Origin of the sequence: Arthrobacter endolithicus (genome assembly GCF_026627425.1) — a bacterium.
GTDB lineage: Bacteria > Actinomycetota > Actinomycetes > Actinomycetales > Micrococcaceae > Arthrobacter_M.
Genome location: NZ_JAPNLH010000001.1, coordinates 285,323 through 380,642 on the forward strand (window position 1 = coordinate 285,323; position 95,320 = coordinate 380,642).

Annotated in this window: 83 protein-coding genes, 1 other RNA gene and 3 pseudogenes (1 of these 87 only partly in view); 50 read left to right on the top strand and 37 right to left on the bottom strand. The window is 60.7% G+C overall.

The window, feature by feature from the left end:
- A protein-coding gene (locus OS914_RS01360) for a hypothetical protein (RefSeq protein WP_267544258.1) crosses the window boundary here: on the top strand, window positions 1–384 show its 3' portion. Its footprint begins 99 nt before the window's first position; only the last 384 of its 483 coding nucleotides appear in the window; its start codon lies off the left edge, out of view; its stop codon occupies window positions 382–384.
- A gap of 62 nt (window positions 385–446) precedes the next feature.
- Here OS914_RS01360 and OS914_RS01365 read toward each other — a convergent pair whose 3' ends face one another.
- The gene (locus OS914_RS01365; RefSeq protein ID WP_267544259.1) at window positions 447–4,574 is read right to left on the bottom strand and encodes an FtsK/SpoIIIE domain-containing protein; all 4,128 of its coding nucleotides are present in this window, start codon (window positions 4,572–4,574) and stop codon (window positions 447–449) included.
- A gap of 264 nt (window positions 4,575–4,838) precedes the next feature.
- Here OS914_RS01365 and glf point away from each other — a divergent pair, with 264 nt between their 5' ends.
- The 6 genes from glf to OS914_RS01395 all read left to right on the top strand — a co-directional run bounded on the left by glf (window position 4,839) and on the right by OS914_RS01395 (window position 13,846).
- Window positions 4,839–6,023 (top strand): UDP-galactopyranose mutase, encoded by a 1,185-nt coding sequence (glf, locus tag OS914_RS01370; RefSeq protein WP_267544260.1) that lies wholly within the window; start codon window positions 4,839–4,841, stop codon window positions 6,021–6,023.
- Window positions 6,020–8,029 (top strand): glycosyltransferase, encoded by a 2,010-nt coding sequence (locus OS914_RS01375; RefSeq protein ID WP_267544261.1) that lies wholly within the window; start codon window positions 6,020–6,022, stop codon window positions 8,027–8,029. The genes glf and OS914_RS01375 overlap by 4 nt, the downstream gene beginning before the upstream one ends.
- Window positions 8,026–8,904: an ABC transporter permease gene (locus OS914_RS01380; RefSeq protein ID WP_267544262.1), complete on the top strand. Its 879-nt coding sequence runs from the start codon at window positions 8,026–8,028 to the stop codon at window positions 8,902–8,904. Before OS914_RS01375 ends, OS914_RS01380 begins: the two co-directional genes overlap by 4 nt.
- Before the next feature lie 22 nt (window positions 8,905–8,926).
- A complete protein-coding gene (locus OS914_RS01385; protein WP_267544353.1) occupies window positions 8,927–9,658 on the top strand; it encodes an ABC transporter ATP-binding protein in 732 nt (243 codons plus the stop codon).
- On the top strand, window positions 9,627–11,735 hold the full coding sequence (locus OS914_RS01390) for an acyltransferase family protein (protein ID WP_267544263.1): 2,109 nt from the start codon (window positions 9,627–9,629) through the stop codon (window positions 11,733–11,735). The genes OS914_RS01385 and OS914_RS01390 overlap by 32 nt, the downstream gene beginning before the upstream one ends.
- 116 nt (window positions 11,736–11,851) lie before the next feature.
- Entirely contained in the window at window positions 11,852–13,846 is a 1,995-nt protein-coding gene (locus tag OS914_RS01395) for a DUF6541 family protein (protein WP_267544264.1), read from the top strand.
- Between the two features lie 67 nt (window positions 13,847–13,913).
- Here the strand turns inward: OS914_RS01395 and OS914_RS01400 are convergent, their stop codons facing one another.
- Window positions 13,914–15,737 (bottom strand): DUF8189 domain-containing protein, encoded by a 1,824-nt coding sequence (locus tag OS914_RS01400; protein ID WP_267544265.1) that lies wholly within the window; start codon window positions 15,735–15,737, stop codon window positions 13,914–13,916.
- Between the two features lie 1,027 nt (window positions 15,738–16,764).
- Here OS914_RS01400 and OS914_RS01405 point away from each other — a divergent pair.
- Window positions 16,765–17,745, top strand: a complete 981-nt coding sequence (locus OS914_RS01405) for a hypothetical protein (RefSeq protein ID WP_267544266.1) — start codon at window positions 16,765–16,767, stop codon at window positions 17,743–17,745.
- Between the two features lie 469 nt (window positions 17,746–18,214).
- Here the strand turns inward: OS914_RS01405 and OS914_RS01410 are convergent, their stop codons facing one another.
- The 3 genes from OS914_RS01410 to OS914_RS01420 are packed head-to-tail and all read right to left on the bottom strand — an operon-like array spanning window position 18,215 to window position 20,278.
- Window positions 18,215–19,102: a glycosyltransferase family 2 protein gene (locus OS914_RS01410; protein ID WP_267544267.1), complete on the bottom strand. Its 888-nt coding sequence runs from the start codon at window positions 19,100–19,102 to the stop codon at window positions 18,215–18,217.
- A 45-nt stretch (window positions 19,103–19,147) separates the two neighbouring features.
- Entirely contained in the window at window positions 19,148–19,537 is a 390-nt protein-coding gene (locus OS914_RS01415) for a DUF2304 domain-containing protein (RefSeq protein ID WP_267544268.1), read from the bottom strand.
- Between the two features lie 3 nt (window positions 19,538–19,540).
- Window positions 19,541–20,278, bottom strand: a complete 738-nt coding sequence (locus OS914_RS01420; protein ID WP_267544269.1) for a glycosyltransferase family 2 protein — start codon at window positions 20,276–20,278, stop codon at window positions 19,541–19,543.
- A gap of 238 nt (window positions 20,279–20,516) precedes the next feature.
- Here OS914_RS01420 and OS914_RS01425 point away from each other — a divergent pair, with 238 nt between their 5' ends.
- Together OS914_RS01425 and OS914_RS01430 are read left to right on the top strand one after the other, a co-directional pair.
- Window positions 20,517–21,818 (top strand): polysaccharide biosynthesis protein, encoded by a 1,302-nt coding sequence (locus OS914_RS01425; protein WP_267544270.1) that lies wholly within the window; start codon window positions 20,517–20,519, stop codon window positions 21,816–21,818.
- Between the two features lie 57 nt (window positions 21,819–21,875).
- A complete protein-coding gene (locus OS914_RS01430) occupies window positions 21,876–22,859 on the top strand; it encodes a glycosyltransferase family 2 protein (protein ID WP_267544271.1) in 984 nt (327 codons plus the stop codon).
- On the opposite strand, the gene OS914_RS01435 is transcribed toward OS914_RS01430, so the two are convergent.
- Window positions 22,856–25,579, bottom strand: a complete 2,724-nt coding sequence (locus tag OS914_RS01435; protein ID WP_267544272.1) for a GH25 family lysozyme — start codon at window positions 25,577–25,579, stop codon at window positions 22,856–22,858. The two genes, OS914_RS01430 and OS914_RS01435, sit on opposite strands and share 4 nt — an antisense overlap.
- A gap of 247 nt (window positions 25,580–25,826) precedes the next feature.
- On the opposite strand from OS914_RS01435, the gene rfbB reads away from it, so the two are divergent.
- Complete coding sequence (rfbB, locus tag OS914_RS01440; protein WP_267544273.1) at window positions 25,827–26,825, top strand: dTDP-glucose 4,6-dehydratase; 999 nt, start codon at window positions 25,827–25,829, stop codon at window positions 26,823–26,825.
- A 2-nt stretch (window positions 26,826–26,827) separates the two neighbouring features.
- Complete coding sequence (locus OS914_RS01445) at window positions 26,828–28,237, top strand: bifunctional dTDP-4-dehydrorhamnose 3,5-epimerase family protein/NAD(P)-dependent oxidoreductase (protein ID WP_267544274.1); 1,410 nt, start codon at window positions 26,828–26,830, stop codon at window positions 28,235–28,237.
- Here OS914_RS01445 and rfbA read toward each other — a convergent pair.
- Window positions 28,234–29,097 (bottom strand): glucose-1-phosphate thymidylyltransferase RfbA, encoded by an 864-nt coding sequence (gene rfbA, locus OS914_RS01450; RefSeq protein ID WP_267544275.1) that lies wholly within the window; start codon window positions 29,095–29,097, stop codon window positions 28,234–28,236. The genes OS914_RS01445 and rfbA overlap by 4 nt on opposite strands.
- A gap of 360 nt (window positions 29,098–29,457) precedes the next feature.
- On the opposite strand from rfbA, the gene OS914_RS01455 reads away from it, so the two are divergent.
- The 8 genes from OS914_RS01455 (at window position 29,458) to prfB (ending at window position 35,393) form a co-directional block, all read left to right on the top strand.
- Window positions 29,458–30,681 (top strand): TadA family conjugal transfer-associated ATPase, encoded by a 1,224-nt coding sequence (locus OS914_RS01455; RefSeq protein WP_267544276.1) that lies wholly within the window; start codon window positions 29,458–29,460, stop codon window positions 30,679–30,681.
- Window positions 30,681–31,535: a type II secretion system F family protein gene (locus tag OS914_RS01460; RefSeq protein ID WP_267544277.1), complete on the top strand. Its 855-nt coding sequence runs from the start codon at window positions 30,681–30,683 to the stop codon at window positions 31,533–31,535. Before OS914_RS01455 ends, OS914_RS01460 begins: the two co-directional genes overlap by 1 nt.
- Window positions 31,532–32,473, top strand: a complete 942-nt coding sequence (locus OS914_RS01465; RefSeq protein WP_267544278.1) for a type II secretion system F family protein — start codon at window positions 31,532–31,534, stop codon at window positions 32,471–32,473. The genes OS914_RS01460 and OS914_RS01465 overlap by 4 nt, the downstream gene beginning before the upstream one ends.
- A gap of 58 nt (window positions 32,474–32,531) precedes the next feature.
- Window positions 32,532–32,801 carry a hypothetical protein gene (locus tag OS914_RS01470; RefSeq protein WP_420713837.1) on the top strand — a complete coding sequence of 90 codons (270 nt, stop codon included), beginning with the start codon at window positions 32,532–32,534 and terminating at the stop codon, window positions 32,799–32,801.
- 7 nt (window positions 32,802–32,808) lie between these two features.
- On the top strand, window positions 32,809–33,222 hold the full coding sequence (locus OS914_RS01475) for a TadE family protein (protein WP_267544280.1): 414 nt from the start codon (window positions 32,809–32,811) through the stop codon (window positions 33,220–33,222).
- A gap of 94 nt (window positions 33,223–33,316) precedes the next feature.
- Complete coding sequence (locus tag OS914_RS01480) at window positions 33,317–33,706, top strand: hypothetical protein (RefSeq protein WP_267544281.1); 390 nt, start codon at window positions 33,317–33,319, stop codon at window positions 33,704–33,706.
- Window positions 33,703–34,185, top strand: a complete 483-nt coding sequence (locus OS914_RS01485) for a pilus assembly protein TadG-related protein (protein ID WP_324290604.1) — start codon at window positions 33,703–33,705, stop codon at window positions 34,183–34,185. The genes OS914_RS01480 and OS914_RS01485 overlap by 4 nt, the downstream gene beginning before the upstream one ends.
- 89 nt (window positions 34,186–34,274) lie before the next feature.
- A complete protein-coding gene (prfB, locus tag OS914_RS01490; protein ID WP_267544282.1) occupies window positions 34,275–35,393 on the top strand; it encodes a peptide chain release factor 2 in 1,119 nt (372 codons plus the stop codon).
- Window positions 35,394–35,481: 88 nt separating this feature from the next.
- Here prfB and OS914_RS01495 read toward each other — a convergent pair whose 3' ends face one another.
- The gene (locus OS914_RS01495; RefSeq protein ID WP_267544283.1) at window positions 35,482–36,648 is read right to left on the bottom strand and encodes a carboxylate-amine ligase; all 1,167 of its coding nucleotides are present in this window, start codon (window positions 36,646–36,648) and stop codon (window positions 35,482–35,484) included.
- A 215-nt stretch (window positions 36,649–36,863) separates the two neighbouring features.
- Here OS914_RS01495 and ftsE point away from each other — a divergent pair, with 215 nt between their 5' ends.
- The 8 genes from ftsE to OS914_RS01535 all read left to right on the top strand — a co-directional run bounded on the left by ftsE (window position 36,864) and on the right by OS914_RS01535 (window position 44,519).
- A complete protein-coding gene (ftsE, locus tag OS914_RS01500) occupies window positions 36,864–37,607 on the top strand; it encodes a cell division ATP-binding protein FtsE (RefSeq protein WP_267544284.1) in 744 nt (247 codons plus the stop codon).
- Window positions 37,604–38,518 carry a permease-like cell division protein FtsX gene (gene ftsX / locus OS914_RS01505; RefSeq protein WP_267544285.1) on the top strand — a complete coding sequence of 305 codons (915 nt, stop codon included), beginning with the start codon at window positions 37,604–37,606 and terminating at the stop codon, window positions 38,516–38,518. The genes ftsE and ftsX overlap by 4 nt, the downstream gene beginning before the upstream one ends.
- 37 nt (window positions 38,519–38,555) lie before the next feature.
- The gene (locus tag OS914_RS01510; RefSeq protein ID WP_420713838.1) at window positions 38,556–39,980 is read left to right on the top strand and encodes a murein hydrolase activator EnvC family protein; all 1,425 of its coding nucleotides are present in this window, start codon (window positions 38,556–38,558) and stop codon (window positions 39,978–39,980) included.
- 197 nt (window positions 39,981–40,177) lie between these two features.
- The gene (gene smpB, locus OS914_RS01515; protein WP_267544287.1) at window positions 40,178–40,648 is read left to right on the top strand and encodes an SsrA-binding protein SmpB; all 471 of its coding nucleotides are present in this window, start codon (window positions 40,178–40,180) and stop codon (window positions 40,646–40,648) included.
- The gene (locus tag OS914_RS01520) at window positions 40,649–41,530 is read left to right on the top strand and encodes a cytochrome c oxidase assembly protein (protein WP_267544288.1); all 882 of its coding nucleotides are present in this window, start codon (window positions 40,649–40,651) and stop codon (window positions 41,528–41,530) included.
- Entirely contained in the window at window positions 41,523–42,818 is a 1,296-nt protein-coding gene (locus OS914_RS01525; RefSeq protein WP_267544289.1) for a glycoside hydrolase family 3 N-terminal domain-containing protein, read from the top strand. The genes OS914_RS01520 and OS914_RS01525 overlap by 8 nt, the downstream gene beginning before the upstream one ends.
- A gap of 112 nt (window positions 42,819–42,930) precedes the next feature.
- Window positions 42,931–43,297, top strand: a transfer-messenger RNA (tmRNA) gene (gene ssrA, locus OS914_RS01530).
- 85 nt (window positions 43,298–43,382) lie between these two features.
- Window positions 43,383–44,519: a tyrosine-type recombinase/integrase gene (locus OS914_RS01535; RefSeq protein WP_267544290.1), complete on the top strand. Its 1,137-nt coding sequence runs from the start codon at window positions 43,383–43,385 to the stop codon at window positions 44,517–44,519.
- Between the two features lie 39 nt (window positions 44,520–44,558).
- Here the strand turns inward: OS914_RS01535 and OS914_RS01540 are convergent, their stop codons facing one another.
- The 4 genes from OS914_RS01540 to OS914_RS01555 all read right to left on the bottom strand — a co-directional run bounded on the left by OS914_RS01540 (window position 44,559) and on the right by OS914_RS01555 (window position 45,559).
- Window positions 44,559–44,801, bottom strand: coding sequence for a hypothetical protein (locus OS914_RS01540; RefSeq protein WP_267544291.1), 243 nt, complete (start codon window positions 44,799–44,801; stop codon window positions 44,559–44,561).
- Window positions 44,802–44,810: 9 nt separating this feature from the next.
- On the bottom strand, window positions 44,811–44,951 hold the full coding sequence (locus OS914_RS01545) for a hypothetical protein (protein WP_267544292.1): 141 nt from the start codon (window positions 44,949–44,951) through the stop codon (window positions 44,811–44,813).
- The gene (locus tag OS914_RS01550) at window positions 44,948–45,163 is read right to left on the bottom strand and encodes a helix-turn-helix domain-containing protein (RefSeq protein ID WP_267544293.1); all 216 of its coding nucleotides are present in this window, start codon (window positions 45,161–45,163) and stop codon (window positions 44,948–44,950) included. The genes OS914_RS01545 and OS914_RS01550 overlap by 4 nt, the downstream gene beginning before the upstream one ends.
- Before the next feature lie 126 nt (window positions 45,164–45,289).
- Complete coding sequence (locus tag OS914_RS01555) at window positions 45,290–45,559, bottom strand: winged helix-turn-helix domain-containing protein (protein WP_267544294.1); 270 nt, start codon at window positions 45,557–45,559, stop codon at window positions 45,290–45,292.
- 160 nt (window positions 45,560–45,719) lie between these two features.
- Here OS914_RS01555 and OS914_RS01560 point away from each other — a divergent pair, with 160 nt between their 5' ends.
- Complete coding sequence (locus OS914_RS01560; RefSeq protein ID WP_267544295.1) at window positions 45,720–46,016, top strand: hypothetical protein; 297 nt, start codon at window positions 45,720–45,722, stop codon at window positions 46,014–46,016.
- 530 nt (window positions 46,017–46,546) lie between these two features.
- Here OS914_RS01560 and OS914_RS01565 read toward each other — a convergent pair.
- Window positions 46,547–46,876, bottom strand: coding sequence for an ArsR/SmtB family transcription factor (locus OS914_RS01565; protein ID WP_267544296.1), 330 nt, complete (start codon window positions 46,874–46,876; stop codon window positions 46,547–46,549).
- Between the two features lie 240 nt (window positions 46,877–47,116).
- Here OS914_RS01565 and OS914_RS01570 point away from each other — a divergent pair, with 240 nt between their 5' ends.
- The 4 genes from OS914_RS01570 (at window position 47,117) to OS914_RS01585 (ending at window position 50,377) form a co-directional block, all read left to right on the top strand.
- The gene (locus OS914_RS01570) at window positions 47,117–48,049 is read left to right on the top strand and encodes a hypothetical protein (RefSeq protein ID WP_324290605.1); all 933 of its coding nucleotides are present in this window, start codon (window positions 47,117–47,119) and stop codon (window positions 48,047–48,049) included.
- A 92-nt stretch (window positions 48,050–48,141) separates the two neighbouring features.
- Complete coding sequence (locus OS914_RS01575) at window positions 48,142–48,804, top strand: hypothetical protein (RefSeq protein WP_267544297.1); 663 nt, start codon at window positions 48,142–48,144, stop codon at window positions 48,802–48,804.
- 221 nt (window positions 48,805–49,025) lie between these two features.
- Window positions 49,026–49,913: a C40 family peptidase gene (locus OS914_RS01580; RefSeq protein WP_267544298.1), complete on the top strand. Its 888-nt coding sequence runs from the start codon at window positions 49,026–49,028 to the stop codon at window positions 49,911–49,913.
- A gap of 77 nt (window positions 49,914–49,990) precedes the next feature.
- Window positions 49,991–50,377 carry a hypothetical protein gene (locus OS914_RS01585; RefSeq protein WP_267544299.1) on the top strand — a complete coding sequence of 129 codons (387 nt, stop codon included), beginning with the start codon at window positions 49,991–49,993 and terminating at the stop codon, window positions 50,375–50,377.
- A 96-nt stretch (window positions 50,378–50,473) separates the two neighbouring features.
- On the opposite strand, the gene OS914_RS01590 is transcribed toward OS914_RS01585, so the two are convergent.
- The 3 genes and pseudogenes from OS914_RS01590 to OS914_RS01600 form a co-directional block, all read right to left on the bottom strand.
- Window positions 50,474–50,740 (bottom strand): hypothetical protein, encoded by a 267-nt coding sequence (locus tag OS914_RS01590; RefSeq protein WP_267544300.1) that lies wholly within the window; start codon window positions 50,738–50,740, stop codon window positions 50,474–50,476.
- Between the two features lie 167 nt (window positions 50,741–50,907).
- A complete protein-coding gene (locus tag OS914_RS01595; protein WP_267544301.1) occupies window positions 50,908–51,642 on the bottom strand; it encodes a TIGR02391 family protein in 735 nt (244 codons plus the stop codon).
- 399 nt (window positions 51,643–52,041) lie between these two features.
- Window positions 52,042–52,629: pseudogene (locus tag OS914_RS01600) on the bottom strand (recombinase family protein).
- Window positions 52,630–53,125: 496 nt separating this feature from the next.
- Between OS914_RS01600 and OS914_RS01605 the strand changes: the two are divergent.
- The 3 genes from OS914_RS01605 to istB all read left to right on the top strand — a co-directional run bounded on the left by OS914_RS01605 (window position 53,126) and on the right by istB (window position 57,071).
- Window positions 53,126–54,265: a hypothetical protein gene (locus OS914_RS01605; protein WP_267544302.1), complete on the top strand. Its 1,140-nt coding sequence runs from the start codon at window positions 53,126–53,128 to the stop codon at window positions 54,263–54,265.
- Window positions 54,266–54,876: 611 nt separating this feature from the next.
- A complete protein-coding gene (gene istA, locus OS914_RS01610; protein ID WP_267544303.1) occupies window positions 54,877–56,343 on the top strand; it encodes an IS21 family transposase in 1,467 nt (488 codons plus the stop codon).
- Window positions 56,340–57,071: an IS21-like element helper ATPase IstB gene (gene istB, locus OS914_RS01615; RefSeq protein WP_267544304.1), complete on the top strand. Its 732-nt coding sequence runs from the start codon at window positions 56,340–56,342 to the stop codon at window positions 57,069–57,071. The genes istA and istB overlap by 4 nt, the downstream gene beginning before the upstream one ends.
- 892 nt (window positions 57,072–57,963) lie before the next feature.
- On the opposite strand, the gene OS914_RS01620 is transcribed toward istB, so the two are convergent.
- On the bottom strand, window positions 57,964–58,398 hold the full coding sequence (locus OS914_RS01620; protein ID WP_267544305.1) for a hypothetical protein: 435 nt from the start codon (window positions 58,396–58,398) through the stop codon (window positions 57,964–57,966).
- A 600-nt stretch (window positions 58,399–58,998) separates the two neighbouring features.
- Between OS914_RS01620 and OS914_RS01625 the strand changes: the two are divergent.
- Window positions 58,999–59,556 (top strand): annotated as a pseudogene (locus OS914_RS01625) (recombinase family protein); the annotation flags it as partial.
- 282 nt (window positions 59,557–59,838) lie between these two features.
- On the opposite strand, the gene OS914_RS01630 reads toward OS914_RS01625, so the two are convergent.
- Complete coding sequence (locus tag OS914_RS01630; RefSeq protein WP_267544306.1) at window positions 59,839–60,630, bottom strand: hypothetical protein; 792 nt, start codon at window positions 60,628–60,630, stop codon at window positions 59,839–59,841.
- A 310-nt stretch (window positions 60,631–60,940) separates the two neighbouring features.
- Between OS914_RS01630 and OS914_RS01635 the strand changes: the two genes are divergently transcribed.
- From OS914_RS01635 to OS914_RS01670, 8 genes are all read left to right on the top strand, one after another.
- Window positions 60,941–61,231, top strand: a complete 291-nt coding sequence (locus tag OS914_RS01635; protein ID WP_267544307.1) for a hypothetical protein — start codon at window positions 60,941–60,943, stop codon at window positions 61,229–61,231.
- A gap of 9 nt (window positions 61,232–61,240) precedes the next feature.
- Entirely contained in the window at window positions 61,241–62,605 is a 1,365-nt protein-coding gene (locus OS914_RS01640; protein ID WP_267544308.1) for a type IV secretion system protein, read from the top strand.
- Between the two features lie 181 nt (window positions 62,606–62,786).
- Entirely contained in the window at window positions 62,787–64,253 is a 1,467-nt protein-coding gene (locus tag OS914_RS01645; protein WP_267544309.1) for an SCO6880 family protein, read from the top strand.
- A complete protein-coding gene (locus OS914_RS01650; RefSeq protein ID WP_267544310.1) occupies window positions 64,250–65,710 on the top strand; it encodes an ATP-binding protein in 1,461 nt (486 codons plus the stop codon). The genes OS914_RS01645 and OS914_RS01650 overlap by 4 nt, the downstream gene beginning before the upstream one ends.
- Window positions 65,710–67,530 carry a type IV secretory system conjugative DNA transfer family protein gene (locus OS914_RS01655; RefSeq protein ID WP_267544311.1) on the top strand — a complete coding sequence of 607 codons (1,821 nt, stop codon included), beginning with the start codon at window positions 65,710–65,712 and terminating at the stop codon, window positions 67,528–67,530. The genes OS914_RS01650 and OS914_RS01655 overlap by 1 nt, the downstream gene beginning before the upstream one ends.
- A gap of 2 nt (window positions 67,531–67,532) precedes the next feature.
- Window positions 67,533–68,096 (top strand): hypothetical protein, encoded by a 564-nt coding sequence (locus OS914_RS01660; protein ID WP_267544312.1) that lies wholly within the window; start codon window positions 67,533–67,535, stop codon window positions 68,094–68,096.
- 15 nt (window positions 68,097–68,111) lie between these two features.
- Window positions 68,112–69,278: an ArdC-like ssDNA-binding domain-containing protein gene (locus tag OS914_RS01665; RefSeq protein WP_267544313.1), complete on the top strand. Its 1,167-nt coding sequence runs from the start codon at window positions 68,112–68,114 to the stop codon at window positions 69,276–69,278.
- 224 nt (window positions 69,279–69,502) lie between these two features.
- The gene (locus tag OS914_RS01670) at window positions 69,503–70,102 is read left to right on the top strand and encodes a helicase associated domain-containing protein (RefSeq protein ID WP_267544314.1); all 600 of its coding nucleotides are present in this window, start codon (window positions 69,503–69,505) and stop codon (window positions 70,100–70,102) included.
- A 312-nt stretch (window positions 70,103–70,414) separates the two neighbouring features.
- Here OS914_RS01670 and OS914_RS01675 read toward each other — a convergent pair whose 3' ends face one another.
- From OS914_RS01675 to OS914_RS01720, 10 genes are all read right to left on the bottom strand, one after another.
- Window positions 70,415–72,508: an AIPR family protein gene (locus OS914_RS01675; RefSeq protein ID WP_267544315.1), complete on the bottom strand. Its 2,094-nt coding sequence runs from the start codon at window positions 72,506–72,508 to the stop codon at window positions 70,415–70,417.
- A complete protein-coding gene (locus OS914_RS01680; protein WP_267544316.1) occupies window positions 72,505–73,488 on the bottom strand; it encodes a PD-(D/E)XK motif protein in 984 nt (327 codons plus the stop codon). Before OS914_RS01680 ends, OS914_RS01675 begins: the two co-directional genes overlap by 4 nt.
- Window positions 73,488–76,307 carry a Z1 domain-containing protein gene (locus tag OS914_RS01685; RefSeq protein ID WP_267544317.1) on the bottom strand — a complete coding sequence of 940 codons (2,820 nt, stop codon included), beginning with the start codon at window positions 76,305–76,307 and terminating at the stop codon, window positions 73,488–73,490. Before OS914_RS01685 ends, OS914_RS01680 begins: the two co-directional genes overlap by 1 nt.
- Window positions 76,294–77,751, bottom strand: coding sequence for an ATP-binding protein (locus tag OS914_RS01690; protein WP_267544318.1), 1,458 nt, complete (start codon window positions 77,749–77,751; stop codon window positions 76,294–76,296). The genes OS914_RS01685 and OS914_RS01690 overlap by 14 nt, the downstream gene beginning before the upstream one ends.
- Window positions 77,752–77,803: 52 nt before the next feature.
- Complete coding sequence (locus tag OS914_RS01695) at window positions 77,804–78,973, bottom strand: DNA cytosine methyltransferase (RefSeq protein ID WP_267544319.1); 1,170 nt, start codon at window positions 78,971–78,973, stop codon at window positions 77,804–77,806.
- A gap of 224 nt (window positions 78,974–79,197) precedes the next feature.
- Window positions 79,198–79,395: a hypothetical protein gene (locus OS914_RS01700; protein ID WP_267544357.1), complete on the bottom strand. Its 198-nt coding sequence runs from the start codon at window positions 79,393–79,395 to the stop codon at window positions 79,198–79,200.
- 62 nt (window positions 79,396–79,457) lie between these two features.
- The gene (locus tag OS914_RS01705) at window positions 79,458–79,841 is read right to left on the bottom strand and encodes a restriction endonuclease (protein WP_267544320.1); all 384 of its coding nucleotides are present in this window, start codon (window positions 79,839–79,841) and stop codon (window positions 79,458–79,460) included.
- Window positions 79,842–80,011: 170 nt separating this feature from the next.
- Complete coding sequence (locus tag OS914_RS01710; protein WP_267544321.1) at window positions 80,012–80,539, bottom strand: hypothetical protein; 528 nt, start codon at window positions 80,537–80,539, stop codon at window positions 80,012–80,014.
- Between the two features lie 22 nt (window positions 80,540–80,561).
- Window positions 80,562–84,110, bottom strand: coding sequence for a MobF family relaxase (gene mobF, locus OS914_RS01715; RefSeq protein ID WP_267544322.1), 3,549 nt, complete (start codon window positions 84,108–84,110; stop codon window positions 80,562–80,564).
- Window positions 84,107–84,478 (bottom strand): hypothetical protein, encoded by a 372-nt coding sequence (locus OS914_RS01720; RefSeq protein WP_267544323.1) that lies wholly within the window; start codon window positions 84,476–84,478, stop codon window positions 84,107–84,109. Before OS914_RS01720 ends, mobF begins: the two co-directional genes overlap by 4 nt.
- 547 nt (window positions 84,479–85,025) lie before the next feature.
- On the opposite strand from OS914_RS01720, the gene OS914_RS01725 reads away from it, so the two are divergent.
- Window positions 85,026–85,682 carry a helicase associated domain-containing protein gene (locus OS914_RS01725; protein ID WP_267544324.1) on the top strand — a complete coding sequence of 219 codons (657 nt, stop codon included), beginning with the start codon at window positions 85,026–85,028 and terminating at the stop codon, window positions 85,680–85,682.
- 12 nt (window positions 85,683–85,694) lie between these two features.
- On the opposite strand, the gene OS914_RS01730 is transcribed toward OS914_RS01725, so the two are convergent.
- From OS914_RS01730 to OS914_RS01770, 9 genes are all read right to left on the bottom strand, one after another.
- Window positions 85,695–85,976 (bottom strand): ParB family protein, encoded by a 282-nt coding sequence (locus tag OS914_RS01730; protein ID WP_267544325.1) that lies wholly within the window; start codon window positions 85,974–85,976, stop codon window positions 85,695–85,697.
- On the bottom strand, window positions 85,969–86,271 hold the full coding sequence (locus tag OS914_RS01735; RefSeq protein WP_267544326.1) for a hypothetical protein: 303 nt from the start codon (window positions 86,269–86,271) through the stop codon (window positions 85,969–85,971). The genes OS914_RS01730 and OS914_RS01735 overlap by 8 nt, the downstream gene beginning before the upstream one ends.
- Window positions 86,272–86,277: 6 nt before the next feature.
- Window positions 86,278–86,556 carry a glutaredoxin family protein gene (locus OS914_RS01740; protein ID WP_267544356.1) on the bottom strand — a complete coding sequence of 93 codons (279 nt, stop codon included), beginning with the start codon at window positions 86,554–86,556 and terminating at the stop codon, window positions 86,278–86,280.
- Between the two features lie 377 nt (window positions 86,557–86,933).
- Window positions 86,934–87,992, bottom strand: coding sequence for a DUF4192 domain-containing protein (locus OS914_RS01745; protein WP_267544327.1), 1,059 nt, complete (start codon window positions 87,990–87,992; stop codon window positions 86,934–86,936).
- Between the two features lie 340 nt (window positions 87,993–88,332).
- Window positions 88,333–89,319: an MAB_1171c family putative transporter gene (locus OS914_RS01750; protein ID WP_267544328.1), complete on the bottom strand. Its 987-nt coding sequence runs from the start codon at window positions 89,317–89,319 to the stop codon at window positions 88,333–88,335.
- Window positions 89,319–89,801 (bottom strand): hypothetical protein, encoded by a 483-nt coding sequence (locus OS914_RS01755; RefSeq protein ID WP_267544329.1) that lies wholly within the window; start codon window positions 89,799–89,801, stop codon window positions 89,319–89,321. Before OS914_RS01755 ends, OS914_RS01750 begins: the two co-directional genes overlap by 1 nt.
- Complete coding sequence (locus OS914_RS01760; RefSeq protein WP_267544330.1) at window positions 89,788–90,681, bottom strand: oxygenase MpaB family protein; 894 nt, start codon at window positions 90,679–90,681, stop codon at window positions 89,788–89,790. The genes OS914_RS01755 and OS914_RS01760 overlap by 14 nt, the downstream gene beginning before the upstream one ends.
- Window positions 90,682–91,855: 1,174 nt before the next feature.
- The gene (locus tag OS914_RS01765; protein ID WP_267544331.1) at window positions 91,856–92,062 is read right to left on the bottom strand and encodes a hypothetical protein; all 207 of its coding nucleotides are present in this window, start codon (window positions 92,060–92,062) and stop codon (window positions 91,856–91,858) included.
- Between the two features lie 241 nt (window positions 92,063–92,303).
- Window positions 92,304–92,729 carry an Hsp20/alpha crystallin family protein gene (locus OS914_RS01770; protein ID WP_267544332.1) on the bottom strand — a complete coding sequence of 142 codons (426 nt, stop codon included), beginning with the start codon at window positions 92,727–92,729 and terminating at the stop codon, window positions 92,304–92,306.
- Between the two features lie 183 nt (window positions 92,730–92,912).
- On the opposite strand from OS914_RS01770, the gene OS914_RS01775 reads away from it, so the two are divergent.
- The 4 genes and pseudogenes from OS914_RS01775 to OS914_RS01790 form a co-directional block, all read left to right on the top strand.
- Window positions 92,913–93,218 carry a MerR family transcriptional regulator gene (locus tag OS914_RS01775; protein WP_267544333.1) on the top strand — a complete coding sequence of 102 codons (306 nt, stop codon included), beginning with the start codon at window positions 92,913–92,915 and terminating at the stop codon, window positions 93,216–93,218.
- 125 nt (window positions 93,219–93,343) lie between these two features.
- Window positions 93,344–93,682, top strand: coding sequence for a YegP family protein (locus OS914_RS01780; RefSeq protein WP_267544334.1), 339 nt, complete (start codon window positions 93,344–93,346; stop codon window positions 93,680–93,682).
- Between the two features lie 266 nt (window positions 93,683–93,948).
- The gene (locus OS914_RS01785) at window positions 93,949–94,512 is read left to right on the top strand and encodes a hypothetical protein (protein ID WP_267544335.1); all 564 of its coding nucleotides are present in this window, start codon (window positions 93,949–93,951) and stop codon (window positions 94,510–94,512) included.
- Between the two features lie 191 nt (window positions 94,513–94,703).
- Window positions 94,704–95,081 (top strand): annotated as a pseudogene (locus OS914_RS01790) (IS21 family transposase); the annotation flags it as partial.
- Window positions 95,082–95,320 lie beyond the last annotated feature (239 nt).

A 95,320-nucleotide genomic window follows, 5' to 3' on the forward strand; every position in this document is an offset into this window, starting at 1 on the left:
GCTGGCGTTACCTTCTGCGCTGCTGTGCTGCTGCTGGAGTCGCTTTCCCTGCTGGCCATAGGTGTTTGGTATGTGGTTAACCTGCTAACGTCCGTTCCGCTGTCATTGGGGGGTTCGATTTTCATGGCGGTGCTACTTTTCGCCTTGGGTGCGGGCCTGTTGGCCGTGGCCGGCAATCTTTACCGTGGCTACCGTTGGACCCGTGCGGCCGCTTTCGTTTGGCAATTGCTGATGCTGACCATCGCCGTGCCGATCCTGCTCAATGGACTGGCTCTGCCCGGATTGCTTCTGTTGATTCCTCCACTGGCGGTCCTGGTCTTACTCTTTAGCCCCAAAGTCGTGGCGTTCACGTTGCGCTCCGCTGGCGGGCCACCCGCGCTGTAGATGTGGGAAGCGCTGTCGTTGCGGGAGGTGCTGTGGCCACGGGCCCACGTAATCATCGGCGGCTACGTACCGGCTGGGGTCGGTAAAGTAGCCGGGTGCCTTCCCGCAGACCTCCTGGGCAACTGCAGCCAGGTTGGACTGCCGTGGTCGATCAGTACGGCCCGGCCGGCCGGCAGATGTCCGTCTGTGTCCAAGCGGCAGTTGAAGAAGTCGCCATCGGCCGGGCGCCGTGGCGACAGGACCAGTCCGGTTCCGCAATTTCTGGCGGCCGAGGCAAGCTGAAATCTGCCAGCGCCAGGCGAACGGGAGTCGACGGCGGCAATAACCGCTGCCCCAGCGACGTGTAAACGAAGGGCCACGTCCTGAACCTCGGCATGGAGGCCGTCAGCATCGTCGATGAGCAGCACCAGGATCCGTCCGTTCGCGGCGCTCCGTTCGACGAGCGTCTGACAGCTCAATGTCCCGGTGCTGCCGGAGTCGAGTTCGATCCCCAGACGAAGCCAATCAAAGTGGCCGGGGTTCAGCTCCACGAGCGTTTCCAGCAGAGTGGTCTTTCCGCTGCGGGGTGGGCCCATCGCGAGTAAGACCGACCCCGAGTCGAGCCGAAGGTAGACCGGATCATGGTTGTCGCCGCCCAGTCCCAGCAATATTTCTGTCGAATTAAATGTCCGGTCATCGCTGCCGTCCGGGCAGTCAGAGGGCCTGCTCGCTGAAATGGCATGCGCCCGGGCGGAGACCTCGCTGACGGTAAGCTCCGAGGGAAGGGCACGGACCGTGAACGGTGGTTTCCCTTGCCGTGCCGCCGCGGTGCGAGTGCCACGGTCCGGGTCGTGAAGCGCCAGCTGCGCCGGGTGAATGCCCGCATCCAAGGTGCCCGCAGTGCCCGCATCCAAGGTGCCCCCAGTGCCCGCGGCGTCGTCGGCAATAGTTCCGGCTACCAGTACCCGCCCCGGATAGCGCGGGACCAGCGGCAACCTTGGCCAGGACAGCATGGATTCTGCGCTGGCACCCAACGGGAAAAAGATCCGGTTTGGAATTCCCGCGATGAACCGGGCCGTCATAAGTTCCCGTTCGCCGCTGATCATTAATACCGCTGCGGATTTGCGGCCGTCACGAACCACGTCCGCCAGCAGGTCTTCGCACCAGGGCCAGGGAGAGGATCGGATGGCGGAAAGCCAACGCCCCCATCCCGTTATGACCAGAACCAGCAGGTCCGTGCCGTCCTCCGGCTCATTGGGGAGGTCGGCGAAAAGCTGGAAAAGGCGTGCCGCGGAGCGCAGATCCACCGGCTCTAGATAGGCACCGACGTCCGCATGGACGGCCAAGGAAGCAAGCGAGCCGTCCCCGTCGAGGCAATACAACCAGGAGAACAAATTGTGGTGCTGTTGCAGCTGATCCACCAGGAGCCGACAAAGATCGGTCCGGGCCCCCGGCGTCGGACCAATCATCGCAAGATGTGATTGCCGCCGCGGAGCCCACGTCAGCGGGAGCACGCATTGAAGTTCCGGCACGTCCAAGAGCCCCAGGGAGAGCTCTCCGGGAGCCAGATCTGCCAGGTCCCGGCATGCCAGCACCTGAGGCAATTCCGGTGCCAGCGCCGCAGGAGGCAGGTTTTTCCCGGACAGGATTTGTGCCGAGCCCAGGATCCGGCTCCATTCGCGGGCCGGACCTGCAGAAGCGGTCCCGCGTTTAGCCAGTGGCGCTTCCTGTACCGCGTGCCGGGCCGATCGAATAACCGGATCTGCGACCCGTGTCTGAGCTGTCCACAGCACTGCGGCCTGAAACTCAACAGGAAGTTCGCCTCCACGGCTGATGTAGGCCCGTCCCGGCGACGCAAGGGGGATCCCGGCGGCCGCCGGAGTTCCGAGGACGTCCAGGGATTCGTATCCGGACTGCACCCGAAGGCAGATGTTGGTGGTGACATTCGCGCGGATGTCCGCCGAGATGGCTCCCTGCGGACGTTGCGTGGCAAGCACCAAGTGAATTCCCAGCGAACGTCCGGTCGCGGCAAGCCGCATCAGTTCGGGCAAAGCATCAGGGGCCTGTTCCACCAGCATCCTGAACTCGTCAACAACAATCACCAGCTGCGGAACCGGTGGGCGGGCCCGGGATTGTCCGCCCGGCGGGGCAGTGGCCGCGTAGCAGCGGATATCCTCCGCTCCTTCCTGGCTGAACAGACTCTCGCGCCTGCGGGACTCGGCCCGCAGAGATGTCAGCACCCGGTGCAGACCATGCCCGGAGATATCCGTGACCAGCCCCGCGCAATGCGGCAACTCAACCAGCGGACCCAGGCCCGAACCCCCCTTGAAATCGAGGAAAAGCAGCTGCAATGCAGACGGTGGATGGGTCGCGGCCAGACTGGCTACCAGCGTTCGCAGCAGCTCGGATTTGCCCGATCCCGTGGTGCCTGCGACCAGTAAATGCGGTCCATCACGTTCCAGGTCCAGCAGCAGCGGGCCACCGTCTGCGGCACCGATCACAATCGGCTCCAGGGCGGCAGCACAGTGTTGCCCCCAAATACCCAAGACTTCTTCCGGCGTAGGGAGCCCGGGCAGTGAAAAAGCCGCAGGAATACCCTGGATTCCGTCTGCCGCCGCGCCTGGGTGTGAGGAGCATGCGGTTCCTCGTTGACGGGCGAATCGTTCGAAAGTCACTGCGCTGACAAGATCCGGTACAAACCGTTCGCCATCCAGCAGTCCCTGCACACCGTCATCGGACGCAGTGAGACGGATCCGACTGCCCATTGGTGGTTCGCCTGCTGGTACCCAACTGTCGGCTCCGGGCCACTGCGCGGCGCTTTCAAGGAGGGGCTCCAGAGACTGATATCGGTGGACGGCGCTGACAGCCTGCGGTACGCCGTCCACCGCTCCTCGGGCCGCGGCGGGCACCGGAACAGCGGTCTGCACCACGGCCGTTGGGCCGGAAAGACTCAGCTGCACAGCCACTGTCGCAGGGTTGGCCGTCAGCACAACATTGGGCAGAAATCGGGCAGCTAATGGCAGTGTGCCGACCGGACCAAACACCACGGTCCGCACACCGGCTGCGTCGAGCTGCATGAGTAGGTATCTGAGCAGGCCGTTCACCGATTCCCGCGCCCCGGAAATGGCCAGCCCTCCGTTCGGGCCCGCTTCCCGGGGCTCCTCCAAGGCCACGAGCACCGGCATGCCGGACACCAACGGCGGGGAAAAGTTTTCATCCGCCGGAACCGCGGCAAGGTTCGCCGGGAGCGTTGCCGTTCCCACCCGGAGGCGCGCGAGGGACCCCGTGCGTACGCCTGCTCCACCGCGTCTGCCAGTGCCGTCGTCGTCCTTCTGGTGTGCTGTAAGAAGCCCCAGCCGAAGTACCAGGTCCGCCGCCGACGGGTACCCCGCGAGCCGTCGCAGGCAGTCTGCCTGGACAGCAGAGGTTAACTCGGAGCGGAAGGCCTTGCGGCGGCGGCCCGCTAAAAGGGGAAGCCAGACGCTCATGGCCGACATCGAGGCAAAGGCCATGAACATCCACTGGCCGGTCCCCAGGGCCAGGCCCGTCCCTAACAGAAGCGGCACGCCGCCCGTGACCGCCAGTGCCCAGGAACGCCCCGGCCGCTGCTGCGGACGCCGGACAGGCAGGGCGACCTGCGGCTCACCATCGTGAGGCGCAGGCTCTTCCGGATCCGGGACGAATACCAGCCGTACCCTGGTGGCACCGAAACTGATGGTTTGCCCGACAGTGATCGCGCCGCCGCGCGACCGCATCCCGTCCACCCAGAATCCAATAGCTCCCACCGGACAACGCAGCGAAATCAAGTGCTCGCCCACCTCCAACGCGGCGTGAATCCTGGACATTTCCGGATCCCGGATGCTGATCTCCACCCGTCCCCGGCCGATTCTGTACCGGCCGCGGCTGAGGGCAAACACAGCACCGGAATCAGGGCCGGCCAGCACCGCCAGCACCAGCGTCGGGCACTTGCGTTCCACCGGTGTCCCCATGGAACCGGCAACGACGACGGCGCCGCTGGTCAGCGGGGGAGTACCAACCGTCAGCACCGCCAGCGGCCGGGTGTTCAGTGAGAAGTCCGTCTCCGGCCAGCGCCGGGCCAGGCCATTTTCAATGACAGTACCGCTGCATCCCCGCGGGGCATCGATGGAAAGTTCGACAGGTTCCGCGATGGTGCAACCGGGCGCGGCCACCACGGTCAGTTCGAGTCTCATGGTGCGTTTCACACCTCCTGACTGCCTTTGTATTCGTCCCTAACCGTAAAATGCGCGGGCTGTGCCAGGGGAGCGCCGGCGGTGATTGTGGCTATCGCGGCTGCACCGGACGGGTGTGGAGGACCGGCAGCGAGACAAACCTTGATGGGGCCCGCAATGGCGGGGAACACAGCCGCGCAATGGGTGCGGAGCCGGCGCATCGGGTAACCTTGGCGAGTAGACGTGGGCACTATTGTGTCCGCACGCATATACACAGGAGAGTTTGTGAACGCTGATCTCGTCATCGTCGGCTCGGGTTTCTTTGGCCTGACCATCGCGGAACGTGCTGCCACCGAGCTGGGCTTGAAGGTCGCCGTACTGGACCGCAGGCACCATATCGGTGGAAATGCCTACAGCGAGAAGGAAGCGCAGACCGGAATCGAGGTGCACCGCTACGGGGCGCACCTCTTCCACACCTCCAACGAACGCGTGTGGGAGTATGTGAACCGCTTTACGGAGTTCACGAATTACCAGCACAAGGTCTACACCAGCCACAACGGCGAGGTCTACCAAATGCCGATCAACCTCGGCACCATCAACCAGTTCTTTCGCGCATCGATGGGGCCTGCCGAAGCTCGGGCCTTGATCCAGGAGCAGGCAGGGGAACTGGCCGGCACGGATCCGCAGAACCTCAATGACAAGGGCATTCAGCTGATCGGGCGTCCGCTTTACGAGGCCTTCATTAAGCACTACACGGGCAAGCAGTGGCAGACGGACCCGAAAGACCTGCCTGCGGAGATTATTTCCAGACTGCCCGTCCGCTACAACTACGATAACCGTTACTTCAACGACGCCCACGAGGGTTTGCCGGTGGACGGTTACACGGCGTGGATCGAGCGCATGGCGGACCACCCGAACATCGAGGTGGTCCTGAATACCGACTTTTTCGACGACGGCGAGTTTGGCCGGTCGACAGTCCTCGGCCAGGTGCCGGTCGTCTACACCGGACCGGTGGACCGCTATTTCGACTATGCCGAGGGTGATCTCTCCTGGCGCACGATCGATCTGGAGGAAGAAGTGCTCCCGACCGAGGACTTCCAGGGCTGTGCGGTGATGAATTACCCCGACGACGCAGTGCCGTACACGCGTATCCACGAGTTCCGGCACTTCCACCCGGAACGCGACTACACCAAGGACGCCACTGTGATCATGCGCGAGTTCTCCCGGTTTGCGCAGAAGGGCGACGAGCCCTATTACCCCGTCAACACCTCTGACGACCGGGCAAAACTGCTCGCCTACCGGGACCTGGCGCAGGATGAAAAGTCGGTGCTGTTCGGCGGCCGGCTGGGAACCTACAAGTATTTGGACATGCACATGGCCATCGGGTCTGCGCTAAACATGTTTGACAATAAGATCAAGCCGCACTTTACCGGCGGAGCAAAGCTCGAAAGCGGAGGAGTGGACGCATGAGCGTGGAAACAAAGGCGGAAGTCGAAGTACGCACGGCAGATGCCAGAAACTGGCGGACCCTGCAACGGGTGATTCTGCCCAGCCAAAGCCAGATGGACACCGTAGCGTTGTATATGGACACCGGCAGCGCCACAGGGGTTCAGCTGCCGACCATGGGCCAGGATCCCCGCGATACGGCGCGGCCGCAGACTGACGGTGGCGCGGGAGCGGATGTCCATGTTGAGGACTTTCTTTCCCGAAGGTCAACCTCAGTCCGCTCCGGGGAACGGGTATCCTTCGGAACGTACTTTAACGCTTTTCCCGCCAGCTACTGGCGGCGCTGGACCACCGTTGAGAGCGTTCGCTTATCCGTTAAAACGACGGGAAGCGGAGCCGTGATTGTCTACAAGTCCAACGCCCGCGGTTCGTTGCAGCGCGTCGACACCCGCCAGGTCGACGGCGACGCCACCAGCACTTTCGACCTTACGCTGGCCCCCTTTGGCGACGGCGGCTGGTACTGGTTTGACTTGGTGGCAAGCACGAAGCCGCTGGTGCTCAAGGAAGCCGAGTGGCAAAGCGAGGGGGAGGGAAAGCCCGCCGGTTCCGTGACCCTCGAAATCACCACGCTCAACAAAACCGATTTCTGCATCAATAACCTCCGCCTATTGTCCGATCATCCCGCAGCGCTGGAAAATGTCAAGGAAGTTATCCTTGTCGATCAGGGCACTCAAAAGGTGGAAGATGCGGACGGTTTCGCGGATGTAGCAGCAGCCTTGGGTGGGAAACTGCGCATCATCAATCAGGGCAACATCGGCGGTTCCGGTGGCTTCTCCCGGGGCATGTATGAAGCGGTGGAGAATGGCAGCGACTACGCCCTCCTGATGGACGACGACATCGTCGTCGAACCCGAAAGCATCACTCGGCTGCTGACGTTCGCGGACCTCTGCAAGAGACCAAGCATCGTGGGTGGGCACATGTTCGATCTCTACAATCGGACGGTTCTGCACACCTTCGGTGAGATTGTCAATCCCTACCGCATCCAGCCGGCGCTGCCTCATGAAGACATGATCCTTGGTCATGACTTCATGCGGTCAAATCTGCGCCAGACTTCGTGGCTCCATCGGCGCTGCGACGTGGACTACAACGGATGGTGGATGTGCATGATCCCCACCAAAGTCATCCGTGAAATCGGGCTGTCGCTGCCCATCTTCATTAAATGGGACGACGCCGAGTACGGACTCCGGGCCAAGGAAGCAGGCTTCCCCACGGTGTCGTTGCCCGGGGCAGCTGTCTGGCACGTCTCTTGGATCGACAAGGATGACCTCGTCGGGTGGCAGGCATACTTCCACGCACGGAACCGGATTATCACCGCCCTCATCCATAGCCCGTACGAGCACGGCGGAAGAGTTGTGCGGGAATCCAATTACAACGACATCAAACACTTGGTGTCGATGCAGTACGCCACCGGTCGGGGGCGGAACATGGCCTTGGAGGACCTGCTTGCAGGACCGGAAAAACTCCACGCATTGCTTCCAAAAAAGCTACCCGAAATACGCGAGATGATGAAGGACTATTCTGATTCACAGTTCGCGGCTGAACCTGACTCGTACCCGACCCCAAAAATGGCCAAACCTCCGCGCCACGGGCACGGTGTCCGCCAACCGTCAAGGATGTCCTTGATCCCCTGGGCCGCCAAGACCATCGTCCGGCAACTGACGAAACCCGTAACCCCGCTGAGCAAGGAAAGGCCGCAGGCCAGCGTTGCCCATCAGGACAACCGGTGGTGGCGGATGTCCCAGTTCGACAGTGCCTTAGTGACCAACGCCGAGGGAACTGGGGCCTCCTGGTACAAGAGGGACCCCAAGCAATTGAGGGAGATGCTCGCTGAGAGCACGAGGCTGCACGCGGTCCTCTTACGCGATTGGCAGAAGCTCAGCGCCACCTACAAGGCAGCCGTGCCGGTGATTACGTCCTTCGAGGAGTGGAAGAAGACGTTTGATGCCCAAAGCGAGAAGCAGAGCCAATGAGTTCCAGCGTTGATGCGCTGGTCAGGCCTGGCCTGGGCGGTGGTCTTGGAGATGTAGTTCGTTCGCGGTTCCTGCTCAAGCTTTTGGTCCGCAAGGAACTCAAGGTCAGGTACCGCGGATCGATACTTGGTCTGCTGTGGTCCTATGTTAAGCCCGGCGTCCAGTTCATCGTTTTCTACATAGCGCTTGGCGTGTTTCTCGGCCTGGAGAAGAGTCCGCGGAATCCGGATGGCCTGCCGAACTATGCTGTCTATCTGTTCTCCGGAATCGTACTGATAAACTTTTTCACCGAAGCATTGGGCAATGCTGCTCGGTCTATTGTGGGCAATGGCGGCCTGATCAAGAAGATCTATCTGCCCCGGGAGCTTTTTCCTGTCGCCTCCGTATGGGTTTCTGCAGTGCACTTCTTTCCCCAATTAGTGGTTTTAGTGGGGGCCTGCTTTGTAGCGGGGTGGCATCCCAATGTGATTCAGTTGGGAGCGGCATTATGCGGATTCATACTCGTAGCCCTCCTTGCGACCGGGCTGGGCTTGTTGTTTGGAGCAATTAATGTTTATTTCCGGGATTCGGAAAACTTCGTGGATATGCTGCTGATGATTGCTACGTGGGCTTCACCGGTGATGTACGCATCGACCATGGTCCAAAGCAAGCTCGGTGACGTGTGGTACAACATTTACCAAACGAATCCCATCACCATTGCCGTAGAGGCATTCCACTATGCCTTCTGGCTTCCGACGACGGACGGCAGCGCGGGTATCCCGCCGCACCTCCTCTCGTTTTGGATACCTGTAGGCATCGTCGTGTCGATAGCCGTCTTGATTCTCGGACAGCTGACTTTCCGTCGGCTCGAGGGCCGCTTTGCCCAGGAGCTCTAAGATGGCTACAACGACCTTCAACGTGACGACGTCCATTGAAGTCAAGAACATCAGTAAACAGTTCGTGCTGCGGCACACCCGGTCGATCAAGGAAGCTGTGGTGTGGCTCGCTAAGGGCCGCAAAGGCGACTTGGTGGAGAAATTTTTTGCGCTCGATAACGTATCCCTGGACATCAAACAGGGCGAGACCGTCGCGCTGCTCGGTCTGAACGGTTCTGGTAAATCGACGCTACTGAAGCATATTTCCGGGGTGATGCTGCCGGACTCAGGATCAGTTCATACGCGTGGACGGGTTGCTGGTCTGATTGAAGTGGGGGCAGGATTCCACCAGGACCTGTCCGGCCGCGACAATGTTTACCTCAACGGCGCGATTCTCGGGATGACCGAGGAGCAGATCAACGATCGATTCAATTCGATCCTCGAGTTCTCCGAAATCGGCCAGTTCATCGATACGGAGGTCAAGTTTTACTCCTCGGGGATGTACTTGCGGCTGGCGTTCTCGGTGGCCGTGCACACAGATCCGGAAGTCTTCCTCGTCGATGAAATTCTCGCCGTCGGTGACGAACCCTTCCAGAAGAAGTGCCTCAAGAAGATCAAAGAGCTGGCAGAGGCGGGGAAAACGCTGGTGGTAGTGAGCCATGACTTGGACGTAGTGTCCAAAATCTGTTCCCGCGGAATATTGCTTGACCACGGGAAGATTGTTTTTGATGGAGCTATCACCGATGCCGTCGCGACACTTCGCAGCAACGGCTGATATGTCCGCCCTCAGGGTAACGCGGACTTCCCGGGCAGACATTCAGGGGCTGCGGACCCTGGCTGTTGGGCTCGTTGTTATTTACCATCTTTTTCCGGGCGCACTACCGGGTGGATTCGTGGGCGTTGACGTTTTTTTCGTCATCTCGGGTTTCTTGATAGTCGGCTCCTTGGTCAGGGAAGCAGTCAAGACGGGCGGAGTCGACCTGCTGGGTTTTTACTCCCGCCGCATACGTCGACTGCTGCCGGCTGCCACGGTCGTCTTAGTGGCTACCATCGGCGCAGCAGTCGTACTCTTGCCCCAGGGACGGTGGCAGGGGGTGGCCAGGGACGTCGTGATGTCTGCTCTCCAGGTACAGAATTGGAACCAAGCATTCAGCGCCGCCAGTTACGAGGGTGCTACGTCGTTGGTTTCCCCTGTGCAGCATTACTGGTCGTTGGCGGTGGAGGAGCAGTTCTACATTATTATTCCGCTGGTACTGATGGCGGCAACGGCCTGCGCACACTTGCTTAAGTGCGGAAAGGAAATGACCAGCCTGGCACTGTTAGTCACAGTTACCGTTGCATCGTTTGTCCATTCTGTCATCTTCTCCGCTGCATCTCATGACGTTGCTTATTTCGCAACAACCACGCGAATGTGGGAACTGGGGCTTGGCGGGATCCTGGCAGTTCTCGTTCCGAAATTCACGGTGCGCAGCCTCCCCGCCGTTATTGCGGGCTGGGCAGGATTTGCCTTGGTGGTCGTTTCTGCTGTGTTCTACTCGACGGAGATGCAGTTCCCGGGGTGGATTGCCGTAGTTCCCGTAGCAGGGACCATGCTGATCCTGGCCGCTGGCTCACTTTCGGCTGGCGTGCCTGCCAGATACTCTATGACGGGCATTCTCGGGCTTAGGTCCGTGACCTATATAGGGGATATTTCTTATTCCCTATATTTATGGCATTGGCCCGTCATTGTGTTTTACGTCTTCGTGCTTGGCCACGCTCCCAACCTGTACCAAGGAGCCATCATTTTGGTTTTGAGTATGGCGTTGGCCGTGTTTTCATATCGGTGTATTGAAGGTCCGCTGCGCCGCGGACGACCGGTCAAGACACCTCTGGGCCAACATTTCAAAGCGACTGTGCCACGCTGGAGTGCATACTCGCTGGGTGTGACGCTGGTGGCGTTGTCCTGCCTCACAGCTTGGGCCCCGTGGACTATTGTCCAAACTAAAATTGACCAGCGGAACTCCGCCATAGATTCCGTAGACTATCCCGGCGCATTGGCTTTCCAAGCCGGAAATCCAGCGAACGTCAAGCACGGGCTGCCCGTTCGCCCGGACCCTACCGTTGCAACGATGGACGGTCCCGTCACTAGCCAAGACGGCTGCAACGCCTATGATCCTGCAGCCGTAGCAGATACCGCGTGCTGGTATGGGGATCTTTCGGGTACCTCCACCGCCGTCGTCGTCGGTGACTCCCACGCGGCCCAGTACGTTGACCCTCTAATCGATGTGGTAGCGCCGATGGGGTGGAAGGTCCGGGCCATGGTTCGCAACGGCTGTCCTTTTTCCGCTACTCCGCCGGCCTCCGCGGACACGACGTACACTAATTGCTCGGGGCAAAACAAGACGACGCTGCAGAAAATTCTTGACATGAAACCTCAGCTGGTTGTGGTCGGGGGAATGACTGCCGACGGATATGAACAAGCGCTGCATTGGAACTGGGCAGGAGGAACACCGGACCTGGTCCGTGGATATGTGTCCTTGCTTAAACCCCTTGTGGAAGCGGGCATCAAAGTGGAAGTCGTTTTGGACAATCCTTATCCATTGGTTTCCGTACCTGATTGCGTTCAGATGAATGGGGCGGACTCTCCGAAATGTCAGTTAAACCAGCCCGACGAGGCTCGGACGACGGACCCGCTTGGGGAGGCGGCGGCAAAGATACCCGGTCTGGGCGTCGTCGATCTTCATGACTATTTTTGCGCGGACGGCACCTGCCCTGCTGTTATCGGTAATGTTCTGGTCTACCGCGACAACCATATGACCAACACCTTTGCTAAGACATTGACCGGCCCACTTGGCGCCGCCCTTGGCTTTTAGCCGCGCCCACGTTCGCCCGCCGCGCAAGTATGATCAAAAGAGGTTGCCCACCCGCTGCGTCATGTCCAGCGGTTTGCACGGCATCCTGCAAATGAGTTTTTGGGAAGGTTATTTACGTGTCTTGGTGGTCTACAGTTCCGCTGCTCGCCGCCGCGGCAGCGATCTTTTTTGTGCCCGGTGCGGTCATCGCCTGGGCCAGTCGCGTCCGCGGATTCGCACTGGTTGCCTTGGCGCCGGCCCTGACGGTGACTTCAGCCTCCGTGGCGGCCATGGCGGTACCATATCTGGGACTGCAATGGTCCGTTTTTGTAGTCCTTGGGTTCTCTCTGGTGCTGGCGGCAGTGGCGTTTCTGCTTTCCCATGGCACAGCCCGACGCTGGCCCGGCCCTCGCCGTCGAGGATACGGCTGGGTCGTGCCCCTCGCCGAAATGATAGCGGTGGCCCTGGGGGCGCTGTTGGTGGGACGGCGGCTGGTCTACGCTTTCGGAACGCCTGGAGCCATTTCACAGACTTTCGATAACGTTTTCCATCTCAACGCCATCCGTTACATCGTAGACACCGGCTCGGCTTCATCACTGTCCATTACAACATTGACCGGTGGAGGCTTTTACCCAGCGGCTTGGCATGACATGGTGTCCCTCCTGATCGATGTCACGGGGACTCAGATTCCGGTCGCGGTAAATTTAATAAACATCTGCATAGGTGCTCTCGTTTGGCCTGTCGGCTGCATCTATCTGGTCCAGCAGATTGTCGGGCGAAGAGCATTGCCCAGTATCATCGCTGGAGTCCTCTCGGCCGCTTTCGGGTCCTTTCCACTCCTGATGCTGGACTTCGGTGTGCTGTATCCGAATGTGTTGGCCATTAGTTTGCTGCCGATTGCTCTCGGCGCCAGCCTGCAGGCCCTCGGCGTAGCCCGCGAGCGGACTGCTTCTCCCGTCGTGAGCTGGCTCCTCCTCTTAGCCGTGTTGCCCGGGATGACCTTGGCGCACCCGAGCAGCACAATGGCCCTTGTCGCACTGCTGGTGCCGGTACTGCTGGGGATCTGGTGGCGTGAGGTTCGCCCGCGCCTAGGCCGATGGCGGGCAACCTGGAAGCAGCTGGCCCTGTACGTCGTGGCAGTCCTCGTGAGCGCTGCGGTACTCCGGGTCGTATGGCAGTCAGTTCGTCCGCCAGAGTCGGCTTCCACTTGGACTCCCGTGGAGACGACAGCCAACGCTATCGGCGAGCTGATAGCGAGCGCCCCGTTGGGGCGTCCAGTGTCCTGGCTGGTCTTGATCTTGGCGGCAGTGGGGATCACCACCTTGCTGGCCCGCCGCCAACACCAGTGGTTGGTGGGCATGTATGGAGTGTTGGGGGCGCTTTTCGTCATCGTCGCCTCGTTCCCCGTCGGTCCGCTGCGCACGTTCTACACCGGGGTCTGGTATAATGATCCGCCGAGGTTGGCGGCCTTGCTGCCCGTTGCCACCCTTCCCCTAGCTGTGGTTGGTGCCATGACCGTGCTGGAATGGGCCTACGGACGATGGGGAGAGCAGCTGCTGACAACCTTTCACAACAGCCGCCCAAGCCAGCAAGGGAAGTTTGATGGGAAGCTCGTGACGCGCTGGGGAGGTGTCGCTGCGCTGGCGGTGTTGACGGTGGCCCTGATGGCAGGGACGCAGCAGACTAATGTCCGAGTGGCGGCCAAGCACGCTGCCGCTTCCTACCAGCTTTCTGCAGAATCCCCTCTGTTGTCCGTGGACGAGAAGAAGCTTCTGGAACGGCTGGACGAGGAAGTTCCCGTTGGCGAGGTTCTAGCGGGAAACCCATGGAATGGCAGCGCGCTGGCATATTCTATTGCGGACCGACGGACGATCCAGATCGGTATTCTAGGCAAACTTCCGGTCGGTGCCACTGAAATTTATGATCGGCTCAATGACGCAAAAACCGACCCTGACGTATGTCCAGCGGTGCGGAGCCTGGGGATACATTACGTGTTGGACTTTGGCCATCAAGAGGTCCACGGGCAAGACCATGGCTTCCAAGGACTGGACAACTTGGGCACGAGGGGCGTTGCAACGCTGATCGACCACGAGGGTCAGGCAAAACTCTACAAATTGACGACCTGCTGGTAAACGGCCCCTTGTCCGCTTCGGCCGCGGTCTTTGGGGGCGCAACCGGGAGTGGGGGTGCCCCGCAGGCTTAGGAGCCGACGGCGGTCCAGCCAAGGTATTGCTGGAGTCGGCCGTCGGTTCCGATGCCGAAGAGGGTCAACGTGCCATCTGTCTGGGCCAAACAGGCGGGCAGGCCGATGATGTTACTGGGTAGCTCAACCCATTGCGGGGCAAGTCCCGTCACGTCAGCCGCGCTTACAACCACAACGGATCCGGTCGCGGTGCGGGCTGCCAGGAATAGGCACTGTTTGGTCCGCGAGTCTGGGGCTGCTGTAGGTTGACCTTGTCCGGCAGGGCCGCCGAGGTTCATAACTACAGGGAGCCAGCTCCCATCGACGACGGATTGGACCGAAGCTAATAACGTACCGTCGACGGGACGGCGGTAATAGACCTTGAGCAGGTCAGCACTATCTCTGATTGCCTGCGGCGCCCCAGCCGGAGCGGAGGAGGGGAATTGGGGGTCGTAGCGGAGCGGGCCGTTCGGAAGGTGCTGGTACCAGTGAGCTATCCCAGAGTTGCTGCCGGCAAAAAGCTCGATCCTGTCGTCGGCTGTCAGAACGGGGGAGGAACACTCGTTGAGCAGACCTGAGCCATCCGGCAGATCCTGCCATTCGCCAAAGCTACCGTTGGGAACGGTCTGCGAGGTGATGCTCATCCCGCCACGGGCATTCCGGCTAAATAGTACTAATGTACCGTCCTGGTTGTTGCTGGCGGCAGGGACGCCCGTTGCACCTCCGGCAGCAGCGCCGTCGGCATTTCCTAGCGTCAGCCAGGCAGAGAAGGCTAGATCGGGGCCCGTCTGGTAGGCGGTGGTGATGTCATGCGTGTCGAGCCGCAATCCAAAGACCTGAAGACGTCCGTCCGCATTGGTACCGACAGTCAGACAGGGTGAAATTGGGCCGCCGCCGATCCCCTCCGGTCCACTCCACGGTTGGTCCCCGGAGTCCTGATGCCAAGCCAGCACCTGGTTGTTTTGGACAGCGAAGGCCCAGCTCCGTCCCTGCGGGTCACGTCCTATCCAAGCGTTGCCAGGGGGCCACCGGTAATACATTGACGCCGTCCAACCAAGATCTTGCGCGAGCGGATCGGACTGCTGGTAGGTGCTGAAGACACTGGCTTTTCCAGCCGAGGCCTCCACGGTCAGGTTGGACTGGGAATCCTCGATACTGTAGCAGCGGTAATTTATGAGCAGCGCATGATGGTTACCACCGGGGCCGTTATATCCGTTCACTGCCTCGCCCACGAACCGGGCGGCCGCTACGTGGTCCGCGTGTTCCAGCCGTCCCAGCTCGTCTGGTAAAGGATCCTGGGCCCTTATGATCGTGGGCTGGAACATATCCATCAGCGATGTCAGCATGCCAACGAGCGCTTCCCTGGTGTAGGTGCAGCTCAGACCTACCGGACTGTCATCTGGAACGATCGTTGGAACAGTGGCATAGCTGCCGTTGAAGAGATTTGTCAGGGCCTGAAGATGATTCTGGTCGCCGCCATCAGGCAGGCAGAGGAAGACCAGCTCGACTGGACTTACCGACCCGATGAGGGTGGCCAGCTCCACGGCCCTGCCACTAACTGGCAGCGCCCTGCGCTGCCAGTTGTCCGGGAGGCCAGCCATCTGGGCGTATGCGGCGCGTTCGCCGGCTTGGCGGTCACGGGCGTATTGTTCCCTGGTGCGGTCGGGCAGTCCATTATTTTCACCGGCGGTCAGGTATACAGTGCGGTGCGGGCGTCCCGCCGCAATCCAGTCGCTAAGGTCTGGATTCTGGAAAAATAAGTCATCGTCCTGATGGGCGACGAAGCTCAAAGAACTGCCCGCTGGCGAACCCTCGAAAATCGGGTAAACCGAAGCGCCCATGGCCTTCCTCTGTTCCACTTGACAGCAGTATGCGCTTTCGTGGGAGCCAGTAACTGACCATCGATTCCGGAGCACAACGCATTATCACCGAGATTATATCGCAAATCTGCTCATATTACTGGTACTGGATAGTGGCCGATTTTACGTTTCCTGCGGTGTCTGATGGTAGCGAGCGGGTTCTCACACGGTTCCGGTGAGTGGGAAAGAGGGCATCGCCGGCGGAGTACGCGCCTCGCCTGGTCAGTGGCGCGTAGCGACTTCCACCGGTCCGTCCACATGGTGATCGACGGCGGTGACGTACTCATCGCCACCAGCGCTGTATACAGACGAAATCTTGGCGCAGCGCACTTGTGCGGGAACGAAATACTGGCCAGTGTCTTCTTGTCGGATGACGTGGTGCCAATCAAGACGTCAACGTAGGGATGAGTGCAGCGTCCGCAGGTTTCTGGCACGTGCTGCGATTAATGTCCGGCTTCTGGGCCGTCGCGGTGCCAATTACCAAGCGGGCCACAGCTAAAGAGATTCTTCCCGTTGGGCACGGGGGCGACAGTTGTGGGCGATTGCCCGGTGCTTTGCGCTGCGTGTTAGCCGGAGGCACCTATTTACCCTTACGAGGATTTCGTGTCTCAGGGTGCACTGGTTATTGATGATGAATCCAGGTGGGGTGCACGTCTCGAATATTCGGGGTCGATACAACGATCGCTAGAACTCGTCGGGTTGGCGTGGGTATCGGCGTTAACATCGGACGCGGAGACGCTCCCGGTATCGCCGTATGGACACACATGTGGGAATGTGCGTGTTTGGACAAGCTCGAACCGCGGAGCACGGCGATAATGGATGTTTCGGTCTGGTCTCTGAACTACTTCGGTTCAGCTATTATGGCCTTGCGCTGTCACATTTGGTTACAGCGTGAACAATCGTCATCAACGCATCTGGGGAATACATGAAAAAGTACAGAAAAGGGATTGCTGCGGCCGCCGTTGGCGCTGTGTTTGCAACTCTGATCATTGGAAGTGCAGGGCCAGCCATGGCAAAAGGAAGCGAAATTGGCGGCTCCGGCAACCGTTTCTTCCTCAACGACCAGTTTTCCGGCAACGCCAATAATGTCTTTAGTTATGGCGACGCGGGCGACCGCATATATGTGGGCGACTGGGACGGAAATGGAACGGACACCATCGCTATCCGCCGGGGCAACAAATTCTTCGTCCGCAACTCCAACAGCAGCGGGCCAGCAGATTTTGTCTTTTCATATGGCGACCCCGGAGACGAGATCCTTGCCGGAGACTGGGACGGCAATGGAACGGACACCCTGGCCGTCCGGCGGGGTAACACGTTCTTCATCAAGAACAGCGTCTCCTCCGGGTTCGCGGACAGCGTCATCAGCTACGGTGATGCCGGAGACACGGTTCTGGTCGGAGACTGGGACGGAAATCGGACCGACACACTTGCCGTCCGACGCGGTAACGGTTTCTTCGTCAAGAACAGCATTTCCAGTGGCTACGCGGACAGGGTCTTCAGTTACGGTGATGCCGGAGACACGATCTTGGTTGGAGACTGGGACGGGAATAGGGCCGACACCCTAGCCGTCCGTCGCGGCAACACCTACTTTCTGAAGAACTCCCTCAGCGGTGGCTACTCCGATACCGTGTTCGGATACGGTGAGGCTACTGACACCGTACTCGTTGGAGATTGGAACGGGAACGGAACAGCGACTATCGGCGTCCGTCGCGAAGCTCCGTCGTTTACGTATTCCGGATACGGCGACTCGGTAATTAACATCAGCAAACCAGGAGGAATTAACGCCTCCGCGCTGGCCAGTATTAGTTATTCTGGCGGTGGCTACTTTAGCATTTGGACACTTGATGCCCGCGGGCAGGCAAATGACCTCTTAGTTAGCGCCTTCGGCTCGTATTCCGGAACGGTTATTTTTGATAATTGGGACTGGATGGCTAAGTCGACCAGCCTTGAAATCCATGCTTCCGGACCTTGGACGATCACAATCCGCTGACCATCGGTAGTGGCCGGTGATGGCACTCAAACCATCGCCGGCCGCGGGCGTCCCTAACGCGGCTCGGTCCGTGGGTTCCGCGTCCACCGTGTCAGCTCCTCGATCAGCTCCGAGTACCGCAGCTCGAATCAAACCCAATATCTGCACGGCGTCCTGCAGGCAGACACCGAATCCAGACAGGGATCACGCCATCAGCGCCTCCCGAAAATCTGCGCGGCTTAGGCATTAAAAGCATCGAAGGATTCGACTACTCAAATGCCCGATTCCCTGAGGCCGAAGGGTCCGCAGCCTTTGGGTGCTTCAAGTTCACCAACCAGGCCCGGGACCTGCTTCTATATGAGGATGTGGGCACTGGCACCGGGACACCGCTTTAGCGGCACCCGCATGCCAACAGGGCTAAGTAAATACAGTCCAAGCCGGCAAGGAGCCGGCAACTGCGGCGCTGGCTGGACGATAACCAGCGCTAGAGTCAGGCTCCGAGGCCGTGCCTCAATAGTTTGCCGAGCGTCCGACTATCCCGGGAGAGTCCGGCCCGCGGGGCGAGGAGCAGTGCGTGGGCCCTTGAGGTCAACCGCAGCCTGGCTGCGGCTGAGGCCTTTCGCCAGCCCAGTGCCTGGACCTGAAGACGAGCTTTTTTGTAGTAGTCGCGTTCGCCATCGAACCGCGACCCGTCCACCAATTTCTCAGATGAGGCGCTCTTTGAATGCCGGCGATAGGAAAAACACAAAGTCGGTTCCAACAGCAGGGAGGCACCCTTGGCGAGCATGTCGACAATTAAGGCAAGGTCCTGGATCACGGCGTAGTCGTCATTAAAATCAACGTCGCGTATTTTTGACGTACGGAAGACCAGCGATGGCCAGTAGAGCCAGTCGCCATACATAAGGCTGCTAACTAGCGGTTCACCTTTAAGAATGCGGGGACCCACGCCGCGGGGCCGGACAAGCCGCTGTTTCACGGTATCGGCGAGCGTGCTGACGATCCTGCCTCCGTCGTCAATGATTTGAACGCCGGGCTGGACGATGTCCGCGTCCGGAAACTGCCGGAGGGCATCGAGAACTGTACTGACATAGTTCGGCAGCAGAACGTCGTCGCAGCCCAAGATGGTAATGAAATCCTCAGAGGCGAGTGCTACACAGGTACGGAAGTTCGCCGTTATGCCTTCGTTTCGATCCTTGCGGATATAGGAAACGCGCGGATCGCCGAGCGCAGAGAAGTAGCCGGCGATTGACTCGTCGGGATACGCGTCGTCTACAACAGTCAACAGCCAATTCCCATTGTGCTGGGCGAGAACGCTTTCGACTGTCTCCTTGAGGAAGGCCGGAGAGCCCCAGAATGGAATAAGTATGTGAAGAGGCATGTGGAAATATCACGATTTCTTTGTGGACGAAGACCGGACGGACGACTAGGGGGACGGGCGAGGCGGGACTGAACCTTGAGCCGTGGACGAATCCGCGCCGTGTTCCAAACGCTCAACCTGGGTGCGAAGAATTGCGACTTCTTCTGCCAAGGTCCGCGTTTCGTCCTCTGCACCGGAAATCTCCCACGACAGGTGTAGGCAAACTCCCAGCAGAAGCAGGATGCTCAGGATGAAAATCAGGTTCGATGGAAGAGCGATACCGACCCATTGAGCGACTATCCCGAGCAGCTGGGGCCACGCGGCCAGCACCAGCGTGGCTAGGCCGACCACCAACCACAGCAGAGCATATTTTTCCCGAAGCTGCTTTCGACGGACCATCTCGAGGACGACTGCAACGATAATGAGGCACAGAATAAACGCGGGCAGATTCCCCAATTGCTACGCTCCTTCAGCCGTAAAAACGGTAGATTTTTTGCGGGCCAGGGCAAAAAGCAGCGCGAAGACTGATCGGCCCAGATAGAGAGCGGCCTTCAAGGGATTGTGACTGGGTTGCCCGCCTTGCCGCGGTCGCATCTCAACGGGAACCTGAACGACGGAACAGCCAGACCGGACGGCCACGACGAGTGAATCTATCGTGTCACCCAAGTACTCAGCAGGGTAATGGTCCAGATACTGTGCCATTGCGTGTTCATTAGCCGCACGGAAACCCGACGTTACGTCAGTCAGTTTTGTTTTTGCCAGCAGGGAAATAGTGCCGGCCAACATGGCCATCGCCCACTTTCGAGGGCCCTTCACCTGATAGTCACCGCGCTCAGCGAAGCGGGCGCCAATGGAAATATCGGCCTGGTCCAATCCTGCCAGCACGCGATGGATGTCGCGCGGATCGTGTTGGCCATCGGCATCAACTTGAACAACCTTCGGATATCCGAGCCGGGTTGCGTATTTAAAGCCCGCCCGCATGGCTCCGCCTACTCCGAGGTTGAACGGCAACGTCATAACCGTCGCTCCGGCATCTCGGGCAACGTCGGCAGTGCGGTCGGTGGAGCCATCGTTGACGACCAGCACCGCGTAATTCTCAGCCAGAGCCAGCACTTCACGTACTGTGTTTCCAACGGAATCGGCTTCGTTCCAAGCGGGCATGATCACCAGTGCGCTGGCCCGATCAGAATTTTCCATAATCTAAAGATCATAGCAAGCCAGAGAGCGACACTGTCAGCGGGAAGGCAGCCTGGATCCGTGGAGGCTGTGCTCGGGGCCGGTGCTTTTTGTTATATCGATGCAGGCAGCTTTAAACTCGTCAAACGTGCTGGGCGGCCTCGTCGGGTGCAGATGACCCTTTTAAGGGTGGCGTTCGGCCGCAGACCCTTTGGGTTGTGTGGACCACGCGCCGATAGATGACAGGAAGAGGACTGCCTTGCGCCGTAACCAGAGCGGAGACTCAATCGGGCCAACAAGCCTGGCTCCGGCCATAACGGTTCGCAGCGCTTCGGGGGTAGGAATTTCCTCGCTGGTCGCAGCGATCTCCAGCTATCTCATACTCTTCGTCACCGCGCGGAGCCTCAGCCCTGCGGACAACGCAAACTTCCTGGTTTTCTGGTCTGCGCTCTTTGCCATTATCGGTGTGCTTGGCGGCGTGCAGAGCGAGTCGACGCGTGCGGTTGGTAGTGCGGCAACGCATGGAGTAAGTCCGGGGATGGACAGGCCGGCATCGGTCCTCGGCAACGGACTGGCGATCGGCGCCGGGCTTGCGGTAGCGCTGTCAGCGACATCGATTTTGTGGGCACCTAATCTCTTCCCCAAGGGGGGAATGCTTGGGTTAGTGGTCATCCTGGCCATTGCCGCCGTGGCATACTCCGGTCATGCCTCCATTGCTGGAGCAGCAGCCGGGCGGCAGGACTGGACCACGTACTCCCGCTTGATGGGCGTGGAGGCAGCATGGCGGCTGGTCGCGGTTGGTGTGGTGGTGATTGTCGGTGCCTCGATCCGCAGCTTCGAGATTGCGTGCATTCTGAGTGCCGTGGTGTGGCTGCTCTTCTTGCTCTTTTCCGGTTCGGCAAGGACAGCCATGGCAGCACGCGCCGATGTCACGCCCAAACGCCTAGCCCGCCAGTCGGGGCATGCCTTGCTGTCCGCCGCTTCCACAGCGGTCCTGATCGTAGGTTTTCCGATTTTGCTTCGATTGACCACCTCCGACGCTGAATATGCCACGGCAGCCCCTTTAATTTTGGCGATTTCGATGACCCGCGCGCCGATTATGATCCCGCTGCAGGCTTTCCAAGGCGTCTTCATTACGTCATTTCTCCGTCAACGGTCCAAGGGCATGCTCGCATTGGTCCGACCGGGCGCTGTGCTCGCCGGCATTGGTCTGGTGGGAGCGGTCCTGGCGTTCTTTGTGGGGCCCCCCATCATGACCATTTTTGGACCTACGTACCGGATGCCGGGCTCGATCCTGGCTGGATTGACGATTGACGCCATACTGATGGCATTTTTGACGCTCACAGGAACTGCCGTACTGGCAGCAGGCAGGCATCGGGCATATTCTTCTGGTTGGCTTAGCGCTACGGCAGTCTCGCTCGCGCTGCTGTTTCTGCCGGTGCCGATAGACTTGAGAGCATTCCTCAGCCTCCTGATCGGGCCGGCATGCGGCATCATTGTCCATTGCCTGGCCCTTTCGGCAAGGGCGGCACGACGAGAATCCTCCACCGCCGATTCCTGAATCCGGTATGCAGCCGGAGTCTTTTAGCACTACCCCGAAGGAGAAGCCTTGCCTACGATGTCAGTCGTACTGCCGGTTTATAACAGTGCCGAAGCCGTAGAGGCAACCATCACCAGTGTTCTCGCCCAAACTGATGGTGACTTTGAGTTGCTCATAGTGGACGATAAATCCACGGATGGTTCGCTGGAAGTCGTGCGGGCCATGGAGCAACGCCTTCTCGATCCGCGCATCACAATCTTGGAGCATGAACGGAATGCTGGCGTTTCGGCCGCACGGAACACGGCGCTGCGGCGCGCTACCGGGGAATTCGTGGCCTTCATTGACAGCGATGACGAATACCACCCCGATTTCCTCCGTCTGATGCGGGCCGCTATGGCAGGGAATACTGATCTCGTGGTGTGCGGCAGAGAGGTACGCGTCGCAGGGCAGGCGTCTTACACACGGGCCAGCCCGCGCCTGGGACTTTTTACCGGAACCCAGGCGGCCACCATGGCGATGGTTGACCGCATCACGCCATTCGCATGCGACAAGATGATCCGACGGAGCCTATTTAGAAAGTTTGGATACCCTGAAGGCGCTGCACGTTTTGAGGACATGGCGACCAATATTTTGCTGCACGCCTGTGCGCGGAAGGTCCGCGTGATCAAAGATCCGTTGTACGTCTACAACATCGGTGGTTCCTCGGCCACCTGGGGGCGCATCCCAACGATTTCAGACACCGACGCCGCGCTGAATCACCTCGACCGCCACTTGCCTGCTGAGCTCAAATCCGGCAAGTACTCCAGGTTCTACAACGCTCTGCATACCTTCGTTCTTTTACAAGTGGCCCAAAGCGCTATCGCCCGACCGGTCACCTCGGCCGAAGCTAATTCAGTCCTCATCGCGTGCCGGAAGCGCATCACCGTTGCCCGGATTTTGGGCCTCTTGCGCAGCAATGCGGTGCTCGGCCTTGCCGCTGGGGTCTTCAAGGTTTCTCCGGCCTTCTACTCCGCCTTGTATCGCCGCCACATTGGGCGTCAGTTTGGCATCCGTACCAGCTAGAGTTTCCCGGCGGCCCGGCGCCCCTGATAACCCTCGTCCGTCATCCCGGTACCTGCGAGAAACCACAAGCTACCATCGTCTTTCCGCACCGCTAGATCGGGCTTCTGGTCCAAATTTCCATCGTGGCCGCCGAACCAACCCGTCACGCCACTCCAACCCGTCGCGATTTTTTTACCTGCCAGCAGCGATGCCTTTCCGGATCCGGCATAAAACCAGACCGTTCCATCGGTCTTCTTGGCCACAAGACCGGTCGAATGAACGCCGTCGAATGCTCCAACACCGGTGAGGGTATTAAAGGAATCCCAGCCAAAGTCGCCGATGCGCCGCGGCGGCAGATACCCACCAGCAGCGGTACCGGCACGACCCGTGCCCGGAAACAGCCACAGGGTCCCATCCGGCTTTCGCGCGACGAGGTCGTTCGTCCCGTTGCCGTCGAAGTCGCCGACATTAACAAAGGTATTAAAGGCGTCCCAGCCGAAGTCACCAATCTTCTGGCCAGCAGCGTAGCCCTCGTCTGATCCCTGGACGCGACCTGTCCCGGCGTAGAACCACAGTGACCCGTCCGGTTTGGTGGCGATGAGGTCACTCCTGCCGTCGCCGTTGATGTCGCCAACTCCGACGACCTCGGTGTAGATGTTCCATCCAGTCCCGATTTGACGTCCAGCGGTGTACCCGCCGCTGCCGTTGCCGGGATAAAACCACAGGGCCCCTCCGGGCGTCCGCGCGACCAAGTCCTCGCGTCCGTCGCTATCAAAGTCTTTGACTCCGGTCAGCAGGTTGAAGGCGTTCCAGCCGAAATCACCGACGCGCTCTGCCTGAGCATATCCATCGTTCGTCATCTGCGTGCCGGGGTAGAACCACAGCGTCCCGTCCGCAGAGGTGGTCTGGAGATCAGGTTTCCCATCCCCGTTTGCATCGCCGATCCCCAGCACGTCGCTGTAAACGTTCCAGCCGGTCCCGACCTGGCGGCGGGCTTGGTATCCCTCATTTGTCCCGTTGACGCGGCCGGTGCCGGGATACAACCATAGGACTCCGTCCCGGGAACGTGCCAGTAGATCGTTCTTACCGTCTCCGTTGTAGTCTCCTGCACCTATGATCCGGTCGTAGACGTTCCAGCCGGTGCCGATCTGACGGCTCACCCCGATTGAGCCGTTGCCGGCCCCCGGATACAGCCAGAGCGACCCATCTGTCATTCTGGCCAGTAAGTCCGGCCTGCCATCACCATCAAAATCGCCGGGAGCGATCAACGAATCAAAAGCGCCCCAGCCGAAGTTTCCGATCTTTACTCCTGGGCGGTATCCCTCATTGGAGCTGGAGACGACCCCAGTTCCGGCATAAAGCCACAGAGTTCCGTCGAGCTTGCGGGCAACAAGATCCTTCCTGCCATCGCCGGTGAAGTCCCCCGATCCTATGATCCGGTCGAAGACATCCCAGCCGGAGCCAATTTGAGACGCCGGAGCATAGCCACCGTTGCCATCGCCGGCGTAAAACCACAAGGTGCCATTCGGGCGACGAGTGATCAAATCGGGACGTCCATCGCCGTTGAAGTCACCGACCGGGGTGGTCAACAATGTTGTATCCCGCGGTGCTGCATCCGGGACGACGGGGAGCTGGGGTGCGGGCCCGGCCAAAGCTCTCAGTTGCGCGCTTGTGCCGTTGAAGACGTTCTGGTCTCCGTTATCGCTCGTGTATTGCCAGAAGGTGTACTGTGGCCAGTTGCCCGGGATCCAGACGTTGTTGGCTGCGGCGCCATATGCCGCGATCCATAGCGGATTGCTGGTGCTGAAAGCGGAAGAGTCTCCGAGGCAGGTCTGCCAGAAGTAGTACCCCGTGTAGATTCCGGCGTCGCGTCCCGTCAGAGCCTTGTAGGTGCTCGTGAAGTCCGCGGTCCACGACACCAGCTGCGCCGGGGTCTTTCCGTAGCAGTATCCGGACGTTCCGTCGGTTCCGGCCTCAAGATCGAGAACTCCCGGTAGCGTGCGTCCGTCCGCTGACCATCCGCCTCCGCTGTTGACGAAGACCCGGGCCTCGTTGGCTCCGCTGGAGAGATCCGGGCGGGCGTAGTGGTAGGCCCCGCGAATCATGCCGGCATCAGCGGCCCCGTTGTACTGCTGACCGAAGTAAGTGTTCATCGCCGAGGTGCCTTCGGAGGCCTTGATATAGGCAAAACGGACGCCGTTGTTCCATTGGACGGACCAATTGACGTTCTGCTGCCAGCCGCTGACATCGATGCCCATCGGCATCCCGGAGGTTCCCGCCGGCTGACCGGTGGGGGAGGCGGACAACCCGCGAGACGAGAAGGCGCCGGACGGACCCTCAGGCGAGGCCTCGGAGGAGATGTTGAGCGGGGATACCCGGCCTGCACCAGAGCTGAGCTTCACAGGTGCATTTTTGCCTGCGTTTCCCATGACATGGCCGGGATCCGAGGATGCACCCGCGTCGGCGATGGCAGGAGCCGAAGGGGTGGGTGAGGGAGTCACTGTGGCGGTGGACAGCACCGTCGGCGGTGCTGCCGGAGTAGTCGACGGTGCTGTTATGGCCGATGGCGAGGGTGAGGCAGTTGATTGAGGTGCAACCGAGGGGCTCGGCTCGGGCGTCCCCTGCAGCGCCGATGCCGGGGCAACTGCCAGGGACGTGCCGACGAAGATGCAGGCGGCAGCGGCGATGGAGGAGCGGAGCAAGGTCGCGCGCAAGGGCAGACGGCGGTAGGGCTGGAGCATCGTTGTTCCTTTGGTTTACGCCACGGGTGGGTAGCGAAATTCATCCTGTGTTCCGCCCCCAGGCAGTTCGCAGTCGATGGCGATCTAAGGGTGCCGGTGCTACAGCCGGGCCCGGCCCTACCTAGCCGACACAGGATATCAAGGTGTTGCTGATGTGTCTAATGATGCTAACGGGGCAATTGTTCTGTCGTTGTAGGCGGTCGGCACGGAGGCTCAGCGGGCTTTCGCAGCCGGTAACCTTGGAACCATGCAAAAACTCCTTGTCACCGGCGGAGCCGGCTTCATCGGTTCAAATTTCGTCCACCATGTCGTGAACACAACTGAGCTGCACATCACGGTCCTGGATAAGCTGACGTACGCAGGGAACCTGGCCTCTTTGAACCATCTGCCCGCTGAGCGTTTCAACTTTGTGCATGGTGACATCGGCGATGCCGGACTGGTGGACCGGCTGACGGCGAGCGTTGACGCCGTCGTGCACTATGCAGCCGAGTCCCATAACGACAACTCACTGCACGACCCGCGGCCGTTCCTGGACACGAATATCATCGGTACCTTCACGTTGATCGAGGCTGCACGCAAGCACGGCACGCGTTTCCACCACATCTCCACGGACGAGGTCTACGGGGACTTGGAGCTTGACACTCCGGAACGCTTCACCGAAACCACCCCGTATAACCCGTCCAGTCCGTACTCATCCACCAAGGCCGGCTCGGACCTGCTGGTGCGGGCCTGGGTGCGTTCCTTCGGGCTGCAGGCCACGATCAGTAACTGTTCCAACAACTACGGCCCGTACCAGCACGTGGAGAAATTTATCCCACGGCAGATCACCAACGTCATCGACGGAATCCGCCCCAAGCTCTACGGAGCGGGCGAGAACGTCCGCGACTGGATCCATGCCAACGACCACTCCTCGGCGGTCCTGCGGATTCTGGATAAAGGCGTGATTGGCGAAACATATCTGATCGGGGCCGACGGCGAGAAGAACAACAAGGATGTGGTGGAGCAGATTCTTACGCACATGGGCCGGCCTGCGGACGCCTACGATCATGTGACGGATAGGCCCGGGCATGATCTGCGCTACGCCATTGACTCCGGAAAGCTCCGCCGCGAGCTGGGCTGGACTCCGAAGTTCTCTAACTTTGATGCAGGAATCGAAGACACAATTGCCTGGTATCGGGACAACGAAGAATGGTGGCGGCCGCAGAAGGCCGAAACGGAGGCCAAGTACCAGGTGCAGGGGCAGTAGCGATGAAGATGGAATTTTCGAAGCAGCTTCAGGCCACCGAAACGGCGATTCCCGGCGTAGTGGTCTACGACCTGCCCGTGCACGGCGACAATCGGGGCTGGTTCAAGGAAAACTGGCAACGGGAGAAAATGCTGGCGCTGGGACTGCCGGATTTCACCCCGGTCCAGAACAACATTTCCTTCAATGAAAAAGCCGGCACTACCCGCGGTATTCATGCCGAACCGTGGGACAAATATGTTTCCGTGGCGACGGGGCGGATCTTCGGCGCCTGGGTGGATCTGCGGGAAGGCCCATCGTTCGGTGCAGTGTTCAGCACGGAACTGGACCCAAGTCAGGCTATTTTCATTCCGCGCGGAGTGGGCAACGCCTTCCAAACGCTGGAGGACAACACCGCGTATAGCTATCTGGTCAATGATCATTGGAGCGCGGACGCGCAGGGTCAATACACTTTCCTGAACCTTGCGGACGAGACCGCCGATATTCCGTGGCCGATCCCGCTTCGGGACGCAGAACTTTCGGACAAAGACAAGCTGCATCCCCGGCTGGCTGGCGTGGCGCCGATGCCGGCCAAGAAAACGTTGGTGCTGGGTGCCGACGGGCAGCTGGGGAAGGCACTGCGGAAAGAGTACGACGGCGACACAACAGTCGAGTTCGCTGGTCGAGCTGAGTTCGACCTCGCCAGCGCTGCGTCCTACAGGGATCGGAACTGGAAGAACTACTCCACGATCATTAATGCCGCTGCCTACACGGCCGTCGATGAAGCTCAATCGCCGCAGGGACGGTCCGCGGCGTGGGCCGTCAACGTCGCTGCCGTGGCCCAGCTGGCCAACGTGGCCAGCACACACGGACTGACCCTGGTGCATATTTCCAGTGACTATGTCTTTGACGGGTCCCATGCCGAGCATCCGGAGGATGAACCGTTCACACCGCTCGGTGTGTACGGGCAGACCAAGGCTGCAGGCGATGCCGTCGTCAGTGTGGTCCCGAGGCATTACATCGTCCGTACCAGCTGGGTGATTGGAGACGGCAATAACTTCGTCCGCACGATGGCGTCCCTGGCCAAGCGCGGGATCAAACCGACCGTGGTCAGTGATCAGATCGGCCGATTGTCGTTCACGGCGGACATCGCTGCCGGGATACGGCACCTGCTCGATAGCCAAGCCCCGTTCGGCACCTACAACCTCAGCAACGAAGGCGAACCGCAATCATGGGCAGACATCGCCGCTGACATTTTTGAGCTGGCCGGTTCCACGCGTAACGCTGTCACCGGTGTCAGCACAGCCGAATACTTCAAGGACAAGGCCGCGTCCCCCCGGCCGCTCAACAGCGCTCTGGACCTTGCCAAAATCAGGGCCGTTGGATTCAGACCTTCTCCTGCAGCCGATGCACTCAGAGGGTACCTCAACGTCTAAGTATCCAACAACCCGAGCAAGTACGCGCCGTAGCCGCTCTTGACCAGCGGCTCGGCGCGTGCACGCAGCTCCTCGTCCGTGAGAAATCCCTGGCGCCAGGCTACTTCTTCGGGCGAGCCGATCTTCAGTCCCTGCCGGCTTTCCACCGTGCGAATGAAATTGGACGCGTCATTGAGGTCACTAAAAGTTCCGGTATCCAACCATGCTGAGCCCCTGGGCAAGATCTCCACCTGAAGTTTGCCGCGTTCCAGATACCTGCGGTTTACGTCGGTAATTTCCAGCTCCCCGCGCGGCGATGGCTTTAGATCGCGGGCAATTTCAATGACATCATTGTCATAAAAATATAGGCCGGGAACCGCGTAATTGCTCTTGGGGTGGGCTGGCTTTTCCTCCAGCGACAGTGCCTTGCCGCCGTCGTCGAATTCCACCACACCATAGGCAGAAGGTTCCCTGACCCAGTAACCGAAGACGGCGCCGCCGTCGACGTGGGCGTAGCGGCGCAGCTGCGAACCCATTCCGTGGCCGTAAAAAATGTTGTCCCCCAACACCAGCGCCACCGGGCCGGCTCCAATGTGGTCCGCGCCCAGGGTGAATGCCTGAGCGAGACCATCAGGGGACGGCTGCTGGACATAACTGAGGTTAATGCCGAATTTAGAACCGTCTCCCAGCAGGCGCCGAAACTGTTCCGCGTCATTTGGCGTCGTGATAATGAGAATGTCCCTGATCCCGGCCAAAATAAGCGTCGATAGCGGGTAATAGATCATGGGTTTGTCGTAGACGGGTACCAGCTGCTTGCTGATTCCAAGGGTGATGGGATGAAGTCGTGAGCCGGTACCGCCGGCCAAAATAATTCCGCGCATACAGTTGACAATACCTAATGTTAGGGGGTCGGAAGACGTTGGCTGGCGGGAATGGGATGGTGGGTCTGCTGCGTATTGACGGCAGGAATAATTGACCGGCGTTGTTCACGGCCAACCAAACTCCCGGACGCCGGGTCGACCGATCGGCAGGGACGCGGGGAAGCCTCGAAGCGGACGTCCCCGGTCACGGAGACGAGTTGGATCCGTTCCCGTTTCGCTGCGCCTGCCTTCGGGGCTATGAACCAGCCCCTTATCCACAAGGGCGGGAAGCCTATAGACCCCCATCCGGATCTGTCCTAGGCTCACACCCAGAACCCCGCATTGGGGTCCGGTTTGTTGGAGGGAACGCCGGAGCACATCATGGATGCTGTCAGTGTGGTCGAGGACGAGGTCCGCGAGCTGATCCGCCGCCGCGGATTGGATCCGCTGCGGCAGGTCGCCGAGGTCAGGCGGCTAGTGGAGGCCGCAGTCAATGACTACGACCAGCGTTCCCTGCTGGGAGCCGTGCCTCCGCTGGCGCAGGGCAGCTCCGCCCGGCAGATCGTATTCGACGCTGTGGCAGGCTTCGGGGCGCTGCAGCCCTTTCTGGATGATGATTCGATCGAGGAAGTCTGGATCAACGCGCCCACGGAAATCTACGTGGCACGCAACGGCGAGTCCGAGCTGACGTCCCTGACGCTGACAGATCAGCAGATCCGGGACCTGGTGGAGCGGATGCTCAAGAGTTCCGGGCGCCGCCTGGATCTGAGCAGCCCGTTTGTTGATGCCGCCCTGCCGGACGGCTCGAGGCTGCATGTGGTGATCCCGGATGTCACGCGAAGGCACTGGGCCGTCAACATCCGCAAGTTCATCGTCAAGGCCAGCCGGCTGGAGCATCTGGTGGGGCTCGGTACGCTCAGCCCGCAGTCGGCCCGGTTCCTGGGTGCAGCGGTGAGCAGCGGGCTGAACATTCTGGTTTCCGGTGCCACGCAGGCGGGCAAGACCACGATGCTCAATTGTCTGGGTGCCAGCATCGGATCGCGGGAGCGGGTGGTGACGGTGGAGGAAATCTTCGAACTTCAGCTGCCACTGCGGGACGTGGTGGGACTGCAGTGCCGCCAGCCGAATTTGGAGGGTCAGGGCGAGATCCCGTTGCGCCGGCTGGTCAAAGAGGCCCTGCGGATGCGCCCTGATCGGCTGATCGTCGGGGAGGTCCGGGAGGCGGAGAGCCTGGATATGCTCATCGCTTTAAATAGTGGCCTACCCGGCATGTGCAGCATTCACGCAAATTCTGCCCATGACGCGGTGACGAAGCTCTGCACGCTCCCGCTGCTGGCCGGGACCAACATCAGCGCCTCGTTCGTCGTGCCGACTGTCGCCTCCTGCATCGACTTGGTGGTTCACTGTGTCAGGTTACCCAACGGACGCCGGCTTGTCTCGGAGATTCTTTTCCTTGGACGGCGGGTCGAAAACGGTGTCATCGAATCCGGGACCGTCTTTGCGATGACCGGTGGGAGCCTCCGATCGGTGGCCACCTCCATGCCGTCCCCGGAGAAGTTTGCCGCTGCTGGATATGATGTGGCCGGACTTTTGGAGGCAAGCTGATGGCGACCGCTGCAGGTCTGCTGGCCGGGCTGGGGCTGTTTCTAATCTGGTGGTCCTGCTGGCAGCTGCCGCAGGGCGCTCCGCGTCCGGACCGAGTGGATCGTCTGCATGAACTTCTGCTCCGTGCTGGAGTGGAAAGGGTCAGCTCGGCTGGACTGCTTTTCAGTTGCGCCTGCCTTGGACTGTTGTCAGTAGTCCTCTTCTACCTGCCGACGCGCTCGTTACCGATTGCCCTCTGTTTCGGACTGTTTGGGGCTTACCTTCCGCTCGCCGCAGTACGGTGGAGGGCCCGACGACGAACGGCCGTTCTCCGGCAACTCTGGCCGGATGTGGTGGATCATCTTCGCTCCGCCATCCGCGCCGGTCTGTCCCTGCCTGAGGCCTTGACCCAGCTCGGGGAAAAGGGGCCCGTTGAACTGCGGCATTTCTTCATCGACTTTGGATCTGAATACCGGGCCGGAGGCCAATTCGAGCAATCGTTGACTATCCTCAAGGACAGACTGGCCGATCCCGTGGCAGACCGGATTATCGAGGCACTACGTCTTACCCGTGAGGTAGGTGGCTCCGATCTGGGCCAGCTGCTGGGCACCTTGGCGGGATTTCTTCGGGATAATGCCAGGACGCGCAGCGAGCTGGAGGCGCGGCAGTCCTGGACGGTGAACGCCGCACGGCTGGCCGTGGCGGCACCGTGGCTGGTTTTGATGCTGCTGGCGACACGCACGGAGGCGGTCGCCGCCTACAATTCCTCGGCCGGCTGGCTGGTTTTGTCGGGCGGCTTGCTGGTCTCGGTAATTTGTTACCGAGTGATGCTCGGCATTGGAACGCTACCGGCGGATGAGCGGGTACTTCGATGAGTACCGTCGCTGCCCTGGCCATCGTTGATGGTGTTGTCCTCGGAACAGGACTTTGGTTGGTACTCGTCCGCCTACCGTTCATGCGCCGCCCCAGCTTCGCCGAGCGGATCGAGCCGCAGTTGCGCTTCGTCGCCCCGCAATCGAGGCTATTGCGCGATCTTGACGGACCTGAAGTGCTTTTTGGTCCGCTGGAGAGAATAGTGCGTGCGCTCACCGCCGATGCAGTCCGGTGGCTGGGCCGATTCAACATCGGTGCTGCTGCGTTGGCTGTGCGGCTCAGGCAAGCCGGACGGAACCAGACCCCGGTGGATTTTCGTGCCCGCCAGGTGCTGTGGGCGGCGGCTGGCCTGGGCATGGTCGTTGCTGCCGTAGTGCTGTCCGCGGCGACAGGCCGTTTCAACCTATCCCTTGCGCTCTTTGGTGCAATTGCGCTGCCTGCAGGCGCGTTCGTTGCCAAGGACTATTTCCTGACTGTGCGGATCAAACACCGGGAGCGGCGCATCCTGGCTGAATTTCCCAGCCTGGCGGAACTGATGGCGCTCGCCGTTGGTGCGGGAGAAAGCGCTACCGGTGCCTTGGAAAGAGTCTGTAAGTCATCTCACGGCGAGCTGTCCGGCGAATTCAGGACCGTCTTGGCTCAGACACGTAGCGGGATCCCTTTGATCAAAGCCTTGACGGGATTATCTGAGCGGACCCGGTTGGTGCCGCTGGTGCGATTTGTTGACGGCATTATCGTCGCCGTGGAGCGCGGCACGCCCTTGGCGGACGTTCTTCGCGCGCAGGCTCAGGACGTCCGGGATATAGCCAAGCGGGAGCTGATGGAGTCAGCGGGACGAAAGGAAATCGGCATGATGGTTCCGCTGGTCTTCGGAGTATTGCCCCTGACCATTATTTTCGCCGTGTTCCCCGGGCTGGCACTGCTCCAGCTGGGATTCTAGGACCAGTATTTGAGACGAAAGACAATTGGCAAGGGGTAAACCGATGAAACAACCAAAACTGGCACCAATGGCACTGCTGATCGCGCTTTGGACACTCGGGACAACGTTGCTCCGGCACGGTTCGGCGCCCTTCGCCGGCGGATCGGCCTTACCAGCTGCCCAGGACGACGGCGGCAGAAGGGACCCAAGCGACCGGGGTGATGTTCCGGGCTGGGTGATGATCACGCTGATGTCTGCGGTGCTGGTCGCAGGTTTGCTCGCCATAGCCGGTCCTGCGTTGGAGGGCCTCTTCAATCAGGCAATCAGCCAGGTCAACAAGGGCGGATGAAATCCACATGATCCGGCGCGGTGATGACGAAGTCCCTTCGAGTGCTGAGTCCGAGGCGCAGGCGGGGTCTGCCGTGGTGGACTTCGTGCTGGTTGGGGCTTTGCTGACGGTCCTGTTTCTGGCCATTATGCAACTGACGTTGGTGCTCCACGTCCGCAATACGGTGGTCGATGCGGCAGCGTCCGGTGCTCGCTACGGAACGCTGGGGGACAGGAACGCCGCCGATGCGAAGGACCGGACGGAGCAGCTGATTACGGGTGCGCTGAACGCCGACTACGCCCGCGCGGTGGCTGTTACCGAAGAAGTCTATTTGGGTGTGCGGACGCTCAAGGTGACAGTCAGCAGTCCGCTGCCCGTGCTGGGACTGATCGGCCCCGGCTCCGCCATGGAGGTCTCCGGGCATGCCGCGCTTCAGCCTTAACCCGCCCTGGCCAGCGCAGAAGAGGCACCGGCTGCGGGAGGGCCGGTCAAGTAGTGGTTTCCGGCCAGAGAATGGAGAAGCTGGGTCGGCGCTGGTGGAGTTCGTGTTCCTGGCCGTGCTGCTGATGATTCCAGTGGTGTATCTGGTGATTACCGTCGGGCAGCTGCAGGCCGGGGCCTATGCCGTGGCCGGAGCTGCTGATCAGGCCGCCAAGGTCTATGTTGCAGCGGCGGAGCCAGCTGCGGCGCGGGCGGCTGCGGAGGAAGCTGTGGTGCTGGCCATGGCCGATTATGGCTTTAACAGAGGCGACGCACGGCTGGACCTGCGCTGCGATCGGGGCGAATGCGCGAGTCCCGGCTCGCTCATAACAGCCACCGTGAGTTTGGCGGTGCCGTTGCCGCTGGTCTCGTCGTTGCCGGGCGTTGCCCTGACTGCGGCCACCGTGGATGCCTCGACAAGCCAAGTCGTGGGCCGTTTCCGATGAGGGGTGAAGGGCAGCGCAGGCGCCGGGAAGCCTTGCGTGCGGAAAGGGACCCGGAGAATGGCGAGCTGATGGTGATGATTATCGGCTACGTTCTTTTGTCGCTGCTGCTGATCACCGTCGTCGCGGCGGTTTCGAGTGTCTATATCGGGCATAAGAAACTGCTTTCCGCGGCCGATGGCGCAGCCGTGGCTGCAGCGGACAGTTTCACCCTCGGCGGGGTGGCCGGAAACGCCGGACCGCCGGTGACCACGTTGTCCGATGGTGGGGTACAGGCTGCAGCGGTGTCGTACCTGCATCGGAACTCCGATCACCTGAACGTGACCGCGGCCGCCGTCGATGCCGGAACAGGAACTGACGATGGTCGGAGCGCAAAAGTGACCTTGACCGCCGTCGTGCATCCGCTCTTCATTAATTTCCTGGTCCCGGACGGGATCCCTATCACGGCAACCAGCACGGCCAGGTCCCACTTGGCCCGCTGACGACCATGACACCTTTAGGCGCCTCGGACGGACAGGGAAGCAGCCAACCTTCGAATCCTGTACCTGTCGATGCCGTAGGCTGGATTATCATGGCTGAAATCGATTTTGCTGCAGAGATCCGGGCGCTCCGGGCCACCTACCTTTCCATCGAGCAGGTATCGGAGGTCGACGCGCTCAAGGAGAGCATCGAAGATCTCAGTGATCAAGCCGGTACGCCTAATCTGTGGGACGATCCGGCGGCGGCGCAGAAGATCACCTCCCGGCTCTCACATGCGCAGTCCAAGCTGGAGAAGCTGGAGTCCCTGCAGGCCCGGATCGATGATCTGGAGGTCTTGGTGCAGCTGGCGCAGGAAGAGGACGACGCCGACACGCTGGCCGAGGCGGCAAAGGATCTGCCTGTGCTGCGCAAGTCGCTGCAGGAGCTGGAAGTCGTCACCCTCTTGGCGGGGGAGTACGACGAACGTGAGGCCGTGGTGACCATCAGGTCCGGCGCGGGCGGCGTGGATGCTGCGGACTTTGCCCAAATGCTGCTGCGGATGTATCTGAGGTGGGCCGAGCGGCACGGTTATCCGACAACGGTGATGGATACTTCGTACGCGGAGGAAGCCGGGCTGAAATCCGCCACGTTTGAGGTGAAGGCTCCGTATGCGTTCGGCACCCTCAGCGTCGAGGCTGGAACCCACCGGCTGGTCCGCATCAGCCCGTTCGATAACCAGGGACGCCGGCAGACTTCCTTTGCCGCTGTCGAAGTTATTCCCCTGATCGAGCAGACGGACAGCATTGACATTCCGGACAATGAGATCCGCGTCGATGTGTTCCGTTCATCCGGACCGGGTGGGCAGTCGGTGAATACAACGGATTCCGCCGTTCGCCTGACGCACATTCCCACGGGGACCGTAGTGTCCATGCAGAATGAGAAATCCCAGCTGCAGAACCGGGCCGCGGCGCTGCGGGTGCTGCAGTCGCGTCTGCTGCTGATTAAAAAAGCGGAAGAGAACGCTGAAAAGAAGCTCCTGGCCGGTGATGTCAAGGCGTCGTGGGGGGATCAGATGCGTTCCTACGTGCTGAATCCTTATCAGATGGTCAAGGATTTGCGGACCGAGTACGAGGTGGGGAATACGGCGGCAGTGCTCGACGGCGACATTGACGACTTCATCGACGCCGGGATCCGCTGGCGGGCCGATAACCGCAACGCCGAAGCGCAATAAATCCGTGCCCTATAATTTCCGAGCCCGATGAAGCCGATGCGCAATACACTGATGCGCAATGCAGCAGTAAAGGCCTGGCAACCACCACTTAGCCGGCGGTCAGCGAAGCGCTGAACAGGTCCAACAGCGCCGGAAGGCCACCCTGATCACGGGCCCGGCGCTGGCGGACGGACCCGGTTCCGCGCTCTACCATCCGCGCCAGCCCGTCGGCTGCGAACTCGGAATCGCCAGCTTCGACCAGTGCGGGCTGCACCAGCGCCAGCAGAGCGGCGGTAACATCCGCTGCAGGCGCCAACCGGCCGGTTGCCGGGTGAATTAAATCCTCGGAAAGCCCGTGCCGGGCAGCCTGCCACAGGGCCGCGTCGAGGAGTTCCGGGGTCAGCTGCTGGCCCGCGTACGCTGAACCGGCTGGCGCTGAACCGGCTGGCGCTGAACCGGCTGGCGCTGAACCGGGATGGGCCGGGTCGGGCTGTGATGGGCCGTTCAACGCGGTAGTCACCAGGGCACGGATCAGGACAGCCAGCAGTACGGAATCGCGTGCCTCGAGTTGTGCGTCGCAGGCCCGGACCTCCAGGGTGGGATAGTTCTCGGACAACCGTGCCACCCACGTGATCACGCCTCGATCAATGATGACGCCGGTGTCGATGAGGTGCTGGACCCGGTCTTCGTAGTCGGCAGCGCCATTGAAGACGGGCGGGATTCCCTGGACCGGCCAGCGCCGGTAGCTGATCGTCCGCCAGCTTTCGAAACCGCTGTCCCGGTCCTGCCAAAACGGCGAGTTGGCGCTCAAAGCCACCAGGGTCGGCAGCCACGGCCGGATCCGGTTGAGTGCTCTGACCCCAGCTTCCTTATCGGGTACGTTGACATGGACGTGCAGCCCGTTGACGTACTGGTCCGCAACGATGGCACGGGCGCTGCCCCGAAGCCGGTGGTAGCGCCGGTCGTCCGTAATCTCCGGGGGTGCCTCGTCCATTTTTGGCGCGGCTCCGGTGCTCGCGGCGCGGGCCAGTGACTTATGGGCTGCCTTGGACAGCTCCCCGCGGAAGGCCAGCAGGGATTCGAGCGCTTCTTGAGCCGTGTGGCACGGGGGAGTGGATGTCTCCAACTGGCATGCCAGCAGCTCATGCTGGATGTCGCCGTCGTCCACGTGCACGGACGCCTGCAGCCTAGCGCTGACCTCAGAGCTGATGAACTTGGGCAGCCCCGTTGCCGGGTCCACCAACAGGTACTCTTCCTCTATCCCGAACGTGACCATGATGCTCCTGAAGTAGCCGACCCCACGAGCCTAGTCGAGGGCTGCCGGCGACGTGCTTGTGCGTTCTTGGCTGCTCTGCGCAGCGACACGCCCCCGCGTTGCGGCGATTGACTACTAGGAATGTCTATAGTCGATAAGCCGGTGGATTCTTCCCCCCACCCAATACCCGAGCACCGGCATGTCAGAATCCTTCGCTGACTGGGTCCAGAAGAGCCATGATTCGTTTCGATAACGTCACCAAGATTTACGACCAGAAGACCCGTCCGGCACTGGACTCGATCTCGCTGGAAATCGACCGTGGGGAGTTCGCCTTCCTGGTCGGTGCCTCCGGCTCAGGCAAATCCACGTTTCTGCGTTTGGTGCTCAAAGAAGACCACGCCACCCGCGGCGTCGTGTACGTAGCGGGCCAGAACGTGGCGAAGATTTCCAGCTGGCGGGTGCCGAAGCTGCGCCGCGGCATTGGCGTTGTCTTTCAGGATTTCCGCCTGCTGCCCAATAAGACCGTCTTCGCAAACGTGGCCTTTGCCATGCAGGTGATCGGCAAAAGCCGCGGGATCATCCGCGAGACCGTGCCCGAGGTATTGAAAACCGTCGGGCTTGAAGGCAAAGAAAACCGTCTGCCGCATGAACTCTCGGGAGGAGAGCAGCAGCGGGTGGCGATTGCGCGCGCCGTCGTGAATAAGCCCGGGATCCTGCTGGCCGACGAGCCCACCGGAAACCTGGACCCCACTACATCGCTGGGGATTATGAAAGTGCTGGACAAGATTAACCGCAACGGCACCACTGTGGTGATGGCAACGCATGACGACGACATCGTCAACGAGATGCGCAAGCGCGTCATTGAGCTGCGCAACGGCGTTGTTCTACGGGACGAGGCGAAGGCCCTGTACACGTCGATGATCCCGGTAATTCCGGCGGCTGACTTTGGGTCCGGATTGTCCGCGGAGGCCAACAAGTGAGAGTCGCCTTTATCCTCGGCGAAATCGGCGGCGGTCTGCGCCGGAACGTTTCGATGGTGGTTTCGGTCATTTTGGTGACCTTTGTGTCGCTGACGTTCGTCGGTACCGCCGGGATGCTGCAGATGCAGATCAATCAGATGAAGGGCTACTGGTACGACAAGGTACAGGTTGCGGTCTTTTTGTGTGTCGACACGTCCACGTCTCCCACCTGCGCCTCCGGACCGGCCACCGATGAGCAGAAAAAGAACATAGAGACGCTGCTGGATTCAGCCGCGGTGAAGCCCTATGTGACTAGTTGGGCCTATGAGTCGCAGGCCGATGCGCTCAAGCACTTCAAGGAGCAGTTCGCGAATTCGCCGATCGTCGATTCGGTCACCGCGGATCAGCTCCCGGCGTCCTTCCGGGTAAATATGGTCAATCCGGAAAAGTACCAGATCATCAACGAGACCTTCTCTGCCACCCCGGGCGTGGAAACGGTGATTGATCAGCGTCAGCTTCTAGAGAAACTCTTCTCCGTGATGAATATTGCCTCCCTGGTGGCGGTGGGGATTGCGGGTCTGATGATCATTTGCGCTATCCTGCTCATCGCTACCACTATCCGGCTTTCGGCGTTCAGCCGACGGCGGGAAACCGGCATTATGCGGCTGGTCGGTGCGTCCAAGGCGGTGATCCAGCTGCCCTTTGTGCTGGAGGGCGTTATCGCCGCGGTGATCGGGGCCGTGCTGGCCTCCGGCACGGTCTGGGCCGTTGCTAAGTTCTTTATCCAGGATTACCTGGCGAACCAGTACAAAGACACGGCGTTCATCTCGGCCAATCAGGTGCTGATTCTGACACCGGGACTGCTGGTGCTGGGCATTCTGCTGGCGGGTATTTCCTCGCTGCTGACTTTGCGCAAGTATTTGAAGGTGTAAGGATTTGACCATCGAGGAGACACAGCGCATGGCTAAGATGCTCGAGCACGGACGCCTGGGTGCCCCTGGTGCTCCGGCGCTGCGTGCCCGGAGTCTGCGGACGCGCAGGCGCACCAGCGCCATCAGCGCAGCCATGGTCGCTGTTCTGGCGGCGGCGCTGCTCAGCGGCGCCCCCGCAGCGCAGGCGGACAACCTCGATGACCAGGCTAAGGCGCTGCAAAGTCAGGCCAACGATGTCGAATCGTCGCTGGAGTTCCTCGACGCCGGCATAGCCACTGCCGCTGCCAATCTCACCCTTTACCGGGGCCAGCTTCCGGGAGCGCAGGCTGCGCTGTCGGATGCCCAGACGCGCGTCAGCGCTGCCACCGGCGCCGTCGACGCCCTGGCCGCACGGGTAAGCCTGGCGCAGCAGAACAAGGACAAAATTACCGGTCAAATCCAGGCCGATAAAGATAAGCTCACTGATACCAAGAAGCTGATCGGTCAGATTGCGGCTCAGTCCTACAAATCCGGCGGGGTACCTTCCAACCTGAGCCTGTTCTTCGGCTCCAGTTCCAAGGGCAACCTCGCGGACGGGATGGACCTGGCGGATCAGGCCATGCGGAGCCAGAATTCCATGCTTGACAAGCTCTCGCAGCAGAACGCCACCAACGTGAACTCGCAGGCAAGGCTCGTGGCCGTGGAAGCGGAGATCACGGACCTTAAGAGCAAGGCGGATGCTGCCCTAGCTGCCGAGAAGACAGCCCGTGACGAGGCCGAGGCCAAGAAGGCAGCGGTGGACAAGCTCGTTGCCGATGCCGCGGCTCTGGACGCGGAGCTGACGGCCAAGAAACCGCAGATCCAGGCGAAGATGGCGGTCGTGAAGGCCCAGCAGGAGGCCGTGGCCGGTCAGATCGCGGAGCGGCAGCGTCAGGAACTGGCCGCGGCAGCGGCGGCAGAAGCGGCCAGGGTTGCAGCGGAAGCGGCTGCCGCAGCGGCGGCCGGCAACAATAGTTATGTGCCCCCGGCGCCCCAGGCCCAGGGCAGTCCGTCCGCTTTCGGCCTCCGGCATCCCTTTGCCGCCAACATTGAGATTACTTCCGCATTCGTCAAACATCGTCCCGTCCCGCCAGGAACGATCGATTTCAACGGGACCGGGTTTTACGACCACACCGGCATTGATTTCGGTGCACCCTGTGGCACGCCCATCTACGCACCTGCCGCCGGAACTGTGACCACCGCGGGCTGGACGCCGTACGGCGGTGGTTACACGGTAATGATCAGCCACGGCGTGATACAGGGAAATGCCCTGACCACGGTTTACTACCACAATGCCTCCGTGACAGTCCGGGCCGGACAGCACGTGAATGTGGGAGACCTGATCGCAAACTCCGGCAACACCGGAAACTCCACCGGCTGCCACGCCCACTTCGAAACATGGCTCAACGGCAGCCCCGTGGACCCTATGCCGCTGCTCGGCTGACGACCTGCTCGGCTGCCACGCTGCTTGGCTGACGACCTGCTCGGCTGACACGCTGCTTGGCTGAAACCGGATGACTACGCCTCGATCAGGCCGGACCCGACCGTTTCTGCCAGCTATCGTGCCCCTGCGGCATAATGGATGCGCGTAGACTGGGAAGTCCTGTGTTAAAACCGCTATGACGTCCGAGGAGTAATGCCGTGCCGAAAGAAAGTGGCCGCAAGGTGGTGGCCACCAACCGTAAGGCCCAGCACGATTACCACGTCATGGACACCTTCGAGGCCGGGCTGGTCCTGATGGGTACCGAGGTCAAGTCGCTGCGCGAGGGGCGGGCCTCTCTGGTGGACGGATTCGCCACCCTTTACAACGACGAATTGTGGCTGGAATCCGTCTACATTCCTGAATATCTCAACGGCAGCTGGACCAACCACTCCGCCCGCCGGCGCCGGAAACTTCTGTTGCACCGCGAAGAACTGGAAAAAATCAGTCACAAGACCAGGGAGTCAGGCTTCACGATCGTGCCGCTGCAGCTGTATTTCCTGGATGGCAGGGCAAAAGTGGAAATTGCCATTGCGAAGGGCAAAAAGGACTACGACAAGCGCCAGACGTTGCGCGAAAAGCAGGACAACCGTGAGGCGCTGCGCGCCATGCGGGAGAAGAACCGCAGCTAGATGCCTGGACTGCAGCAATTCTTCGGGACCTGGGCGCTGGATCCGTGGGCTCTTGTCCTCCTCCTGATGGCCGGTGGCCTGTATGCCTTCGGCCTGGCGCGGGCCAGGACGGCCGGAACCCGCTGGCCCGTGTGGCGGGTGCTCAGCTTCTATCTGTTGGGCCTGGGAACGTATTCATTCATTTCCTTCGGTTTTCTGGGGACGTATTCCACCGACCTGCGCTGGGCCTTTTCCGTCCGTTTGGCGCTGCTGTTATTTGTGGTGCCGATTCTGCTCGCCCTGGGATTGCCCCTCGGGCTGGCGCAGGCGGCCATTACCAATCCCGGTTTGCGCCGTGGTCTAAGTGCCGTGGGACGGTGGCCGATGAAGTTTTTCGGCAACGCCGCGGTCGCGCCACTGGTGGGCCTGCTGCTGTTCTCTGCGATGCTGACGCCGCTGGCCGGATTTGCCAGGCTTAGCCCGCCGTTGGAAGGGCTCCTCAGCGTAGGCATACCGCTGCTGGGGCTATTGCTGGTGCTGCCCATCACCGAGGCCCGCACCCGGACCACCACGTCGCTGCTGATGCTGCAGTTTGTCTTCGCCTTTATCGAGCTGCTGGCTGATGCGATTCCGGGGGTTTTGCTGCGGCTCAACAGTGCCGTACTCGACGGCGCCGCGGCAGTAGCCGGGGTGCATCCGGCCTGGTTTCCCAACCCTTTGCGGGATCAGCAGCTCGCGGGTGACTGGCTCTGGTTTATCTGCGAGGCAGCGGATCTGCCGATCATCATCTTGCTCTTTGTCCGCTTTTCCCAGACCGACAAGGGCGAACGCAAGGTGTTGGACGAGATGAGCGATGACGAAATGGACGCGCTGAACGAGGCACACCTGTTCCGGCATGGCTAAGCGAATGATCCGCCGATGGTGGCTCGGCCTGATTGCTGCTTTGGCCGCAGTGCTGGTGCTGCTGCTCGCCGTCAACTCTGCCCCGCCCCGGCCAACGACAGGCCCTTCAACAGCCCTCCCTCCAACAACTGCCGCTTCAACGACAGGCCCTTCAACGACAGGCCCTTCAACGACAGGGCAGACGACGACGGCGCCAAACCGGCCGCCGTCATCCGCTGCCGTTCCGTCCCCGGTTCAGGAAGCCCAACGGACGCTGGCGGCGCTGACGCCGGAGCAGCGGGTCGGACAGGTGCTCATGGTAAGTTCGCCCGTGAGCGGGCCGGACGCGGCGACTTTGGCCGCACTTAGCGACAACCACGTGGGCAACGTCTTCCTGAAGGGACGCAGCTACGCCGGAGCGGACGCGGTGGCCGGCGTAGCTGCGTCCCTGCGGGCCCAGGTGTCCGTGCTGAGCACCGCGGGCGTTCGGCAGTTCATTGCGACCGATCAAGAGGGCGGCATGGTCCAGATTATGAATGGACCTGGCTTTTCAGATATTCCGGCTGCCGTTGATCAGGGTGCCGTGGATCCGGGCCAATTGCGGGCGGACGCAGGTCTCTGGGGGCGCGAACTGGCGGGCGCGGGCATCAATGTTAACTTTGCACCGTCGCTCGATACCGTTCCCGGCGCGGCTTTTGCACCGGCTAACGGTCCGATCGGACGCTTTGGCCGGGAGTATGGCTACACCCCGGCGGACGTGTCGGCGCACGGCGTCGCGTTTGCCCAAGGTATGGCGGACGCGGGGGTGGCGTCGACCGTCAAACACTTCCCCGGATTAGGGAGGGTCCGAGCCAATACGGATGACAGCGCCGGCGTCACGGACGTCGCCACGGTACGCAATGACCCCTTCATTGCGCCATTCCGTAATGCGGTGCGCGCCGGTGTGCGCTGGCTGATGATCTCTAGCGCGTCTTATCCTTCGATAGACCCCGGACAAATTGCGCCGTTTTCTTCCGTCATCATGCGGGACATGGTCCGTGACGACCTCGGATTCACCGGCATCATCGTCTCCGACGACATCTGCGACGCCGTTCAACTCTCTTTTGCGGCGCCGTCGGACCGGGCAGCGGACTTTATCGCCGCCGGCGGGACCATGGCGTTATGCACCAACCAAAACATCCTGCCGCAGCTGTATCAAGGGATCCTGACACGGCGGGCGGCAGACCCGGCCTTTGCTGCCGTCGTCGACGCAGCAGCACTTAAGGTCCTCCAGATCAAAGCCGAAAGCGGGCTGTTGCCAGTCCGTTGAGGAACGCAGCGTGAAAGGCGAGGGAGAATACAAGTCGGTGCAAGTGCGATAGACTGAGTGATCCGGTAGTTCTTGAACGTTTGAGGGCCGCTGGACTTTGATAAAACAACATGGGGATGACTGGTTTCGACGGTGTTCGTCGCGACAGGTGAAGCGGGCCGAGGATACAGGGTTATCTCGTAAACGCTCTCTGTAAACCAATAAGTGCCAAAACATCGCGCACTGACTTCGCTCTTGCTGCCTAAGCAGTAAGACAGTCCGTCAGACCGGGTCTGCTCTCGCCCCGGATCCTGGCGTCATTTAGAGGGCCACTGCTCTACGCCTTTGTTACAGGGGCATAGGGGACACTTATGTAACTGAGCCTGGCAGCTACTCGTTTGCAGGATAGCTGGGGCTGAGAAAAACCGACGCAAACTGCGCCCGGAGAAGACCTGACAACACAACATCGGACGGGGGTTCAATTCCCCCCATCTCCACTGATTTAGCCCCGGATTTCCGGGGCTTTGTCTTTGCCTGCTGACATTTTTGGCGGATCTGCTGACAAAAAGTGGAAGAATCAGCGCTATGGCATGGATCAAGGAGCGCCCGCGTAAGAGCGGAGCAATCTCCTATCTTGTGATGTGGCGCGATGCGGACAGCCGCAAAGGGGAAGCACTGACCTTTCATGATGAGGGTGAGGCCCGAATGCTTGTGCGCCTGCTGAACGCCAATGGTCAGTCATTCAAGATTGCACAGGCAGGCATCCTCAAAGTCCACGACAAGTCACCAACGCTTGAATCCGTGATGCAGCAGCATATTTCGATGCTGACCCGCGCCAGTGCCGGCACGGTGGGAAAATACCGTGCGATGATGCGGGACCATATTGTTCCCCGCATTGGATACCTTCCGGTCACGGCGGTCGAGTATCCCCACCTCACGGACTGGATCAAGTGGATGCAGTCCAAGGGCTGTTCTGCCAAGACAATTGCCAATGTCCATGGCCTGATTTCCGCGACCATGACGACTGCCATCAAGCTGAAGCTGCGCCCCGATAATCCCTGCGCGGGAATCAGCCTCCCGCGGAACGACCGGACTTCCGATCCCGCGTCGTTCCTTACCCATGAGGAATTTGAACTCATCTATAGGAACGTCCGTCCCCATTACCAGCCGTTCGTTCAGTTCCTGGTCGCCACCGGCCTCCGCTTCGGGGAAGCCACCGCTCTCACCGTCGGTGACGTAAACCTGCTGACTTTGCCAGCAAGCGTACGTGTGGAGAAGGCCTGGAAGAGCGGTGCCCGCGGAGTCATGTACGTCGGGCCACCGAAATCCGCAAAGGCGCGCAGGACGGTTTCTCTGCCGTCTGGCCTCACGGAGATTTTGCGGCCGCTGGTAGATGGACGCGATGACGGCGAGTTGCTGTTCTCCTCCCCGAATGGAGGGGCGATCCGTTCCGGTGGCATGCACAATTGGGTATGGCAACCGGCGCTCAAGGCAGCTCACGCCGAAGGGCTCCGAAAACAGCCCCGGGTCCACGACCTCCGCCATACCCATGCATCATGGTTAGTTCAGGAAGGCGTCAACATTTTCACGGTGTCCCGCCGTCTCGGGCACGAATCCATCACCACCACGTTGGACCGGTACTCGCATGTAATGCCTGACGCGCTGCGAGATGCGGCAGAGGCGATGGAACGGGCCATGACCCCAAAACCACACATCGGCTAGGCCTAGCCCTGTCGCCGGAAGGCTTCGCAAGAAGACGGGTCAGAGATTCCGTAGCCTGCTGGCCCGTACTCCAATGAACCGGGGCGTCTGTTCTGCCGGCGGCAACGGCGGTACTGCCAGCATCTTGGCGATTGACTCAATGTCCTCCGACGTGAAAACAACCTTGCCCTTTCCCCATTTCTCGTGGGGGAATCGGCCCTCGGCGGCTCCGGCCCGAAGCCACGCTTCCGTGCATTTCATGACGGCGGCCGCCTCGGCCGGCTCAAAGAATTCCAAACTCATTTCATCACCTCATTGTCCGGCCCATACCAACGGCGGCGTGAACGTCTCCTCATCCTTGACCGCGCTCTCATGCTTCCCGTAACCGAGGCGCTCGGTCATTTCCTTATCGAGCGCCGTCGTGATTGACGCCCTCGTTGACTGCGTCGTCACGGATCTGACCGGAGGGAGAGCCAGGCCTCGAAATCGTGCTTGCTCACGCGCAGGTGCCGCCCAATCCTGTAGGCGTGCGGGCCGATGCCCTTGGCCCGCCACTGGTAGAAGGTTTGCAGTGGGATTTGCAGGTCGTGACAGATCTCCATGGGGGAGAGCCACTGGGTGACGTCTGAATCGACGTGGCCATTGTTTTGGCTGTAGATGGTCATCGCGGGTGCCTTCCCTCGGTCCTGCAAATGCTCGTTTGCCGGTGAGCTGGATTTGATACCTAACCATGGCTGGAATTGAGCATAACTACGTGACCACAACGAAGAAGGGGTCTTCGTCGTATCAGCTCACAGCCATGGAGCAAAGAAGTGGCGCACCTGTGCCAGTTCATCGAATACCTGGGGCGAGTCGACGGCATATGCGGGGCGGAAGTCCGCCGAAGTGGTGTCCGTGATGCCGACAATGCCGGCCTTCGAGAGGAGGTCAAGTGCCCTCGTAACTGTGACCGCATTGAGCGACAGGGCAGTGGATATCTCTCGGACGGTGGCAGGGCCGCCGGTGACCAGCATGTGCACGATTCGGCCGCGGGTCAGATTCATCAATACTGAGGGTTCCATGGAAAACGCTCCCTGGCGGCGTGCGAGACGCTTTTTGGATCTGTCTATTTTAGAAGTTACTCCGACTTAGTCATGGTGTAAATCCTGCCAATCGACATGACTGTGGATAACTGGTTGTGGTCATGGGCCGCGCCGACAGGATTCAGCGGGAGGTGACGTCGTGAACGAACATCCGCAAATTGAGGCATTCTTGGAGGCTGCGGCAAACATGCGCGACCACCGGTACTGGGTGAGAAACCAGCAGGAGCAACTCGCTTTTCTCGGTGCACTCCGGGACGTCATGACCGAAGTTTGTTTTCACCTTGACCGCAATCAGGTCCTGGACCCTACAGGACTGATGGCCTTTGCGACTACAGCCGGAGTCCAGAGTGGCGCGCCGTGGTTGGAGGCCAGCGCAGAATCGGTACTTCTGCCATGTATCGATGAAGTGATCCAACGATACCTTGCGGCGCTGTAGCCCACGGACAATACTGGAGGAGACCCGGAGGCGTGGCCGAGCAGTATTGGCCAGCCGGCCCCGCCATCGTGAGGAGTCCGTCGTGAGTGCTGGAGGCGGCACTACATCTAACCAGCCGTCGCCTCAACTGGTTATGAGCAGGCGCATTAACCTGCTCTTGGACGCTGCCGCAGAAAAGCGCGGCCACACTGTGCTCTTCCCGGAGATTAAAGCTGAGCTAGCCGCGCGAGGGGTGGGCATGTCACGGGCCCGATGGTTTTACCTGAAGGACGGCACGGGCCCGTTGGTCAAGAATAAGAAAGTCTTGACGGCTATTTGTGGCATGTTCGACGTTGATCCGTCATATCTGCTGGACTTGGATTCAGTCGAACTTCCCGAGAGTATCCAGGCTAGGCTGGAATTCGTCAAAGCCCTACGGGCTGCCCGTGTTCAGGCTTTCGCTGCCCGCACGTTGGGTGACGTTTCGCCGGAGACCTTGAATGCGATCACAGAGTTCCTAAGCAGTGACATCTTGGCAAGAACTGATGGCGCTAAAGGTTCGGGGCCGTTAAGTACTGCAGGTGGGCTTCCAAAAGAACCCTAATTCGGTCCGGATTGACTGAATACCTCGGTGCGCGGCCGTGCCGCCGCCCCGGTTCAACATCTGCACTGACAATTCCGGCATCTTCGAGAAGCACCAAGTGCTTGGCAACGCTGGCGTCACTGGCATCCACGTGGGTCACGATTTCGCCTCGTGGCTCCGGGCCGTGTTCCAGCAGGTAGCGGATGATTTCATTGCGCGTGCGGTTGCCAAAGGTGGCGACTGCCAGCTCGACTTCGTATGACCAGTCGGTGGCTACTGGATGCGTGCTTCGGGGCATGTCTTCATTCTGCCCCATAGATGTCAACAGGGTAAGAATGACCCCTTGACAATATATTCCTGATACTTGGACACTATAAATATTACTTTTTGAAGAGGGTTGTCCGTGATTGTTGACCACGCCCAGCCCGCTGTGTCCGGCACCTGTCGGAATGATCTTGCCGCCACCAACGGTGTCCCCAAGATCTTCCGCGTAACGTCCAACGGCGTCGCGCTCGATATTCAGGCAACACACGAAGCGGTGATCATCATGGGTCCTTGGACCAGCGAAGCTCTTGAAACACCTGACACCACCACAGTTGATCTGTCCCTCACCCGTTCACCCGACCACGACATCCCTGTCGACCAGCTGATGCGGGCTGTCGAGGGCGTTCGTCCCTATGTGAAGATTCATCTGGGCAAGTTTGGGTTCTGTGACGACGTGGACGACGTATTGCAGGACATCCGCTTTGCCGCGTGGCAGGGTACTGTGCGCGGCACCTACCGAGCCGTTCCTGGGGTGAAGTTTGATGCTTGGGTCCAGGGGATTGCCTGCAACCTGTGCGCACATCATGTCCGACGCAGCATCGCCAAGTCGGCGCTACCGCTGGACGAGCAGTATGAATCCGGCGTCAACAGTCTGACGGACATCCACATGATGCGTCTTGATGAGCAATCAATCAACCACGTCTGGGCCACGGAGGTTTTGCAGTTTGTTAAAACGCGTGTACCTGAACGCACTTGGGAACTCGCCCTGAACAATCTTTCCGGTCGGAAGACTGAACCACTCACTGCGCCGGCCATCGGCGCATCAGCCCGCACGTGCTGGCACGCCATCTTCGTGGTGCGCCAGATGGCACTGACTGTGAGCCACGCCCTGGATGTCGATCCGCAGCAGATTGTTGACCTCGCAACTTTGCGAACCTCTACTGTTGCTACACTTCCGAACCCTCTGCTCCAGCTCATTGCCGGCGACGTCGTTCTGCCGGCTGTGCTGGGCAACGCCCGAGCCGCCGCCGTCGCCGGTGTAGCCGAAAAGGCTGGCGTCAGCGTGCGCTACGTCAAGGTGCAAGTCGGGTTGGTACGCAGCCTTGTGATGGCCGCCGAGGAAATTCTGCGCGCTGGCACCGGGATTGAAGATTCCGTCATCGAAACGCCTGTTGCCTCGACAGTACACTCCCTGTCCAAGGCCTGATCAGCACAGGACGATGAGGTGGAACCATGAACGTGGGGTGGTTGACACGCAGAGGCAAGCCAAGCCGACGTCGGGCATGGATCCTGTTGCTGGTGACTGTTCTTGCTGTTGCCGGTATAGCAGTGGTGCTGTCGCTTCAGATGCCAGGGGCGGCTCCCGAGACGACTGACAAGGCTCCGTCGAGTACGCCCCTGACTTCACATTCACCCGCTGCACCCACTGCAGTGGCGCAGGCTCCGGCAACAAGCACGCCATCGGAGCCGCCGGAAGTTTCAGCTGATGAACCGTCCGCCCTGGACTTTCGCCAATTGGCCACAACGGCTGCCCGCACGATCTACACATGGGATACGCGCAGGGCCACCTACTCGCAAACTTATGGAAGGATTCGCGCCTGGTGGCATGTACTGCCTGATAGCTCAAACCCGTTGACAGTCTTTGCCGAGCAATTCGAAGCCACGGGGACCAACGCCGCAGCATTTGCGTCCCTCACCGGGGCTCATGGATACCGCACAGCCAAAGCCATAAATTCGACGTGCGACGCGCAACTGGTCCAATTAGTCCAGTACCCCGCGCCTTGGGATGGCCTGCATGTCTGCACGGTCACCTTGGCCGTGACGGAGCACGCAACCTCGGGCACTAACAGCTATACGGCTCCCATAAGCGTCGTCGTGAACTGCCCGCCTGCCACCACAGCTCCGGCTGATCACTGCGAGATGGTGGCGTTCTACGCGTCGCCCGACCGAATCGTGTACTGATGCCGGTCCCGGCGCTCCTTCTGGGAGTCATCAAGAAGCGAGCAGCACTGCGATTGCTTGGCGCGACCGCCAGCGCGTTGGTGCTGTGTTGTGTCATGGCCTTCTGCGGGTCAATAGCTTTGGTGGCGTTCGCCTCTCAAAGAACGACGGCGGGATGTAACGTCGCCGCTACCGGTACGGGTGCGGCGGTATCCATCGCGATACCTGGCCAAACTCCGGTTATGTTGAGCGCTTCACAGGCAACTGTGGCGAAGTCCTACATTGCCGTCGGCCGCACCCGGGCAGTCCCAGATGACGGCATCGTGATTGCCCTTATGATGGCGCTGCAAGAATCTGGGCTGCAGATGCTGGCCAACGCCTCTGTGGCCGAGTCCCTGAATCTTCCTCACGACGGCGTGGGCAATGACCACGATTCCGTTGGCAGCGCTCAGCAGCGACCTTCAGCAGGATGGGGGAGCGTCGCTGAGCTTATGCAGTCGGCCTACAATGCTGAAGCCTTTTATGGCGGACCGCAGGGCCCCAACCGCGGATCCCCGCGGGGCCTTTTGGATGTCCAGGGCTGGCAGCAGATGGATAAAGGCACCGCAGCCCAGGCGGTTCAAGGATCTACGTTTCCAGAGCGGTACGCCAAGTGGAGGCTCGAGGCTCAAGCAATTCTGGAGGGGCTTGGTGCTTCTATGGCACCGGTGGGGTGCAGTCCCGACAAATTAGTAGTCGCCCAACCCACGGTCCCGTCTAGTCTGAGTCAGATTCGACGTGAAATCCTTGCCTATGCCCAGCAAGGAGTTGGCGGCGCATACGTCTGGGGCGGCACGGCATTCAAAGCCTGGGACTGCTCCGGATACGTCCAATGGGTCTACGGCCAGGCCGGCGTCCAGCTACCTCGAACAGAACAGTGGACGGCGGGGACACTCACCACCGTCCCGCAGCCGGGTGATCTCGTCGTACAGAATCCCGATGGTCCCAACCACTGGGGCCACGTCGGCATCTACGCCGGCAACGGCATGATGTACAGCGCATTGAACCCTGTTGTGGGGACATTGCTGCATCCACTCGCGTGGAATGGAGGCACGGCCTACTTTGACCTAGGCTTGCTGTCTGGCAAATAGGAGGTCATTGGTGACGCTGGTGAGTTGATGTCGGGAAAATAAGTCGTTTGGAGTTCGGCACATTGAGGCGGCGTTCTGTGTTCGCTTGGTGGCGCTTGGGCGTTGCCATTGAGACGCCAGCGGTCCCGCGGAATGCGGCTGGCGCCGCGATCGAAATGTCGACACCGGCGTCTGTGCAGAGCCCCGTGAGCTGGACCGCCTGGCACGAGACCAGGAGCCGGTACCGGCTCCGCAATGACTCAACGCACTCCGGCGCGACCGCGAAACTGACCGGATTCAGGGACGTCACGCCTGGCGGCGACGCCGCCGCCAGCTATCAAGGCGCTCTGCCGATTGACCTTGCGGCCAACGAGTCGATCCCGTTCACGATCGATAAGTCCCTCGTCAGCCCAAGCGTCACCGCAATCGAGCTGACCTGGGAAGACAGCGACGGCACCGAACGCAGGCGCACGCTCTACATCTAGCCGTATCGTGACGAACCGTCGTCACGCCCTGCGGGGACCAGCATCGGCTACCCGTATGCTGAACCTATGCCAGGCATCATTGGTCACACCTCCGGTTCAGACAGCCATCGTGGCCCAGATGAGACCGGCAGTGCACACGACCAGGCCGACTGTCGCCGCGACGAGGGCCCAAGAGGTGATTCGAATTCGCTCGGACATCTGCTGATCGAGTCTGGCACGCTGCTCTATTACCCAGACATCTAGTGATGCCTGTGCACCCCAGGAGACCTGTTGGCCACCGATGTGACGCAAGAGCGCGCCAATTCTCTCCAGGTCCTCGGCCGTGGGCTCGGAAACCCGGTGGGATATCTGTGTTCGTCGCATGCTCAAGGATCGCTTTAAGCCGACGAACGCATCCTCGGATGACCATACGTGCGCCATGACTGTACATCAGCGGTCAGCCCAAGTTGAAAGCTGACCTCAGTTGGCCCCCACCGCGAACTGTGGCCCAATAGTTGGCTTCGGGGCCGCTGGCCGTCGTTGTCATACAGTCATACTTGGTCGACTTTGGCCTGGTCAATCCAACGGGCTAGCAGGCTGAAGGCTGCCAGTTGCTCAAGAGCAAGTTGCTCCTCGCCTCCTTCGCTTTCCTGTGGCTTGTGCATGCCAGGATTACGGATCCCTGTGTAGAGCCCATCCGCAAAGGATCGAGCGCCCCGGTGAAGATTCTGATATGTCTTTCCCCCGTCGTCCTCCGTAAGTCTGAGGCGCGGTGCACCTTCTTTTGGCCCGTCCATCGAGAACGCCTCATTGAAAAGCGCCGTCTCAGATACGTCCATACGCCCCAGCTTTGCTTGAGTCTCAGCGTTGACGCGGATCGCGGCCTGCATCACAGCTTGATGATAATGCCCTGTATTCCAGTAGGTCCTGCCGTTTTCCCATGCCCACGGGTGCAGATTAGCCGCGTCCATATCCGGAGCGTTATCCCCTAGATTCTCGGCAAGCTCCGCCGCCCTCTGCACCGCAGCCCTGGCTCTTGAGGCTTGGTCTCGGAGCCAAGTAAACCTCACGTCCTTCTCCGGTCGATCTTGTCTCCAACCAGGCAGAACACGGTCGAGAATCTGCTCCACCACGTGCGCGCGCTGTGATGCTTCAGTTTGCGACCCGCGCATGTGTGTTCCAAAAACTACGACTCCACCGCCGCTATTGTCGTAGCCGACCTGGTCGGTCACACGTAGAAACTGGTCAATTTCCTTGGTCGCCCATTCATGGTTCAACTTGGTCATACAACCATCCTGCCCTGTCATGCCGACTCGCTTCGACGGGCTTGGTTCGGAGCGCGAGTAGAAGGAGGGCGATGCCCCGCGAAGGTTGCCTAAACACTACACGCCAAACCGTCTCGTATCCCTATGGATATAAGACATCGCACCGACCGAACGAGGCCGACGACGGAGTGCTCCAATTTTCGAGGAGTGGCATGTTCGCCCTCGGCCGGCGATTCCCATAACTATGCCTCGAAACTAACTATGTCTCGAAACCTTCCGGCTGAATTGGGGTCTCCACCGTTGGTTGCGAGACACATAGGAGGAGCCCCTGATAAAGCTGATCGGATACACCCGATATGTGGGCATGAGACACGTCCAGCCTGGTGCGTGCCTCACGGTTTCTACACTGACGCTTTAGGCCTAAGGGCGGGTTTGGCCGGTTGTCTGCATTGCCCGGTACAGCGTGGCTCGGCTCCATCCGACGAGTTCAGCGGCTTGCTGCGCTGTTTTGCCTTCGGCGCGGGCACTGGCCGCGATCTTCAACTTTTCGGCCGTCACTACTGGATTGTTCGGTGGGCGGCCAAAAACGGTACCGGCGCCCCTGGCTGCTGCGATGCCGGCATTCACCCGCTCCACGATGAGTTCCCGCTCGTACTCGGCCAAGGTGGAGAGCATGTTCAACATCAGCCGGCCGGTGGTTGTGTCCGGGTCAATCCCGTCGGCGATCGAGCGGACCGTGATTCCCTAGGTCCGGAGCTCGTTGACGGTGTTCAGGACATCGAGCAGGGATCGGCCGAGCCGGTCGATGCGCCACACCACTATGGTGTCCCCGTTTTGGGCGTAGCTCATGAGTTTTTGCATGCCGGGCCAGCTTTTGGCTTCCTTGCTTCCGGAAGTCACATCGGAGTAGATGTCCCGGGCCTGGACACCTGCGAAGGTGAGGGCATCACGTTGGAGCTGGTCGTCCTGCCCGGCGGTGCTGATCCGTGTATATCCCAGATGTGTCATACAACCCAGCGTGCCTCATCAATCCTGAAAATCAGGGCGGAGACGCGCCAACCCATGAGACGACTTACCAAGACAGGCGGAGTCCCCTGAATCTCGGGAGAATGTGTCATTTTCAGAAGGCGAGTGCACAAACGTCAGGAGTCATGTTCACTGGCCTGATTTTTCAGAAGTGCTCTGCACAGAATTTCAGAAGTCGGCAGCACATTCCTCCCTGCCCGTAGGGGGAACGCTCAGCGGGACTAGTACGGCGCGGCGTTTCTCAAAGGGATCCTTGACCGGACGCTCGCTGTCCGGCGGCATGACCAGCTTGACAGCTCGAGGTGACGGCGGCGCAATAACGGCTTCCTCGGAGGTCCGGGCCGTCGATGTGGGTGAGCCACCGGTTGATCTCGCAGCCCAGCGTGCTGAGGCCGAGCCGGGCGATGGCGCTACAACGACACACGCCGTACCTCATGCAATGCGCCGCTCCGGCGGCTCGGCGCGGGAGGATTGGACTGTGACTGACAGCCAGCCAGAGAATGCCGCGTCCGTGGCGCTGTCCACGGCCTCGAGCTCGTTATCGCAACTCGTCACACGCATCCTTGAGCAGTTGGCGCTCAGCGCCTGGCTCCCGGCCGCGGCACTCACGCTGCTGGTCACCTTCATAATGCAGGTGGGTGATGTCCTGGGAGGAAACGACACCCTGGAGAGCAAAGGGGAGCCAGTCCGACTTGACCCGGGCGCAGTGATCTCATCAGCGTTGGAACAGATGGCAAACATCAGCATCGGCGGGGCTGTGCTGCTGGTGATGACCGTGGTCGTTGTAACGATGGTTACTCAGGCTTTCACGTTCGAGTCGATCAGACTACTCGAGGGCTACTGGGGCGTCTGGAGACCAATTGAACGGGTTGCACAAGCGCGGGCGAAACATTGGCGGAACGCCAGAAAGCGACTCGTGAAAAGTCAGAGACGGCTGACCAAGCGAGCCTGGGAGAGAGCGCAGTTTCGCATTGCGGCGGAAGACGAATATACGAACGACATGGTCCAGGCGCTCGGCGCCCAGGTGCTCGGAGGGGAAGCGCCATCAACGCTGAACGACGCACAGGTTGCTCTTGTCGACTCAACTGACTGGTGGCGCTACGCGCCATCCGACTTGCGCAGGCGGCATGTGAATGTAGAAAAGGCGCTGGATGATTTTCCGCACTCCAAGCACATAATGCCAACCCGGCTAGGCAATGTGCTGCGTCGCTTCGAGAATGATACTGGCTACGAGACAGTTCAGGACCTCGTAGACCGCTCATTCCACCTTCTGCCACCATCATTGCAATCGTCGCACGACGAGCAGCGTGGACGACTAGACCTATACTGCTCCATGTTTCTGGTGGCAGTATCGTCCGGACTCATTGCTGCCCTCCGATTCAACTCTACGCACGCGATCTACACTGTTGTATCGGTTATCGTCGCTTCCGTGGCGGCATTGAGTCTTTACCGGGCCGCGGTCGCAAGCGCGCGATACTACGGGTCTCTCCTCGTTGCTATCGCGGAGTTCGTGCGCGAGGCGGAGTCGCAATCGTTTGGCCATGAGGCGCCTGCACAGGTAGATAGAAGTTGGCTCGCGAAATTGCGACGCAAGACGCCTAACGGGCAGCGCCCTTGAGGGGAACCATCATCTCGCCTTTGTGCTTCGGGCATTCTGGGCTTCGGGCTCCTCGAAGCTTCACGGTCTTATCCCGCGGGCAGACCCAAACGAGCTCGCCCTTCTGGGCCCCGGGTACACGGCGGTCATTCATTGGTCCATAATGCTCCTCAAGCGGCGATGTGTAAACGCCAGCGCCCCCGGCGCACTCAGACTGCGGCCGCGTGGTGCGCTGCGGCATCGCCACGGAGGGTGAGTCACCGACACCCGCACCGTCGATTTCCTCTCGACCGGACGGGACATGTCCACGACCCACGCCCCTGCCTACAGCAACTACAGGACGGCGCCGCGGGCCGCGTGTGTGTGATCGACTATCTGTAGGCCGTTTCAGCCAGGAATTTGGGCCATGTTGGTGGCTCGTTTCAGGCCAATAGAGCGGTAAGAATCAGGCCAGTCATTTCATCCCGGAATCAGGTTTCGGGGGCTGGCTTGGAGATAGAGATCACCCGGTGGCCCGGGCCCATATCCAGAGTGTTGGTGACATGGGCCCGCCACACCCAGATAAGTTCCTTACGGTGCTGCCATTGCGAAGCGTATGCGCCGGAAGGGCTGGAAAGCAGATGACGGTACCCATGTCCGTACAAGAAAATATCAGAAGACTCGACTCCCAGGGAGTCCCAGTGCGTCAGATCGCCCGAAGGCTTGGAGTGAGCCGGGCCTCGGCGGCGAAGTACGCCGAGCAGGAGGACTTCTCCCCGGCGCCGCGGGCACCGCTGGCCAGGCCGGGGGCCTCGGTGCTGACCGGGTTCGAGCACATCATGGAGCGGTGGCTCATCGAGGATCAGCGCCGGAACCGCAAGCAGCGGCATACGGCGAAGCGGATCTTCGACCGGCTCGTTGACGAGCATGGTTTTACTGCCACCTATTCACCGGTCCAGCGGTACGTGAAGAAATGGTTGGCCGCCCACCGCCAGCCCGGTGAGGGGTTTACCGAACTGGTCTGGCCTGCCGGCACCGTGCAGGTCGACTTCGGTCAGGCCGAGGCCATCGTTGCCGGGATCCGGCAGGTCCTGCATATCCTGGTGGTGACCTTCCCGTTCTCGAACATGCGCTTCGTGCAGGCGTATCGGGGCGAGACCGCCGAATGCGTGGCCCACGGGCTGCGGAGGGTGTTTGAACACATTCGGGCTGCGCCGCGGCACATGGTCTTTGATAACGCCACGGGCATCGGAAATCGGGTGGGAACCCGGGTGACCGAGACGAAGCTGTTTGGCGCCTTCAAACTCCACTACAGGTCCGAGTCACGCTATTGCAATCCGTACTCGGGCCATGAGAAGGGCAACGTGGAGAACGCGGTAGGGTTCCTGCGCCGGAACTTCATGGTCCCCGAGCCGGAGGCCGCCACCCTGGAGGGGTTGAACAAGGTCCTCATGGCGCGCTGCGACGCGTTGGCCACCACCGTGCACTACCGCAAGGGCGTGCCCCTGGGTGAACTGTTCGCCCAGGACGTGGCGGCGTCCATGGAGCTGCCGGGGATCGGTTTCGATGCCGTGCGCTACGAATCGCGCAAGGCCGACAAGACCGGGAACCTGCTCATTGACGGGAACACGTACGCCGCCGGGCCCGCTTTCCACGGGCGGATGCTCACGGTGGGGTTGGGACACGACGTGGTGCAGATCCTTGATGAGCATTCCGAACCTGTCCGCACGTTTCCGCGCGTCTTCGGCAAGCAGGCCGAGACGGTCTTCGACCCTGCTTCCCTGGTGCCGTTGCTGGTGACGAAGCCCGGGGCGTGGTCCCATTCGCCGCTGCGGGCCCTGGTGAGCGACCCGGTGCGTGACTGGTTGGACCGGGCCACGGCCACGGATCGGCGCCGGCTGCTCAACGCGGTGGACGCTGCCTCGTCGGCGGCGGGATTCGATGCCGCGGTGGCCGCTGCCGACACCCTGATCCAGCGCGGGGATGCACCGGACATGGCCATGCTGGGCATGCTGGCCCGCCGTCTGGCTGATGGCACCGAACCGGAGGCAACGAACGTGGACCTGAGCGTCTATGACACCTTCACCACCCTGAACACCACCACAGGAGAAATAGCATGAGCACGATCACCGTCCAGGACCTCCTTGAGGCGGGCAAGCACGCCTCGCTGACCGGCAGCGTGTTGACCGATTGGGCCGAGAAGGGCACCCCGAAGCAACGTGAATACCTGCACGGGGTACTGGTCGCCGAGCACGAATCCCGGCAGGAGTCACGGCGCCAGCGGCTGTTGAAGGCCGCAAGGTTGCCGGCCATGAAAACCCTCACCGGGTTCGACTACAGCAGTGTCCGATTCCCGGAGGACTACGGCCGAGGACCTCTCGAATCCCTGGATTTCATCAACCGGGCCCAGGACCTGGTCCTCTACGGCGACGTGGGCACCGGCAAAACCCACATGGCCACCGCCTTGGTGGCCGCCGCCTGCCGGCAGGGCATCCCCGCCAGGTTCTTCACCACCTCCGCCTTGGTCATGATGCTGCGCCGCGCCAAGGACGAAGACCGCCTCGACAAGGAACTGGCCTCCCTAGCCAAGAACCAGCTCCTGGCCATTGACGAGCTGGGCTACCTCCCGATCGACGCCGAAGGGGCCAGGCTACTCTTCCAGGTGATCGCGGACGGGTATGAAAAACGAAGCCTGATCATCACGACAAATTTGGAGTTTTCCCGCTGGGGCACCGTGTTCGGAGACGACAACATGGCCGCCGCCGTCATCGACCGGTTGGTCCACCACGGACGGCTTCTGCAGTTCCGCGGCGAGTCCTACCGGGTCAAAAATGCCCTCATGAAATAGCCAACCGCTGAAATGGACCAGAAAAGAGCCGACGTGGCCTAATTCTTAGCGCTGAAACGGCCTACTTAAACTTGACGAAACACACCGCGCCTTGCGGCTGTACTGAGGGAAGTGAAGAGGCTGCAGCGTCGACACAACCAGGGCAGAGCATGGGACCCAGTACCAGCCGGTGCGCTCCGCCCGGGCAGGCGCACTTTCGCCGAAGAGAGGCACCGGGCCAGCAAATGTGTAGCGGTGAGGGATCCCCTAACGGGCCGGTTACCTATCCTGGGACAACGGGCTAGGGGGAACCGCTGCTTCAAAAGCTCTGTTGACTCCCGGGCAATGCGACAGGCAACGATCGCAGTTAACAACTACTCCAGGATGGAAGGCGTCCCCCAACGACTCCCGAAGGTCTCCCCTGTCAACACTCATTGCCCAGAAGCGGGCATCCGGATGCGCCGGTCGAGACACGATGCTCATCTCAATCACTTCTGCGTCAATGATATGTCTTGTGCACACTTGCCCGTCATACACACGGCCTTTGATATGCATACAGTCCCAGGGATCCATTCCGCAGATTCCGCATTCTGACTTTTTTATGACGTAGGCAATGCTCATGCCAACTCGGCTGTGGGCCAGCGAAATGGGGCACGTGTCGTAATACTGCCCATCATCCCTGTATTCAAGAACACATGCCTTGGGGAATACGGTTCTGGCAAGTCGCCCGATTCGATCTAGAAGCCCGTGAGCAACCTCAAATTGTGGCGTATCCTCGAGCCAATCCAAGGCTGAACGTGCCAGGATGCGGAGCGATCCCAGGTCAGCGATTTCAACCTTGCCCGCCGAGATATCCTCTTGGATTCGGTCGAACGCTTCGGACGCCTGAGCGAGGAGCATATCTCCTCGCCGCTCAATCGGTGGCATTTCCATCGCTCGGCCGTAGGGCTTGGCCAAAAATCTCGGCGCTCTGGATCGCGCCGTTGACGGGTCCATCGTAGTTGAATTCGCTCAAGGTCCCGTCACGATGCCTTACTCTCCAGCTGATATGGATTACTTGTGACGTATCGGTGCCGACAAAGAAACTCTGTATAAGGTTGGCGAGCAGTCCGCCGGCAACTCCCGTTGCAAGATTGGAAGTAAATTCAAGAATGGGTAGCCAAACATCGAATGCTTTGTGGGAGACGAGAGTTCGTTCGTCCTGGTCGACGAACTCGGATTCGAGCCCATATTCTCTGAGGACCTTGACCATGTCGATCGTGGTGTCCGGATACAGGGCCTGCTCGCCTGCAGGTTTCGTCAAGTTCCGAGGCAGTCCGGGTAGCACAAGTACTTTGCTGTCGGTCATGGACCAAGTCTCGCACGCCTGGGCCATGATGGATCGTTGCGTAATGCAGGCAGCAGACGCCGCAAAGGCGAGGCCAGCGGCCTAATCTAAAGGAGGGGCGTTTTGCCGGCTAGTCATCGTCGTCGGAACCCAACCATTTACCTCTACGAGTCAACACGCACGCTTCACAACGGGAGATTGAACCCACAGAGAGCCGCCCGTAAGCCGGTCATTCACCAGTGCGGGTGCAGACGACTTCTGAAATTTTCGAAACCGCATTGTTCCGTAGGCCTCACATTCGCGTATACCGTGCCCGAGAAAAAGCCCGGTCATGGGAGGCTAAACGGTACACTCAAAAACCATGACCGGACTCCTGATCGGATACACCCGATATGTGGGCATGAGACACGTCCAGCCTGGTCTCTGTCTCATGCCGAGCATCGATTCTTCAGACGCCGTCCTGGTCTACCTCTGACTCGCCGGTCGGGACGAATACCGAAGAGCTCCGCACAGGCGTCACACTCGCCACTCTAGGAATGACCACCGAGATTTCCCGGAAAAAATCAATTCCATGGCCCCAGCAAACCCTCTCATGAGACACGGCCAAAGCGCCCACATAACGCGCGCGTATCCACCAATGACCAAGACCTCACCGCCCAAAAGAATGCCTTGCTTGCCCTGGGGGTGTCACTGGAGCAAACCTTCACCGACCAGGGCCTTACTGGTGCGAACAGGGCGCGGCCTGGGCTTGGGCAAGCGCTAGCGGCCTGCCGGCGTGGGGATACCCTTGTCGTGACCAAGCTTGACCGTCTGGCTCGGTCACTGCGCGATGCGAAGGACATTGTTGATGAACTCACCCGTCGCGAGGTCAAGCTCAGCATCGGTGGTTCCGTCCATGACCCCACCGATCCCGTGGGTAGGCTACTGTTTAATGTTCTGGCCGTGGTTGCAGAATTTGAGGCAGACCTGATCCGTGCGCGAACTCGTGAGGGGATGGCTGTCGCCAAGGCAAAGGGCAAGCTGCGCGGAAAGCAGCCCAAACTCTCCAAAACGCAGGAAGCCCACCTAGTTTCCACCCATCGGGCGGAAACATACACGACTGTTGAGATTGCCGAACTCTTCGGCGTAGCCCGTTCCACCGTCTACCGCGCCATCAAACGCGCAGGCGACCCTACATAATTCCTTAGCGTGACTTTGCGTATCGATCCTCCTTTGAATCCAAGCTTCTCAAAAAGTCACGGTTCGTGCAGAGGACTATTGAGCAGAACGCCGTTTTGTGCAGGGCACTTCTGAAATTTTTATGTCAGTACTCGTCTGCACAACACCGGAATTCCGTGGGAGCGTGTGCAGACGAGTATTGAAAATGACAGAATGACCGGCATCTTCCCGGGCCTGTTCGGGTGTCTTGAAAAACAATAGTTTTCTAAGACAACCGTCCAAGCGTTCCGCCGCTGAGTGTCATCACGTCAGATGACCTGAAAGCGGCGTGATGATGGTCGTGTCGATGGCATTAATGTACATTCTCAAGATTTCGGCTGCATCTTGGGACTGCTGATGGACGTCACGTATCGTGACGCCGAAAATCATCGATGTTTGGACTTCATCGGGCCCGGGTGGCTTCTGGAATGTAAATCGGCCGAACTCGTCACCGGGTTGTGGCGGCGATGTGGGCGTGGCGGGTACGAACTTTGTGTTCTGAAGCTCCATCGGCCAGTCGGTCGTTGTCATCACAGGCTGACGCAGACCCAGTCGTACCTCTCGGTGCTTGTCGATATTGTCGAGTTCCGCGAGTTGCCAGAGCAAATATTGCTCGGGGTGGTCTGGGATGACCGCGTAGGGTTGCCGGGCCTCAATGAAGTGGCGCGCATCGGGGGAAACGAACTTCAGTCGCCCGTTTCCTAGGTTTCTCAGGAATGTCTCCTCATCAAGGTAGACCGGGAACTGCAGCTGACGCATTTGAGTAGGCTTGATCTCTTCCTGTCGCCGCTGCGCCCCTTGCGTCGCAAGAGCATAGATGAGGTGGTCGAGCGCGGCTCGTACGTTGTGCACGGCGTCGCCGACCAGGAGCGCTAAGTGTGCCGGGGGCTCGGCGAATGATGTCCACCGCCAGACGTGCTGCCGTCCGCTGTCTTCGAGATCGAGATGAACCGCGGCATCGCCCGACCCCATAAAGATGTCAATTTCACTACGGAGGGATTCGACGTGTTCACGGGCGCGTGCGAGCTTCAGGGCGACGCTGGTAGGAACACTCATGCTCTGATTATCGATGGCGGAGAACAACGCGCGCCACCGACCACAAGACCGAGGCGTCATGATTCACCAGTCATGCAATATTGACCGTCTCTACAAGCAGCACCTTCCACCCCGTGAGACACAGCCAAAGCGTCCACATAATGCACGCGTTTCGAAGCGGCAGTTGTCCACCGACCGGCAGCGGCGGACCTGGCAGAGGGCCGCGTAACTGTACTTGTTGACGTGGGTCATGTATTTTTCCCTTCCCATCGCCATGAAGCAAGTGAACAAAACGTCCACGCCTGTGGGCAACCAGCGATTGGAGTTCACAATGTTGTATCTGGCGGTCGTGGATCCGGGGATTACCCCGAACACAAATTTCCCGTTCCTCGAATCACTCAAGCAGATTGGCGGCGGCATCCTCGTGGGGGCGTTCATAGTGATCGCCATCGTGGCGATCATTGGCGCTGCCATGCTGCTGGCTGGCAAGCTCAGCCAGTCCTCCCGCCTGGCTTCCGGCGGCGGGATGATCCTGCTTTGGACGGGGCCGGTGGCCGCGATTCTAGGTGGCATCAATGGCTACATCCTGTGGTCACAGAACGCGTTCAACCTCGGATTCTAGGCTCCGGTTATGCTACCGATGGTCAAATGCAACCTGGATGGCTGGTGGCCGCCCGGCTGCGGCATCGTCTCCCAAGCGAACGATAACTTCGCCTCGGCCGTCACCTCCTACATTGCCGGCATCCTGGAGAGCATGGCGTCCTGGATGTGGTCATTCATCTCCGGTGCCTTCGGCGTCTCAGACATCGCCGCGTCGGAGTGGGACATTGTCAGCGGCCTAACCAATTGGTGGGTTGTCGTCATGATGACGCCTCTTGTGGTGGTCATGATCGTCCAGCTCATCGCAGGACTGGTCAGTCAGCAGCCCCGCCGCATTGGCCGTGCACTGCTCGGCGGAGCTCTCGCCGTCCCGCTGGTCTACCTGGCCACGAGCCTCATGAGCAAGCTCTCCAGCTTCACTGACTCAGCGTCCACGGCCCTCCTGGCCACGCTAGGCAAAGATCCCTTTGTCGTGTTCATGAGGCTATTCGGCTTCCAAAAAGCTGGGGCTGGTTCAGGCCGTGAATGGGACGTCGTTTCGCTCAGCTCTGGAACAGCGGATGGCCCGACCGGTGCAGTGGTCGTCACGGCTATCGCGGTCCTCGTTGTATGGATATTGTCGTTCATCCTCATGTGCTCGATGATTTTTCGTTCGTTCGCGCTGCTTGTCCTGGCGGCCGTGGCGCCGGTGGCTCTTATGCTCCTGCCGTGGGAGAGAACCAAGTCCTGGAGCAGAATGTGGTGTGAGACGGTCATTGCGCTGTTGATTGCGAAGCCGCTCGCCGCGACTGTCCTGGCAGTTGCAGTCAAACTGTTTGCGAATTCGACGTCGTTCGGCGGGCTTGCGTCCGGCGCCGTCGGGATGGTCTTGGCCTGCGGGGCGCCATTGATGGCCCTAAAGCTAGTCAGCTTCGCCGGTGGTGAAATTGCCGGAGCTGCCCAAATGGCGGGCGGTGGCCATGTTGCCAGCCGCGTTGGAAGCTTCACGGGTCGTCAGCTCGGCCGCCAGTTCGGCGGCAAACTGCACATGCCAGGTTTAGGTAGCAAAGGGCCGACACCAGTGGCATCCAGTCACTCTGCAGCGCCCATACACCCCGCCGCCATGCACGCCGGCGCAAGCAAGGCGTGGATTGGAAACCCCACCCAGACCGCGGGGCCAACTGCGTCGAGTCCTCAAGCACATGGTTCGACTTCTGGAGGTTCACCGAGTCCAGGGCCAGCCACTTCAACAGCCTGGCCGATGCCGCCGGGCCCGGCGGCGAAAGCCGGACATGCAAGCGCGCCGGCAAGTGGCACCCAGCCACCTCCACAACCAGACCGCCCAGACTCGACACCGCCGTCATCGGGCAGGGAACCAACCTCGTCTCGCTATCCGCGCAAGATCCATGACTCCTAAACCAGTGCTCCAAGGCAAGGTCCGTCCAGTCCGACCGCGCCACCCGTGAATCAACCAAGTCCAATGCCACCAGCTGGCCCCAATAATCGACCTCCGCGTACACCGACGACCAACCCCACCCGCCCGGTTGACCCGTCCAAGCACCTACCGAAGAACCCGCCCAGCAATGGAGATGGTCACCATGACTGATGACACCCGCATTCTGCAGCCAGTCCGCTTTCCGCGCCACGAACGGCACGGCCTGTTTATGGGGCTGCAGTGGTACCAGCTTTCGTTGGTCGCCCTGGGAATGCTTCTCGCTGCGCTCGCATCCGCTACAGGTGGGCCCCTGGCCTTCATGCTGACACTGCCTGTTTGGGTGGGGCTGATGCTGTTAGGCGTCCTGCACTACGCCCGGATTCCGTATCCGGTGTGGGCCCTTACGGCGTCGGTGTTCTTCCTACGCTCGGTGTTGAACGAGACCCGCTACCTGGCGCGGCCGGAGCAACCGCAAAAGGTCGGCACCATGGCGTTGCCGGGTGGGCTGGGCAGCCTGGAACTGTGCAAAACATCAAAAGGTGAGGGGTTCATCGTTGACCGGAGCGGGCACGAAGCCATGGTCTCGCTTCGTTGCACCACGACGTCGTTTGCCCTGATGGACAGCGACGACAAGGCGTACGCCGTCCAATCCTGGTCGCGGGTGCAGGCTGCCATGGCAAGCCGGCCAGCCGTCGCCCGCATTGCAATTCAGGACTACACCGTGCCATACCCGTCGAGCGCCCTGCGGGCCTACTACGAGCGTGCCGTGCCGCCGGAGCGCATCGCAGACGCACAGTGGGGCGACCAGTCCTATCTTGATTTGATCGCAGCTGCCGGATCATCCATGAGTCACGAGATCATCATGACGATCGTCCTGGATACGGCCAAGGCACGCCACCGGATCAAGGACGCCGGGGGAGCGATGGCTGGCCTGGAACATGTCCTGCGCTCCGAGGTTGAAGCCTTCGGCACCGGGCTGAAAACACACGGTGTGACGGTGACCGAATGGTTGTCGGACACCGCAGTGACGGCAGTGCTCCGTGGCTCCTTTGACCCTGCCGCGGTGGCGAAGTGGGCGGCAACAACCGGGGGCGGCGACGGCAATGCTCCAGTGTCGCCGGGCCCGATGGCCACTGACGAGCATTGGACGTACTTGCGTACCGATTCTGGCTTCCACCAAACGTTTTGGGTCGCGGAGTGGCCCCGCCAGCAGGTCTACCCAGGGTTCCTGCAACCGCTGATCTACGTGGGGGAGTTCCGGCACACCATCTCCCAAGTCATCCGGATAGTGCCCACCGACCAGGCGTTGCGGGACATCCGTTCGGCGCAGGAAGCCCATGACACCCGCCGCCGCATCAATGCGCGCCTGGACCGGCCCCTAACCCGTGAACAGCGCGCAGAAGAGGAGGAAGTCGCCCAGCGTGAGGAGGAGATCGTCGCCGGTCATGGGGATGTCCGCCCCGCAGCCTATGTAACTATCACCGCGGACACTCTTGATGAACTGTCCCGCTGCAGGCAGGAGCTTGAATCGGCCGCTGCAGGAGCGTTTGTCGAGTTGCGGCTCATGGCCGGGCAGCAGTGGCCGGCGTTCATCGCCGGGGCGCTGCCCTTGGGAAGGGGCCTGAAATGAACAAGCACGTTGCCGCAGTGAGCATCGCCCCAACCGGTGAGACTCATAACCAGCGGCAGGAACGACGGCGGCGCGAACGTTCCTTGGACACGGCACCGAGCCTGTCGTTGCGTGAGCTGCGGGCACAACGAGCAGCGGAAACCGGAGGCAGCGGCTCGGCCGGGGATTGGGGTAAACGGGAAGGGGCAACGCTTTGGGGCCCGCACAGGGTTCACCCATCTCCTCACCGGGCCTCGACCCTGACCATGGCGGCAGCTTATCCGTTCCTCACCGAATCAGGGCTCGGCCCGGAGGGAACCTACATCGGTACCGACCTGTTTGGTTCCGGCGCGTTCTGCTACGACCCGTGGGTCATGTACGACAAAGGCTTCATCAGTGGCCCGTCCATCGTCGTCATCGGCACCGTGGGCACCGGAAAGTCCATGTGCGGCAAATCGCTGGTCACCCGCTCCATCACCCTCGGACGTAAAGCAGCTGTGGCCTCGGATCCGAAGGGCGAATGGGTTCCCGTGGCCAACGCCATCCCTGGTGGCAAGGTCATCTCGGTAGGACCCGGACGGGCAACCCGGGTCAACCCGCTCGACGCCGGCCCCCGTTCCAGCGCGCTGTCCGACGCACAGTGGCTGGCAGTGGTCCGGCAGCGCCGCCGCCACTTGCTCGTGGCCCTGGTTTCCCTGATGCGTCCCGGTGTTCCGCTGAGCCCGGTGGAGCATACGGCACTGGACATGGCGCTGACGGATGCAGTTGCCGCCAACAGCACCCCGACACTGCCCATGGTTCTGGAGTACCTGCTCAACCCCACCCCAGCGACAGCCGCACTCGTCGGATTCAACGGTGGGTCCGGCGTCGGACATTCACTGCGCAGAACAGTCTCAGGTGATCTGGAAGGAATGTTTGACGCCCCCTCAACCGTGGCTTTTGACGCCGATGCCCCCATTATGGTCATGGACACCTCAGCCCTCATTGGAGCCTCGGAACAAGCGCTGTCCCTGGCGGCTGCCTGCGGTGCCACGTGGCTGGAAGCTGCAGTAACGAACCCCGGCGGAGCCAAGCGGATCGTGGTCTATGACGAAGGCTGGCGGATGCTCGCCGATCCCTACATGCTCGCAAAGATGAGTGAGCAATGGCGTCTGGCCCGTGGCTATGGCATTTCAAATCTGCTCATCATGCACAAGATTGCCGACCTAAACGAGATTGGCGACAGTACCAGCGGTCTTCGGCAAAAAGCTCTCGGCCTCCTCACTGAAGCGGACACCAGAGTCATCTACAGGCAAAAGCACGACGCCATGCGCCTGACAAAAGAAGCGCTGGGGCTGACCGAAGCCGAGTGCGAGCACGTCGAGAAGCTGCCCAAGGGCGTAGGCCTGTGGAAGGTGGGCAACAGGTCCTTCATCGTGGCGAACCAGGTCACCACCGACGAGCTCGCCGTCTTCGGCACCGACGAGAGAATGCTCTAATGCCGCGGCGCCTCGACGACGGCAACCCGATGGTCTCCATCGGGCTGATCGCAACGTCCGTCTACATCGTCCTGAGTCTCCTTATCCAAGGCGCAGCCCACATTGCCTATTCATCACAATGCGGGGCTTCTGCCCCTTGGGACTTCAGCCCCGCCGTCCTGCCTGGACTCATCAGCGGACGGATGCAATGGATCCTGCCCGCACAGGGCACCTGCACTATAGGCACTGGCCAAATCTGGCTCATCATCGCACCCATCATGGCTGTCATGGCCGTGGCCGCACTCGCAGGCATGCTCGGCTGGCGCACGTGGCGGCAATCCGGCGCCTGGTTGCGGCAGGACATCCTGAGCCGCGACGGCGTCGCAAGGCGACCAGAAATCACCCGCGAGTTCGGTGCCAAGGCTGCACTGAAGCGCGGCCGCTATACACGCCCCGGAGCCAGAGACCCCAAAGTCGAAGAAGTCTCCTGGACCATCGGAAAATCCCGCGGAGTCACAGTCCACGTCTCCACCGAAGAATCACTCGTCATCCAAGGCGCACCCCGCTCCGGCAAGGGCCTGTACGTCATCATCAACGCCATCCTCGACGCACCCGGCGCCGTCGTAACCACCTCCACCCGCGCCGACAACCTCGTCGTCACCATGAAAGCCCGCGCCACCAACGGCCGCCCCGTCACCGTCTTCGACCCCCAGGGAATGTCCGGACTGCCCTCAACACTGAGATGGTCGCCTGTACGGGGCTGCCAAGACCCCGACGTCGCCACCCGTCGGGCACTCGTCATCTCAGCTGACGCCGCCCTCAAGGGTGAGAACGCGGCTTGGCAAAAGCGCTCGCAGATAGTGCTGCAATGCTTGCTGCACGCGGCCGCTCTGTCGGGTGAGGGCGTTTCATCGTTTCGCCGCTGGGCATCAAACCCAGTGCTGGCCAGGGAAGCCCTCAACATTCTCGGCCGGCCCGAGGCTGCGCTGGGCTGGCAAGCAGACCTAATGGGCATCATCGACGACGACCCTCGCAACACCTCTAATTCTTGGATCGGCGTGACGGCTGCCGCAGCCCCGCTATCGTCGCCCAAGGTACTCGCCGCGCTAAACCCGAAAGGGACAGGCGAGCAATTTGATCCCAAGGCCTTCATCGAACAACGTGGCACCTTGTACTTGATAGGAACGAAGAGCGGCGCAGCTGCCGCTGGCCCCTACCTGTCCGCGCTGATCGACGACATCGACTACGCCGCCCGGGAGATGGCGTTCGTCTGTGCGGGTGGCAGGCTCGACCCTCCGCTGTCGCTGATCCTTGACGAGATCGCCAATCTTTCGCCTTGGCCGGGGCTTCCGGTGGTGCTCTCGGACGGCGGCGGCATCGGCATCTCCACCCTTGTGGTTCTGCAGTCACTGTCCCAGGCCCGGTCCGGTTGGTCCATGGACGAGGCCGCCACCATCTGGGACGCGGCCATCATCAAGGTCATCTTCGGCGGCGGTTCCGATGAACGCGACCTCAGGGCACTCGCGGGCCTGATTGGGGAACGGACGTTGACGTTCAACACCCGCTCTTGGTCGTCACAGGGCCGCCAGGATGGCGAACAAATCAGGGAATCACCGGTAATCCCGCTCCATGAAATCCGCCGCCTCCCCGCCGGTACTGCCATCATGCTCGGCCGCCGCAGCCGCCCCATTCTGCTGGACCTGCGCGAATGGCACAAACGCAAAGACGCAGCGCAATTGGGCCGGTCTAAGAAGCAAACAGAGTTGGAACTGCTCACCGGTCACCTCAAACGACAAACGGACCAGCAAACGGCCATCGCGGCAGAAAAACAGGAGTCATAGCCATGGGCGAGAACGAATCCTTTGAATACGACGTCGAAAACGGTGCCGAAGACAATTTCGCGGCCCTGCTCTTCGGCTCAACGCGCGGCCTACGGTCCGAGCGGGTACCCATGACATACCGGTGGCGGGACATGGACCCCCGCACAGCAAAGGCCGTCTGGGACCACCTCGGCAGCTGGGTCCGCTGGCTCGTGGAAACCTACCACCTGCCCACCTCCGTGGTTCCCGACTGCTGGTGGCGGCACTCGGACATCGTCGCCGAGTTGTATGCGCTCCAACGCGCAGAGCAGGCTTCCTACACTGAGGACGACGGCGGCTACGGCCCCTTGGGCTTCCATGAACGCCTCGAACGCGGCATCGCCCGTTTGAGGGATCAAACCAGGGCTGCGGGCTGCGTCAGCTTGCAGCAGCACCGCGAGCCGCCCGTGCGCAGATTGCCTGACGAAGGTCCCGCTATGTCGGGGAACTTGATTGGCCGGCCGGGTTCAGGCTCGGACCTGCCAAAACGGCATGGTTCGGACAATCCCGGTGATGCCGATTCGGGCAACGCGGATTCTGGACAGTAATGGAGGAGTGGTGCCATGGAAGCTAAACCAGAACCAATGTCGCAACGGCTGGCCGCCGTCGATGTAAACGGGGGAGTTCCGTCTGCTTCCCACCCCGGTCCCGAGCAGCGTGTTTCCGAACTTACGGAAGGGCTATACACGCTGCTCGCGGAGGCGGTGGACCACCCGAAGCAATGGCACCTGCTGCTCGATGCCTCGGCAACCATGTGGCGATACTCCGGCGGCAACGTGGCACTGTTGATGATGCAAATGGCGCAACGCGGCCCAGTCCAGCCGTCCCTCATTGCAGGGTACAAGGAGTGGGAGCGTCACCGTCGTTACGTCCTCAAAGGTGAACATGCCCTGTATGTCATCGCGCCACGAACAGCCCGAATCACCAACGATGACCAAACGAGGCGCGACCCGGCGACGGGCGAACGGGTGCTGGATGAGCCAGGTGATGGGACGAACCGGTCCCGCATTGTTGGATGGCGAGGACAGGCAGTGTTCGATGTATCGCAAACTGAAGGTGAGCCGCTGCTCGTTCCAGTTCCCGGCCAGCCCGAGGTGCCGCTCCAAGCCGATTCATGCAAGCAGCTGTGGAAGTCTCTCACGGGAACGGCGCGAAACGCACGCTACAACCTCGTTGTCTCGGAGACGCAGGTAGGACTGGCTGACGGCTATACCGACCACGCTCGTCGATTGATCAGCGTCGGGTCCTGGCTGGACGCCGAGGAGCGCGTTGCAACACTGGCGCACGAGCTCGCCCACGCCTCATTGCACGTCCCTGGAGACTCCGTCGGCGCCCTCTACGGCAGCAGTTCCGAACACCGCGGTCTCGCTGAGATTGAGGCTGAGTCCGTTGCCTATGTCGTCCTGCGGGCTCACGGCATCGACCGCGGCCGGCAGTCAGCTGCCTATTTGGCCGGATGGGCCGACGCAGTGCTGGAAGCTGAAGCTGACTCCATACTCCGGTGCACAAGGGACCGAAAGCCGATGTCCCGCGTGGATATTGCCAAGTCTGTCCTTGGCCGGGTGACTTCCGTGGCCAAGACGGTACTGGAAACGACAAACCCGCCGGGGTCTGGAGGTAAATTGGGGGCGGAGATCTCCGTGCCAGGAGCAATGACGAAGAGAATCGATCTGGAAGCTGGACTGGCGCGGCGAGGGAGGACTGTTCAGAGTCGGGGCACATCTTTGTAGCCCAGCGTTTCCAGATTCTCGGGAGACTCGAAGGCCGCGATTGTGATCTCATTCATCTGTTCTGAGGCGAAACTAGACAATGACGACCAGATGCCCATCGGAGTGTAGAGCCGTTTGTTTGGCCCCGTAATTTTGACGTCCTCGATGCTCACAGAAGAACTCCCGGCCGCCCACCGTGGCCAACTCCACCGGCATCCAACGCCGGATGGTTTTAGAATCGAGGTATGTCTCCAGAAGTCCGGGAGAGCCTTCACCCGGAATGGGATCTGATGTACCGGAAAGGCATCTCCTTCCGCCGAATCGCAGACCTATGCGACGCTCCGGTCAGTACCGTCCACCGCCACCTCCAGCGTCGGACCAGTCTTGATCCTGGTTTGCGGAATGACTACCTGGCCAATAAACCAAAGCTAGTACGTGCCGAACCTTCGAAGGATTGGTGGAGGGGCCTGCAGCAGCTGGAGACCTTTATGAAGGAAACCTGCCGGACACCAGTCACGACCGGGCTCACAAAGGGTGAAAAGGGCCTTGCCCACTGGTTGAGTAGACAACGCCTGCAAGAGCGGCGCGGCCAGCTCACCGTGGCGCAGAAGAAAGCCTTGGATGAAACAGGCGAGTGGAGAACCACAGTCAGGATGCAACAGGACACTGCCCGCTGGCACTACAGACTCGGCCAGACGCAAGAATTCCTCAAAGATCAGGCTCGATGGCCCCGGTACCACGGGTTCGACACTGAAGAAGAACGTGTTTTAGGTGTCTGGTTGCACGGCCAACGACAAAACAAACACCGGCATGCTATCCCCGGAACAGCGACACCAACTAGATAAAACGCTTCCTGGTTGGAATAAGCCACACCGCGGCCTTATTACCAGTCTGGGGCTTGAGGACCAATGCTCGGGAATGTCATGCTAAGGCACCAAAGCCCATCGCTCCGATCGCGGCAGAACTAGGAGGAACGTGGGAGTTCGCCGAGAATGGTTTCCGGGATGCGAGCCGGGGTCGGCGCCAGCTGCCTCAGAGTGCGCGGATTCGGATCCTGTTTGTTCGCCAGCAGGGCCAAGGAGGATGTGCTCTGGTCCTATGGAGCTGGACCTGAGGGCTTGGGTTTCCTTCAGGGATTTCTCCAGAGCCCTCGTGGCCTAATAGCTGTCGCTCCCGATGATTCCGCTTTCGGCCATTCGCCCCAGTAGTCGCAGGAGAACGGCTCCTTGACGGTCGGAGGGGACCTTCCCCTGCCGGAGGCCAAACATCTGCACGAGATCCTTCTCGGTGGGGGACATCGGGACTTGCGCGCGATGGACCGTTTCCCAGACCTGCGGTTTGATGGCAAGGACGCGCTTGACCACCTCGAAGCCAGTGTCCATTGCGCGTTGCTTGCGGTCGTCGGTGGCTTGCCCCCGTGCCTCGTCGCCGGTGACCAGGTCATTCCCGATGCCACCTTCGAGTCGAACGCTGACCTTCTTGAATTCCTCCCAGCAGGCCTGCTGCTTCGCCCATTGGGTCACGTTTGCTTGGGGGCGACTCGGGTCGGTTAGGTGCTGCTGCGCCGCGTGAGCGATCTCGATGAGCGCGGTAAGTGTCGAGTCACTTATCGCTTGGCGTTGCCAGACTCGACCGAAGTCGAAGTTGGCTCCGCGGAACCGGACTCCAATCTCGTGGGCAAAGCGAGAGATCGCATACGCAACTATGTTCGCGAGATAGCCCGGAGCCGCCTTGTACCAATCCTGCTTGAGCACCTGGGAGCGCAGCGTCTCGTACAGAATCGCCTTGCCGGTGCCTGTGCGGAAGTAGCCGTCTCCGTAAGCATCCGCACCCTTGCCATAGTCCTTGGTCCACTGCGTATCCACCTTCGTCGCATAGTCCGCGAAGACGGACTGGGCACCCTTGCTGACAAGGTCAGGGTGCTGATTCCAGCAGTAATCGTACTTGGCCCAGTCGGTCTTTGTGATGCGTTGTGTCTTCGGGTACTCCACCTCGAATTTCGCCTGTTCACCGGCGGATCCACGCGCAGTACGGTCGTTCTCCCATTGACCCCTCGCCCGCTCGTAGAACCATCCGGTCTGGTACTGCTGACCCTCTTTCGCCGGTGCTTTGAGACGCCGACTGATTTGTTCCATGCGGATGTGGAACTCGTGGGTGGAGAATAGGTCCGCTGCGCTTACCCTGTTCTGGCTGTTCGCGTATTTGGCGACCGCCTGCACCACGGTTGCCGAGTCGGATTCGCTAACCGTTACGAGTTTCATCTGGATGGAAACCTCGTCGATGATGTCTTCGCTCTTGTTGTTGCGAAGGAAGTGTGCAATGGAGGCGGTCGTTTGGCCGCCGTTCACGATCTGCCAGCGGTCGAGGCTACGGATCGTCGGTCCGTCCGGCGAGCGACCGAGTTCGACCTCACTCGCTGTGGTCGTCAGCCCGTTGTTGTACGCCAGGAATCGTGCTGGCTCCTGAGCCAGGGTGCTCTGGATGCCGCGGTTCACCTGGCCCCTTGCGCTCAAGAAGGTCCGGACATTCGATTCCAGGAGCAGGCTGCCGTATTCGTCGAATACGTCCGCGAGGACCCGAGCTGGGATGACGGCAAGGTAGGTCCGGGTGGTCTCATCGTTGCTGGGGGCGACCAGGCACGGGAGACCATCGGACAGCCACTTCGTGAAGTCGACGCGGATGTCTTCGCTGCCGCGCTCGGGAAGCGTAGCGTCTATGATTCGCCGCTGGTCCCAGATCTCATAGCTGGTCTTAAGGCCAGCAACAGTGCCGCTTTCAATCGTGCGAATGCGGCCGCTCATTAGGCCATCGGTGATGAGGATGACCCGGATCCTGGCGATCTTGTTGCCAGCGACCTGCTTCGAGAAGTAATCTGCGTACTCCCATTCGCGCGACGACATCTCCAGGTTCGTCGTCAGCCAGCCGTCGACAGCCGCCTCGATGAATCCAGTCGCGCGTCCGATGGCGTCCTTCGCATCGGTCATCGTGAGGGTCGCGTCCCTGCCGAAGTACCGTCCGGCAAGAATAACGAGGGACTGCTCGATTGGACTCTCTGCGTACCCAAGCAGTTCGAGACGCTTCCTTCGCGGTCCGTTGCAACGAAGTGGCTCGACATTGAGATCCGCGGCGGCTTCCGCATCTTCGAGCCTTCGGGCGAACACCGCGGCGAATGCCGCAATCTCGAAGGCGCCGTCGCCGGCGACGGCCTCGACCTTGATCTCGTTGCGAAGGTCATCGACTTCGATACTCACGGCAATTCCATCTCGCTGAGGAGTTCGCTGAACGGTGCCGCGAAGGGGGTCAGCCTGAGTAGTTCGAGGGAGTAGTGGACGTCGATTATCCCGGCGGGAAGGGAAGGGATGTCGAGGTGCGGGAACCCCTGCTTCACTGCAAACCGTCGCCATTCGCCGGGCAGGAAACGGTACTTGTCGTACCACTCGTCGGAGAGGTCAAGAGTAAGAGCTTCCAATGCTGCATCCCACTTGTCCGCGGCACCCGGTCCGGCAGCCGCAACGACTTTGCCGGTTTCTTGCACGTACGCACGGAACGGAATCGCCACGGTGGGGTCATCCGGGGCGTCTTCGACTGGCAGCACGAGGAGATCGAGCGGTTGATTGGAGGGCACGAGTTGGCTCGGGGACGACACTCGGATTCTTCCGGGCGGCTGGTGAGTCGACTTCACCTCGATCCCGCGTCCATTAGCGAACGTAAAGTCATGCACGCCGAGTCCCGCCTTCGCCCAGGGGCCCCGCCAGGACGTGACGGCATCCTCGACGCACATGCCACCAGCGATGATTGTGCGCAGGAACAGGAGTTCCGCGAAGGTGCCGCGCACAAGGGCTTCAGAAAGACGGCCGCGTCGCTGACCGACGAAGCGCCGATATTCCTCGATCGATCGGATTAGCACCTCAGCACCTTCATCGACTGACATCGACGTGGACACTCGATCTAGAACGTACTCGACCAGCTTTAGGAACAGGGGAGGAAGTTCCCGGTCAATGGCCGTGATCTGGACATAGTCGTTGTTCCCGCTACGCGTCGTCTTCACCAGGAAGCCTTGGCCGTCGCTGACGATCTGCGACGGGGTGAGTGAGACACGGACGAGTAGGGCTGCTCGGCCATTGTCATTGACGGCGGCGAACATGAAGGGCGCCTGGGCGATGACTATCATCCGCCCGCTCTCGGCCGCGAGCACCTGCTCGTACCGCGATCTAAGGAAAGTGGCATCCATCAGAGGTCGTTCTCGTCGACTTCGTCGTCGCCCTGGTCTTCAACGAAGCCGTTGTATGCCCGCCAGAACACCTGGTTGACCTGGTAGGTTTTCGAGTCACGAGTCGCGTCCTCGATGTCCTCCTGAGTCATTTTGGGAAATGCAATTGCCACCGCGATCCGTGTCAGACCTGTTTCAACCGGTGTGAGATCCGGGGAGTCAGGGGCCGCCGGTTCCTTAGCGGTAACAGCGTAGATCATCAGGATCGGGTGGTCGATCCAAGAGAGTGTGCGCGCCTGCGATGACAATGGCCTGCCGTCCCTTGTGAAGCGCGGCTCTGTCTTCATCGCGTCGCGCTCCGACGATAGGAGCGAGCCGATGACGTCCCCCCCGGAGGATACGCGGCGGCGGTCGAGGCGGATGTGCCCGTCAAGGCGGCTACGCCCCATCTTGTTTCGGACGCTCTTGGTGACTTCGAAGTCTTTGCCGAATTTGTGAGGTTTCCCTTCGCCGCCACTCACCAACACAACGCTCCAGCGATCGCTTCCTGGCGTAACCTTCAAAGCATCCGTGATCGGCAGAGTCCCGTCGCGGCCCCTGCTGAAGGGTTGGTTGGCTGGTCCGCCTGGTGCGCCCTGAAAGGTTCGGAAGAAGTCCAGCACTGCGTCGAGGGGAACGTTCTGCCATGAGTCGAACTCGCCGCTCGTCTTTCCCGGTTCTGGAGCGCCGAGCCGAGCGATCAGCGCCTCGACGGCTGCCTGATTTGTCTGATCAACATCGGCGTCGCCGGTGAGATCGTAGGATTCCGCGAGTTTGTTTTCCCAGACGGTCGGTCCGATCTCGATGACCTGGGTGTCGCGCCCCTTGTTTGCCGCGACAATATCGACGCTGTCGGGATGGACGCGAACCCGCAAACCGAAGTCCCGAGGTGTGAGCCTGCGGGCCTTCATGTCTAGGAGCGTTTCCCGCAGTTCGTCGCTGACTTCGGCCGAATGCGTGAAGTCCGCGCGGGTCGTTTCCGGCATCCAGATGCGCACGAGGTCATCGAAACGGGGGCGATAACCGAACCAGCGCCCCATCTGCATGAGTGTGTCCATCGTGCGGGGTTCCCGGACGAAGTAACTCACTTGGAGGCCGTCCAGGGTGAGGCCGCGAGAGAGGATGTCGCCGCCGACCACGATCTTCGGGACGAGGTCGTCGGTTTCCCTCTCGGCGACGGTCATCAGTTTCCGGCGCTTCGCGCGCTCCTTCGCAGTGTCGCCGTTGATGAGGTCGATCCGGAACTCTGGAGCGATCTCGACGAGTTTTTCCGCCACCTGATGCCATGCGATGTCGGTCACGTTGGCGAATCCCACATCCCACACGTCCTGAATCCTCTTGGCTGCGACGCTTCTGGTTGCGGTCGGCCGGGCGAACTCACCAAGGATTATGGCGGCTGTCCGCCGGAGAAACTCGTCTGCCAGTACCGAAACCTGGCGTTCCACGCTCTTGAACCGAGAAACGTTGATGAGCATCGACACAGTCTTGACCTTCTGGTCGCGGAGACGGCGCACCGCCGTTCCAAGAAGGAACTCAATCATCGCGGTCTCCATCGACTCCGGGAGCGCGGGGACAGGATGGTGATTCTTGTGCTTGATCGGAATGATCGCGAGACAATCGTCGACTTCGGTGTTGATCGCCGCGTGGCCGCCCTCGGGGAAGTACGTTCCGATTCCACGGTACGTGCTCGGCGGGAACATGACTCTGATGTAGTCACTCGGGAATAGGTCATTGAGCACGGTTCCAGGGCCGTCCGTTGCCTGCTCTCCACGCCTCGGCTTCTCGACGAACTCAAAAGCTGCCTGGTCGTCGATGAAGATGTTGGCAAATGGGGTGGCCGTAATTGCCAAGTACGAACTGCGCGTCGAGACATCCAAGAGTGCACGGATCGCCTTGTTGACGCTCGTCGGGTCTGCTTTGTCGCGTGTGTTCGGGCTTCCCCAGTCTGATTCGTCGTCCACAACGATGAGGGGGATGTCCAGCCGGCCACCTGGCGCCTGGCTCTTGATGTATGTCCGGATGTTATTCAGGAGTGAGGGGGTCTTCTTGGTGATGAATACCGTCGGGAGCCCGCCCTCTACCCACGTGATACTTGAACCGCGCTTCGACTTTGAGAAGTCGTGTCGGACGGTCGTCATCAAGTGGGCGCGGAGCCCGTGAATCTCACCGACGCCCACGTTCCGGATGGCGGCATGGCTGATGCCGTCTTCCCATGTTTCCGAATCAATCCCAAGCAGGTCGGTGTCGAATCTCGTCTGTGTCTGCTGCCGCAAGTCTTCGGTGTGGCCCCCGATGACGACGATCACTTGGTAGCCGTAGTCGAGCGCCTTGTTGAGTACGCCGAGGTAGGTCGCTGTCTTTCCGGACTGGACCTCACCCATGAGAAGGCCACGTCGAGGCCATGTTCCGTCGACCTGCATCGGATCGCCCAGCAGCTCGACCATGTCGTCGGTCTGCGAGTCGAGGGTGTTTATGACGTTCCGCTCCCAGTCCCGACTGATGAGTAACTTCTTGTAAGCGTCCCAACGCCGCGTCTTGACCTCTTCCCGGCGCTGCGCTATCCAAGGCCGGAAGGTCATTGGGTCGACGATTGAGCCGCCCAAGGTCATCTCGACAGCGTTCTCCTCGGTCAACTCCTGGAGGACCTCTGCGATCTCGATTGCGGTGAGGTCCTCAAACAGCAACGAAGCAAGCCCTCCGGCCTTCGTCTCCAGTTCGTCGAATGTCAGCGGACGGACTGTGTTGAATAACTGATCCTTGAGGTACCTCTTGAAATCTGTCTGACGGTCATTCAGCGGCATCGGCGTCCTTCCAGACATGATCGACAAGCGTGTTTAAACCTTCAAGGCTGTTGAACGGCTCTACACCGGCCAGTTGCGTTACGGCGACTTCAGGGTCTGTGCTGAAAAGCCCTGACCGTCGAATGTTCCGGAGGCTCGCGATGAGTGCCTCATGCTCAGGTTTCGAGGTGATCGAAGGGACGTTCGCGGCGACCTCGACGTAGGCGTCCATGAGAGGGAAGGTACTCGCGATGGTCTGCAACAGGCCGACCACCCGTTCGGCGTCATCGGTGTCGAGGCGGGACAGGACTGACTCGACGAGCGGACTTTCGAGGTTCACCTCGTAGCCGAAGCCGTCGCGGGTCTTCAGCTTCGTCCAGACGTGCGCGACTTCCGTGTTCTCTCGCCTCCCTCGAAAAGCGTGGACCCTGCGCCCCCGGTTGAGGATCGGGTCGATGAGTTGTCGGAGTCGCAACTTGAAAGACTGCGGTGGTTCCGCCCGAGACTTCTTGATGTCGAGTTGCCAGAGCGCGTCCAGTGTACTCGGCACGTCGACTTGGACGCGGGTCTGCTTCGACAATTCGTTCATGCGTGCCAGGCCATACCAGTGACCGTGGGAGATAAGCCTGCGGTTCCTGTACACGTAGAACCCCTGGGCCTCCCGCATGCCCTCACCCAGGTCTGGCCGTTGCCGTTCCACCGGCGAAAGACCGGAGGGGTGTGGCAGCGTGAACCCTTCTACGCGTACCTCGTCGCCGCCGATGCGGAGAGTCTCGGGTGCAGTGCGCTGGGTCTTCGGGTTGTCGGCCAGGAACGGGTCCGTCGGCCGCAGGGGGACCCCGTTGACCGTGATGCTGATCCGGTCGCGCCGGTCAGCGAGAAACCGGTGAAAGACGAGCGCGAGACTGGAACGGACTCCGCCGAGCCGTTCGGCGAGAAAGGGGCCCGGCGAGGTTGTGTCGCCGAGCAGAAGGTCCAGTTCGTTCCAAAGTACGAGCGTCCCACTGAGCTGGGCATCAAACTCGGCCCACAAGGGCAGGTCGCTGAGATCGGTTTCATCAAGGACGATGAGGAGCCACTGACCCGATTCGCGCACGAAGTCGATGTCCCAACGTAACGCGGTGACCATGTCAGCACGCTTAGTGATTAAGGTCAGGCAACGCGCCTGTGACAGCGACGCCGTCTTGAGACCAAGTCCAAAACGACCAAGGTCCGAATCCTTCCGATCTCCGACGGTGCCTGCCAGCCGCAACGCCTCGCGAGCCTCCCCCGCGGTCATGCCGCATCCATCATCCAAGATCGCGAGGTACTGGCCGTCGACAACATCCGCGTCGATGACGATGTGATGCGCTTCCGCCGTGATGCTGTTGTCGATGAGGTCGGCGATAGAGGCTTCGAGTGAGTAGCCAACAGAGCGCATTGATTCGAGCAAGTTAACGCCCGGCGCTAGAGTCTCCGGTTCCATTTCCCCCCTTGGTATAAGGCCACTCGTAGTAGTCAGGCTGCCGATGCTTCGACTACCTCGTCTTGGTCTGTTCTGATTCAAGAACCTTGGGGACCTCGATGTTCGGCTCTATCGACGGGTATGGGATTCCGGCGAATGACTTGAACAGCGCGGTGAAGATAGCCTCTGCAGCCTTCACCGGAACTGCCATGCCGACCTGTTTCCTGACGCTTTCTTTGAGTCCCTCGAAGACGAAGTCGTCTGGGAAGGACTGGAGGCGAGCCCTCTCACGATTCGTCAATGCGCGGTCCAGCACCCAATGATAGACGTAGGAGCCGCCACCGCCGGCCCCTGTCACTGTGTACGCAGGCTTGTCCGGATCCAGTCGTTTGTAGGTCGTACTGATCGTCGTGCGCGTCTTGATATGAAGCCGCTCAGGCATCTCATGAAGAGCGCGAGGAGAGAAGGCATGCTCACCGGGCCGCAGGTAACTGAGCCGCTCGACGACCTGTGCAGACAGACGGGCAACCTGGTGATTGGGAGTGCCCAGAGCGATCGGTGGAACCGTGAGGGCCGATTTCGCACTTACGTCGATGTCGTTGTAAATGTCCGGCGACGGGACACGAAACTCGGTCTCAAGGTCCTCACGGATTCCAACGATGACTATCCGTTGCCGTCGTTGTGGAACACCGTACTCGTCAAACGAATAAAGGTGCGGGACAAGCCGGTAGCGAGGGCCATTGTCGGGGGCCTGAAGGTGCTCCAGAATCTGCTTGAACGCCTTGCCTTCGTTCGCGCCGCGAAGACCTGACACGTTCTCGGCGACGAACCATTTGGGCTTCTTCGAGGCCAGGACCTTTACCCCATAGGTGTACAGCGGGCCGTAGTCGCCGCGTAGCCCCTTCCATTCCCCGACGAGGCTGTAGTCGTTACATGGGAAGCCGAAAGCAAATCCGTCGATCTCTCCGAGGGCCTCGATGTCGAGAGTGTGAACGTTTTGATGGACGACGCCCCCACCCGTCGCTGGAAGGTCACCCGCGGCTTCAACTAGCTTCGCGTCCTCGCCATACTCAGGCACCAAGATGTTCCGTTTGTAAGTTTTGCAGGTGTCGAGGTCATAGTCGTTCGCCCAGGCGTGCCGGAGGGCGACGCCTTCGACGGCCTGCGTAGCAAGCCGCGCACCGAGTGCCATGCCGCCGGGGCCACTGAACAACTCGCCCATGCGGTAGGTCTGGCTGATCATCTGCGTTGTTCCTTGGGGTCGGATTTGGGGGGGGCGACCATCAATCGTTGTTAGCCCGGTTGACAACGCCACCGACTCCACTACGTAATTCAGTGCGGTTCTGCAACCCTGATCGCTTCCCCGCCAGTGTATTGGTCCTAACAGACATTCAAACATGGCGCGCAACGCACGGTCGTGAACGACACAGGTGATCTCTGCTCAGCTGCTGGCTAGAAGCCCCAGGTCTAGTTGTCGTTGATGGCCTCCAGTAGCCACTGTTCAGACGGGGGATCGCGGCGCAGCTCAAAGGTCCGTAGCGCGGAGGCAGAGCTGAGACGGACCTGGACCCGCCAATGTTCGATGTCCATGACGTTTCCCACGCCGACCCGAACGGTCCTGTCCTGCCAAGAGCGATTGTTGAGCTCACGAGCGTCGTCGTCCATCCAGTCACCGTCACGCTTCGGGTGTTTGTATCGACCTTGCATAGCCGTATCAATTGCATCCCTTATGGCGCGTTGGTCGACCAGTCGCCCTCGATGGTGTCCACGACGACTGCGCTGGTGAAGGGCTTCTTCGAGGATGCCGACAGGAACGAGTCAATGTCGTGCTTCTGGATCCTGTAGCCGGGCGCGTAGAACTTCACTTGGATGGCAGTCAGTCCACCGTCGGTACAGGCCGCGACCAAGTCGATGCCGTTGTCCTTGTTGGTGAAGTTCTCCGGACGGTGCGGCCAGTCCTTCAACAACCACACATCCGTGTACTGCGGGGCGTGAACGCCGTCGTTCTCCAGATACTGCTCGACAAGCTGCTCCAGATAGCTGCCCTTCATCCGTTCCGAGTCCGAGAGGTCGTGGTAGGTGCCAAGAAGCTCATCAAACGTAGTGGTCACAATTTCCCCAAGGTGGTACGGACATGAAAGAGGAAGCCTCGAAAGGCCTCCTTTGATTGTATGGGGCGCTAGCTTTGTCCGGCTGATGCAGGCGTTCCTATGCTCTGAGCACCTCGACTGTATGCGTGGGAGACATATGGGCACCAGCCGGGATGAAATCGCGCTTGCAGTTATGTTGCGGCGAGCACCGGGGCGATGGCTAGACAGGCGTGGGAGCGCAGGTAGTAAGTTGGCGGCCAGGGTGCGCCAACCCGAATTTGTGTCGGGTCGGGGCGGATGAGTAGGACTGACTCTGGCCAGATAGCAAACGTTCCGTTCTCGATCCAGCCTGGCTGAACGTAGCCAAACTTGTTCCAGCGGATGGTTGCCCAAGAGCCAGTCGGTTGGATTTCTTCGAAACTGAGGACGGTGATCTCAGCGGTGGCTTCGTGTTCACCTTTGATCCGGGATAGGTATTCCCACTGCCTGTTGGCAAATTGCTGCCACTGTCGCCGATTCTGAATGCGTCGAGACCAACGCCAAGCGGTAAAACCTGCGGCTAGGGCTACGACGGCCAGCGAGATCCACACGCCGGTAGGCGGAGGCCAAGAAAGAGCAACCACGGCGAGTACATACACGAGAACCACGCCGGCGATGGTGGTCATCGCGACGAGGAGGCCGCTGCTGAGCTGTGGCTTGACCATCGGATTAACCTCCATTGCCGCCTCCTCCGACTTCATTCTAAATTTCCCATCCGACATTGGTAAGGGCGGGACTGACAGGAACTTTCACGGTAGCCGCTCCATTGCTGGCGGCTGCGGTGTTCTGCATCCGGGCAAGTTCAGTTTCGAGTTGTCGCCGGTCGTTGGAGCGTTCCCATTCGTAATTCGCCGGGGGTGGCCCCAATGGTTCGGGGTCCTCCCCGATGAGCCAGCGGTCTCTGTATATGGCGATACGTTCCACCAATGTGTTTCGGTCAATCGCTGTACTGCCGTCGGGGAGCGAGTCTGTTAGCCGCCTTGTCCACGGCGAAGTGCCAGCCAACGCCTTCACCGTCAGGTCCTGAACTCTGGAGGCCGCGAGGCTGCGTACCTGGGCAATCATGTCCGTCAGGTCTGCCCGGCTACTGGCGACGTCCTCGTGCAGCCAATCGTCGAGGCTAGACGACTTGCTGTTACTGACCAGGCGTAGCCGTGAATGCAGGACAGCCATAACGTCCTTGGATTCGCCGGGACGCCGAAGCGTGTGCTCAAGCGTCACCGCGGCCGTATGTGGCTGGGTAGCGATGGCCCGTCTCCATGCGGCGACGCCCGCACCCCACGACGGCGCAGATTCCAGACTGCTCGAAACGCCCGGATGGAAACGTTCGACGGCGGCGCGCAGGTCATCTGCCGCGGCGATCTGCGCGAGGTAATCGTACTCGGCGGCAAGGCGGTGCAGCGAGTTTGTGTTCTCGTGTTCGTCGGCGACCTCGTGGGCGGTCCGCTCGGCACCTTGGGCTGCCAGGACTTCACCCAGGATGTCCAGCCAGGTCGCTTCGGGCGCTTTGTGCAGCTCGTCGTCGCGAGCGGGACCGGATTCACAGACGTAGGCGCTGTTGCTGTCCCGCCCGCGTGTCATGCCTACGTAGAACAGCTCACGCGTCAGGCACCCCTGTGTCAGCAACGTGTGGCTGGTATCGACTGTGATGCCCTGGGAACGATGCGCCGTCGTCGCATATCCAAGCTCGGTTGCCTCCACGAGGTACTCGCTACTTAGCCGGATGCTCCTGCCCGTATCGAGCCGGCGGCCCACAGTTGATCCGTCATGGCTCGGCCTCGCAGTGATCCTGATGAGAGTGCCATTGCGGATGAAATCGCCGGAATCATCGATGAGGCGCCGGTCGTTCTTCCGGGCAATAACGGTGTCACCCCGGCCGGCGCTGAGCCCGTCGCTCAGACGCACTGTCCGCCCAGCATCAACCCTGCCCTGATCCACCAGCTCGGCATGGGCGCGTTCATTGAGGACCGCGACGGTCTCGTTGTCCGGCGCAATGAGAATGGAAGAAACCCCGGCCTGGATGTCCGATGCCCACCGCTCATATGCCTGATCGATCATCTCCAGGTATTCGCCTTGGTGGAAACGCCCATGCGACGCGTATGCCTGGATCGCCCTAAAGTCACCCACGCGCAGCAGGAGTGACGCAGGCCCTTCCCACTCATTACTGAACCTGCGCACACTGGTCAATTGAACCGCCTTGCCCTGCCGGTCCAACCAGCCCAGGATCCCACCGGCATCGATCGCATCGAGCTGCGCAGGATCACCCACCAGAACGATCTTCGCGCTGGCATCACGCGCCTGATGTACCAGGGCCGCCAGTTGCACGGTCGAAACCATCGACGCTTCATCAATGATCACCAACTGATTGCGCCGGAAAGTCCACTGCTCCTGGCGCATGGCCAAATCAGCCATCCGCTGCGCCGCCCTGATCCGTTGCCACGGGGACGGCGAATCAGCAGCTTCCAAGTCCCGAAACTGTTCCGCCCGATGGGCGGCACCTTGTCCCACCGTTTCGTACAACCATTTGGCCACATTCTCAGCCGCCAAGCCCAGCTTCCTGCCGAGCACCTCGGCGCTCGCGGCTGCCGGGGCAAGTCCGACGACGCTGCCCGCACCGTAGGCCTGTTCCCAGCCATCGCGGATGGCGGCCATGGTGGTGGTCTTGCCTGACCCTGCGGGGCCGACGACGGCGTCAAGGAACCTGCCGCTGGAAAGCACCTCATGTGCTGCGGCGCTTTGATCTGGGGCTAGCGCTCCCCGGCCCGGGCCGTTGTGGTTTTGGGCGAGGAACGTGTCGGTGAGGTCGGGCGCGATGGCGGGTCCGCCGTCGTCGTTCCTGGCGTCCATGACCAGCTGCTCATCGGCGAGGATGCCGATGTCGGTGTACAGGCGGGTGCCGTGGAATTCGAAGACGGCGTGACCGGCGAAGGCGAGGTCATCGCCGGCTTTGAGCGGGACCTTGTAGCGGTAGGCGTTGAGCGCGACGCACTGGGACTCGCCGGCTGTGGTGACGGCGTCAATCATGTGGCGGCGGTCAGCAGGGGAGGCACATCGGATTTCGGCGCAGATACGCTCCGCCTCGGCCAGGAGGTTCCAGCGGTTCCAAGTGGCTCGGCGATGAGCCACTGCCAACCGTGCGGCGGCGGCAGCGGCGTTGACCCACGGTTCGGTGAGGTCTGCGGCGGTAACGGGGCGTTCATGTGAGCGGTTGATGGTGTGGCGGATGACCTGGACGGGCTCAAAGTCAAGCCGCACGGCCCGGGACCGCCAGCCTGCGGCAAGGTCGCTTAGGGGTCGCGGTTCCTTGCCCTTGGCTAGTCTGGTGGACAGTGTGGCCTGCTGGCGCAGCTTGACGACCATGGTGGGGGAGGGTCCCCGGCCGTGTTCCATCGTCCAAGCTTGGATGAGGCGGTCTTTCTCCTCGTCGATGCGCCGGGACCGGTTGGAGAATTCATGAATTAGGGAGTCATCGACACCCACGAGCTCATGGCGCGGGTTGCGCTCGCGGTTGGCGGGTGGGCGAAAGCCCGGGACCGCGCCCAGCCGTTCCTGCAACCGGTCAAAGAGCAGGCCGTTGTAGTGTTCACTGGCCGCCACGGTCGCCTTGTAGAGCGTACGTGAATCCACGGTGGACCATGCGCCGTCCGTAGCCCGCTGCACCCTGTTGGCGACGACGAGATGCGTGTGGAGCTGTGGATCGCGGGCACGCGATTCCCAATGGTCAAACGCAGCGGCGACTGCGCCTTTTGTGGCAACGTGGGAGACACCGCCCCGACCGGTGCGGGTGTGGATGGCAGATTCCTCAAGCCACTCGAGGACCTGGTTTACGGCGTCGTGGTGGGCGGCGAGGACCTGCTGCTGAACGTCGTGCGGAGCCAGCGCCCACAAGACGGAAACGGACTTGGGGACGCTGAAGGTCAGGTCGAACCCGGCAACGGCGACGCGTTGAATTTCCTCGCCATTGCGGTGGGCGACGGTGGTTTCGCCGTGGTGTCGGCCCAACGGCTGATGCGTGTCGGGGTGGTTTGCGTCGGTGAAGACGGCGCTGGCGTCGTCACTGGTGACGAGGTCGAGCCTTGAGCGGTTGACGCCTTCAAGACCGCTGCCGAGCCAGCGGCCCGGGGGAGTGCCGGTCTTCATGTAGTAGCTGGTGGCATCGCCTGGGGTGAGGGGGACGTCGTCGTGCATGGTGGTTTTCAGCAGGTACTTGACGCCGCTGTGCGCGGTCAGCCGGGCGATGGAGACCGTCATCGGGAGTTTGCCGGGATTTTCGTGTTCCAGCTTCGACGTCGGAAGATCTCCGCGGTGGGCCGGTCGAGGGGGATGCCGAGATGGTTGGTGAGCTGGAGCATGCGGACGGCGATCTGCATCAGATCCTGCAGGTCTGCCTTTCGGTCCTTCAGAATTCGCGAGACCTCTAGCTTCAGTTCCACCGTTTCAGCCTTGGTTTCTGCGAGTTGACCACACAGGTCTAGGCGCTGGGCGCTCATAAGGTGCAGCTGGGACCGTTGTTCGTCGATGACTTTGTCTCTGGCAAAGATGGTTTCATGGGACTTGGACAGGACCACGGCTGTTCCAGATTGCAGGCTGTGCCGGTATTGCTTTTCGGCCGTTAACAATCGTGCGTTCCCACTGGCGCGTTCGACGGCGACCAGCGTTTGGGTGCTTACTCGAGCTGTGGTTTGTCGCGTGTAGCGGCGGCGGCGTTCGCGGGCGCGTCCGGAGCACTTTGCTGAACAGTACAACTGTGTAGCCCGTCTTGGTTCAAATGGGGCTTGGCATTCTGGGCACTTTTGCGTAGACACATAGATTCATGGCCGCTTGGGCCGTGGCCACCATGACTGCCCGTGGGACTTCCTGCCACGGGCGCGGCCTTGGGTGCCAGACGTGTGACGCTCTTACTGTGACGATGGCATGCCTCTAAATCGATGATTTTCCTGAAGCGGTCAGCTGCACGGTGGCGCGTTGGCAAATGCGCCTGGTGATCTCGGCGGACGGAGCACGGCATGGTGGCGGGCGGGGGAAGTGTGGCAGAGGGGAGGGCTACAGGGTGGGATTCCGGCGGCTTGTCTTCGTGGGGCTGTCGGTGATTGGATTTCGAGTCGGAGCCATTCGGTTTTCCGCGGGGGGTGAATTCTGACGCTCGGGGTTGGTAGTCTCCACTTCATGGCTAAAAGCGGCCCTGAGGGTGAGACGGTGCGGATGTTCCGTGCTGGCATCCCGGCTGCCACGATTATTAGACTGACCGGCGTCCCGCGGTCGACGGTATTTCGGCGGATCCAGGTCGCGAAGGAGCGTGATTCAACATTGCGTTCTGATCACATCGCGAGCTGGAAGCCGACCCCGGAGCGGGAGACCAAGGCCATTCCGTCGGGTTGGGAGACACGGGCCCAAACGATCCGTGAATATCGAGAACGGACGGGTTGCTGGCCAGACCAGCATTCGCAGGACGCCGAGGCGAGGGCCATGGCCCGATGGCTGGCGGAGCGGCTGGCCGCGTGGCGTCATCTTGAGTTGCCGTGCGGGCACGAGGCGTGGCTTGATGAGCAGATTCCGGGATGGAAGCAACCATCTCGGGCTGTCCGGGATGCGCAGCGTTGGGTGGAACGACTCGACCAGTTGGTGACCTTCACGTCGCAGACAGGATCGTGGCCGCGGTACCCGGGGGCAGCTGATGACCATGAGCGGGTTCTTGGTGTGTGGCGGCATGTGCAGCGACAAAAGCTCAGCCAGGGAACCCTCCCTCCGGAGCAGCTCGCCGCTCTTGATTCACAAGCTCCAGGCTGGCAGGGGCCTAAGGATCAGGGACGGCGGAAGTCTTAGCACCCTCCGGCCTTACTGTTGCCGGTCGCGTGGGTTTTTCTTTCGTTCAGTCTTTTGTTCGATCCTTGTGCGTTGTCCCGGGCGGAGGGCTCCGGGACCGGCTCCTTCCCAGGGATGGCCGTTGTGGTGTTTGCGTTGGATCCGGCGTACTTCTTTGAGCGTGGCGGCTTCGATGAGTTCGGAGATCGACGCGTAGCCTTCGGCGTGGCCGGCGGCCAGGAACGCGGCCCGTACCTGGTCCGCGTCTTCACGGGTGAAGTAGGGGGCGAAGGAGGAGGGTTTGTTTTTACTCATCGGTTCCTTTACTGTCCCAAGGGACGGGGCCGCCCCGGTAACTGCCGGAGACGGTGCTTGCCCTGGCCCGGCGGACCTCTGCCATCGTGAACGTGTTCGCCAGTTCCGCCCTGATGTGCCGTTCACAGTCCTGGAGGATGAGCTGGCGGCGCGCGGTCAGGTCAGCCAGGCTGTCCATTCCTGTCTTCTCGTCGTGGTGGCCTTGGGCCAGGCCGGTCTCGTACCCTGACATCCAGATCCGCCATGCCAGCGGATCGGCGGTGATGAAGGCGGCCAGTTCTTCCTCTCCCATCATGGCCCCTCACTTCCCCGCACCAGCGGTCGCTGGCGTGCTGGCCTTGGTGTGGAACGCTGCGATGGCCTGGTCAATCATGTCCGGGCGGAGTCCCGACCAGTGGAAGTGATCATCCACGATAACGATGGGGGCCTGGGAATACCCGAGCTCTTCGGTGACGTATTCCAGTGCGGCGGGCGTCGTGGTCAGGTCGACGTCCCGGAAGGGAATCCCCGCGGTGGTGAATTTCTCGGCCGTTTTGCGACAGCCGAAGCAGCCGGGCTTGGAATAGAGGGTGATGGTCAGCATGGTCAGTACCTGGGTTTCGTATGGTCAAAAGTTACGTTCGTCTGTGCTGCTGTATAGGTTTAATTGTACGCTTCATTCATATGAATGAACAGGTGTTTTGGTCTGATGTGACGGGGTTTTGAGAGGATAGGTGGGCTGTTTCGGGTGTCGTTTCTGGCGTGCGCGGCGCCCGGTGGGTGTGGTGCAGGAACGGATAGAACCTCATCGCCAATCCCCCCAGCCGCCTGAAAACCCCGGCTCCCCGGCCAAAGGCTCCTGTCCCCACTCACCCTTCTCCCGTCTGTTCATTGGGTCGTCCATGCTGCCTGACACTGGCCCTGAGCTTTCGGTGCATGAAAGTCATTGCCGCTTGTCCCGTTTTTCGTGTCTGGTCTTTAGACCATCCCCATCCCGCCGATTTCGGGGCCGCGGATATGCGGCGGTTGGTATGCCGTCTGGCGGCTGGTGGCCCAGTCGGAGACGATGCCTTGGCAGACGAGGAGGTCTGTGAGTTGAGCCAGGCGGTAGTCCGGGTCTGCTTCCAGGGCGCGTTCGAAACATTGGTGGGCTTTGCTGCCGTGGCCTTCCCACCACTGAATGACGCCCAGGCTGGTCAGCACGGGTGCGGCGTCACGACCGTCAGTACGCAGGTAGAGCTGGAACAGGACCTCGGAGGCGCGGTCGACGCGTTGCCAGCGCGGGATTTGTTTGGTTTGCCCCAGGAGGAGGTCGCGCATGCTGTCGTCGATGCCAGGGATATCGGCGAGGAGCCTATCTCGGACCGTGATGAACTTCAGGTTTGCGATGAGTTCGGCGGCCTCGTCGTCGGTAGGTTCGCCACCGCCGTCGAGCATCTTGTTCCACAGTGTCCTGGCCCGGGTGATGGCGGCCCGCGGATTCATGGCTTCGATCCTGAAACAATGCCGCAGGACTTCGGTGCTGAGGTCCGGGCGGCCTACGACGGGGATGCGGAAACCCGGTGATGTCTCGATGCTGGATCCGCGGAAGACAAGTTCTGCGTTGAGTTCGCTGGACAGGATTCCCTCCAGCGGATGGCTGGTCGCCGCGCCGGTTCCCATGTGCAGATAGTTGGTGAAGGTGGTTTCCCCGATAAGCCAGCCATCCCGAACCATGACTCCTTGTTCGCTGAGCTTCCCGGTCAGGGATTCCATGACTTCTTCGTGCGGTCGCAGTTGGCCTGGAGCCCAGGGGGTGCTGGTGAAAATACCGAAGACGACGCCGGTTGCTTCACGATCTGCGCCGACGTTGCGCAGGATGTGCTCGACCAGGTGGTCTGTATTTGTGCCGGGCCGGGGCAGATCGATCCGGAGGGTGCCGCCGATGCGCCGGTCGTCGATTAGGACGCAAACCAGGCTTTCTTGAGGCCAGAAGCCCAGACTATGGCCTATGAGGGCGATGAAGTCGTCAGGGGTTTTGATACTGAGCTTTTCCATGATGCCTCCGCGCGCCGGTACCGCCGGCTAATGCCAGCTGCACCTACTCATGGCTAGTGGGAGCGCCGACTACCTGACCGCGCAGCCGGTGCGTGCCGTCAGGTCCGGAGGAGCGTTAAGCCGCGAAACTGGTAATCGAAGATCGCAATGAGCCATCGGTGCAGGCGGGCAGCGGCTATCTACACAGCCGTTTCCAGTAGGCTCAGATTCTGGTTTGTCACGTCAACGCGGCTGGTAAAGAATCCGGCAACGACGCAGCTCCCGTATACAGCGGCCGGCCTTCCTGAACGTATACGAATAACGGCGCCCCTGAGGAGGGCTTTTAGAGCCTGGAGCCCTTCTAGGCATGCCGAGTGAGAACGTCCTCAGCGTGTTCGAGGAGGGACAGGTCACGGGGCGTCATCGCAGGAGCCATATGTCCTCGGGCCATTTCGCAGTCGCGGATCTCAATGACGCGGCGGTGCAGCTGTGTTTCGGGATGACGCCGAAAGGTGTTCAACGCGTTCCTAATGGGCGGCTCGAGGACTAGATCCGGCCGCTGGGCGGTCTGTTTGCGCCAGAGTGGAAATAATTTGATGAGCAGAATCCAGGACCGGAATCCCAGCCTTTCGCGGTGCAGTTGTCCTGGCATGCGCACAATGATGAGCCCGAGACTGACCATGAGCACGGCTAGGGTTTCACCGATGGAGTAGAAAGCATCTAGGGCACCGATGTCTGCGCCGTGCGGACCCTCGTTATGGAGGACTGCGCCGTAGGCGAGGCGGTCCACCAGGACAAGGGCGAACGCGAGACACCCGAGTCCGATGAGCGCGAAGCCTGCCCTAAACGCTCTGGAGCGCATTTGCGGGACGTTATGTCGGCATACCCGAGCGATGTCGAAGCAGACCCAGATAATGAAGGCCGAACCGGACCAGAGGAATACGGCCATTCCGGGTTGGTTGCCGTAGGTGAGCGGGAAGTTCTGATCCGACGCATTCGTGCGGCTTGTGAAGAATCCGACGGCGACGGCGGCCCCGGCGCACGCGATAGCCGCGCGGCCGACGGTGACTTGCCGTCGTCGTCGTTCTCCGTTGGGAACCATAGCCAGCACGATGGCTGTGCGGAACTGCCAGAAGCCGCAGAGTAGGAAAAGCAGTAGGAGCAGTCCGGCATAGTTAAGGCCGCCCAGGCTGGGGTCGATGAGCAGGTAGATCCTAGGGACGTAGAGGGTGCATGCAACGGCGGCCAGAACGGTGGCGCGGAAGACGCTTCCGCGCTTGGCATCGAACATGGTGGGGAGGCGGATTGCGGAGAGAATCCAGAGCGTGAGGGCGGGCACGAATTCCATCAGCCGAACACTTCATTGAAGGATAGCGGCTCCTGGCTTCCGCTGGTGGTGCTGTGGATGAGGCGGGTGGCCAGCCGGTCCGCCAGCGCCTCCGCTGTCAGTTCGTCGTCGTCGCGGTAACTGCTGCGGTTCAGCGTCGACCGTATCCTGCTGATATCCAGCCCGGGCAGCTGGACGGGTGGACATGGACTGGTTGCGTGGATGTCGTGATGCAGGATCATGTGGCTGAATTCGTGCAGGATGAGGTGTTGGCGGTGCCACGGCGAGCGGGTCGGGGCGTGGATGATCAGGTCCTGGTCGTCGAGAACGAGCCACAGGGCGCAGACGTCCGCGCCAGTGAGGCGGGGAAGTTCGACGATGGTGATGGGTTGGCAGCGTGAGGACTCAATGGCTTTACGGATTGAGTCTAAGGTGACTTCGGATGGCAGGTTCAGGCGGCAGTCAGCGGTTCTGGCGATCTTGCGGGCCTCACGGTAATTCACTGCTGGCCGCCTCTGCCGGGCCCATGATGTTCATTGGGCCGATCTGATCGAGAGTGTATCCATCGGGGTAGAGCGAGGTCGCGGACTTACCGGGGGAGAAGTGCGGTTCTGGGTTGAGCGAACGACGACGGCAGGCTGCGTTGCGGATTGCCAGTCCCGCGCTGAGCGCGGCCTGCATCAGCCGGTTGGCGCGGGGGAGGCCGAGCGCTTCGGTGAGTCGGTCGTCGTCGAGCATTGCAGCGATCATTGGTCGGGTCACCGGCCGGAAGACGCGCGGCAGCCGGCTCTGCAGGACCTGGATAGTTGAGTCCATCAGCTGGCGCCCCGAATCGGATCCGGTCACGTTGTTAGCCTCATAGGCGTCGAAGAGGACTGCAGCGGCTTCGAAGGTCCTGGGAAGGCTTTCGAGGTGCATTCGCTGGCCAAGTTCAAGGAAGAACCTCGTAGCTGCCTCAATCTCGGAGCTGATGGGTTTCCGCCAGCCGTATTTTTGGGTCCAGCGGATCGGGACGACAAGGAGGGTCAGCAGGACGTAGCGGAAGTCATCGCTGGTGCCAGGGACGTAGCGGTGGACGTGGTTCAGTAGCGCGGTCATATGTCGGCCGCGGTCGCTGTCCAGGCCTGCGACGATCATTTCGTAGATGATGATGGCCGTGTCGTAGGAACGCTTCATGGGCCGTTGCGGGATTTCACCGTTGGCATTGAGGGTTTCCGCGATGCTGGGGACGGCGAAGTTGCGATAGTAGGCGAGGAAGAAGCCGAGCTCCATGTCGGCGGCCAAATCGAAGAGGACCATTTCCCGGAAGGTCTCTTCCCAGGCTTCCGGGCGTGCCTGCTGTTGGAGTCTGAGGCTTTCGGCGAGACTCGCGTGCATTCGCATCTTTGAGACCTCCACACTTGTGGCACCAACGCAGGCCGAGTTGGGACTGGGGGCGATGTCTCCAATCGTAGGCCCGCTCGACATGGGTTTTCAACGGACACCGCGGCTCTGCCGTGGGTCCTAATTCCCGTTACGGGTCTTTACTGCCGCCAACTCTGCCCTTAAGCCTCTTTCGCCCTTTATCATCAAGTGCCGGTGGGCGGCAGTGAAGGCCGGAGCCGCGATCGGGGTTAGGAGTCGCATCCATCGCTGCGTCGGACGGACCCGCCACTCGATCTGCATTTTCGTTAGGAGGCCATCTCGGCCCGCGGGAAACAGTGCCACTCTCCCGGTTCCCACCAAATCGCCTCCCGCAGCGAATTCGATCCGATGCGGCGGCTCGACCAGCGTTGGATGGACTGTGATGCTGAGCGTGTAACCCAGGACTGCTCGAAATCTCAGTGGCGCAGTCGTGGCTAATAAAACAGCGGCAGGCGTCTCGCTGGATATCGCTGATCGGGTCAGCGGTCCTCCGAACGAACACCCAGGCCACCATGTTGGCCAGCTCATATTCGGGTCCGCTATGACGGACCATACGGATTCTGGAACTGTATCCAGCAGCCACGTGGACATCAGATCATATTGACGCTCGATCATGTCATCAGCATTCCACACGGCGTACCGTGCAAGGAATGCTGGTTGAATGTAGGGGGATCGAAGCCTCGGTGATGCGGCGCAAGCTGCGCCGTTGCCGAACCTTAGCCGAAGCGGAAGCCAAGGCTAAACCTGACCGAAGGGGTGACAGGCGAATTCAGATCCCTGGCATGCCTCAGAAGAACCGTTGAGTCTGGCCGAGTCTGTAGTACCAGCGAGCAGTGTCCGGTCATTCCCGAGCGGTAGTTCTCCACTCCCCCGTATCATCCAAGGCTTACTGCTGTGACGCGGCGAGATTCCGTGCCGTTCTTGAATACGGTGTCTACTCAACCACTGGACAAGGCCCTTTCGGTGTTGTGAGCCCGGTTGCCGCAGGCCCTACCACTCCTTTGAAGGTTCAGCGCGCACTTGTGTGGCCTTATTTTATTGGCTCCCTGCCCGTAGGGGGATTTCGATTCGGACGCGGATGGGGCAGCCCTGCATTGCTGAGATCGGTACGCTTAACGAAGTACACAGTGAGGGGAACTGTATGGGACCGGATCTAGTAGTTCGGCAGTGCACCGACGAGGATTTGGCTGCCTTGGAAGAGGCTGAACCGCCAGGATCGGGCATCCCACGCTACTTTCTTAGTGAGCAGGCCCCAGGAAATATGGCGGCGCATCAGGGATCTGTACGCGCGGCCGACGTCACCGGCGCTGGCATCGGGGCCCAGGTGCAGAACGGCATAGTAATCCGGTGACGTCGTCATGAGATCTGACGCTTCCTGTCGACAGCTTGTGGCGCCGGGCGCCTGCGTCGGTGCCGGCATTGCTGTGGTGGCAGTGGTTGGGGTGGGATGGTCCCCGGCCGCTGGGGCCGGGGACCATCGGTGCCGGAGGCAGTGCCACTAGCCGTCTCTCCGTTCGGCCTCCGGCGAGGTTGACGTGCCGTGGAGGCTACCGCCCTGCTCCCTTTTTAGAACGGGTGCTGAGGGTGCTTTCCCTCGTGGTTTAGGAGTTGATGGATTGGCGGTCTCCTTCTTTGGTGGTGGTGATGGAGATCTTGCGGGGTTTGGCCCGTTCCGCCACCGGGATGCGCAATGTCAGCACGCCGGAGTCGTAACTGGCCTGGATGTTTTCTGTATCCAGGTTCTCGCCCAGGACCAGTTGGCGGCTGAACACACCCCGGGGCCTTTCAGCGGCGAGCATCTCCTTGTTCCCGTCCAGGCCCGGGCGTTCGGCCCTGACGGTGACCACGTTGCGTTCCACGTCCAGGTTGATCGAGTCCGGGCTGACACCGGGCAGGTCAAACTCGACGTCAAAAGTGTCCCCTTCACGCCAGGCGTCCATCGGCATGGCCGTCGGCCGGGCCGCGGTCCCCAGTACCTGCTGGGCCAGTCGGTCAAGTTCACGGAACGGGTCTGTACGCATCAACATGGCTATTCACTCCTTGTCAGTGTCACTTGATGCCATCTTCACTTGCTTACTGCCCATCAAGACCTGTCATGATGGGCATAGATTTTTTATAACACGGCTGCCACACTGGTGCAAGAGGATTTTTTACAGACTAAAGATTCTGCAGGGCCGGGGAACTTTGCAGGACCAGGCACAGGAAGGGGGATGCCCGTAGTGATCCGGGATCAGCGGGCGCGTGGGGTATACGCTATCTCAGTTGCGGCTGAACTCGTCGGGACCGGTCAGCAGAACCTTCGGCTTTACGAACGCAAGGGTCTGGTGGTGCCCGGGCGTGCAGAGGGCGGTACGCGCCGGTACAGCGAGAACGATCTGGTGGTCCTGCGCCGGATTGCGGAACTCCTCGCTCAGGGACTTAACACCTCCGGTATCCGCCTGGTCCTGGCTCTGGAAACTGAAAACCAGGCCCTCAAGACCGAACTCTCACACCCCATGGACCGCCCAGATGGGTAACGCCACACGACAGCCAACCCAGAACCCGGTCACCACCGCTGGCGTTGCGGGAGTATCCGTGGAATAGGGGAACCGGGCGTGGCACGCATCAGGTCGGCCTGAGGTGACGGGATAGGGAGTGCACTGTGGCAGGTAAGTTCGAACTCCACAGGGACAAATCCGGCGGTTGCCGGTTCCGGCTCAAGGCCGGATACGGCGAAATCATTGCCTCATCCGAGAGCTACAAGACCAAGGCCGGTGCGCTGGGCTCACCGTTCAACGTTAGCGCCTGGGCCTCGCCCTTGCGGCCGTCATACTGGCGGCGGCTCGGGCGAGGCTGGCGGCTGGGATCGCTGGTGGGCATCGCGGCGCGAGAAGAACGACCTCTACACGTTCTTCGGAGATGTCTGGACGGCGCAGGTCATAGACGAGATTTGGACGTACTACGAGACGACGCTCCCCTCGGCGATCCAAGAGCTCACTGACGCAGAGCCCCTACGGGTTAGGCTGGAACGGTACCGCCGAGTCATAGCACGTCGGCTTCGACGTCTGAGGCAAGAACCAGGGATCCAGCTACTATTTCCCGACCCGTTCCCGCCGGTAACCAGCACGCCCTCCCGGACGCAGCTCAAGATCCCCCCGCCGCAGGGCCCGATGCGCCACCGGCTTGCGGGCGCCTTGAATGGCCTCCGTTGGCAGCTCTGGTCCAGCAGATTTCCCTTTTTCAGCCGGGACGAGTCGCTGGGAAAGTATGCCCACGCTGATGTTGCCTATGGCCGATCCGTCGTTGGCCCTCGACGTAGTCGAGCCCGAGGTGCCTCAGCATCTCCGTCCGGGCATGCCGTCCGCGATCATTCCCATGACGTCGAGAAACAGCGAGCCGGAGAGCCGAGCAGCTACTCTCACAGTCATGGAATCTAAAGATGGGGCGTCCGAGTCGATCGAAGCGAAATTGCGCGCCCTGCAGGGAGAAGGCCGTGAACCTGACCAGGCGAGCCGCTACGACCTCCCGTTGAAACTGAGCCACGGCTCCCTCGGTGCGATCGAGGAGGTTTTCGGCGAACAGCTTGTATTCGGCAAACGGGGCCTGAATGCCAAGGACGTCGCGGCCGCCCCTCAAGCCCGTCTCAACGAGCTTGTCGAACTTCACGAGTGGGCATCGTTCTGGGGTGCACAGGGTATTGACGCGGATAGATGGATGAACACATACCGATCGGAACTCTCGGGGCGTCTACTCGTGCCAGCTGCCCGCACGCTGAACGCTGGCGTTTCGATGGCGATGTACGCCGACACGGTATTGTTGCCCGATTGTTAGCGGCCATGAAAAACTGCCCATAGGCGGCCACGTAACTGCCCACTGATGGCCAGCAGAAATGCCCATTGGTGGCCATGAGATCTGCCCACTCATATTTTCTAGCATCGCCGTGTTGTTAACGGCGGGAGCCCCTTCCTGGGGTTTGATGTCGGTGTCTAGTCGCACCAAACCAAACCAGGAAGAGGCTCTCTATGAAGTCTGACGGAGAAATCATGGAAATTCTTGAAGCGTACGATCTTACGAAGTCGTTTCGCGCCGCGGCCGTGCTCGCGGGCTGTTCCCACCACACGGTCGCCAAACACGTCGCCGCCCGGGAGGCCGGCCGACCCCTGGCTGAACCAGTGGCCAGAGACAAGATCACCGATGAGTACCTGCCCAAGATCGAGGAGCTCGTGGAAAAGTCACGAGGCCGGATCCGAGCCGATATCACCCACCAGAAGCTGGTAGGCATGGGCTTTGAGGGTTCTGAGCGTTCCACCCGCCGAGCGATGGCCCAGGTCAAGGCCGAGTGGAAGCTCGGACGGGTGCGCGTGCACCGGCCCTGGATCACCGAGCCTGGCGGATGGCTTTTATGAAGAATTCTTCATAAGAGCCACTATGTAGAACGCGCGGTTATGCAGAAACCAGGTGGTCCTGGCCGGGAAATGAGTTGCCGTCGTGCTGATCTGTTCTGGTCGGCTTTCTACATAATTACAGCCCTTCCAGGAATGCCAATAGGTCATCGGGTGGCCGGTACCGGCCGGGCGTGGTGCTCGGGGGCGCCGTTCGGTCGAGAGCGCGCTGCTTCAGGTCGAGATCGGCGTGCAGG

Excerpts from the sequence above, each read along its gene's own strand:
- OS914_RS01365 (WP_267544259.1), bottom strand. The coding sequence starts at position 4,574 with ATGAGACTCGAACTGACCGTGGTGGCCGCGCCCGGTTGCACCATCGCG.
- OS914_RS01375 (WP_267544261.1), top strand. The coding sequence starts at position 6,020 with ATGAGCGTGGAAACAAAGGCGGAAGTCGAAGTACGCACGGCAGATGCC.
- OS914_RS01380 (WP_267544262.1), top strand. The coding sequence starts at position 8,026 with ATGAGTTCCAGCGTTGATGCGCTGGTCAGGCCTGGCCTGGGCGGTGGT.
- OS914_RS01390 (WP_267544263.1), top strand. The coding sequence starts at position 9,627 with ATGCCGTCGCGACACTTCGCAGCAACGGCTGATATGTCCGCCCTCAGG.
- OS914_RS01400 (WP_267544265.1), bottom strand. The coding sequence starts at position 15,737 with ATGGGCGCTTCGGTTTACCCGATTTTCGAGGGTTCGCCAGCGGGCAGT.
- OS914_RS01405 (WP_267544266.1), top strand. The coding sequence starts at position 16,765 with ATGGCAAAAGGAAGCGAAATTGGCGGCTCCGGCAACCGTTTCTTCCTC.
- OS914_RS01410 (WP_267544267.1), bottom strand. The coding sequence starts at position 19,102 with ATGCCTCTTCACATACTTATTCCATTCTGGGGCTCTCCGGCCTTCCTC.
- OS914_RS01420 (WP_267544269.1), bottom strand. The coding sequence starts at position 20,278 with ATGGAAAATTCTGATCGGGCCAGCGCACTGGTGATCATGCCCGCTTGG.
- OS914_RS01430 (WP_267544271.1), top strand. The coding sequence starts at position 21,876 with ATGTCAGTCGTACTGCCGGTTTATAACAGTGCCGAAGCCGTAGAGGCA.
- OS914_RS01435 (WP_267544272.1), bottom strand. The coding sequence starts at position 25,579 with ATGCTCCAGCCCTACCGCCGTCTGCCCTTGCGCGCGACCTTGCTCCGC.
- rfbB (WP_267544273.1), top strand. The coding sequence starts at position 25,827 with ATGCAAAAACTCCTTGTCACCGGCGGAGCCGGCTTCATCGGTTCAAAT.
- OS914_RS01445 (WP_267544274.1), top strand. The coding sequence starts at position 26,828 with ATGAAGATGGAATTTTCGAAGCAGCTTCAGGCCACCGAAACGGCGATT.
- rfbA (WP_267544275.1), bottom strand. The coding sequence starts at position 29,097 with ATGCGCGGAATTATTTTGGCCGGCGGTACCGGCTCACGACTTCATCCC.
- OS914_RS01455 (WP_267544276.1), top strand. The coding sequence starts at position 29,458 with ATGGATGCTGTCAGTGTGGTCGAGGACGAGGTCCGCGAGCTGATCCGC.
- OS914_RS01460 (WP_267544277.1), top strand. The coding sequence starts at position 30,681 with ATGGCGACCGCTGCAGGTCTGCTGGCCGGGCTGGGGCTGTTTCTAATC.
- OS914_RS01465 (WP_267544278.1), top strand. The coding sequence starts at position 31,532 with ATGAGTACCGTCGCTGCCCTGGCCATCGTTGATGGTGTTGTCCTCGGA.
- OS914_RS01475 (WP_267544280.1), top strand. The coding sequence starts at position 32,809 with ATGATCCGGCGCGGTGATGACGAAGTCCCTTCGAGTGCTGAGTCCGAG.
- OS914_RS01485 (WP_324290604.1), top strand. The coding sequence starts at position 33,703 with ATGAGGGGTGAAGGGCAGCGCAGGCGCCGGGAAGCCTTGCGTGCGGAA.
- prfB (WP_267544282.1), top strand. The coding sequence starts at position 34,275 with ATGGCTGAAATCGATTTTGCTGCAGAGATCCGGGCGCTCCGGGCCACC.
- OS914_RS01495 (WP_267544283.1), bottom strand. The coding sequence starts at position 36,648 with ATGGTCACGTTCGGGATAGAGGAAGAGTACCTGTTGGTGGACCCGGCA.
- ftsE (WP_267544284.1), top strand. The coding sequence starts at position 36,864 with ATGATTCGTTTCGATAACGTCACCAAGATTTACGACCAGAAGACCCGT.
- OS914_RS01510 (WP_420713838.1), top strand. The coding sequence starts at position 38,556 with ATGCTCGAGCACGGACGCCTGGGTGCCCCTGGTGCTCCGGCGCTGCGT.
- OS914_RS01520 (WP_267544288.1), top strand. The coding sequence starts at position 40,649 with ATGCCTGGACTGCAGCAATTCTTCGGGACCTGGGCGCTGGATCCGTGG.
- OS914_RS01525 (WP_267544289.1), top strand. The coding sequence starts at position 41,523 with ATGGCTAAGCGAATGATCCGCCGATGGTGGCTCGGCCTGATTGCTGCT.
- OS914_RS01535 (WP_267544290.1), top strand. The coding sequence starts at position 43,383 with ATGGCATGGATCAAGGAGCGCCCGCGTAAGAGCGGAGCAATCTCCTAT.
- OS914_RS01540 (WP_267544291.1), bottom strand. The coding sequence starts at position 44,801 with ATGAGTTTGGAATTCTTTGAGCCGGCCGAGGCGGCCGCCGTCATGAAA.
- OS914_RS01550 (WP_267544293.1), bottom strand. The coding sequence starts at position 45,163 with ATGACCATCTACAGCCAAAACAATGGCCACGTCGATTCAGACGTCACC.
- OS914_RS01555 (WP_267544294.1), bottom strand. The coding sequence starts at position 45,559 with ATGGAACCCTCAGTATTGATGAATCTGACCCGCGGCCGAATCGTGCAC.
- OS914_RS01565 (WP_267544296.1), bottom strand. The coding sequence starts at position 46,876 with ATGCCCCGAAGCACGCATCCAGTAGCCACCGACTGGTCATACGAAGTC.
- OS914_RS01580 (WP_267544298.1), top strand. The coding sequence starts at position 49,026 with ATGTTGAGCGCTTCACAGGCAACTGTGGCGAAGTCCTACATTGCCGTC.
- OS914_RS01590 (WP_267544300.1), bottom strand. The coding sequence starts at position 50,740 with ATGCGACGAACACAGATATCCCACCGGGTTTCCGAGCCCACGGCCGAG.
- OS914_RS01595 (WP_267544301.1), bottom strand. The coding sequence starts at position 51,642 with ATGACCAAGTTGAACCATGAATGGGCGACCAAGGAAATTGACCAGTTT.
- istA (WP_267544303.1), top strand. The coding sequence starts at position 54,877 with ATGTCCGTACAAGAAAATATCAGAAGACTCGACTCCCAGGGAGTCCCA.
- istB (WP_267544304.1), top strand. The coding sequence starts at position 56,340 with ATGAGCACGATCACCGTCCAGGACCTCCTTGAGGCGGGCAAGCACGCC.
- OS914_RS01620 (WP_267544305.1), bottom strand. The coding sequence starts at position 58,398 with ATGACCGACAGCAAAGTACTTGTGCTACCCGGACTGCCTCGGAACTTG.
- OS914_RS01630 (WP_267544306.1), bottom strand. The coding sequence starts at position 60,630 with ATGAGTGTTCCTACCAGCGTCGCCCTGAAGCTCGCACGCGCCCGTGAA.
- OS914_RS01635 (WP_267544307.1), top strand. The coding sequence starts at position 60,941 with ATGTTGTATCTGGCGGTCGTGGATCCGGGGATTACCCCGAACACAAAT.
- OS914_RS01640 (WP_267544308.1), top strand. The coding sequence starts at position 61,241 with ATGCTACCGATGGTCAAATGCAACCTGGATGGCTGGTGGCCGCCCGGC.
- OS914_RS01645 (WP_267544309.1), top strand. The coding sequence starts at position 62,787 with ATGACTGATGACACCCGCATTCTGCAGCCAGTCCGCTTTCCGCGCCAC.
- OS914_RS01650 (WP_267544310.1), top strand. The coding sequence starts at position 64,250 with ATGAACAAGCACGTTGCCGCAGTGAGCATCGCCCCAACCGGTGAGACT.
- OS914_RS01655 (WP_267544311.1), top strand. The coding sequence starts at position 65,710 with ATGCCGCGGCGCCTCGACGACGGCAACCCGATGGTCTCCATCGGGCTG.
- OS914_RS01660 (WP_267544312.1), top strand. The coding sequence starts at position 67,533 with ATGGGCGAGAACGAATCCTTTGAATACGACGTCGAAAACGGTGCCGAA.
- OS914_RS01665 (WP_267544313.1), top strand. The coding sequence starts at position 68,112 with ATGGAAGCTAAACCAGAACCAATGTCGCAACGGCTGGCCGCCGTCGAT.
- OS914_RS01670 (WP_267544314.1), top strand. The coding sequence starts at position 69,503 with ATGTCTCCAGAAGTCCGGGAGAGCCTTCACCCGGAATGGGATCTGATG.
- OS914_RS01680 (WP_267544316.1), bottom strand. The coding sequence starts at position 73,488 with ATGGATGCCACTTTCCTTAGATCGCGGTACGAGCAGGTGCTCGCGGCC.
- OS914_RS01685 (WP_267544317.1), bottom strand. The coding sequence starts at position 76,307 with ATGCCGCTGAATGACCGTCAGACAGATTTCAAGAGGTACCTCAAGGAT.
- OS914_RS01690 (WP_267544318.1), bottom strand. The coding sequence starts at position 77,751 with ATGGAACCGGAGACTCTAGCGCCGGGCGTTAACTTGCTCGAATCAATG.
- OS914_RS01695 (WP_267544319.1), bottom strand. The coding sequence starts at position 78,973 with ATGATCAGCCAGACCTACCGCATGGGCGAGTTGTTCAGTGGCCCCGGC.
- OS914_RS01700 (WP_267544357.1), bottom strand. The coding sequence starts at position 79,395 with ATGGACGACGACGCTCGTGAGCTCAACAATCGCTCTTGGCAGGACAGG.
- OS914_RS01710 (WP_267544321.1), bottom strand. The coding sequence starts at position 80,539 with ATGGAGGTTAATCCGATGGTCAAGCCACAGCTCAGCAGCGGCCTCCTC.
- mobF (WP_267544322.1), bottom strand. The coding sequence starts at position 84,110 with ATGACGGTCTCCATCGCCCGGCTGACCGCGCACAGCGGCGTCAAGTAC.
- OS914_RS01725 (WP_267544324.1), top strand. The coding sequence starts at position 85,026 with ATGGCTAAAAGCGGCCCTGAGGGTGAGACGGTGCGGATGTTCCGTGCT.
- OS914_RS01730 (WP_267544325.1), bottom strand. The coding sequence starts at position 85,976 with ATGAGTAAAAACAAACCCTCCTCCTTCGCCCCCTACTTCACCCGTGAA.
- OS914_RS01735 (WP_267544326.1), bottom strand. The coding sequence starts at position 86,271 with ATGATGGGAGAGGAAGAACTGGCCGCCTTCATCACCGCCGATCCGCTG.
- OS914_RS01745 (WP_267544327.1), bottom strand. The coding sequence starts at position 87,992 with ATGGAAAAGCTCAGTATCAAAACCCCTGACGACTTCATCGCCCTCATA.
- OS914_RS01750 (WP_267544328.1), bottom strand. The coding sequence starts at position 89,319 with ATGGAATTCGTGCCCGCCCTCACGCTCTGGATTCTCTCCGCAATCCGC.
- OS914_RS01760 (WP_267544330.1), bottom strand. The coding sequence starts at position 90,681 with ATGCGAATGCACGCGAGTCTCGCCGAAAGCCTCAGACTCCAACAGCAG.
- OS914_RS01765 (WP_267544331.1), bottom strand. The coding sequence starts at position 92,062 with ATGACGACGTCACCGGATTACTATGCCGTTCTGCACCTGGGCCCCGAT.
- OS914_RS01770 (WP_267544332.1), bottom strand. The coding sequence starts at position 92,729 with ATGTTGATGCGTACAGACCCGTTCCGTGAACTTGACCGACTGGCCCAG.
- OS914_RS01775 (WP_267544333.1), top strand. The coding sequence starts at position 92,913 with ATGCCCGTAGTGATCCGGGATCAGCGGGCGCGTGGGGTATACGCTATC.
- OS914_RS01785 (WP_267544335.1), top strand. The coding sequence starts at position 93,949 with ATGCCCACGCTGATGTTGCCTATGGCCGATCCGTCGTTGGCCCTCGAC.